At 70.8% G+C, this 113204-nt stretch carries 101 protein-coding genes and 1 pseudogene (2 of these 102 running past the window's edge); 61 read left to right on the top strand and 41 right to left on the bottom strand.

All coding sequences use genetic code 11. From position 1 onward, the window contains the following. Both F9C11_RS38245 and F9C11_RS38240 read right to left on the bottom strand, forming a co-directional pair. A protein-coding gene (locus F9C11_RS38245) for a GNAT family N-acetyltransferase (RefSeq protein WP_409182220.1) crosses the window boundary here: on the bottom strand, nucleotides 1-24 show its 5' portion. Its footprint begins 621 nt before the window's first position; 24 of the gene's 645 nt are visible here — the first part of the coding sequence; it begins with the start codon at nucleotides 22-24; its stop codon lies beyond the left edge, outside the window. A 32-nt stretch (nucleotides 25-56) separates the two neighbouring features. Continuing rightward, on the bottom strand, nucleotides 57-2240 hold the full coding sequence (locus tag F9C11_RS38240; protein ID WP_409182219.1) for an MMPL family transporter: 2184 nt from the start codon (nucleotides 2238-2240) through the stop codon (nucleotides 57-59). 195 nt (nucleotides 2241-2435) lie between these two features. Here F9C11_RS38240 and F9C11_RS38235 point away from each other — a divergent pair, with 195 nt between their 5' ends. After that, nucleotides 2436-3014 (top strand): TetR/AcrR family transcriptional regulator, encoded by a 579-nt coding sequence (locus F9C11_RS38235; protein ID WP_409182218.1) that lies wholly within the window; start codon nucleotides 2436-2438, stop codon nucleotides 3012-3014. Between the two features lie 44 nt (nucleotides 3015-3058). Beyond that, nucleotides 3059-3874 carry a class I SAM-dependent methyltransferase gene (locus F9C11_RS38230; protein WP_409182217.1) on the top strand — a complete coding sequence of 272 codons (816 nt, stop codon included), beginning with the start codon at nucleotides 3059-3061 and terminating at the stop codon, nucleotides 3872-3874. A gap of 45 nt (nucleotides 3875-3919) precedes the next feature. Here F9C11_RS38230 and F9C11_RS38225 read toward each other — a convergent pair whose 3' ends face one another. Continuing rightward, entirely contained in the window at nucleotides 3920-4468 is a 549-nt protein-coding gene (locus tag F9C11_RS38225; RefSeq protein ID WP_409182216.1) for an RNA 2'-phosphotransferase, read from the bottom strand. Nucleotides 4469-4514: 46 nt separating this feature from the next. After that, entirely contained in the window at nucleotides 4515-4976 is a 462-nt protein-coding gene (gene soxR, locus F9C11_RS38220; RefSeq protein WP_037713059.1) for a redox-sensitive transcriptional activator SoxR, read from the bottom strand. A gap of 53 nt (nucleotides 4977-5029) precedes the next feature. Between soxR and F9C11_RS38215 the strand changes: the two genes are divergently transcribed. Further along, entirely contained in the window at nucleotides 5030-5728 is a 699-nt protein-coding gene (locus tag F9C11_RS38215; protein WP_409182215.1) for a thiamine pyrophosphate-dependent enzyme, read from the top strand. Continuing rightward, nucleotides 5728-6618 (top strand): transketolase family protein, encoded by an 891-nt coding sequence (locus F9C11_RS38210; protein ID WP_409182214.1) that lies wholly within the window; start codon nucleotides 5728-5730, stop codon nucleotides 6616-6618. Before F9C11_RS38215 ends, F9C11_RS38210 begins: the two co-directional genes overlap by 1 nt. Nucleotides 6619-6651: 33 nt before the next feature. On the opposite strand, the gene F9C11_RS38205 is transcribed toward F9C11_RS38210, so the two are convergent. Next, nucleotides 6652-6837 carry a hypothetical protein gene (locus F9C11_RS38205; protein ID WP_409182213.1) on the bottom strand — a complete coding sequence of 62 codons (186 nt, stop codon included), beginning with the start codon at nucleotides 6835-6837 and terminating at the stop codon, nucleotides 6652-6654. 131 nt (nucleotides 6838-6968) lie between these two features. Here F9C11_RS38205 and hisH point away from each other — a divergent pair, with 131 nt between their 5' ends. The 3 genes from hisH (at nucleotide 6969) to F9C11_RS38190 (ending at nucleotide 9070) form a co-directional block, all read left to right on the top strand. After that, nucleotides 6969-7592, top strand: coding sequence for an imidazole glycerol phosphate synthase subunit HisH (gene hisH / locus F9C11_RS38200; RefSeq protein ID WP_409187070.1), 624 nt, complete (start codon nucleotides 6969-6971; stop codon nucleotides 7590-7592). A 254-nt stretch (nucleotides 7593-7846) separates the two neighbouring features. Further along, on the top strand, nucleotides 7847-8578 hold the full coding sequence (priA, locus tag F9C11_RS38195; RefSeq protein WP_009074946.1) for a bifunctional 1-(5-phosphoribosyl)-5-((5-phosphoribosylamino)methylideneamino)imidazole-4-carboxamide isomerase/phosphoribosylanthranilate isomerase PriA: 732 nt from the start codon (nucleotides 7847-7849) through the stop codon (nucleotides 8576-8578). A gap of 150 nt (nucleotides 8579-8728) precedes the next feature. Continuing rightward, entirely contained in the window at nucleotides 8729-9070 is a 342-nt protein-coding gene (locus F9C11_RS38190; protein WP_409182212.1) for a DUF1330 domain-containing protein, read from the top strand. A gap of 1 nt (nucleotide 9071) precedes the next feature. Here F9C11_RS38190 and F9C11_RS38185 read toward each other — a convergent pair whose 3' ends face one another. The 4 genes from F9C11_RS38185 to F9C11_RS38170 are packed head-to-tail and all read right to left on the bottom strand — an operon-like array spanning nucleotide 9072 to nucleotide 11403. Further along, on the bottom strand, nucleotides 9072-9455 hold the full coding sequence (locus F9C11_RS38185) for a PPOX class F420-dependent oxidoreductase (RefSeq protein ID WP_409182211.1): 384 nt from the start codon (nucleotides 9453-9455) through the stop codon (nucleotides 9072-9074). Between the two features lie 19 nt (nucleotides 9456-9474). Beyond that, the gene (locus tag F9C11_RS38180) at nucleotides 9475-9906 is read right to left on the bottom strand and encodes a hypothetical protein (protein WP_409182210.1); all 432 of its coding nucleotides are present in this window, start codon (nucleotides 9904-9906) and stop codon (nucleotides 9475-9477) included. 16 nt (nucleotides 9907-9922) lie between these two features. Then, on the bottom strand, nucleotides 9923-10891 hold the full coding sequence (locus tag F9C11_RS38175) for a hypothetical protein (RefSeq protein ID WP_409182209.1): 969 nt from the start codon (nucleotides 10889-10891) through the stop codon (nucleotides 9923-9925). After that, nucleotides 10888-11403 (bottom strand): SigE family RNA polymerase sigma factor, encoded by a 516-nt coding sequence (locus tag F9C11_RS38170; RefSeq protein ID WP_409187069.1) that lies wholly within the window; start codon nucleotides 11401-11403, stop codon nucleotides 10888-10890. Before F9C11_RS38170 ends, F9C11_RS38175 begins: the two co-directional genes overlap by 4 nt. Nucleotides 11404-11500: 97 nt before the next feature. Between F9C11_RS38170 and hisF the strand changes: the two genes are divergently transcribed. From hisF to F9C11_RS38155, 3 genes and pseudogenes are all read left to right on the top strand, one after another. After that, nucleotides 11501-12274 carry an imidazole glycerol phosphate synthase subunit HisF gene (gene hisF / locus F9C11_RS38165; RefSeq protein ID WP_037369977.1) on the top strand — a complete coding sequence of 258 codons (774 nt, stop codon included), beginning with the start codon at nucleotides 11501-11503 and terminating at the stop codon, nucleotides 12272-12274. After that, entirely contained in the window at nucleotides 12271-12630 is a 360-nt protein-coding gene (hisI, locus tag F9C11_RS38160) for a phosphoribosyl-AMP cyclohydrolase (protein WP_409182208.1), read from the top strand. The genes hisF and hisI overlap by 4 nt, the downstream gene beginning before the upstream one ends. After that, nucleotides 12627-12994 (top strand): annotated as a pseudogene (locus F9C11_RS38155) (DUF1304 domain-containing protein). The gene hisI and the pseudogene F9C11_RS38155 overlap by 4 nt, the downstream one beginning before the upstream one ends. 83 nt (nucleotides 12995-13077) lie before the next feature. On the opposite strand, the gene F9C11_RS38150 reads toward F9C11_RS38155, so the two are convergent. Further along, nucleotides 13078-13683 carry a TetR family transcriptional regulator gene (locus F9C11_RS38150; protein WP_409182207.1) on the bottom strand — a complete coding sequence of 202 codons (606 nt, stop codon included), beginning with the start codon at nucleotides 13681-13683 and terminating at the stop codon, nucleotides 13078-13080. A 96-nt stretch (nucleotides 13684-13779) separates the two neighbouring features. Between F9C11_RS38150 and F9C11_RS38145 the strand changes: the two genes are divergently transcribed. From F9C11_RS38145 to F9C11_RS38115, 7 genes are all read left to right on the top strand, one after another. Next, on the top strand, nucleotides 13780-15342 hold the full coding sequence (locus F9C11_RS38145; protein ID WP_409182206.1) for an anthranilate synthase component I: 1563 nt from the start codon (nucleotides 13780-13782) through the stop codon (nucleotides 15340-15342). 85 nt (nucleotides 15343-15427) lie between these two features. Further along, entirely contained in the window at nucleotides 15428-15985 is a 558-nt protein-coding gene (locus F9C11_RS38140) for a Trp biosynthesis-associated membrane protein (RefSeq protein ID WP_409187068.1), read from the top strand. A gap of 120 nt (nucleotides 15986-16105) precedes the next feature. Next, nucleotides 16106-16915 carry an indole-3-glycerol phosphate synthase TrpC gene (gene trpC / locus F9C11_RS38135; RefSeq protein WP_409182205.1) on the top strand — a complete coding sequence of 270 codons (810 nt, stop codon included), beginning with the start codon at nucleotides 16106-16108 and terminating at the stop codon, nucleotides 16913-16915. After that, the gene (trpB, locus tag F9C11_RS38130; protein ID WP_409182204.1) at nucleotides 16912-18129 is read left to right on the top strand and encodes a tryptophan synthase subunit beta; all 1218 of its coding nucleotides are present in this window, start codon (nucleotides 16912-16914) and stop codon (nucleotides 18127-18129) included. The genes trpC and trpB overlap by 4 nt, the downstream gene beginning before the upstream one ends. Next, complete coding sequence (trpA, locus tag F9C11_RS38125) at nucleotides 18126-18917, top strand: tryptophan synthase subunit alpha (protein ID WP_409182203.1); 792 nt, start codon at nucleotides 18126-18128, stop codon at nucleotides 18915-18917. Before trpB ends, trpA begins: the two co-directional genes overlap by 4 nt. 135 nt (nucleotides 18918-19052) lie before the next feature. Then, nucleotides 19053-19619, top strand: a complete 567-nt coding sequence (locus F9C11_RS38120) for a Uma2 family endonuclease (RefSeq protein ID WP_409182202.1) — start codon at nucleotides 19053-19055, stop codon at nucleotides 19617-19619. A 48-nt stretch (nucleotides 19620-19667) separates the two neighbouring features. Next, nucleotides 19668-20327, top strand: a complete 660-nt coding sequence (locus tag F9C11_RS38115) for a peptidoglycan recognition family protein (protein ID WP_409182201.1) — start codon at nucleotides 19668-19670, stop codon at nucleotides 20325-20327. Between the two features lie 6 nt (nucleotides 20328-20333). On the opposite strand, the gene F9C11_RS38110 is transcribed toward F9C11_RS38115, so the two are convergent. Beyond that, nucleotides 20334-21641, bottom strand: a complete 1308-nt coding sequence (locus F9C11_RS38110; RefSeq protein WP_409187067.1) for a glutamine synthetase — start codon at nucleotides 21639-21641, stop codon at nucleotides 20334-20336. Nucleotides 21642-21809: 168 nt separating this feature from the next. Between F9C11_RS38110 and F9C11_RS38105 the strand changes: the two genes are divergently transcribed. The 4 genes from F9C11_RS38105 to lgt all read left to right on the top strand — a co-directional run bounded on the left by F9C11_RS38105 (nucleotide 21810) and on the right by lgt (nucleotide 25487). Beyond that, entirely contained in the window at nucleotides 21810-22088 is a 279-nt protein-coding gene (locus tag F9C11_RS38105) for a hypothetical protein (RefSeq protein WP_409182200.1), read from the top strand. Next, the gene (locus tag F9C11_RS38100) at nucleotides 22085-23221 is read left to right on the top strand and encodes an amidohydrolase family protein (RefSeq protein ID WP_409182199.1); all 1137 of its coding nucleotides are present in this window, start codon (nucleotides 22085-22087) and stop codon (nucleotides 23219-23221) included. The genes F9C11_RS38105 and F9C11_RS38100 overlap by 4 nt, the downstream gene beginning before the upstream one ends. After that, nucleotides 23218-24390, top strand: coding sequence for a M20 family metallopeptidase (locus F9C11_RS38095; RefSeq protein ID WP_409182198.1), 1173 nt, complete (start codon nucleotides 23218-23220; stop codon nucleotides 24388-24390). Before F9C11_RS38100 ends, F9C11_RS38095 begins: the two co-directional genes overlap by 4 nt. 95 nt (nucleotides 24391-24485) lie before the next feature. Beyond that, the gene (gene lgt / locus F9C11_RS38090; protein WP_409182197.1) at nucleotides 24486-25487 is read left to right on the top strand and encodes a prolipoprotein diacylglyceryl transferase; all 1002 of its coding nucleotides are present in this window, start codon (nucleotides 24486-24488) and stop codon (nucleotides 25485-25487) included. Nucleotides 25488-25812: 325 nt separating this feature from the next. On the opposite strand, the gene F9C11_RS38085 is transcribed toward lgt, so the two are convergent. Genes F9C11_RS38085 through F9C11_RS38075 form a run of 3 tightly spaced genes read right to left on the bottom strand, consistent with a single transcriptional unit; the run spans nucleotide 25813 to nucleotide 28712 of the window. Continuing rightward, nucleotides 25813-26613 carry a hypothetical protein gene (locus F9C11_RS38085; RefSeq protein ID WP_409182196.1) on the bottom strand — a complete coding sequence of 267 codons (801 nt, stop codon included), beginning with the start codon at nucleotides 26611-26613 and terminating at the stop codon, nucleotides 25813-25815. A gap of 15 nt (nucleotides 26614-26628) precedes the next feature. Beyond that, nucleotides 26629-28329, bottom strand: coding sequence for a hypothetical protein (locus F9C11_RS38080; protein WP_409182195.1), 1701 nt, complete (start codon nucleotides 28327-28329; stop codon nucleotides 26629-26631). A gap of 41 nt (nucleotides 28330-28370) precedes the next feature. Continuing rightward, nucleotides 28371-28712: a hypothetical protein gene (locus F9C11_RS38075; protein ID WP_409182194.1), complete on the bottom strand. Its 342-nt coding sequence runs from the start codon at nucleotides 28710-28712 to the stop codon at nucleotides 28371-28373. Between the two features lie 397 nt (nucleotides 28713-29109). On the opposite strand from F9C11_RS38075, the gene gltB reads away from it, so the two are divergent. The 4 genes from gltB (at nucleotide 29110) to F9C11_RS38055 (ending at nucleotide 40024) form a co-directional block, all read left to right on the top strand. Further along, nucleotides 29110-33651 (top strand): glutamate synthase large subunit, encoded by a 4542-nt coding sequence (gene gltB / locus F9C11_RS38070; protein ID WP_409182193.1) that lies wholly within the window; start codon nucleotides 29110-29112, stop codon nucleotides 33649-33651. A gap of 68 nt (nucleotides 33652-33719) precedes the next feature. Next, a complete protein-coding gene (locus tag F9C11_RS38065; protein WP_409182192.1) occupies nucleotides 33720-35228 on the top strand; it encodes a glutamate synthase subunit beta in 1509 nt (502 codons plus the stop codon). A 184-nt stretch (nucleotides 35229-35412) separates the two neighbouring features. Beyond that, a complete protein-coding gene (locus tag F9C11_RS38060; protein ID WP_409182191.1) occupies nucleotides 35413-38580 on the top strand; it encodes a hypothetical protein in 3168 nt (1055 codons plus the stop codon). 52 nt (nucleotides 38581-38632) lie between these two features. Continuing rightward, a complete protein-coding gene (locus tag F9C11_RS38055) occupies nucleotides 38633-40024 on the top strand; it encodes a class II 3-deoxy-7-phosphoheptulonate synthase (protein ID WP_409182190.1) in 1392 nt (463 codons plus the stop codon). Nucleotides 40025-40054: 30 nt separating this feature from the next. On the opposite strand, the gene F9C11_RS38050 is transcribed toward F9C11_RS38055, so the two are convergent. From F9C11_RS38050 to pknB, 5 genes are all read right to left on the bottom strand, one after another. Beyond that, nucleotides 40055-41335, bottom strand: coding sequence for a wax ester/triacylglycerol synthase domain-containing protein (locus F9C11_RS38050; protein WP_409182189.1), 1281 nt, complete (start codon nucleotides 41333-41335; stop codon nucleotides 40055-40057). A 117-nt stretch (nucleotides 41336-41452) separates the two neighbouring features. Further along, nucleotides 41453-42130, bottom strand: a complete 678-nt coding sequence (locus tag F9C11_RS38045; RefSeq protein WP_409182188.1) for a hypothetical protein — start codon at nucleotides 42128-42130, stop codon at nucleotides 41453-41455. After that, a complete protein-coding gene (locus F9C11_RS38040; RefSeq protein ID WP_409182187.1) occupies nucleotides 42130-43593 on the bottom strand; it encodes an SPFH domain-containing protein in 1464 nt (487 codons plus the stop codon). The genes F9C11_RS38045 and F9C11_RS38040 overlap by 1 nt, the downstream gene beginning before the upstream one ends. A gap of 68 nt (nucleotides 43594-43661) precedes the next feature. Beyond that, nucleotides 43662-43871: a hypothetical protein gene (locus F9C11_RS38035; protein WP_409182186.1), complete on the bottom strand. Its 210-nt coding sequence runs from the start codon at nucleotides 43869-43871 to the stop codon at nucleotides 43662-43664. Next, on the bottom strand, nucleotides 43868-45886 hold the full coding sequence (gene pknB, locus F9C11_RS38030) for a Stk1 family PASTA domain-containing Ser/Thr kinase (RefSeq protein ID WP_409182185.1): 2019 nt from the start codon (nucleotides 45884-45886) through the stop codon (nucleotides 43868-43870). The genes F9C11_RS38035 and pknB overlap by 4 nt, the downstream gene beginning before the upstream one ends. A gap of 92 nt (nucleotides 45887-45978) precedes the next feature. Here pknB and F9C11_RS38025 point away from each other — a divergent pair, with 92 nt between their 5' ends. The 3 genes from F9C11_RS38025 to F9C11_RS38015 all read left to right on the top strand — a co-directional run bounded on the left by F9C11_RS38025 (nucleotide 45979) and on the right by F9C11_RS38015 (nucleotide 49780). Continuing rightward, a complete protein-coding gene (locus F9C11_RS38025; protein WP_409182184.1) occupies nucleotides 45979-46347 on the top strand; it encodes an Rv2175c family DNA-binding protein in 369 nt (122 codons plus the stop codon). Nucleotides 46348-46496: 149 nt separating this feature from the next. Further along, nucleotides 46497-48665, top strand: coding sequence for a hypothetical protein (locus F9C11_RS38020; RefSeq protein ID WP_409182183.1), 2169 nt, complete (start codon nucleotides 46497-46499; stop codon nucleotides 48663-48665). After that, nucleotides 48662-49780, top strand: coding sequence for a S8 family serine peptidase (locus F9C11_RS38015; RefSeq protein WP_409182182.1), 1119 nt, complete (start codon nucleotides 48662-48664; stop codon nucleotides 49778-49780). Before F9C11_RS38020 ends, F9C11_RS38015 begins: the two co-directional genes overlap by 4 nt. A 17-nt stretch (nucleotides 49781-49797) precedes the next feature. Here the strand turns inward: F9C11_RS38015 and F9C11_RS38010 are convergent, their stop codons facing one another. From F9C11_RS38010 to merB, 4 genes are all read right to left on the bottom strand, one after another. After that, nucleotides 49798-50724 carry a phytoene/squalene synthase family protein gene (locus F9C11_RS38010; protein WP_409182181.1) on the bottom strand — a complete coding sequence of 309 codons (927 nt, stop codon included), beginning with the start codon at nucleotides 50722-50724 and terminating at the stop codon, nucleotides 49798-49800. Then, nucleotides 50721-52196 carry a phytoene desaturase family protein gene (crtI, locus tag F9C11_RS38005; RefSeq protein ID WP_409182180.1) on the bottom strand — a complete coding sequence of 492 codons (1476 nt, stop codon included), beginning with the start codon at nucleotides 52194-52196 and terminating at the stop codon, nucleotides 50721-50723. Before crtI ends, F9C11_RS38010 begins: the two co-directional genes overlap by 4 nt. Next, on the bottom strand, nucleotides 52196-53287 hold the full coding sequence (locus F9C11_RS38000) for a polyprenyl synthetase family protein (protein WP_409182179.1): 1092 nt from the start codon (nucleotides 53285-53287) through the stop codon (nucleotides 52196-52198). The genes crtI and F9C11_RS38000 overlap by 1 nt, the downstream gene beginning before the upstream one ends. A 71-nt stretch (nucleotides 53288-53358) precedes the next feature. After that, entirely contained in the window at nucleotides 53359-54003 is a 645-nt protein-coding gene (merB, locus tag F9C11_RS37995; RefSeq protein ID WP_409182178.1) for an organomercurial lyase, read from the bottom strand. Nucleotides 54004-54106: 103 nt separating this feature from the next. Here merB and F9C11_RS37990 point away from each other — a divergent pair, with 103 nt between their 5' ends. The 5 genes from F9C11_RS37990 to F9C11_RS37970 all read left to right on the top strand — a co-directional run bounded on the left by F9C11_RS37990 (nucleotide 54107) and on the right by F9C11_RS37970 (nucleotide 59533). After that, on the top strand, nucleotides 54107-54994 hold the full coding sequence (locus F9C11_RS37990) for a methylenetetrahydrofolate reductase (protein WP_409182177.1): 888 nt from the start codon (nucleotides 54107-54109) through the stop codon (nucleotides 54992-54994). A 140-nt stretch (nucleotides 54995-55134) separates the two neighbouring features. Continuing rightward, nucleotides 55135-56814, top strand: a complete 1680-nt coding sequence (locus F9C11_RS37985; protein WP_409182176.1) for a DUF885 domain-containing protein — start codon at nucleotides 55135-55137, stop codon at nucleotides 56812-56814. Nucleotides 56815-56866: 52 nt separating this feature from the next. Then, nucleotides 56867-57361, top strand: coding sequence for a GNAT family N-acetyltransferase (locus F9C11_RS37980; protein WP_409182175.1), 495 nt, complete (start codon nucleotides 56867-56869; stop codon nucleotides 57359-57361). A gap of 204 nt (nucleotides 57362-57565) precedes the next feature. Further along, nucleotides 57566-58462: a DMT family transporter gene (locus F9C11_RS37975; protein WP_409182174.1), complete on the top strand. Its 897-nt coding sequence runs from the start codon at nucleotides 57566-57568 to the stop codon at nucleotides 58460-58462. A 78-nt stretch (nucleotides 58463-58540) separates the two neighbouring features. Continuing rightward, complete coding sequence (locus F9C11_RS37970) at nucleotides 58541-59533, top strand: DUF3558 family protein (protein ID WP_409182173.1); 993 nt, start codon at nucleotides 58541-58543, stop codon at nucleotides 59531-59533. A gap of 98 nt (nucleotides 59534-59631) precedes the next feature. Here the strand turns inward: F9C11_RS37970 and F9C11_RS37965 are convergent, their stop codons facing one another. Then, nucleotides 59632-60207, bottom strand: coding sequence for a GNAT family N-acetyltransferase (locus tag F9C11_RS37965; protein ID WP_409182172.1), 576 nt, complete (start codon nucleotides 60205-60207; stop codon nucleotides 59632-59634). Next, on the bottom strand, nucleotides 60204-60728 hold the full coding sequence (locus F9C11_RS37960; protein ID WP_409182171.1) for a YbaK/EbsC family protein: 525 nt from the start codon (nucleotides 60726-60728) through the stop codon (nucleotides 60204-60206). Before F9C11_RS37960 ends, F9C11_RS37965 begins: the two co-directional genes overlap by 4 nt. A gap of 1401 nt (nucleotides 60729-62129) precedes the next feature. Between F9C11_RS37960 and F9C11_RS37955 the strand changes: the two genes are divergently transcribed. From F9C11_RS37955 to F9C11_RS37940, 4 genes are all read left to right on the top strand, one after another. Further along, a complete protein-coding gene (locus F9C11_RS37955; protein WP_409187066.1) occupies nucleotides 62130-62543 on the top strand; it encodes an SAV_6107 family HEPN domain-containing protein in 414 nt (137 codons plus the stop codon). After that, nucleotides 62533-63297: a maleylpyruvate isomerase N-terminal domain-containing protein gene (locus tag F9C11_RS37950; RefSeq protein WP_409182170.1), complete on the top strand. Its 765-nt coding sequence runs from the start codon at nucleotides 62533-62535 to the stop codon at nucleotides 63295-63297. Before F9C11_RS37955 ends, F9C11_RS37950 begins: the two co-directional genes overlap by 11 nt. Nucleotides 63298-63470: 173 nt before the next feature. Further along, nucleotides 63471-64199, top strand: coding sequence for a VOC family protein (locus F9C11_RS37945; protein WP_409182169.1), 729 nt, complete (start codon nucleotides 63471-63473; stop codon nucleotides 64197-64199). 1228 nt (nucleotides 64200-65427) lie between these two features. Then, the gene (locus F9C11_RS37940) at nucleotides 65428-66204 is read left to right on the top strand and encodes a GNAT family N-acetyltransferase (RefSeq protein WP_409182168.1); all 777 of its coding nucleotides are present in this window, start codon (nucleotides 65428-65430) and stop codon (nucleotides 66202-66204) included. On the opposite strand, the gene def is transcribed toward F9C11_RS37940, so the two are convergent. The 3 genes from def to F9C11_RS37925 form a co-directional block, all read right to left on the bottom strand. Further along, entirely contained in the window at nucleotides 66137-66637 is a 501-nt protein-coding gene (gene def, locus F9C11_RS37935; protein WP_009075052.1) for a peptide deformylase, read from the bottom strand. The genes F9C11_RS37940 and def overlap by 68 nt on opposite strands. Before the next feature lie 261 nt (nucleotides 66638-66898). Beyond that, nucleotides 66899-71557, bottom strand: a complete 4659-nt coding sequence (locus tag F9C11_RS37930) for an ATP-dependent helicase (RefSeq protein ID WP_409187065.1) — start codon at nucleotides 71555-71557, stop codon at nucleotides 66899-66901. Nucleotides 71558-71638: 81 nt separating this feature from the next. Next, complete coding sequence (locus tag F9C11_RS37925) at nucleotides 71639-72841, bottom strand: hypothetical protein (RefSeq protein WP_409182167.1); 1203 nt, start codon at nucleotides 72839-72841, stop codon at nucleotides 71639-71641. Nucleotides 72842-72982: 141 nt separating this feature from the next. Between F9C11_RS37925 and F9C11_RS37920 the strand changes: the two genes are divergently transcribed. The 5 genes from F9C11_RS37920 to F9C11_RS37900 all read left to right on the top strand — a co-directional run bounded on the left by F9C11_RS37920 (nucleotide 72983) and on the right by F9C11_RS37900 (nucleotide 77375). Beyond that, nucleotides 72983-74812 (top strand): Hsp70 family protein, encoded by a 1830-nt coding sequence (locus tag F9C11_RS37920; RefSeq protein WP_409182166.1) that lies wholly within the window; start codon nucleotides 72983-72985, stop codon nucleotides 74810-74812. Between the two features lie 34 nt (nucleotides 74813-74846). Next, nucleotides 74847-75041: a DUF3046 domain-containing protein gene (locus F9C11_RS37915; protein ID WP_037713086.1), complete on the top strand. Its 195-nt coding sequence runs from the start codon at nucleotides 74847-74849 to the stop codon at nucleotides 75039-75041. A gap of 249 nt (nucleotides 75042-75290) precedes the next feature. After that, on the top strand, nucleotides 75291-76334 hold the full coding sequence (gene recA, locus F9C11_RS37910; protein WP_009075062.1) for a recombinase RecA: 1044 nt from the start codon (nucleotides 75291-75293) through the stop codon (nucleotides 76332-76334). A 183-nt stretch (nucleotides 76335-76517) separates the two neighbouring features. Next, nucleotides 76518-76658: a hypothetical protein gene (locus F9C11_RS37905; RefSeq protein WP_409182165.1), complete on the top strand. Its 141-nt coding sequence runs from the start codon at nucleotides 76518-76520 to the stop codon at nucleotides 76656-76658. A 171-nt stretch (nucleotides 76659-76829) separates the two neighbouring features. After that, nucleotides 76830-77375, top strand: coding sequence for a regulatory protein RecX (locus F9C11_RS37900; RefSeq protein WP_409182164.1), 546 nt, complete (start codon nucleotides 76830-76832; stop codon nucleotides 77373-77375). Between the two features lie 61 nt (nucleotides 77376-77436). On the opposite strand, the gene eda is transcribed toward F9C11_RS37900, so the two are convergent. Further along, nucleotides 77437-78060, bottom strand: a complete 624-nt coding sequence (gene eda / locus F9C11_RS37895) for a bifunctional 4-hydroxy-2-oxoglutarate aldolase/2-dehydro-3-deoxy-phosphogluconate aldolase (protein ID WP_409182163.1) — start codon at nucleotides 78058-78060, stop codon at nucleotides 77437-77439. Then, complete coding sequence (gene edd / locus F9C11_RS37890; protein ID WP_409182162.1) at nucleotides 78057-79997, bottom strand: phosphogluconate dehydratase; 1941 nt, start codon at nucleotides 79995-79997, stop codon at nucleotides 78057-78059. Before edd ends, eda begins: the two co-directional genes overlap by 4 nt. Before the next feature lie 253 nt (nucleotides 79998-80250). Between edd and F9C11_RS37885 the strand changes: the two genes are divergently transcribed. From F9C11_RS37885 to F9C11_RS37860, 6 genes are all read left to right on the top strand, one after another. Then, nucleotides 80251-81150 carry a helix-turn-helix domain-containing protein gene (locus F9C11_RS37885; RefSeq protein ID WP_409182160.1) on the top strand — a complete coding sequence of 300 codons (900 nt, stop codon included), beginning with the start codon at nucleotides 80251-80253 and terminating at the stop codon, nucleotides 81148-81150. Between the two features lie 275 nt (nucleotides 81151-81425). Continuing rightward, nucleotides 81426-81713, top strand: coding sequence for a hypothetical protein (locus F9C11_RS37880; protein WP_409182159.1), 288 nt, complete (start codon nucleotides 81426-81428; stop codon nucleotides 81711-81713). Next, nucleotides 81710-82540 carry a hypothetical protein gene (locus tag F9C11_RS37875; RefSeq protein WP_409182158.1) on the top strand — a complete coding sequence of 277 codons (831 nt, stop codon included), beginning with the start codon at nucleotides 81710-81712 and terminating at the stop codon, nucleotides 82538-82540. The genes F9C11_RS37880 and F9C11_RS37875 overlap by 4 nt, the downstream gene beginning before the upstream one ends. Before the next feature lie 58 nt (nucleotides 82541-82598). After that, nucleotides 82599-84515: a fumarate reductase/succinate dehydrogenase flavoprotein subunit gene (locus F9C11_RS37870; RefSeq protein WP_409182157.1), complete on the top strand. Its 1917-nt coding sequence runs from the start codon at nucleotides 82599-82601 to the stop codon at nucleotides 84513-84515. Further along, entirely contained in the window at nucleotides 84512-85264 is a 753-nt protein-coding gene (locus F9C11_RS37865) for a succinate dehydrogenase/fumarate reductase iron-sulfur subunit (protein ID WP_409182156.1), read from the top strand. Before F9C11_RS37870 ends, F9C11_RS37865 begins: the two co-directional genes overlap by 4 nt. Before the next feature lie 947 nt (nucleotides 85265-86211). Further along, a complete protein-coding gene (locus F9C11_RS37860; RefSeq protein ID WP_409182155.1) occupies nucleotides 86212-86559 on the top strand; it encodes a VOC family protein in 348 nt (115 codons plus the stop codon). Between the two features lie 66 nt (nucleotides 86560-86625). Here the strand turns inward: F9C11_RS37860 and F9C11_RS37855 are convergent, their stop codons facing one another. From F9C11_RS37855 to F9C11_RS37840, 4 genes are all read right to left on the bottom strand, one after another. After that, complete coding sequence (locus tag F9C11_RS37855; protein ID WP_409182154.1) at nucleotides 86626-87510, bottom strand: amino acid ABC transporter permease; 885 nt, start codon at nucleotides 87508-87510, stop codon at nucleotides 86626-86628. Then, entirely contained in the window at nucleotides 87507-88154 is a 648-nt protein-coding gene (locus F9C11_RS37850; RefSeq protein WP_409182152.1) for an amino acid ABC transporter permease, read from the bottom strand. The genes F9C11_RS37855 and F9C11_RS37850 overlap by 4 nt, the downstream gene beginning before the upstream one ends. Nucleotides 88155-88238: 84 nt before the next feature. Further along, nucleotides 88239-89144: a glutamate ABC transporter substrate-binding protein gene (locus tag F9C11_RS37845; RefSeq protein WP_409182151.1), complete on the bottom strand. Its 906-nt coding sequence runs from the start codon at nucleotides 89142-89144 to the stop codon at nucleotides 88239-88241. A gap of 130 nt (nucleotides 89145-89274) precedes the next feature. Next, complete coding sequence (locus F9C11_RS37840; RefSeq protein ID WP_409187064.1) at nucleotides 89275-90003, bottom strand: amino acid ABC transporter ATP-binding protein; 729 nt, start codon at nucleotides 90001-90003, stop codon at nucleotides 89275-89277. 280 nt (nucleotides 90004-90283) lie between these two features. Between F9C11_RS37840 and F9C11_RS37835 the strand changes: the two genes are divergently transcribed. Then, on the top strand, nucleotides 90284-90952 hold the full coding sequence (locus F9C11_RS37835) for a response regulator transcription factor (protein ID WP_409182150.1): 669 nt from the start codon (nucleotides 90284-90286) through the stop codon (nucleotides 90950-90952). 3 nt (nucleotides 90953-90955) lie between these two features. Beyond that, a complete protein-coding gene (locus tag F9C11_RS37830; RefSeq protein ID WP_409182149.1) occupies nucleotides 90956-92341 on the top strand; it encodes an ATP-binding protein in 1386 nt (461 codons plus the stop codon). Here F9C11_RS37830 and F9C11_RS37825 read toward each other — a convergent pair. Together F9C11_RS37825 and F9C11_RS37820 are read right to left on the bottom strand one after the other, a co-directional pair. Beyond that, nucleotides 92338-93255 (bottom strand): TAXI family TRAP transporter solute-binding subunit, encoded by a 918-nt coding sequence (locus F9C11_RS37825; protein ID WP_409182148.1) that lies wholly within the window; start codon nucleotides 93253-93255, stop codon nucleotides 92338-92340. The two genes, F9C11_RS37830 and F9C11_RS37825, sit on opposite strands and share 4 nt — an antisense overlap. A 19-nt stretch (nucleotides 93256-93274) precedes the next feature. Beyond that, a complete protein-coding gene (locus tag F9C11_RS37820; protein ID WP_409182147.1) occupies nucleotides 93275-93985 on the bottom strand; it encodes a heparin lyase I family protein in 711 nt (236 codons plus the stop codon). Nucleotides 93986-94219: 234 nt separating this feature from the next. On the opposite strand from F9C11_RS37820, the gene miaB reads away from it, so the two are divergent. Genes miaB through F9C11_RS37805 form a run of 3 tightly spaced genes read left to right on the top strand, consistent with a single transcriptional unit; the run spans nucleotide 94220 to nucleotide 98306 of the window. Beyond that, nucleotides 94220-95701 (top strand): tRNA (N6-isopentenyl adenosine(37)-C2)-methylthiotransferase MiaB, encoded by a 1482-nt coding sequence (miaB, locus tag F9C11_RS37815; RefSeq protein WP_409182145.1) that lies wholly within the window; start codon nucleotides 94220-94222, stop codon nucleotides 95699-95701. Further along, nucleotides 95698-96174, top strand: a complete 477-nt coding sequence (locus F9C11_RS37810; protein ID WP_409182144.1) for a hypothetical protein — start codon at nucleotides 95698-95700, stop codon at nucleotides 96172-96174. The genes miaB and F9C11_RS37810 overlap by 4 nt, the downstream gene beginning before the upstream one ends. Before the next feature lie 50 nt (nucleotides 96175-96224). Further along, entirely contained in the window at nucleotides 96225-98306 is a 2082-nt protein-coding gene (locus F9C11_RS37805; RefSeq protein WP_409182143.1) for an NACHT domain-containing protein, read from the top strand. Nucleotides 98307-98357: 51 nt separating this feature from the next. Here F9C11_RS37805 and F9C11_RS37800 read toward each other — a convergent pair whose 3' ends face one another. Further along, nucleotides 98358-99671, bottom strand: a complete 1314-nt coding sequence (locus F9C11_RS37800) for a DUF349 domain-containing protein (RefSeq protein ID WP_409182142.1) — start codon at nucleotides 99669-99671, stop codon at nucleotides 98358-98360. Between the two features lie 225 nt (nucleotides 99672-99896). Here F9C11_RS37800 and miaA point away from each other — a divergent pair, with 225 nt between their 5' ends. Together miaA and dapF are read left to right on the top strand one after the other, a co-directional pair. Beyond that, nucleotides 99897-100817: a tRNA (adenosine(37)-N6)-dimethylallyltransferase MiaA gene (gene miaA / locus F9C11_RS37795; protein WP_409182141.1), complete on the top strand. Its 921-nt coding sequence runs from the start codon at nucleotides 99897-99899 to the stop codon at nucleotides 100815-100817. 9 nt (nucleotides 100818-100826) lie between these two features. Next, on the top strand, nucleotides 100827-101660 hold the full coding sequence (gene dapF, locus F9C11_RS37790; protein ID WP_409182140.1) for a diaminopimelate epimerase: 834 nt from the start codon (nucleotides 100827-100829) through the stop codon (nucleotides 101658-101660). 55 nt (nucleotides 101661-101715) lie between these two features. Here the strand turns inward: dapF and F9C11_RS37785 are convergent, their stop codons facing one another. The 3 genes from F9C11_RS37785 to F9C11_RS37775 are packed head-to-tail and all read right to left on the bottom strand — an operon-like array spanning nucleotide 101716 to nucleotide 105811. Next, the gene (locus tag F9C11_RS37785; protein WP_409182139.1) at nucleotides 101716-102030 is read right to left on the bottom strand and encodes a putative quinol monooxygenase; all 315 of its coding nucleotides are present in this window, start codon (nucleotides 102028-102030) and stop codon (nucleotides 101716-101718) included. A 10-nt stretch (nucleotides 102031-102040) separates the two neighbouring features. Next, nucleotides 102041-104548, bottom strand: a complete 2508-nt coding sequence (valS, locus tag F9C11_RS37780; RefSeq protein WP_409182138.1) for a valine--tRNA ligase — start codon at nucleotides 104546-104548, stop codon at nucleotides 102041-102043. Between the two features lie 9 nt (nucleotides 104549-104557). Then, on the bottom strand, nucleotides 104558-105811 hold the full coding sequence (locus tag F9C11_RS37775; protein WP_409182137.1) for an MFS transporter: 1254 nt from the start codon (nucleotides 105809-105811) through the stop codon (nucleotides 104558-104560). A 59-nt stretch (nucleotides 105812-105870) separates the two neighbouring features. Between F9C11_RS37775 and F9C11_RS37770 the strand changes: the two genes are divergently transcribed. The 3 genes from F9C11_RS37770 to F9C11_RS37760 are packed head-to-tail and all read left to right on the top strand — an operon-like array spanning nucleotide 105871 to nucleotide 108921. Further along, entirely contained in the window at nucleotides 105871-106377 is a 507-nt protein-coding gene (locus F9C11_RS37770; protein ID WP_409182135.1) for an ArsR/SmtB family transcription factor, read from the top strand. Nucleotides 106378-106420: 43 nt separating this feature from the next. After that, complete coding sequence (hflX, locus tag F9C11_RS37765) at nucleotides 106421-107866, top strand: GTPase HflX (RefSeq protein ID WP_409182134.1); 1446 nt, start codon at nucleotides 106421-106423, stop codon at nucleotides 107864-107866. 53 nt (nucleotides 107867-107919) lie between these two features. Then, entirely contained in the window at nucleotides 107920-108921 is a 1002-nt protein-coding gene (locus F9C11_RS37760) for a hypothetical protein (protein WP_409182133.1), read from the top strand. A gap of 510 nt (nucleotides 108922-109431) precedes the next feature. On the opposite strand, the gene lexA is transcribed toward F9C11_RS37760, so the two are convergent. Then, complete coding sequence (gene lexA / locus F9C11_RS37755; protein WP_067593639.1) at nucleotides 109432-110091, bottom strand: transcriptional repressor LexA; 660 nt, start codon at nucleotides 110089-110091, stop codon at nucleotides 109432-109434. Between the two features lie 979 nt (nucleotides 110092-111070). Between lexA and F9C11_RS37750 the strand changes: the two genes are divergently transcribed. The 3 genes from F9C11_RS37750 to F9C11_RS37740 all read left to right on the top strand — a co-directional run. Then, nucleotides 111071-111664: a LysM peptidoglycan-binding domain-containing protein gene (locus F9C11_RS37750; RefSeq protein ID WP_409182132.1), complete on the top strand. Its 594-nt coding sequence runs from the start codon at nucleotides 111071-111073 to the stop codon at nucleotides 111662-111664. 307 nt (nucleotides 111665-111971) lie between these two features. Then, nucleotides 111972-112463, top strand: a complete 492-nt coding sequence (nrdR, locus tag F9C11_RS37745) for a transcriptional regulator NrdR (protein WP_409182131.1) — start codon at nucleotides 111972-111974, stop codon at nucleotides 112461-112463. A gap of 37 nt (nucleotides 112464-112500) precedes the next feature. Then, nucleotides 112501-113204, top strand: partial view of a vitamin B12-dependent ribonucleotide reductase gene (locus F9C11_RS37740; RefSeq protein WP_409182130.1) — the beginning only. It continues 2113 nt past the right edge of the window; only the first 704 of its 2817 coding nucleotides appear in the window; it begins with the start codon at nucleotides 112501-112503; its stop codon lies beyond the right edge, outside the window.

Below are 113204 nucleotides of genomic sequence, written 5' to 3'. Positions count from 1 at the left end.
CGTCCGTACCGTCTCTTCGATCATGAAAGCAGGGTACGAACCACCACCGACAAAAATCAGACTCGCGTGAGTTCGCGCTGGTCGTCGCCGGGCGAACCGAGTTCGCGGACCAGGCCCTCGCCTTCGACGTCGACGTTCGGCAGGATCCGGTCGAGCCACTTGGGCAGCCACCACGCGCCGCGCCCGAGCAGCGACATCACGGCGGGAACGATGGTCATCCGGACCACGAACGCGTCCACCAGCACGCCGAAGGCCAGGGCGAACCCAATCGACTGGATTAGCGTCGATTCGGCCAGCACGAACCCGGCGAACACCGAGATCATGATCAGCGCCGCCGCGACGACGACGCGCGCCCCGTGCCGGAACCCGGTCGCCATGGCCTCCTGCGGCTCGGCTCCGTGCACGTGCTCCTCGCGCATCCGGGTCACCAGGAACACCTGGTAGTCCATCGCGAGTCCGAACAGGACGCCGATCAGCAGGATCGGCAGCATGCTCATGATCGGTCCGGTCGAGGCGACCCCGAGCAGGTCGGTGAGCCAGCCCCACTGGAACACCGCGACCACCGCGCCGAAGGTCGCGACCACAGAGCCGAGGAAGCCGAGCGTCGCCTTCAGCGGCACCACGACCGACCGGAACACCAGCATCAGCAACACGAACGCCAGCCCGACGATCAGCGCGAGGTAGGGCAGCATCGCGTCGGACAGCTTCTGCGAGACGTCGATGTTGGCCGCCGTCTGGCCGGTCACCGCGAGACTGCCGCCGGTGCGTTCGGCCAGCGGCGCGGATTGCGCGCGGATCGCGGACACGAGGTCTTCGGTCTGCGTGCTGCTCGGGCCGCTCTTGGGAATTACCGTCAGCAGCGCGGTGTCCCCGGCCGGGTTGACCCGCGGCGGCGTCACGGCGGCGACGTCCGGCAGCTTGCCGATATCGGCGGCGGCCTGTTTCAGCGCGGCCGGGTCGTGGTTGGGCCCGGTGTCGACGACGACCAGCAGCGGTCCGTTCGCGCCCTCGCCGAAGCCCTTGCTGACCAGGTCGTACGCCTTGCGCTGAGTGGTGTCCGGCGCGGCGGTCGAGTCGTTGGGCAGGCCGAGCTGCATGCTCAGCGCGGGAATCGCGACCACGGCCAGTCCGACGAGCGCGGCCAGCAGCACCGGAACCCGGTGCCGCGCAACGAAACGCGCCCAGCGCTCACCGTGCGTCGGGCCTTCGGTGCGGCGGCGCACGCGAATCTTGCTGCTGCCCACGCGGGCGCCGGCGAACCCGAGCACGGCGGGCAGCAGCGTCAACGCGATGAGCACGGCGACCACGACGGTCGCCGCGGCGGCGACGCCCATCTGGCCCAGGAACGGAATCCCGACCACGGTCAGCCCGGCGAGCGCGATGATGACGGTGAGCCCGGCGAACACCACGGCGGAACCCGCGGTGCCGACCGCCCGACCCGCCGCTTCCTCGGGTTCGCGGCCCTCGGCCAGTTCGTGCCGGTACCGGGAAACGATGAACAGCGCGTAGTCGATGCCGACCGCGAGGCCGATCATCAACGCCAGCACCGGAGTGTTGGAGTTCAGCTCCAGCGAACCCGACGCCAGCATGATGCCCGCCATCCCGACGCCGACCCCGACCAGCGCGGTCAGCAGCGGAATCCCGGCAGCCAGCAGCGAACCGAACGTGATGATCAAAACGACCGCCGCGACCGCGACGCCGAGGCCTTCGGTGGCCCCGGTCGCCGGGATGCCCTGCACCGCGTCGCCGCCGTATTCGACCTGGTACCCCAGCTGCTTCGCGTGATCACCGGTGGCCAGCAGCGCGGCGCGGTCGGAGTCGCTGAGTTCGAAGCCCTTGACCTGGTAGCTGACCTGCGCGAGCGCGACCCGGCCGTCCGGCGAAACGGACTTCGCCTGGAACGGATCCACGACCGCGGCCACCTTCGGCGCGGACCTCAGCTTGCCCACCACGGATTCCACGGCCGCCTGGCCCGCCGGATCGGTGACCTGGCGCCCCGGCGGCGCGGCGATCGCCACGCGCGCGGTGCCGCCGCCCGCCGCGGCCTGCGGGAAGTGCTCGGCCAGCCGGTCGATCGCCTGCTGGGATTCGGTGCCCGGGATGGTCACCGAATCCGACAGCTTGCCCGACAGCGTGAGCGCGCCCGCGCCCAACGCCGCGAGGACAAGCGCCCAGACCGCCGCCACGAGGGCCCGGCGGCGGAACGACAGCCTGCCGAGCCGGTACAGGAAGGGTGCCACGAGTCGTCTCCGTTTCGCGCCCGAAGCGGGCTCTCCGCACTGGGAATCGCCCTTTCGAAGCTAGCCGTTCGGCAAGGGACTGCCAAGCCGATCGGCTAGGATGTGACTAGCCGCACGGCAAGTTTCGGGCTAGTCGCCCGGCAAGTACCATGAGGGGCCGCGGAGCAGCGCACTCCGCTTGAGGAGGAGGGCGCGATGACGACCGTCGAACCGGTCGCGGACACCCGGACGAGGCTGCTCGCCACCGCGCTGCGGCTGTTCTCGGAGCACGGCGTGGAGGGCACGTCGCTGCAGATGATCGCCGACGAGCTGGGCGTCACCAAGGCCGCGGTGTACTACCACTTCAAGACGAAGGCGGAGATCACCGAGGCGGTCGCGGAACCGGGCATCCGGGAGCTGGACGAGCTGGTCGTGGAGGCGGCGAAGCACCGGCGGCACAGTGCGCGCGTCGACCATCTGCTGGACGGTTTCGTGGATCTCGTGGTGCGGCACCGGGTGCTGGTCGCGTTGTTCTCCAGCGATCCGGGCATCGACGCGGCGCTCGCGAAATCTCGGCACGGCGTCGAAGGGTTCAAACAGGCGCTGATCTCGATCGTGGCCGGGCCGGAGCCGGACGTGACCGCCCGCGTGACGGCGATGGTGGCGTTCATCGGCATCGCGATGACCGGCGGTGCGCCCGATCTGGCCGAGGTGGACGACGAAACGCTGCGGCAGGAGCTGATCGGAGTGGGGCGGCGGCTGCTCGGCAGGCCGCGTCGTCGTCTCAGCTGCTGAGAGTTCTGTTGCAGTATTTGGGAATGCTCTTTTAACCTCGGAGCATGTCTTCGGAGAGCGCTTACGGGCAGGGGCACGCGGAAAGCGTTGTACGGTCTCAACTCTGGCGCTCCGTCGACAACTCGGCGGCCTATCTGGCGCCGGAGCTGCGTCCCGGGCGCAGCGTGCTGGACGTCGGCTGCGGCCCCGGGACGATCACGGTGGACCTCGCCCGCCGGGTGGCCCCGGGCGAGGTGGTCGGCATCGACGTGTCGGAAGCCGTTCTGGAGCAGGCGCGGGCGCACGCGCGGCGCGAAGGGGTCTCCAACGTCCGGTTCGAGCGCGCCGACATCACGACGGCCCCTGCGCTCGGCCGATTCGACATCGTGCACGCGCACCAGGTGCTGCTGCACCTGACCGATCCCGTGGCAGCGCTGCGGCACCTGCTGACGCTGGCCAAGCCCGGCGGAGTGGTCGCCGCCCGCGACACCGATTACGCCGCGGCGTTCTGGTGGCCGGCGGACTCGCGGCTGGACCGCTGGCAGGAGGTCTACCGCGCGGTCGCGCACGGCAACGGCACCGAGCCGGACGCCGGACGGCGATTGCTGGCCTGGGCGCACGCCGCGGGCGCGCGCGACGTCACGCCGAGCGCCTCCATCTGGTGCCATTCCACGCCGGAGGAACGGACGTGGTGGGGCGGCATGTGGGCGGAACGGATCCTGGACTCCAAGATCGCCGAGCAAGCCGTGGCGGGCGGGCACGCGTCCGCCGAGGACCTCCGGGAGATCTCCGAGGCATGGCGCGCGTGGGCAGCCGATCCGGACGGCTGGTTCTCGATCCCGCACGGCGAAATCCTGTGCCGCGTCGCCGAAACCGGCTGATTTCCGCTTCAGCCGCGCAGTTCCTCGGCGGTGAGCTGGTACGAGCTACTCGGAAACCGTCAGAAATTCCGCCGGAACCGCCGAAGTCAGCCACACCCCGTTGTCGCTCACCTGGAACACGTGCCCGCGTGCGGCCATTTCCGCCGCGGAAACGGTGAGCACCACCGGTTTCCCGTGCCGCGACCCGACTTTCCACGCCGTTTCGCGGGTCGCCGACAAATGCACCGCGTGCCGCTTCATCGGCCGCAGTCCTTCCGCCCGGATTGCCGGGAGGAACCGCGTCGCCGTGCCGTGGAAGAGGATTTCCGGCGGTCGCGCGTCCGGCAATTCCAGGTCCACGCGGACGCTGTGCCCCTGATTGGCGCGGATCAGCGTCCGCGTCTCGTCGAAGGCGAACCGCTGTTTGGCGCAGTTCGCGACGACCTCGTCCAGTTCCGCGCGGCTCACCGGAAACCGGTTGCGGGCCAGTGCCGCCAGGAGTTCGCCGACCGGGACCCAGCCGCCAGGGGAGAGGGTGAGGCCGAGCCCGCCGGGATCGTGGCGCAGGTGCCGGGACAGTCGTTTGGATACTCGGGTTCGATGTTTTTCGTTCATTGCCGCCCGCAGTAACCCACACCGAAGCACTGGCGCGCAACGGAATTCAGATGCCGCCCTCCAGCACCGGGCGGAGCTTGCTGGCCCCGGGGCCGAACCGGGCGAGTTCGTCGTCCGCGTTGTACAGGCCGCAGCTGCGCAGCGAAAGGCAGCCGCAGCCGACGCATCCGGTCAGCCGGTCCCGCAGCCGCTGCAGCGCGTCGATCCGGGCGTCGAGTTCGGTCTGCCATTCGCGCGACAGCCGGGCCCAGTCCGCCTTCGTCGGCGCGTGGTCGGCGGGAAGCGTCTCCAGCGCCGCGCTGATGTCCTCCAGCGACAGCCCGACCCGTTGCGCGGCGCGGATGAACGCGATCCGCCGCAGCACCGAACGCGCGTAGCGGCGCTGGTTGCCCGCCGAGCGCTCGGAGGTGATCAGGCCGCGCTCCTCGTAGAACCGCAGCGCCGTGTGCGGAACGCCGCTGCGTTCCGCGACCTGGCCGATGCTCAGCTTGTCCGCCAACCTCGTCATTGCTTCAGGTTAGCGCTTGACCTTCAGTTTGGTCGAGGTTGCATCGTCGGGGCATGACCACGACGACCTCCGAGCCGGGCTACGCGGACCTGTCCCGGCTGATCTCGCTGATGACCGGTGACGACAAGCACCACGCGGCCGCGGAGTCCACAGTGGACGTCCTGTGGGTGCTGTTCGACCGCGTGCTGGACCTCGGCCCGGACACCGCCCGGCGACCCGGGCGCGACCGGTTCCTGCTGTCCAAGGGGCACGGGCCGATGGCGTACTACGCGGTGCTCGTCGCGAAAGGCTGGCTGGACGAGGACGAACTCGCCGACTGGAGTTCGGCGCGTTCGCGGCTCGGCCACCATCCGGACCGCGTCCGCGCGCCCGGAGTCGAAATCTCCAGCGGCTCGCTCGGGCACGGCTTGCCGATCGCCGTCGGCGCCGCGCTCGGCCTGCGGGCCCGCCGGTTCAGCTCGCGCCTCGTCACGCTGGTCGGCGACGCCGAACTCGACGAGGGCTCCAACCACGAGGCGATCGTCGTCGCCGCGCGGCTCGGACTCGACAAGCTGACCGCGGTCGTGGTGGACAACCAGTCCTCGACACACGGCTGGCCAGGCGGCATCGCGCGCCGCTTCGAAACCGAGGGCTGGGCCGTGCGCACGGTCTCCGGACGCGACCACGAAGCGCTGTACGACGCGTTCACCACCCCTCATCTCGGACGGCCGCTCGCGGTCGTCGCCGTCGTGGAACCGAAAGGCGCGCACTGATGCCGAACATGCGGGACACCTTCCTGGCCGCCGCGGAGGAAATCGTCAACCGCGATCCGGACGTCGCGATCGTCCTCGCCGACATCTCGGCCGCGTCGCTCGCCGAGGCCGCGCGCCGGCATCCGGACCGGGTCGTCAACGTCGGGATCCGCGAGCAGCTGCTGGTGAGCACCGGCGCCGGGCTCGCGCTGGCCGGGCTGCGGCCGATCGTGCACACCTTCAACGCGTTCCTCGTGGAGCGTGCGTTCGAACAGATCAAATTGGACCTCAGCCACCAGGAACTCGGCGCGGTGCTGGTGTCGTACGGCGCTTCCTACGACATGCCGATGGAAGGCCGCACGCACCAAGCGCCCGGGGACGTCGCGCTGATCGACACCCTGCCCGGCTGGTACGTGCACGTGCCCGGCCATCCGGAGGAGGCGCGGCGGCTGCTGCTCGATTCGGTGCCCGGGGACAGCCGGACGTACCTGCGGCTGTCGGCGCAGGAGAACGCGCGGCCGCATCTGGGCGTCGGGCTGCAGACGATCCGCCAGGGCACGCGCGGCGTGGCGATCGCGGTCGGGCCGATGCTGGACCGGGTGCTGCAGGCGGCCGAGGGCATGGACCTGACGGTGCTCTACACCTCGACGGTGCGCCCGTTCGACGCCGAGGGCTTGCGCGCCGCGGTCTCCGGAGTGGCCGATGTCGCGCTGGTGGAGCCGTATCTCAAGGGGACTTCCGCGCATTGCGTCGCCGACGCGCTCGCGGACCGGCCGCACCGGCTGCTGAACCTCGGCACCCGCCGGGACGCCGAGGTGCGGATCTACGGGACGATCGCCGACCACGATCTCGTGCACGGGCTCGACCCGGGTTCGATCGCGTTGTCCTTCAAGGAATTCTTCACCGGATAAGGCGAGATTCCGGCAGCGGGCAACCGCCCGGGGTCACCAGCGGCCGTCGGCGCGCCGCACCGGGTTCGCCGTGCGCGCGGTCGGCCGGCGCGCGAGATCGACCTCCGCGCGGGTCTTCTGCGGCGGGATGATCAGGTCCCTGAACTGCGGGAACGGAACGCTGTCGATGTCTTCCCGCCATGCTTGGAACATCCGGCACAGCAGATCGGACTCGGACATCTCGTCCTCTTTCCGGGTCCGGGGGCGCCGGCGGCGCCCACACATAGCTGGGTGGATACCCGTTCGGGGCGGGAATCAAACGGGGTCGGAACGGATTTCTCCGGGGGGCTACGCTCGGACGCGTGTCTCGTGTGGTGATCCTCGATTACGGTTCCGGAAACCTCCGCTCCGCCGAGCGCGCCGTCGCGCGCGCGGGCGCCGAGGTGGAGGTCACCGCCGATCCGCGGGCCGCGCTCGAGGCCGACGGCCTCGTGGTGCCCGGCGTCGGCGCGTTCTCGGCGTGCATGAGCGGGCTGCTGGGCGTGCACGGGCACCGGATCATCGGCAAGCGGCTGGCCGGCGGCCGTCCGGTGCTGGGCATCTGCGTCGGCATGCAGATCCTGTTCTCGCGCGGCGTCGAGCACGGCGAGGAGACCGAGGGCACCGGCGAATGGCCGGGCACGGTCGAGCGGCTGCACGCCGACGTGCTGCCGCACATGGGCTGGAACACCGTCCGCGCGCCCGCCGATTCGCAGCTGTTCGCCGGGATCGACCCGGAGGAACGGTTCTACTTCGTGCACTCCTACGCGGCGCGGAAGTGGGAGCTGGACTCCGGCCTGTCCGGCCAGCAGCCCAAGGTGACCTGGGCGAACCACGGAGAGGATTTCGTCGCCGCGGTCGAGAACGGGCCGCTGTGGGCGACCCAGTTCCACCCGGAGAAGTCCGGGGACGCCGGGGCGCGGCTGCTGCGGAACTGGCTGGGCACGCTGGCGTAGGCGGGGTTCTGGCCGGACCGGCGGCTGCTGCGGGACTTGCTGGGCAGGCTGGCGTAGCCGGGGTTCTGACCGGACCGGTGGCTGCTGCGGGACTTGCTGGGCACGCTGGCGTAGCCGGAGTTCCGCCCGGACCGGCGGCTGTGCCGCTGCTCACTCCGCCGGCGCCGCCGGACGTCCGCCCAGCTCGCCGCGGCGTCCGGCCGCGCGGACATCCCCCGGAAGGCGCGCCGGGCCCCGCCGCTTAGGCTGTGCGCGTGACTTTCACGCTCCTTCCCGCAGTTGATGTTGCCGACGGCCAGGCGGTCCGACTCGTCCAGGGCGAGGCGGGCACCGAGACCTCCTACGGCAGTCCGCTCGAGGCGGCGCTGCAGTGGCAGCGCGACGGCGCCGAGTGGATCCATCTCGTGGACCTCGACGCGGCGTTCGGCAAGGGCAGCAACCGCGAGCTGCTGGCCGACGTCGTCAAGCGGCTCGACGTGCAGGTGGAGCTGTCCGGCGGCATCCGCGACGACGCGTCGCTCGAGGCGGCGCTGGCCACCGGCGCCCGCCGGGTCAACCTCGGCACCGCGGCGCTCGAGGACCCGGACTGGACGGCGAAGGTCGTCTCCGAGTACGGCGACCGGGTCGCGATCGGGCTCGACGTGCGGATCACCGAGGCCGGGCACCGGCTGTCCGCGCGCGGCTGGACGTCCGACGGCGGAGACCTGTGGGAGGTCCTGGAGCGGCTCGACCGCGACGGGGCCAGCCGGTACGTCGTCACCGACGTGAGCAAGGACGGCACCCTGCGCGGCCCGAACCTCGACCTGCTGCGCGAGGTCACCGCCCGCACCGACGCCCCGGTGATCGCCTCCGGCGGAGTGTCCAGTGTGGACGACCTGCGCGCGCTGGCCGCGCTGGCGTCGGACGGCGTCGAGGGCTCGATCGTCGGGAAGGCGCTGTACGCGGGCGCGTTCACCCTGCCGGAGGCTCTCGCCGCGGTCCGCTGACGGCGGGAATCGTTGCCGCGCAACGAAACTTCGGGACCCCGGCCAGCGTTTCCCGCGGGCGGACGATTACCCGCGAAGTAATCGACTCCATGCACCGGCGCGGACAGGATGAGTTGGCAGGCAACGAAATCCGTCCCGAGGAGCGCCGACATGACCGCCTACGCCATCGCCCACCTGCGCCAGCCCGGAACCGTGGACGCCGAGGTCTGCGAGTACCTGGAGCTGATCCAGGCGACGCTCGACCCGTTCGGGGGCCGGTTCCTGGTTCACGGCGGACAGACCCGCGTGCTGGAAGGCAGCTGGCCGGGCGCGACCGTCGTGCTCGAATTCCCCGATTTCGCCGCCGCCGAGGCGTGGTACGAATCGGCGGACTACCGCAAGATCCTGCCGCTGCGCACCGACCACTTGGTGGGCGACGTGATCCTGGCCGACGGCTGCGGTCCGGACCACGATTCGGCCGCGATGGCCGCTCGTCTCCGCGCGGCAGCGTGACTTATCCGGCGAGTTTGACCGCGATCCCGATCGTCCGTTCCGGCCCGCCGCGGAGGCGGCTGAAGAACATCGTCACCCGGCCGACGAGGCCGTAGTCCCGGGCGATGACGCCGCGGATGCGTTCGGTGCCGGCGGCGTCGAGCAGCCGGGCGGTTCCGTGCACTTCGGCGCCGTGCACGCGGCGGCCGCGGACGTCGCACGCTTGCAGGCGAACTTCGCTGTTGTTGCGGATCCGCTTGACCTTGCCCGCGTTGCGTTCCGAGAACAGCACGAGTTCGTCGCCGTCGCGGGAAGCCCATACCGGGGTCGGGACCGCGCGGCCGTCGCGGCGGAAAGTGGTCAGCACGACGTACTTCTCGGCGCCGAGACGCTCCAGTTCGGACATAGCCCTACGGTAGACGGCGTCACGATCCTTGGCAGCGGTCGGCGGGCGGAGAGCCGGGCGTCGTCGGCACCGCGACCGACGTGCCGTGGTCAGCCACCTTTTCCAGCACCGCGTGGGTCGCCGCCACATAGCCCCAGGTGAACAGGACCACCACGGCCGTGCACAAGCCGAGGGCCGCCTTTCGCGCCCGGATCCGCCCGAGCAGCACCGAAATCCCGGCTCCGGCGAGAAGGAACAGCACCAGGGAACTGACCTGCCACAGCGTCACGCCCAACCCGGACCACGGCACGAGAGAGCGCAACCGGCAGGTCAGCTGCTCGCCCGCGGTGAGCTGCGCGAGATAGTTGGCTCCGACGCACCAAGCCACCAGCACGGCGATGACCGCGGCGCCGACGCCGACCGCGTACGCCGCTCGCGCGAGCGTGCTCCGAGACTCCCCCAGTTCGGACATGGGCTCACGGTAGCGGTCAGCGGGTGCCGAGCCATCCGTATTCCGGTGCCGAATCGAGCACGATCCCGTCCGCCACCGCGACGAGCTGCTCGCGCGGCAACCGGCCGGAAACGGTCAGCCAGCGTCCGGACGACAGCCGCACGGCGACCAGCGCGTCGGCCGGTCCGGCGGCGGGCACGTAAGCCCCGGGGAGACCGCGAACCTGCACCGGCCCGGCCGCGCCGAGCGCGGGGGAGCTGCCACCGAGCTGCACGCGCACCTTGCCGCTCGGGCCGCTCGCGTCGAGCACGGTCGTCGCGTCGTCGGCACTGCTGCCGCGCACCGTCGTGGCCTCTTCGTGAAGACCGGCGGGCAGCGGCCCGAACCGTGCCTCGCCGCGGACCCGGACCGGCTCGACGGTCACGGACTCGGCGACTTGCTCGGCCGTCGCGCGCGCGTCCGGGACGCCTTCGACCTTGGCGGTCAGCACGTAGCGGTGGTCCGGCATCCAGGTCAGCGTGGCGATCGTGTCGGTCGGGCCGGTCACCATGCCGACCCGGCCGTGCACCACGACCTGGTCCCGCACCGCCGAGATGCGCAGTGCGGTCTGGGCCCATTCCGGATCGGCCGTGGAATGCGCCGCGAGTTCCACCCGGCTCGCGCCGGACTGCCATTGCCGCACCTGCGCGGTGGTCCCGGGCCCGCCGGAGCGGTACTGCTCGGTGAAGCCGTCCGGCAGCCAGCCCGGCGTGTACGCGAGCACCGGCCGTCCGGCGGCCGACGAGAGCTGCGCGGGTGCTTCGGTGACCGTGTCGACCACCAGCGGCACCCCGGCGGCGACCGCGATCACCGCGGCGGCCGCGGCGACGAGCGCGAGGCGAGGACGGCGTCGGCGCTGGCGGGCCCGCGCGAGCGCGTTGAGCACCTGGTGGCCGTCCGGCGCCCGCTCGGCGAGCCGTTCGAGGCTGTCGCGCAGCAGCGTCTCGGTCTCGTTCGAGGGGGTCATTCTCCTGCTCCGGTGGTGAGGGCGGGCGGCAACGACGGCAGGCTGGCGCGCAGCGTCTCCAGCGCGCGCGAGATCTGGCTGCGCACGGTCGAGACGCCGCAGCGGAGGAAATCGGCGATTTCGGCGTCGGTGTAGTTCTCGTAGTAGCGCAGGACGACCGCGGCGCGCTGTTTCCGCGGCAGGGTGGCCAGCAGGGCGAGCATTTCGTCGCGTTCGTCGTAGGCGGTGCTGGGATCGGCGGTCGGCGGGCCGAGCGCGTCGAGCACCGTGTGGTTCGACGGCACCACGCGGCGGGCGGCGCGGCGGCGCCACGAGAGGTACTCGTTGGTGATCATCCGGCGGACGTAGGTGGGCGGCGAATCGATCTTCGACCAGCGTTCCTGCGCGCGCAGGAGCACGTCCTGCACGATGTCCTGCGCCAGGTGCGGGTCGTTGGCGAGGACAGTCGCGTAGCGCAGCAGCCCGTCGAGGCGCTCCGCCACGAACTCGTCGAAACCGGTGGTCACGATCATCAGACGCGCGAGCACCCGGTTTTGATGCTTCGGATCCGGAATGAGTGACGAAGCCGTGGCGGCGGGCTTGACCGGGCGGCCGACTAGGCTGGACGGCATGGCTGTGGCGGTTCGGGTGATTCCCTGTCTCGACGTCGACGCGGGCCGGGTCGTGAAGGGCGTCAACTTCGCCGACCTGCGCGACGCGGGCGACCCGGTGGAGCTCGCGCGGCGGTACGACGCCGAAGGCGCCGACGAGCTGACCTTCCTCGACGTCACCGCGTCCTCCGGGGACCGCGAAACCACCTTCGACGTGGTCCGCCGCACCGCCGAGCAGGTCTTCATCCCGCTGACCGTCGGCGGCGGCGTGCGCTCGACCGACGACGTCAACCGGCTGCTGCGCACGGGCGCGGACAAGGTGAGCATCAACACGGCCGCGATCGCGCGCCCGGAGCTGCTGCGCGAGGCGTCGCGCCGGTTCGGGGCGCAGTGCGTCGTGCTGTCCGTCGACGCGCGGCGGGTGCCGGAAGGCAGCGAACCGACCGCGTCCGGCTTCGAGGTGACCACGCACGGCGGCCGGCGCGGCACCGGCATCGACGCGGTGGAGTGGGCCGCGCGCGGCGAGGAACTCGGCGTCGGCGAAGTGCTGCTCAACTCGATGGACGCGGACGGCACCAAAACCGGCTTCGACCTCGAGCTGATCGGCCTGGTCCGCAAGGCGGTCCGGGTCCCGGTGATCGCCAGCGGCGGCGCGGGCGCGACCGAGCACTTCCTGCCCGCCGTGGAAGCCGGCGCGGACGCGGTGCTCGCGGCGAGCGTATTCCACTTCGGACAGTTGACGATCGGCGACGTGAAGGGCGCGCTGCGCACCGGAGGGGTGGTCGTGCGATGAGCCTCGCGCCGGAAATCTCCGCTCGGCTGAAGCGCAACGCGGACGGCCTGATCGCCGCGGTCGTGGTGGACCACGCGACGTCCGACGTGCTGATGATGGCCTGGATGAACGACGACGCGCTGGAATCCACGCTGACCACCCGCCGCGGCACGTACTGGTCGCGCAGCAGGCAGGAACTGTGGGTGAAGGGCGAGACCTCGGGGCACGTCCAGCACGTCCGCGAAGTCCGCATCGACTGCGACGGCGACACCGTGCTGCTGCGGGTGGACCAGACCGGCCCGGCGTGCCACACCGGAACGCACACGTGCTTCGACACCGGCGACCGGCTGCTGCTCGCGGACGAGAGCGCGGCGTGACCGTCGTCGCGAACGTGCTGATCGGGCTGGTCGCCCTGATCCACCTGTACATCGTGGTGCTGGAGATGGCCCTGTGGACCACGCCGAGGGCGCGCGCGGCGTTCGGCACCACCGAGGAATTCGCCCGCGAGAGCAAGACGCTGGCGGCGAACCAGGGGCTGTACAACGGATTCCTGGCCGCCGCGCTGATCTGGGGTGGGGCCTCATCGCCGCGGACCCGGCGGGCTTCCAGCTGAAGCTGTACGGCCTGGCGTGCGTGATCGTGGCCGGTCTGTACGGGGCCGTGACGTCTTCGAAGCGGATCCTGCTCGTGCAGGTGCTGCCCGGCGGGCTCGCGCTGCTCTTCCTGCTGCTGTCGCGCTGAGCCTCACGAGGGCGGTTGAGGCTGGTGGGGAGGTTGTGAGTGGCAATCCCGGTTCTAACCGTGATCAGCACTCACGAGGGCAGCTAGTCGATGTCCCCGGTGAGATAACGCTGCAAAGTCGGTGCCACCGCCGCGATCAGGGTGTCCGCCTCCGCCTCCACCATCGGCGGGAACCGGGCCACGTACCGGACCAGTCCCATTCCCACCAGCTGCGAAGCGCACAACGCCACCCGCAGTTCGCGCCGGTCGCCGCCCAGGTCGCTCAGCAGGCTGGTGAAGAACTGCAGGAAGAACTCGCGCAGCACGGTGCTCGCCGCCTCGTGTCCGGCGATGCTGCGGATCAGCGCCTGGAACGTGTCGCCGCCCGCGCCGTCCCAGCGGGTCAGGAAAGTGCGCGCGATCCGGACGCCCAGTTCGTCGACCGGGCCGTCGCGCAGGACCGTGACCAGTTCCGCCGGTTCGAACGGCAGCTTCAGCACCGCTTGCGCGAACAGGCCCTCCTTGCCGCCGAACCAGTGGTTGACCATGGCCGCGTCGACGCCGGCGCGCGCGGCGATCGAGCGGACCGTCGCGCGTTCGTAGCCGTTCTCGGCGAACACCGCGCGGGCGGCTTCGAGCAGCACCGCGCGGGTGTCCTGACCAGCGGGGCGGCGGCCGCGGCGGCGCGAGGTAGTGTCTTCGGTGCTCACCGGACCATCTTGACCGGTGGCCGCCTCGAATTCAACAGTCATTGAATTGAGAGCCCGCTGACCGGCTGACCCGGCCGTAGCGGCACAATGAGGCGCATGGTCAGCTCAGCAGCCACGTCCCCGGCCGGGCCCGGCCCGGTCAGCCCGTCCCGCGCCGAGTTCCGCGCGCTGGCCGAGAGCCGCCGCGTGATCCCGGTGGTGCGCCGGGTGCTCGCCGACGGCGAGACCCCGCTGGGGATCTACCGGAAGCTCGCCGCCGACCGGCCCGGCACGTTCCTCTTCGAATCGGCCGAGAACGGGAAGTCGTGGTCGCGCTGGTCGTTCGTCGGCGTGCGCAGCCCGGCCGCGCTGACCGTGCGCGACGGCAAGGCGGTCTGGACCGGCACCCCGCCGGACAACCTGCCGGCCGAGGGCGACCCGCTGCAGGTGCTGCGCGCGACCGTCGAGGCGCTGCACACCGAACCGCTGCCCGGCCTGCCCCCGCTGACCGGCGGGATGGTCGGCTACCTCGGCTACGATTCCGTGCGCTGGCTGGAAAAGCTGCCCGAGCTGGCCGAACGGGACCTCGACATCCCCGAGCTGACCATGCTGCTCGCCACCGATCTCGCCGCGTTCGACCACCACGAGGGCACCGTCACGCTGATCGCCAACGCGGTCAACTGGGACGACTCCGCCGAACGCGTGGACGCCGCCTACGACGACGCGCTGGCCCGGCTGTCGGCGATGACCGAGCAGCTGCGGGTGCCCGCGCCGCCGACGGTCGCGACGTTCGACCGGCCCGCGCCGGAGTTCCGCCGCCACCGCAGCAAGGAGGACTTCCACGCGGCCGTCGACAAGGCGGTCGAGGCGATCAAGGCCGGCGAAGCGTTCCAGGTCGTGCCGTCGCAACGGTTCGAGATCGAGACCGGGGCCGACGCGCTCGACGTGTACCGCGTGCTCCGCACCTCCAACCCGAGCCCGTACATGTACCTGCTGCGGCTGGAGGGCTTCGACATCGTCGGCTCCAGCCCGGAATCGCTGGTGACCGTCCGCGACGGCCGCGCCACCACGCATCCCATCGCGGGCACCCGCTGGCGCGGCGCGGACCCGGAGGAGGACGCGCAGCTGGCCAAGGACCTGCTCGCGGACGAGAAGGAGCGCGCCGAGCACCTGATGCTCGTCGACCTCGGCCGCAACGACCTCGGCAAGGTCTGCAAACCGGGCACCGTGCACGTGGTCGACTTCTTCCAGATCGAGCGCTACAGCCACGTCATGCACATCGTGTCCACGGTGACCGGCGAGCTGAAAGACGACGCCACGGCGTTCGACGCGGTCGCGGCCTGCTTCCCGGCGGGCACTCTGTCCGGCGCGCCGAAGGTCCGGGCGATGCAGCTGATCGAGGAACTGGAACCGGTGCGCCGCGCGCTGTACGGCGGCGTGGTCGGCTACCTGGACTTCGCCGGCGACGCGGACACGGCGATCGCCATCCGCACCGCGCTGATGCGCGACGGGACCGCGTACGTGCAGGCGGGCGGCGGCGTGGTCGCGGACTCGGTCCCGGACTACGAGGACACCGAATCGCTCAACAAGGCCCGCACCGTGCTGTCCGCGATCGCCGCGGCGGGCACGATGATCCCGGCGGGGGAGCTGGACCCGGCTGAGGACGCGGCCGGTGTCTGAGCGGTCCGGGGAGGCGGAACCGGCGCGAAGCGCGGAAGCCGCCGGGAAGTCGCCGGACGCGGAGGAATCCGCTGCCGCGGCACCGGTGGACAACGGGAAAGCGCGCCGTCCACTGTGGACGATCATCCTCGCGCTCCTGCTCGGCGCGCTGGCGCTGTGGGGCGCGTCCCGGATGGTGTGGTTCGCCGAATTCCGCGACGAGGGCGTGCGCGGCACCGTCCTGCACACCGTACTCGGCGAACAGCGCGCCACCGCGCTCGTGCCGCTCGCGATCCTCGCGCTGGCGGGCGTCGCCGGGGCTGTCGCGACCGGCGGCTGGCTGCGCCGGGTGCTCGGGATCGTGCTGGTGCTCGCCGGTGCGGCGGGCGTCTGGACGGGCGTCGACGGGATCAAGTTCGGCGGGTTCGCGCCCGGGCTGCCCGGCACGGAGATCGTGCTCGGCCACCTGCTCGCGGTGCTGGGCGGAATTCTTGTCGCGCTCGGCGGGTTGGCAGCGATCAAGTGGGCGGGCGCCGCGCGCAAGCTCGGGGCCCGTTACGCCGCGCCGGGGGCCAGAGCCGCGCGCAAGGATCCGGACACCGAGCTGTGGGAGGCGCTGTCGGAGGGGGACGACCCGACCGACGGCGGGGATCCGCGGCGCTGAGCAACCCGGAACCGGCCGGTCATCGAGCGGGGGTTAGCATCGTTTCGGCGGGAAGGGGAAGGTTTTTGTGAGCGAGCTTGCGAGTGGACCCAGGAGTGCGGCAGCGAGTAGGGGCGTCCGATGAGCGTGCTCGAAGACATCGTCGCCGGCGTGCGCGAGGACCTCGCGCAGCGGGAATCCGCGCTGCCGTTCGACGAACTGAAGGCCAGGGCGGCCAAGGCCGCGCCGCCGCGTGACGTGATGGCGGCCCTGCGCGAATCCGGCATCGGCGTGATCGCCGAGGTGAAGCGGCGCAGCCCGTCCAAGGGCGAGCTGGCCGCGATCCCCGACCCGGCCGCGCTGGCCCGCGACTACGAGGACGCCGGCGCGCGCGTGATCAGCGTGCTCACCGAGCAGCGCCGCTTCGGCGGCTCGCTCGCCGACCTCGACGCGGTGCGCGCCGCGGTCGACATTCCCGTGCTGCGCAAGGACTTCATCGTCAGCCCGTACCAGGTGCACGAGGCCCGGCTGCACGGCGCGGACATGGTCCTGCTGATCGTCGCCGCGCTGGAGCAGAACGCGCTCGCCGCGCTGCTCGACCGCGTCGAATCGCTCGGCATGACCGCGCTCGTGGAGATCCACAACGCCGAGGAGGCCGACCGCGCGCTCGAAGCGGGCGCGAAGGTCATCGGCGTCAACGCGCGCAACCTGCACACCCTCGAAGTGGACCGCGACGTGTTCTCCCGCCTCGCGCCCGGCCTGCCGATGGACGTGTTCAAGGTCGCCGAGTCCGGCGTCCGCGGCCCCGGCGACCTGATGTCGTACGCCGGGCACGGCGCGGACGCGGTGCTCGTCGGCGAGGGCCTGGTGGCCTCCGGCGACCCGAAGGGCGCGGTCGTCAAGCTCGTCACCGCCGGTTCGCACCCCGCCTGCCCGAGGCCGTCGCGGTGACCGAGCGCGGCAAGCACGATCCGGACGAACGCGGCTACTACGGCCCGTACGGCGGCCGGTTCATGCCGGAGGCGCTGATCGGCGTGGTCGACGAGGTCGCGGCGGAGTACGAGAAGGCCCGCCACGACCCCGAATTCACCGCCGAGCTGAACCGGCTGCTCACCGAGTACGCGGGCCGCCCGTCGCTGCTGACCGAGGCCAAGCGGTTCGGCGAGCACGCCGGCGGCGCGCGGGTATTCCTCAAGCGCGAGGACCTCAACCACACCGGTTCGCACAAGATCAACAACGTGCTGGGCCAGGCGCTGCTCACGGTGCGGATGGGAAAGAAGCGCGTCATCGCGGAGACCGGCGCGGGCCAGCACGGCGTCGCGACGGCCACCGCGTGCGCGCTGCTCGGCCTCGACTGCGTCGTGTACATGGGCGAGGTCGACACCGAACGGCAGTCGCTGAACGTCGCGCGGATGAAGCTGCTCGGCGCCGAGGTCGTGCCGGTGAAAACCGGGTCGCGCACGCTCAAGGACGCGATCAACGAGGCGCTGCGCGACTGGGTCACCAACGCCGACACCACGCACTACCTCTTCGGCACCGCCGCCGGTCCGTCGCCGTTCCCGATGATGGTGCGCAATTTCCACCACGTCATCGGCGAGGAGGCGCGGGCGCAGATCCTGGAGAAGGCCGGCCGGCTGCCGGACGTCGTCGCGGCGTGCGTCGGCGGCGGGTCCAACGCGATCGGCATCTTCTCCGGCTTCTACGACGACCCGTCGGTGCGGCTGGTCGGCCTCGAGCCGGGCGGCGAGGGCATCGAGGGCAACCGGCACGGCGCGACGCTCACCAAGGGCAGCCCGGGCAACCTGCACGGCGCGATGTCGTACCTGCTGCAGGACGAGGACGGCCAGACGGTCGAATCGCATTCGATCTCGGCGGGCCTCGACTACCCGGGCGTCGGCCCGGAGCACGCGTGGCTCAAGGACTCCGGCCGCGCCGAGTACCGCCCGGTCACCGACGCGGCGGCGATGGACGCGTTCCGGCTGCTGTCGCGCACCGAGGGCATCATCCCGGCGATCGAATCGGCGCACGCGCTCGCCGGGGCCCTGGAACTGGGCCGCGAGCTGGGCCCGGAGGGGCTGATCGTGGTCAACCTGTCCGGCCGGGGCGACAAGGACATGGACACCGCGGCCCGCTGGTTCGGGCTCGTGGACGGGGAGGGCAAGTGAGCGGCCTCGACGAGCTGTTCGCGGCGACGCGGGCGGAACACCGGGCCGCGCTGGTCGGCTACCTGCCCGCCGGCTTCCCGTCCGTGGACGGTTCGAAAGACCTGCTGGCCGCGACCCTCGACGGCGGAGCGGACCTGGTCGAAGTCGGCGTCCCGTACTCCGACCCGGTCATGGACGGCCCCACCATCCAGGCGGCCGCCGAAGCGGCGCTGGCCAGCGGATTCCGGCTGAAGCAGCTGTTCGAGGTCGTGGAATCGGTCTCCGCGCGCGGCGGCCGCGCTGTGGTGATGACGTACTGGAACCCGGTGCACCGCTACGGGGTGGACGCGTTCGCCCGCGACCTGGCCGCGGCCGGGGGCCTGGGCTTGATCACGCCGGACCTGATCCCGGACGAGGCCGACGAGTGGATCGCCGCGTCCGAGACGCACGGACTGGACCGGATCTTCCTGGTCGCGCCGTCGTCGTCGGAGGAACGCCTGGCGAAGACCACGGCGGCGTCGTCGGGCTTCGTGTACGCGACCGCGGTGATGGGCGTGACGGGCGCCCGCGACGCGGTGGGCGTGCACGCGGAGGACCTGGTGCGGCGGACCCGCGAGCACACGGAGCTGCCGATCGGCGTGGGCCTCGGAGTGCGGTCGCGCGAGCAGGCCGCGCAGGTGGCCGGGTTCGCGGACGCGGTGATCGTCGGATCGGCGCTGGTCACCGCCGCGGCGGACGGTCCGGACGGGGTGGCGAAGCTGGCTGCGGAGCTGGCGAAGGGCGTGCGCGAGGCGGTCGCTCCGGCCTGATCCCGGGTCGAGGGCCGGAAACTGTCGGTGGTCGTTCGTACTCTCTCGGTATGCAGAAGAACCGAGGAGGAGAACGGAGATCATGGCAGACTGGACCCGGCACGAAAGACCGAGCGCAGGCGGAGGTGACCCGTGTTGGCCACACCGACGGGACTTGAGTTCCGAGTCACCGCTCCGCCCGGCGGCTGGACGGTGGAAAGCGTTCTCGAGCTGCCCGACGAGGAACGGGCGCGCAACGTCGTCGAACTGGTCGACGGGGTGTTGCACGTGAGCCCGCTGGCGAGGCTCGAGCACCAGAGGCTGGTCGGCCGGTTGTGGGGTCAGTTGAGTCCCGGAGCCGCACCCCGCTGTGAAGTGCTTCCCGGAGCCAATCTCGTGCTGGGCAACCGGAACGACCGGCTGCTCATCCCCGATCTTGTCGTCAGTACGGCACCCGGCCTCGAAGGGGTCAGCCTCACCGAGAAGCAAGTGCTGCTCGTCGCGGAGATCGAATCGCCCTCGACCAGGGTGCAGGACCGGATTCTCAAGAAGGCCCTCTACGCCGAAGCCCTCATCCCGTACTACCTGCTCGTCGACCCGGAGCAGGAAGCCGCCACCGTCTACGCGCTCTCCGACGGCGAGTACCTGCCGCACGCCAAAAGCGAGGGCGGCGTGCTCACGCTGGCCGAACCGTTCCCCGCGGAGCTGGATCTGCGCGGGTGAGCGGCCAGTTGTACGCATCGTGTACGCCGTCCGCGCACAGTGCGGAGCATGGCTTTCGACATCGGACAGGTTCCCCGGAGGACGTTCCTGCGCGGGGCGGCCGGCGTGAGCGCTGCCGCGGCGGCGGGGCTCGTGCTGCCCGGCTTCGCGGACGCCGCGGACGCACCGCGCGTCTACAGCTGTGCGGAATGGGGTGCGCGGCCTCCCGCTGATCCGCTCACCACGCTCGACCATCCCGCCGATCGCGTGCTCATCCACCACATCGACTGCCCCAACAGCACCGACTATTCGCTCGAGCACGCGTTCCAGGTCGCGCGCGACGACCAGGCCGACCACATCGACAACAACGGCTGGTCCGACACCGGCCAGCACTTCACGGTCTCGCGCGGCGGCTACCGCCTCGAAGGACGGCACGGCAGCCTGGACGCGTTGCGCAGCGGGAAAAAGATCGTCCGCGCGGCGCATTGCCCCGGCCAGAACGACAACGCGATCGGCATCGAGAACGAGGGCACTTACATGCAGGTCGCCCCGCCGAAGGCGCAGTTCGATTCGCTGGTGGTGTTCGTGGCGTACGTGTGCCGCCAGTACGGCATCCCGGTGAAGGAGATCAAGGGACACCGCGACTTCTACAACACGGACTGCCCGGGCGACAAGCTGTACGCGATGCTGCCCGAGCTGCAGTCGAGGGTGGCGGCGTTGCTTCGTTGACCGGGTTCAGTGCAGGAAACGCATGGCCTGGCACAGTTCCGCGGGTTCCAGCGATCCCAGCTCGGCCACCTCGGCGCGGCGCACGTCCGCCAACGTGGTGGCCAGCTGGGGTCCGAACGCGGCCCGCAGCACGTCGTCAGCCTCGAAGGCGTCGACCGCCTCCGCCAACGATTCCGGCAACCTCGCGACGCCAGCCGCCGCGGCGTCCGCGGGGGAGAGCGATCCCGGGTCCACGCCGACCGGTTCCGGCAGGCGCGCCTCCGCGTCGATGCCCGCCTGCCCGGCGAACAGCAGTCCGGCTACCACCAGATACGGGTTCGCGGTGAGGTCGAAGCACTTCACCTCCAGATTCGCCGCGGTGTCCCGCTGCCCGGCCGCGCCGCGGACCAACCGCAGCGGCGCTTCCCGGTTTTCCAGCCCCCACGCGGTGAACACGCCTGCCCAATGATGCGGTTCCAGCCGCAGATAGCTGATCGCCGACGGCGCGCCGACCGCCAGCAACGCGGGCAGCCGCCGGAAAATCCCCGCACCGAAGGATTCCGCGGCCGAAGTCAGCCCGAACGGCCCAGTGCCGCCCGAGCACAGGTTCCGCCGGCCGTCCCAGAGGCTCAGGTGCACGTGCCCGCCGTTGCCGACGCCGCCGGGCTCGAACTTCGGCGTGAACGACGCGCGCAGTCCGTGCTCGGCGGTCACCGTGCGGACCGTTTCCCTTGTCAGCACTGCCAAATCGGCTGCCCGCACCGGATCCGTGGCGGGGATCGACAGCTCGAACTGGCCCGCCGCGTACTCCGGATGGATCTGTTCCACCTCCACCCCGCGACGGTCCAAAGTGGACACAACCGCGCGGAGGTACTCGTGGTTCGCGCTCAGCCGCGAGTATCCGTAGGCCGGGCCGGGCAGCGGGACCCCGTCCGCGTCGGTCGCGATCCACTCCAGTTCGAACGCCATCCGCGCGGTCAGCCCACGCTCGGCGAGTCGGGCCACCGCGGTCGCGGCGAGCGCGCGGCTGTCCTGCGGGTGCGGCTGTCCGTCCTGGTCGTAGCGCCACGCCGGGGCCCACGCCCAGCCGGGTTGCCCGGCGAGGACGGTGAGCGCGTCGAGGTCGGGGTGCAGCCGCAGGTCGCCGACGGGGCCGAGGGAGTGCTCGCCGCTCGCGATGCTGTCGGTGCCGAGGAAGAAATCGAACGAGTTGGACGCGCCGACGCCCCACGCGGCCGCCTTCGCCAGCCTCGCCACCGGCACCGCTTTGACCCGCGAAATCCCGGAGTTGTCCACGAAACTCAGCGCGACCAGCTCGACGCCCGCCCCCTCCATCCGGCTGGCGGCGGCAGCGCCGAGTTCCGCGAGCCGGTCGCGGTCGAGTCCCGAAGGGATGGATGGCAAGGCGCGCTCCTTCACAGGACGAGGTTTAACCGGTCGGCGCTGGTTGTTCCCGGCGCCTCGGATGTTCACTGGGTACTCCGCGGGGAACGGAGCGCTTCCGTGTCCGGAAACCGTCCCGAATTACGGCGCACCTTGTCAGTCTGGCAGGCCGTCGCGCTCATGGCACCCAGCATGGCCGCGAACATCAATCCACAGCAAACCGCCGCGGACCAGCACGCCGGATCGGTCTACGCGCTCGTCGGCGCGACCCTCGGCCCGCGCGCGGGCGTCGTGGCCGGTATCGGCCTTCTCGGCACGTACACCTTCTACGCCGTGGTCACCTCGGCACCGGGATTCGCCCGTAGGGTGGGGGAGAGGCTTGCTGAGGGAGACAGATGACCGGACTGCTGGATTTCGTCGCGGACCTGCCGTTGGTCGACCACCATTGCCACGGTGTGCGCACAGGTGACCTCGACCGCGATGGGTTCGAGCGGATGCTTACCGAGGCGGACACCGTGTCGCCGCTCGGGACGTCGTTGTTCGATTCGCTGATCGGCCTCGCCATGCGCGAGCGCTGCGCGCCGGTCCTCGATCTGCCGAAGCACGCTCCGGCCGACGACTATCTCGCGCGCCGTAAAGAACTCGGCGCACAAGAGGTCAACCAGCGATTCCTACGCGGCACCGGCAGCACGGATTACTTGCTGGACGGCGGTTTCCTCCCCGAAGCCCTCACCACCACGCAAGACTTCGCCGAGTTGGCCGACGCCCGCGCGCACGACATCGTCCGGCTGGAACAGGTCGCCGAGAACGTCATTCGCGGCACCACCGCCGCCCGGTTCGCTCAGGACTTCGCCGCGGAGCTTGACCGTCGCACCTCGAATGCGGTGGGTGTGAAGTCCATCGCGGCTTACCGGGTCGGGCTGGAATTGTCCGGGGAACGTCCGGCTCCCGCCGAGGTCGAAGCCGCGGCCGGGCGGTGGCTGGCGCGGGTCGAGGCGGGCGAACCCGTCCGGCTGGCTGACGAGGTGCTGCATCGCCACCTGATCTGGGCGGGGATCGACCGGCGGCTGCCGGTGCAGTTCCACGTCGGCTACGGGGACTCCGACGTCGACCTCCATCGCTGCGATCCCTTGCGGCTCACCGGTTTCCTGCGCGCGACCCGCGAAACCGGCGTCCCGGTCCTGCTGCTGCACAACTACCCGTTCCACCGCAACGCCGCCTACCTCGCGCAGGTCTTCGAGCACGTCTTCGTCGACGTCGGCCTCATCACGCACAACGCGGGCTTCCGCGCGCCCGCGATCCTGGCCGAGACGCTGGAGCTGGCGCCGTTCGGAAAACTGCTGTTCTCGACCGACGCGTTCGGCCTGGCCGAGCTGTACCACCTGGGCACCGCGCTGTTCCGGCAAGGGCTGTCGGACTTCCTGCGCGCCGCGCTCGCCGCCGACGCACTGTCCGAAGTGGACGCGGTCCGGCTGGCTCGCTTGGCCGGACACGAAAACGCGGCCCGGATCTACCGGCTGGAGCGGAAATGAACGACCTCGTCGAGGCCTGGCGCGCCGCGCTGGCCGAGGAATTGCCCGCCGCGGTCGAACTGCGCCATCGGATTCACGCCGACCCGCGCGCGTCCGGCGACGAGGACGACACCGCCCGGCTCGTGGCCGCGGCGCTCGGCGAGGGCGAACGGGTCGCGAAAACCGGACGGCTGATCGAAATCTCCGCACCGCACCCTGGCCCGGCGGTAGCTCTGCGCGCCGAGCTGGACGCACTTCCGGTAATAGAGCGCACCGGGGTCGGGTGGGCGGCGAAGACCGGTCTGATGCACGCCTGCGGCCACGACGTCCACCTCGCCGCGCTGACCGCGGTCTGCCGAGCCGCGCGCCGGGTGGAAGTCCCGCGTCCGCTGTACGCGATCTTGCAGCCGCGAGAGGAAACGTCGCCGTCCGGGGCGCTGGACCTGGTCGAATCGGGCATTCTGGAAGAGCGCGGCATCGACACCGTGATCGGCGCGCACGTCCAGCCGCGGCTTCCGTACGGGGTCGTCTCGGCCGCGCCCGGGCCGGTGAACGCGTCGACCGACGAGTTCGAGGTCGTCCTGCACGGCCAGGGCGGGCACGCCGGGTATCCGCACCTCCTGCACGACCCGGTGCTGGCGCTCAGCCACCTCGTGGTGAGCCTCCAGCAGATCGCGAGCCGCCGGATCGACCCGATGCACGGCGCGGTCTGCACGATCGGCCGGGTGAGCGCGGGCACGGCGGCGAACATCGTGCCGAACACGGCGTCCGCGTTCGGTTCGCTGCGGCTGATGCGCGCGAGCGACCGCGAACGCGCCCTGGAAGCCCTCGACGAGATCGTGCACGCCACCGCCCGCGCCTACGGCTGCACCGCCGACCTGCGGATCAGCCCGTGCGAACCCGTCCTGGTCAACGATCCGGCGCTGGCCGCCGCCGCGCGGACCTGGCTGGAACGCGGAGGCGCGGACGTCGACGTCGATTTCCGGTCCTTCGGCGCGGACGATTTCGCGCATTACTGCGGCGACGGCATCCGCGGCCTGATGCTTTTCGTCGGCCTCGGCGAGACCGCGGGCGCGCCCAGCCTGCACGGCGAAACGTTCCTGCCCGAGGACTCCGCGGTCGGCCAGGTCGCGGACGCGCTGCTCGCCGGGTACCTCGCCGCGGCCTCCGACCAGGAGTATCCGGGCTGACCGGCGGCGGCCGTGACCGGTCCGTGACCGGGTCTTGACCCAGGGTTCCGCGGCACCGGGACCACGACCGGGGCCCGACGCGCTACGGTGGCCGCGTGTACTCCGCAGCATTCCTGGCCACGATCCCGAGCCCCGACCAAGGCGTCTGGCACCTGGGCCCGATCCCGATCCGGGCGTACGCGCTCTGCATCATCGCCGGCATCATCGTCGCGATCTGGTGGGGCGAGCGGCGCTGGGAAGCGCGGGGCGGCACCAAGGGCACCGTCCTCGACGTCGCGGTGTTCGCGGTGCCGTTCGGCCTGGTCGGCGGCCGGCTCTACCACGTCATCACCGATCCCGAGCTGTACTTCACCGAGGGCAAGAACCCCTGGAACGCCTTCGCCATCTGGGACGGCGGACTCGGCATCTGGGGCGCGGTCGCGCTCGGCGCGGTCGGCGCGCTGATCGCCTGCCGCCGCCGCGGGATCCCGCTGCCCGCGATGGCCGACGCGATCGCGCCCGGCATCATCGTCGCGCAGGCGATCGGCCGCCTCGGCAACTACTTCAACCAGGAGCTGTACGGCGCGCACACCGACCTGCCGTGGGGCCTGGAGATCTACCAGCGCTTCAACCCGGAGACCGGGGCCCCGGACGCTCTCGGCGGCATCGCGACCGGGCACATCCCGCTGCCGGAAAGCCCGGTGCACCCGACCTTCCTGTACGAGCTGGTCTGGAACCTGCTCGTCGCGCTGCTCGTGGTGTGGGCGGACCGCAAGTTCAAGCTCGGCCACGGCCGCGCGTTCGCGCTCTACGTCGCGGGCTACACCGTCGGCCGCTGCTGGATCGAGCTGATGCGCACCGACACCGCCAACCACATCCTCGGCCTGCGGGTCAACGTGTGGACCTCGATCCTGCTGTTCCTCGGCGCGATGGCGTACTTCATCGTCGCGGCCAACCGCGGTCCGCGCGAGGCCCCGGAAACGTTGCGCAGCAAGGGAGACGAGCGGGACGACGCCGAGTCCGCTTCGGACGAAACGGCGGAGAAGCCGGAGCCAGGCGAGAACACGGTGGACGCCGGGTCTTCCTCGGGGGAGAACGGCAACCCCGAGAAATCCTGAGCATCGCTCGGCACGTGAGGCCTCGCCCGGGTCGGGCGGGGCCTCATTTCTGTGCGGGCGGCGGAAAGTCCGTGAAGGGAACCCGGAGAGGGTGTTGCGGAATCTGGGTGGTTAGTCGTTGATGTCTACGCCCGCCGGATCCCGGTCAGGATCCGGCGGGCTACGGGGCGGTCCTGCACCGCCGCGGACACACCAGCTAGACGCACACCCGGCCCGATGATCACCACACCACGTCGGCTGCCGCAGTCGACACACCGAGGCGATCACCGCGTTCCGCAACACCCTCTGCGGGAATCAGATTTCCCTTCCCGGACTTCCGCGGGCTTCAGCCGAGGAACGAGCCGCCGAAGTAGTCGTCGTCATCCCCGGGGTCCGGTCGCCGGGCCCGGCGACCGGACGAGGGCGGCGGCTGCGGTGCGGACCGCTTCGGCCGGTCGCCCCGGTCGGCGAGGGGGTCGGCGAAATCGTCCTCCGGCTCGGGTTCCGGGGCGCGATGCCGCGGCGGTGCGGGAGGAGCGGGCGGTTCCTCGCGCGGCGGAGCGGGCGGCGGAGGCGGAGTGCGGTCGGCGAGCGGATTGTCGTTCGAGTACTCGTCGGGCTCCGGAGCGGGCGGCGGCGGGGGCAGCGGCCGGGAGCTGCTCGCCAGCGGGTCCGCGGCGGAGAAGCCGGCGGGCTTGTCCGGCGAGTCCGGATAGGTCGCCCGTCCGGTGTCCGCCAACGGGTTCCCGGCCCCGCCGGTGCGGGCCTCGAGGATTTCCTCGGGGCTCTGGCCCTCCTCCAGTTCCTGGAGGATCTCCTTGGCCTCGCTGAGTTTCTCGTCGGCGAGCGCGCGGACCTCGGGGTCGGCGAAGGCCCGGCCCGCGGCGACGTCCTCCCAGGAGAATTCGCCCGCGTCGACCTTCCGCTTGATCAGCCGCAGCTGCGCGGGGGCGTCCGGACGCGAGGCGGCCCGCTTGATCGCCTCGACCCGCTCCGGGGTGTCGGTTTTGGGCAGCGGGCGGAGCTTGATCTTCTCCAGGTCCTTCAGCAGCTGCTGGGACTTGCGGACCGTCCGGTCGAGCGCGGCCTCGGCCTCCCGCAGCTCCGGCGTCTTCCACGAATCGTCCGCGGTGACGGGATGGGACATCTCGGCAGTTCCTCCTTAGTCGATGCGGCCGTGGATCCGGCCGCTCGCCGAGCGACGGGGCGGATGGGACGGCGGATGGTTCGCGGGCGGGTGGTTCGGCTGCTGCGGCGGATGGCTGGGCTGCTGCGGCGGCTGGTGGTTCTGCTGGTTCTGCGGGGGCTGGTGCTGCGGACCGTCCGGCTGGGACCGCTGGCCCTGCCCGCGCTCGCCGTCCCCCGGCGAACGGTCGCGTTCGTCGCCGGAGCGGCGGTCGCCGGTGTCGCCGGAAGTCCGGTCGCCGTCGTCGTCGCCGCCTTCGCGCGAGCGCCGGTTCTCCGCGTGCGCCTCGCGCGACTCGTTGACGCCGTCCTTGCCCGCCTGCACGGCGTCCTTGGCGTCCTGGCCGATGCCCTTGGCGTTGTCCTTGATGTCGCCGACGTCGCCGCCGATGTTCTTCGCGATGTCGACCAGATCCCCGATGCTGCCGACGTCCTTGATCTTCTGCAGCTGCGACCCGATGTCCTTGATCGAGTTCCAGATGTCCTGGACCCGCGTGATGATGTCCTGGATCATCTCGATGATCGAGATCAGCGCGTTGATCAGCGGGATCAGCTCGGACAGCGCGGTGATCGCGTCGGCGATCCAGCCCGCGATCGGGACGCACGCCTCGGCGGCCATCACCAGCAGCCGGTCGATCAGGCTCTTCAGCAGGTCGAGCGCCTTGGCCGCGAGCTTCTTCGACGTGTCCGACAGCAGGTCGAAGCCCTTGGCGATCAGCGACGCGATCCCGGCCTCGGCGGCGAGCCCGGCCCGCCATCCGGCCTGCACGTACGCCTTGTGCTCCAAGGAAGCCATGCCGTGCCAGGAATCGCTGACGATCTTCTCGTTGGCGACCATCACCTCGGAGAAGGCCTTCATCGCCTCGGAGATGTTGCGCCACGCCTCGGCGTCGGCCGACATCTTCGAGAAGTCGCCGGTGAGCGGTTCGATGAACTGCTGGGTGAGCGTGGTGCCGGTGAACTTCTGATACACCCACTCGACGGCCATCACCTCGACGCCGGCGTCCTTCACCAGCGCCTGGACGTCGTCGCCGGAGGTGTCTTCCGGCGGCTGCAGCAGTTCGACGATCGAATCGCCGCGGTCGAACTCCCCGGCGCTGCCGGGCACCCCGCCGGGCTCGCCGCCCGAAGCGCCGGTGCCGCCTTCTCCGCCGTTGCCGCCGCCCTCGCCGCCTTCGCCGCCCTCGCTGCCGGAGCCGCCTTCGTCGCCGCCTTCGCCACCGGAGCCGCCCTCGTCGCCGCCCCGGCCGCCGCCTTCGTCGCCGCCCTCGTTGCCTCGGTCGCGGCCCCGGCCGTCGCCGCCTTCTTCGCCGCCGTCTCGGCCGTCGCGGCCATCCCGCCCGTCCCGGCCATCCCGGCCATCCCGGCCGTTGCCGTTGTCGCCGCCGGAGTTGCCGCCGGTGCCGCTCGGATGCGTCTGGTCGTCCCCTCCGGACGGACGGCGTCCGCCCGGACCGGTGCCGGGCTGCTGGCCGCCCGGATGCCCGGGCTGGTTTCCGCCCGGAGGCGGCTGGTTGCCGGGATGACCGGGCTGGTTGCCGCCGGGAGGCGGCTGGTTCCCCGGATGCGGCTGGTTGCCGGGATGCGGCTGGTTTCCGCCCGGGCGGGACGGCGGATGCGTCGTCCCCGTTCCCCCGGGGTGGTGGCCGCCGCCGTGTCCGCCGCCGTGCCGTGCCATGTCTGTTCCCCCTCGTCAGAACCGTGTGGTGCGGATGCGCATCAGGCCGCGCCGCGGCCGGAGTCGATGCCGTCGAACTGGTCGACGAACTGCTGCAGCAGCTGCGCGGAATTGGCGTCGTGGCGCGCGTAGGCCTGCGCCGCCTGCTTGACCCCTTCCGACAGCGAGGTGAGCCGCGAGTGTCCGAAGTCGAGCGTGCCGCCGTACAGGTTCGCGACCAGCTGCACCACCGGCTGCAGCACCACGAACAGGCCGGTGAACCCGGAGGTGTCGCACGCGGTGGAGCGCATGTAGTCGTTGATCTTGCTGATCTTCTCGTGGAGGCTGTCGAGCACCTCGGCGTACTGGTTCATCGTCTCGACGTCGACTTCTATGCCGGACATGAAAGAAACCGCCCTCCCCGTGAGCTATTCGGTTGCCGAACACTATGGCAACCGACGGTCACCGAGTGTGGGCGGTTCCCGGAAATTGGTGCGATTACCTGGGGAGATCGGGCGAAGGGGACGAAGCGGGCGCATCGACTTCGTCACGCGAGGGATGCGCCGGGCCGCCCGGGGGCTTATGCTTCGCGGACCGAAGCATCGGGAATCCATCCGGAACTATGTCGTTCCGCGCTGCCGGATCGTTACCGTTCTTCCCCGTTCGGGGAGCTCCGAGGCGCTGCTGGGGTGTTTCCCAGGTGTTAAAGTCGCGCTAACAAGCGGGCCATCGTCGTCCCGTGCGCTCCCCGCGGCCGGTTCGCCGGCCACCGCACGAAACGACGAAGGAGGTCCCTTTTCCATGATCTTCTCCGCCATCCCCGGCAAGCAGGGTCTGTACGACCCGGACACCGAGCAGGATTCCTGCGGCGTCGCCATGGTCGCCGACGTCCAGGGCCGCCGCACGCACGGCATCGTCACCGACGGTCTCGCCGCGCTCACGAACCTCGACCACCGCGGCGCCGCGGGAGCCGAGCCGACGAGCGGCGACGGCGCCGGGATTCTCCTGCAGCTGCCCGACGAACTGCTGCGCGCCGAGGCGGGCTTCCCGTTGCCCGGCCGCGGCGCCTACGCCGCCGGGATCGCGTTCCTGCCCGCCGACGACGAGCAGCGCCGCAAGGCGATCGGCCTCACTGAACGGATCGCCGCCGAAGAAGGGCTCGCCGTCCTCGGCTGGCGCGAGGTCCCGGTGGACACCGACGGCGCGGAAATCGGCCCCACCGCGCGTTCGGTGATGCCGCACTTCGCGATGCTGTTCGTGTCGTCCCCGCACGGCGAAACCGGCCTTGAGCTGGACCGGCTGGCCTTCTGCCTGCGCAAGCGCGTCGAGCACGAAAGCCTCGCGTCCGGCTGCGGCACGTACTTCCCGTCGCTGTCGGCGCGCACGATCGTCTACAAAGGCATGCTCACGCCCGAGCAGCTGCCCCGGTTCTTCCCCGATCTTCGCGATTCCCGGCTCACCAGCGCGATCGCGCTCGTGCACTCCCGGTTCTCCACCAACACTTTCCCGTCGTGGCCGCTCGCGCACCCGTTCCGGTTCGTGGCGCACAACGGCGAGATCAACACGATCCGCGGCAACCGCAATCGCATGCGCGCCCGGGAAGCGCTGCTCGAATCCGACGTGCTCCCGGGCGATCTTTCCCGGCTGTACCCGATCTGCTCGGCCGACGCGTCGGACTCGGCGTCCTTCGACGAGGTGCTGGAGCTGCTCCACCTCGCCGGCCGCTCGCTGCCGCACGCGGTGCTGATGATGATCCCGGAGGCGTGGGAAAACCACCCCACGATGGATCCGGAACGGCGTGCTTTCTACCAGTTCCACGCCAGCCTGATGGAACCGTGGGACGGTCCGGCGTGCGTCACCTTCACCGACGGCACGCTCGTCGGCGCGGTGCTCGACCGCAACGGCCTGCGCCCGGCGCGCTGGTGGCGCACCGCCGACGACCGCGTGGTGCTGGCCAGCGAGGCCGGAGTCCTCGACGTGGCACCGGAAAACGTCGTCGCGAAGGGCAGGCTGCGGCCGGGCCGGATGTTCCTCGTGGACACCGCGGCGGGCCGGATCGTGGACGACGAAGAGGTCAAGTCCGCGCTCGCGCGCAAACAGGCCTACAGCGACTGGCTGCACGCCGGGCTGCTGAAGATCGCCGAGCTGCCCGACCGCGACCACGTGGTGCAGAGCCACGATTCGGTGCTGCGCCGCCAGCTCGCTTTCGGCTACACCGAAGAAGAACTGAAGATCCTGCTCGCGCCGATGGCCGCCAACGGGGCCGAGCCGATCGGGTCGATGGGGTCGGACACCCCGGTCGCCGTGCTCTCCAAGCGGTCGCGGCTGCTGTACGACTACTTCAAGCAGAACTTCGCGCAGGTGACCAACCCGCCGCTGGACGCGATCCGCGAGGAGCTGGTCACGTCGATGAGCCGGATCATGGGGCCGGAGCGCAATCTGCTCGCCCCCGGGCCCGCGTCGTGCCGGCACCTGAACCTGCCGTACCCGGTGATCGACAACGACGAGCTGGCCAAGCTCATCCACATCAACGACGACGGCGACCTGCCCGGTTTCGCCTGCAGCGTCCTTTCCGGACTGTACGAAGTGGACGGCGGGGCGGACGCGCTGGCGGCGGCGCTCGAGCGGGTGCGCCGCGACGCGTCCGAGGCCATCGCGGCGGGCGCGCGCACGCTGGTGCTGTCCGACCGCGATTCCGACCACCGGATGGCGCCGATCCCGTCGCTGCTGCTGGTTTCCGCGGTGCACCACCACCTGGTGCGCACCAAGGAGCGGCTGCGCGTCGCGCTGGTCGTGGAGACCGGCGACGCCCGCGAGGTGCACCACATCGCGCTGCTGCTCGGCTACGGCGCGGCGGCGGTGAACCCGTACCTTGCCTTCGAAACCATCGAAGACATGATCAGCCAGGGCGCGATCACCGGCATCGAGCCGGCGAAGGCGATCCGCAGCTACGTGCAGGCGCTCGTCAAGGGCGTCCTGAAGATCATGTCCAAAATGGGCATCTCGACAGTCGGCGCGTACACCGCGGCGCAGGTGTTCGAAGCCCTTGGCCTGAGCCAGGAACTGCTCGACGAGTACTTCACCGGGACGTCGTCGAAGCTCGGCGGCGTCGGGCTGGACGTGCTCGCCGAAGAGGTCGCGGTGCGGCACCGCCGGGCGTACCCGGACAACCCGACCGACCGGGTCCACCGCGGGCTCGACACCGGCGGCGAGTACGCGTACCGCCGCGAGGGCGAGCTGCACCTGTTCACGCCGGAGACGGTGTTCCTGCTGCAGCACGCGTCGAAGACCGGACGCGACGAGGTCTACCGCAAGTACACCGAAGAGGTGCACCGGCTCTACCGCGAGGGCGGCACGCTGCGCGGGCTGTTCAAGTTCCGCGAGGGCGCGCGCGAGCCGATCCCGCTGGACGAGGTCGAGCCCGCGTCGGCGATCCTGCGCCGGTTCAACACCGGGGCGATGTCGTACGGCTCGATTTCGGCCGAGGCGCACGAAACCCTCGCCATCGCGATGAACCGCATCGGCGGCCGGTCCAACACCGGCGAGGGCGGCGAGGACCCGGAGCGGCTGTACGACCCGCAGCGGCGCAGCGCGATCAAGCAGGTCGCGTCCGGCCGGTTCGGCGTCACCAGCGAGTACCTCGTCAACGCCGACGACATCCAGATCAAGATGGCGCAGGGCGCGAAGCCGGGCGAAGGCGGGCAGCTGCCGCCGAACAAGGTGTACCCGTGGATCGCGCGCACCCGGCATTCGACGCCGGGCGTCGGGCTGATTTCGCCGCCGCCGCACCACGACATCTACTCCATCGAGGACCTGGCGCAGCTGATCCACGACCTCAAGAACGCCAACGAGAAGGCCCGGATCCACGTGAAGCTGGTGTCCTCGCTGGGCGTCGGCACGGTCGCGGCGGGCGTGTCCAAGGCGCACGCGGACGTCGTGCTGATTTCCGGGCACGACGGCGGAACCGGCGCGTCGCCGATGAACTCGCTCAAGCACGCCGGGACGCCGTGGGAGATCGGGCTCGCCGAAACGCAGCAGACGTTGCTGCTCAACGGTTTGCGCGACCGGATCACGGTGCAGGTGGACGGCGCGATGAAGACCGGCCGCGACGTCGTGATCGCGGCGCTGCTCGGCGCCGAGGAATACGGCTTCGCGACCGCGCCGCTCGTCGTGGCGGGTTGCATCATGATGCGCGTCTGTCACCTCGACACGTGCCCGGTCGGCGTCGCCACGCAGAGCCCGGAGCTGCGCAAGCGCTACACCGGACAGGCCGACCACGTGGTGCGGTACTTCGAGTTCGTCGCCGAGGAAGTGCGGGAAACCCTGGCACAGCTGGGATTCCGCACCCTCGACGAGGCGATCGGGCACGCCGAGATGCTCGACACCGACGAGGCAGTGCGGCACTGGAAGGCCTCGGGGCTCGACCTCGGCCCGATCTTCGAGATGCCCGCCGAAACGCCGTACGGCGGGGCGAAACGGCGGGTGCGCGAACAGGACCACGGCCTGCAGCACGCGCTCGACCGCACGCTCATCCAGCTCGCCGAGGCGGCGCTGGAGGACGCGCATCCGGTGCGCCTGGAACTGCCGGTGCGCAACGTGAACCGCACTGTCGGTACGCTGCTGGGCTCGGAGATCACCCGCCGCTACGGCGGCGAGGGCCTGCCGGACGACACGATCCACGTGCGGCTCACCGGGTCGGCCGGGCAGTCGCTCGGCGCGTTCCTCCCGCGCGGCATCACGCTGGACATGGTCGGCGACGCCAACGACTACGTCGGCAAGGGCCTGTCCGGCGGCCGGATCGTGGTCCGCCCGCACCCGGCCGCGAGCTTCGCCGCCGAACAGCAGACGATCGCGGGCAACACGCTGGCCTACGGCGCGACGTCCGGCGAGATGTTCCTGCGCGGCCAGGTCGGCGAACGGTTCTGCGTCCGCAACTCCGGCGCGACGGTCGTGGCCGAGGGCGTGGGCGACCACGCGTTCGAGTACATGACCGGCGGCCGCGCGGTGGTGCTCGGCCCGACCGGGCGGAACCTGGCGGCCGGGATGTCCGGCGGCAGCGCGTTCGTGCTCGACCTGGACCGGGCGAAGGTCAACCAGGACATGGTGGACCTGCTTCCGCCGGACGCCGAGGATCTGGCCTGGCTCAAGCAGATCGTGCAGAAGCACCACGACCTCACCCGCTCGGCCGTGGCCGCGTCGCTCCTGGGCGACTGGACCCGGCGCGCGGCGGCGTTCACCAAGGTGATGCCGCGCGACTACCAGCGGGTCCTCGATGCGGCGAAGGCAGCGCGTGCGGCCGGCCGCGACGTCGACGAAGCGATCATGGAGGCAGCTCGTGGCTGACAAGTGGCGGAGCCGCGGCTACGAGTGCCGGCTGGGCGCGGGTATCCCGCAGAACACGGAGGCGGCTCGTGGCTGACCCCACCGGTTTTCTCAAGTACGAACGGCAGGAACCGAAGAAGAAGTCTTACGAGGAACGGCTTTCCTCGTGGGGCGAGGTCTACGCGGACGTGCCGCCGGAGGAGCGCAACGAGCAGGTGCGCACGCAGGCGTCGCGGTGCATGGACTGCGGCATCCCGTTCTGCCATTCCGGCGGTTCCGGCTGTCCGCTGGGCAATCTGATCCCGGAGTGGAACGACCTCGTCCGCCGCGGCGACTGGGCGGCGGCCAGCGATCGCTTGCACGCCACCAACAATTTCCCGGAGTTCACCGGGAAGCTGTGCCCGGCTCCGTGCGAGGCGGGCTGCGTGCTGTCGATCTCGCCGCTGTCCGGCGGACCGGTGGCGATCAAGCGCGTCGAGGAGACGATCGCGGCGCAGTCGTGGGAAGCCGGATACGTGCAGCCGCAGGTGTCCGAGGTGTCCTCGGGCCGCAAGGTGGCCGTCGTCGGCTCCGGTCCGGCCGGGCTCGCCGCCGCGCAGCAGCTGACCCGCGCGGGCCACGAGGTCACCGTGTTCGAACGGGACGACCGGCTCGGCGGCCTGCTGCGGTACGGCATTCCCGAGTTCAAAATGGAGAAGAAGGTCCTCGACCGCCGGCTCGCGCAGCTGCGCAAGGAGGGCACGAAGTTCGTCACCGGCTGCGAGGTCGGCGTCGACCTGTCGGTGGAGGACCTGCGCGCGCAGTACGACGCGGTGGTGCTCGCCGTCGGCGCCCTGCGCGGGCGGGACGACCGCACGACGCCGGGCCGCTCGCTCGACGGCATCCACCTGGCGATGGAACACCTGGTGCCGGCCAACAAGTTCGTGGAGGGCGACGGCCCGTCCCCGGTCGACGCGAACGGCAAGCACGTCGTGATCATCGGCGGCGGCGACACCGGCGCGGACTCCTACGGCACCGCCACCCGGCAGGGCGCGCTGTCGGTCACCCAGCTCGACCAGTACCCGATGCCGCCGCAGACCCGCGACGACGAGCGGTCGCCGTGGCCGACGTGGCCGTACATCCTGCGCACCTACCCGGCGCACGAGGAAGCGGGCGAGCGGAAGTTCGCGGTGGCCGTGAAGCGCTTCGTCGACGACGGCAACGGGCACGTCAAAGCCGTGGAACTGCAGGAAGTCCGCGTGCGGAAGGACCCGGAAACCGGCCGCCGCGAGGTCATCCCGGTCACCGAAGAGGTCGAAACGCTGCCCGCGGACCTGGTCCTGCTGGCGATCGGCTTCGAAGGCGTCGAGGAAATGCCGCTGCTGGAGGGCCTGGACCTGACCCTGAACCGCCGCGGCACCCTGTCGTGCGGTTCGGACTGGCAGACGGAAACCCCCGGAGTCTTCGTCTGCGGCGACGCCCACCGAGGCGCGTCGCTGGTCGTGTGGGCCATCGCGGAAGGCCGCTCGGTGGCGGCCGCGGTGGACACCTTCCTGACCGGTGCTTCGGACCTTCCGGCTCCGGTGCACCCGACCGCATTGCCGCTCGCGGTGGTGTGATCCCCCCTGGCTCGGGCCCCGGCGCAACGGCGCGCCGGGGCCCGTTTCTTTCCCGTGCTGACCGGGCAGTCCCCCCCGGCGGGCAAGCAGGTTCGGCAGCGACGCTGTCCGGTGCCGCCAGGGTCGGCTTCCCGCCAAGCCGACCCGGTTCGTGAGAAGCTGAGCTGTCGGAGGGGGTCTCCAGGTGGACGAGCGGATCACGAACCAGGTCCTGGGTCCGGTGACGGGCAAGGTCGTGCAGATCGGCCACGCCGAGTCGGTCGTCGTCCACGCGGGGTCGCCCGCCCGGTCCCGCTACCGGCAATGGGTCCGCCAGGTGGCTCCGGAACACCTCGTCGGCCGCGAGACGGAACTGGCCGAACTGGCCCGGTTCTGCACCGCTCCGGACGGCGCTCCCGCGTACGCGTGGTGGCGCGCGGCTCCTTGGACGGGCAAGTCCGCCCTGATGGCCTCGTTCGTGCTCTCGCCGCCCGAGGGAGTCCGGGTGGTGTCGTTCTTCGTCACGGCGCGTTCGCTCGGCGACGACACCCGCGAGGCCTTCGTGGACGTCGTCCAGGAGCAACTGGCCGAAGTCCTAGGCGCGGCGAAGGATCCCGAAGCGCGAAACCTCAACGCGGTCTTCGCCGAAGCCGCCGCGCACTGCCGGAATCGCGGCGAGCGCCTGGTGCTGGTGGTCGACGGCCTGGACGAGGACCGCGGCGCGAGTTCCGGCGGGCACAGCATCGCCGCGCTGCTGCCGTTCCCCGAAAACGGCCTGCGCGTGATCGTCGCGAGCCGCCTGAACCCCGACGTCCCGCCCGATGTACGCAGTGATCATCCGTTGCGGGCGCCCGGCATCGAGCGCCTCCTGGCGCCTTCGCCCGCGGCCGTCGCGGCGAAGGCCGACATGGAGCGCGAACTCGACGCGCTGCTCCAAGACCAAGAGGACCTGCTGGGCTTCCTGGTCGCGGCTCGCGGCGGACTCAGCAGCGACGACCTGGCACAGCTGACTCAGCGCCGCCCGCGCGACGTCGAACGGGTCCTGAACAGCGTGGCCAGCCGGTCGTTCACCCGCCGCCCGGCGCATTGGCGGCCCCGCGAAGCCCCGGCGGTTTTCCTGCTGGGCCACGAGAATCTGCACCGCGAGGCCGTCGAAGCCTTCGGCGCCGAACTGTCCCGTTACCGCGAGGCGATCGACGAATGGGCCGCCGGATACCGGTCGGCGGGCTGGCCGCCGGGCACTCCCCAGTTCCTGCTCCGCGGCTACTTCCGGCTCGTCCAGGAAAGCGGCGACGTGGCGACCCTCGTGGACCTTGCCGGAGACCCGGCGAGGCACGAACGCCTGCTCGACGTTTCCGGCGGCGATCTGGCCGCGATGGGAGAGCTGGAGGCCGCCCGCACGGCCTTGCTCGCGTCCGCCGAACCCGACCTGGTCCGGTTGATCACCCTCGACACGTACCGCGACAACTTCCGCGACCGCAACAAGATCACGCCGGTCCGCCTGCCCGCGGTATGGGCCGCGCTGGGGCAGTTCGACCACGCCGTGGCGCTGGCGCAGGCCATGACCGATCCCCGGTCGCGCACGCGAGCACTGCTCGAACTCGCCGGTGAGCTGGCCCGCGCCGGACAGGCCGAGCGAGCCGAGCGGCTGGCCGACGACGAACACGACCCCGAGCTGCGCGACTCCGTGCTCGCCGAAACCGCGGTGGCGCTGGTGCACCGCGGAGACCCCGCGGCCGCCGCGCGGATCGCGGACCGGGTGAGCGCGGATCAGCGCCGGCGGATCGCCGCCGTCGCCGAACCGGACTTCTCCCGGGCCGGGCAGCTGGCCGGGGAGATTTCCGGGGAAGACCTCCGGGACCGGACGCTCGGCGAACTGGCGGTCCGGGCGGTCGAAGACCTGGACGCGGCCGTCGAACTGGCCGGCGCCGTGACGCACGAACTGCGCCGCCGCGAGATCTTCGACGAGCTGGCGGATCGGCTCGTCCGGCGCGGCGAAGCCGACCGCGCCCGAGCGCTCGCGCGGGAGCACGGTTCCGCCGGAATGCTGTTCCGCCTCGACCTCATCGCCGAATTGGCCGCGTCGGACAACCCGGCGGGAGCTGTCGGCCCGAGGCTCCCCGAGGGGGACCGCGAGTACACGTTCGTGCCGGTCCTGATCGAGTTCCTGGCCGGGACCGGCAGGCTGGGGGACGTCCCCGCGGTGCTGGATTCGATGGCCAACCCCTTCGCCCGGCGCGAAGCGACCACCCGGTTCGTCCGGGCGCTGGCAGCCGCGGGCGAGGCCGGCCAAGCCTTCCACTGGACCGCCCAGTACCCCGCCGCCCGCCGGTCGTCCTTCGACCTGGGAGCCGAGGCGGACCGGTTCGTGATCCTGGCGGACGCCCTGCTGGCGGCGGGGGATCGCGCCCGCGCGCGGCAGGCGGCGGAGCGGGCGGAAGCGCTGACCCGCCGTCCGGTCGACGACCCTCGTGCGGCGGCGGCGATCAGCGCGCTGAGCAAAACTGTCGTCGCGGCCGGAGACGTGCGCCGGGCGGAGCTGCTGGCTCCGCTGGTGCAGTCGGAGCTGCAAGGGCTGGCCCAAATCAGGTCGCTGGCGAGCCTGCTCGCCGAAAGGGGGGATCCGCGGATCGCCGAGAAGCTGATCCGCGGCGTCGAGTTTTGGTCGGCGATGCGAGAACCCGTGACCCTGCTCGCCCGCCGGCTCCGCGCCGAGGGCGACCGCGCCGGGCTGGCCCGGATCGCGGACTACGTCCGGAGCCGAGTGAAGGAGGCGCCCCCGGACGGGTCCGGCTGGAACGAATCGCGCGCGGCCATCGTGATGCTCGCGGCCGTGGGCGAACCCGCTGAGCTGGTCCGGCTGGTGGCCGCCCGCCCGGAGGAGGCCAACCTCGGCTTCGCGATCGAGGACGCGATGGCGAACCTGGCGGCCCGGGGAGAGGCCTCCGCGGCTCTCGAGCTGTGCGGATACCTGGACGAGCGCGACGTGGTCCAGGCCCGGCGGGTTCTCGTCCGGGGCCTGGCCGCGGCCGGGCATCTCGGCCAGGCCGAAACCGTGCTCGAGAGCGTCGGGAACGAGCAGGAACGCGAACGGCTCACCCTGGCGTTCCTGCCGGAACTCGCCCGGCACGACCTGCCCCGCGCGCTCGCCCGGGCCCGGCTGGTCGAATCCGCGGAGGACCGCGCCCGGCTCCTGGTCGAAATCTCCGCCGCCGCCCCGCCGGGCGAACGCCGCCGGATCCTCGCCGAAGCGGTCGCCCTCGACCACTGGTCCGTCATCGTCCCCGCACTGGACACGGACGAACTGGCCGGTCTCCTCGACGTGGCCGACCGGTTCGGGGCCCTCTACCGCCAAGACGCCCCGGACGCGTGACCCTCGCCGCCCACCGGCTCCGGCTTGAGCGGCAGACCCTATCCTGAGACGCGTGAACTGGACAGTCGACGTTCCCGTAGACACTCTCCCCGAGCTGCCGCCGTTGCCTCCTGAGCTGCGGGACCGCCTCGACACCGCCTTGTCGCTGCCCGCCGCGCAGCAGCCGGAGTGGCCGGACGCCGCGCTGGCCAAGCGGGTGCGCGGCGTGCTGGAGAGCGTGCCGCCGATCACCGTGCCCGCCGAGATCGACCGGTTGAAGAGCCGGCTCGCCATGGTGGCCCGCGGGGAGGCGTTCCTGCTGCAGGGCGGCGACTGCGCGGAAACGTTCGAGTCCAACACCGAACCGCACATCCGGGCGAACCTGCGCACGCTGCTGCAGATGGCCGTGGTGCTCACCTACGGGGCCAGCCTGCCGGTGGTGAAGGTCGGCCGGATCGCGGGCCAGTACGCGAAGCCGCGCTCGTCCGGCACCGACGCGCTCGGCCTTCCGGTCTACCGCGGCGACATCATCAACTCGCTCGTCGCCAAGCCGGAGCTGCGGGTGCCGGACCCGGGCCGGATGATCCGCGCGTACGCGAACGCCGGCGCGGCGATGAACCTGGTCCGCGCGCTCACCGGGGCCGGCATGGCCGACCTGCACCAGGTGCACGACTGGAACAAGGACTTCGTGTCCTCGTCGCCGGCGGGGGAGCGGTACGAGGCGCTGGCCGCCGAGATCGACCGCGGCCTGCGGTTCATGAACGCCTGCGGCGTCACCGACACCTCGCTGCAGTACACCGAGATCTTCGCCAGCCACGAGGCGCTGCTGCTCGACTACGAGCGCGCGATGCTCCGGCTGGACCAGGCCGACGCGGCGAACCCGAAGCTGTACAACCTGTCCTCGCACTTCCTCTGGATCGGCGAGCGCACCCGGCAGCTCGACGGCGCGCACATCGCGTTCGCCGAACTGCTGGCGAACCCGATCGGGCTCAAGATCGGCCCGACCACCACGCCCGAGCAGGCGCTGGAGTACGTCGAGCGGCTCGACCCGCGCAGCGAACCGGGCCGGCTCACGCTGATCTCCCGGATGGGCAACGGCAAGGTCCGCGAGGTGCTGCCGGCGATCGTGGAGAAGGTCGAAGCGTCCGGGCACAAGGTCATCTGGCAGTGCGACCCGATGCACGGCAACACGCACGAATCGTCCACCGGCTACAAGACCCGGCACTTCGACCGCATCGTGGACGAGGTGCAGGGTTTCTTCGAGGTGCATCGCAAGCTCGGCACCTACCCGGGCGGCATCCATGTCGAGCTGACCGGCGAGGACGTCACGGAATGCCTGGGCGGGGCGCAGGAAATCTCCGACATCGACCTGTCCGGCCGTTACGAGACCGCCTGTGACCCCCGGCTCAACACCCAGCAGTCGCTGGAGCTGGCGTTCCTGGTCGCGGAGATGCTGCGCGGCTGATCTTCCGCCTCGTGGGTGCCGGTTGGGTGCTCACGAGGCGTCCAGCAGTTCGGCCGTCGATTTGGCGACGGCGTCTCGCAGCGACCCGAGGTCGGCCACGGCGTCCGCGTTCGCTTGTAGTCCGATGTGGACATTGTCCTGCCAGTGCGCGACCGCGATGCCCACCGCTTGGTGCGGCGCGAGCGGCACGAACGGGTAGACCTCGGTCAGCGGCGCGCCGCCGAGCGCGTACCGGGCGGGCGGAACCGGCACGGTCGTCACCACCAGATCGAACAACAGCGGCGCGGCCAGCCCGGCCGTTCGCGTCCCGAGCCGGTGCAGCACGGCGGGCATCCGGTCGGCCAGCAACGGAAAAGCTCCGGCCCCGCGAGAAGGCCCGGCAGCCTTGTTGCGCGTCATCGCCGCGCGCACCTCGGCCAGCCGTCGCACCGGATCGTCCGTTCCGATCGGAAGATCGCACAAATAACCGGAAAGCTTGTTCCCGCCCCATTGCTCGGCCGCCCTCCCGCGCACGCTCACGGGAATCAGCGCGCGCACCGACCGTCCCGTCGCGCGAATGCCGCGATTGATCAGCCATTCGCGCAACGCACCCGAAAGCACCGCGAGGACCACGTCGTTCGTGGTCCCGCCGTGCGTTCGCCGGATCCGGCGAAGATCAGCCGAGGCCAGCCGGGCGAAACCGAGGCGTCGTCCGGCGGTGGCGGGTGCGGCGAACGGGAGGCACGGCGGACGGGTCGCCCGGACTACCGACGACGCGATTCCCGCTGTCTCCACCACATCCCGCGCCGCGTCAAGCGGCGTGCGCGGCCGCGGAACCGCCGGTGCGGGCTCCGGAAGCGGCAATCCGTCTAGGAGTCCTACCGTGACGGCGTACGCGCCCGCTCCGTCGGTGAGCGCGTGGTGCAGCTTGAGCAACACCGCGAAGCTTCCGTCCGGAAAACCCGTCACCACAGCGAGTTCCCACAACGGACGGTGCGGGTCGAGCGGTTCGGCGAGCCACTTCGCCGCGAACTCCGGCAGCGGGTCCGGATCGTACAGGGTGGTCAGCCGGTGGTGCCGAATGTGTTTCACCGCCTGGAAATCCGGGTCGTCCACCCAGGCCGCAGAACCGGGCGGGAACAGCCGGGCGCGGACTTTCCGGCGCAGCGGCGGAATATTCGCCGCGCGCCGCGCGAGCAGCGCGGACAGCCGGTCCGGGTCGATCGGCGCGTCCGGCGCGAACACCAGTGCCGCACCCATCTGCATCGGCGCGGTTTCCCGGGAAAGGCAAAGAAAAGCGACATCGAGCGAGCTGAGCGGGACAGGCGCCATGGTCCACCTTCCAGCGTCCGGCGTCGAGGGCGAATGTCGAGGGCGAAAGTCACGACACTACTCGGGTGTGACCGGCGGACGGCCGTTATGTTTCCCGGACGCTAATTCCCCGGAATTTCACTCTCCTGGGGCACGGCGCCGCTGCGGCAGGCCAGGCCCGGCGGACTCGTGCACCTCCGCGGCGATCTGACGCAGCGCGACGCCGTTGCCCGGCCGTTTCGGCAGCCCGGGCCACAGTTCGCCGGCTTCGAGCGCCGCGGCGCGCAGCCGTCCGCCGTCGAGTTTGGTGTGCGTTTCCGGGATCTCGCGGTCGAGCCACTGCACGATCACCTTCAGCGGACCAGCGCTGGGCAGCGGCCACACGAACACCGGATGCTCGTAGTGGAAGTCCGACCCGCTGCCTTCCTCGACGCGCAGCACCGGTTCGTGCGGTTCGCCCGCGCTCGGCACCGAAACGGTTTCGGAACTGGCCCGGCCGCCGTCCGGGAACAGCACGCCGACCAGCAGCGAGTTGTAGTCCGGGATCCGCCGGTGGCCGATCAGCGGCGCGCCGTCCATCCGGTCGCGCGAGTACACCGCGATCCGCAGCGTCATCGCCTCCGGCCACACCTCGACCGCGCGCAGCGCCACGATGGTGCGCTCGGAGCGGCCCAGCGGCGTCGGCCACGGCACGAGCGCGGGCACGATGTGGTCGGCCGGCGGACCGGTCCACGGACGGCCCTCGTAGCCGAACAGCTCCCGCTCCCGGACCGGGAACACGGGTCGCTCGCGAGGACCGTCCGTGAAGAAGCTCATCAGTCCTCGCGAGCCGCGGAATCGGGCTGCTTGGTCCCCATGGCGTCCATCAGCTGGCGGGCGAGGCCGAGGCCCGTGCCGCCGAGGGAAAGCGCCTTGGTGAACATGTCCGACATCCCGTCCGCGCCGTTCAGGACCACCATGTGGTCGACATTGCCGAAGGCCTGCGCGCCGGCTTCGACGATTTCCGGCCAGCGCTCGGCCAGCTGTTGTGCTACCACAGCCTCCTGGTTCTCCGCCAGTGCAGCCGCGCGCGCCTTGATCGACTCGGCCTCGGCGAGCCCCTTCGCCTTCGCTGCTTCGGCTTCGGCCAGACCCTTGGCTTTCGCCGCTTCGGCGTCCGCGAGCCCCTTGGCCTTGGCCGCCGCCGCTTCGGCCTCGCCAGTGGCCTTCGTCGCGCTCGCGCTGGCTTCCGCGCGCGCCTTCGTGGCCTGCGCTTCGGCCTCCGCCGCGGTCTTGACCCGGGTCGCGTCCGCGCCCGCCCGCAGCTCGGTTTCCTTCGCCTGTGCTTGCGCGCGGGCGATTTGCGCGTCGCGTTCCGCGTCGGCCGTGGTGCGCGTTTCGTACGCCTTCGCGTCGGCCGGTTTGCGGACCTGCGACTGCAGCCGCTGCTCGGACAGCGCCGCCTCGAGTTCGGCGGCCCGGGTCTCCTGGACCACGACCTCCTGGCGCGCGGTCGCCTCGGCCAGCGGACCGGACTGGCTCGCCTTCGCCTTGGCCTGGTCCACCTCGGCCTGGTACCCGGCCTGCTGGATCTGGCTCTCCCGGATCGCGCCCGCCTTGCGCGCCGCCGCGATCTGCTCGGCCTCGGTGGCTTCCTGGTCGCGCTGCGCCTCGGCGATCCGCGCGGCGGCGGCGATCGCGGCCGCGTGCGGTTTGCCGAGGTTGACGATGTAGCCGGACTCGTCGTCGATCTCCTGGATCTGCAGCGAGTCCACGATCAGCCCGAGCTTGATCATCTCGGTGGCCGACGACTGGCGGACCTCGCCGGTCAGCGCGTCGCGGTTGTGGATCATCTCCTCGATGGTCAGCCCGCCCACGATCGAGCGCAGATGCCCGGAGAACAGCTCGTGGATGGTGTCGTTCATGCCCTTCTGCTGGTCGAGGAACCGGCGGGCGGCGTTCGCGATCGAGGCGAAATCGTCGCCGACCTTGTAGATCACGACCGCCCGCACGGTCACCGGAAGACCCTGTTTCGTCACGCACGAGACCTGCAGGTTCACGCCCCGGGTGTCCAGCGACAGCCGGCGCGCGGTCTGGAAGCCGGGCAGCACGTTCACGCCGCGTCCGGTGACGATCTTGAACCCGAGGCTGTCGGCGGTCTCGCTGCGCTCGACCCGGACGCCCCAGCCGGAGATGATGAGCGCCTCGTTCGGCTCCGCCACCTTGTAGAGGATCCGCAGGAGCCCGAACAGCAGGATCACGGCCACGACCGCGATCACCGCGATGACCCAGATTTGCATCGCCCTCGCCGCACTTTCCGTAGTCAGCTGGAACGGCGCTCAAGCGCCGCCAGCACCGCGACGGCGCCTCAAGCGCGCAACGGTTGCCACCTTTCCACGTAGACCGTGCGCGGGGGCTCGAAATCGACCACCAGGACCGGAGTGCCCACGGCGAACGTCGTCTCCGGTTCGGCCGGATAGGCGTAGAAGGCCTCGGTTCCGCCGCGGACGCTCAGCAGCACCTCGCCGATCAGTCCCGGCCCGACGGTGCCGGTCACCCGCCCGCGGCTGCCGATCATCCGCCGAACCCCCGGATCTTGACCTTGGTGCCCTTGGGCACGAACGAGCCGGGGGCCGGGTCCTGCTGCAGGACGAAGTCGAAGCCGCCGTGCCCGTGGCCGTTCCCGTCGCCGCCCTTGCGGTCGACCTCGAGCCCGGCCTCCTTGAGCTGCTGCGCGGCCTGGTCGAACGGGCGGTACCGGACGTCCGGGACCTGCACCGCGTTCGAGACCCACACCTTGACCTTCTTGGTCCCCGGCTGGCCAGGGCCCGGGTCGGTGCGGGTGACCGCGCCCGCGGGCACGTTCTGCGAGAACTCCTCGCCGCCGTCCTGCGGCTGGAACCCGGCCTGCCGCAGGATCTGGAACGCCTCGTCCTTGGCCCGTCCGGTGACGTCCGGGACCGGCGGAAGCGGTTCCTGGCCCTTGGACAGCACCAGCGTGACCTGGCCGCCCACGTCCAGCGGGGTGCCCGCCGCCGGGCTCACGCTCACGACCGTGCCCTGGGGCGCGGTGTCGCTGTACTCAGGCGTGCCCTGGACGACGGTCAGCTTCTGCTCCTGGATCGCCTTCGTGGCCGCGTCGAGCGAGGAGCCGACGCGGATTTCCGGCACCTTCGGCTTGCCCTTCGAGACCACCACGGACACGGTGGCCTCCTGGTCGAGCTTGGTGCCCGGGGCCGGGTCCACCCTGATGACCTTGTTGGCTTCGACGGTGTTGTCGAACTCCTGGCTGTAGCGCGGGTTCAGCTTCGCCGCGCGCAGCTGGTCGCCCGCCTCGGCCTGGGTCAGCCCGGCGAGCTTCGGCACCGTCGTGGTCGTGACCTTGGAATCGCTGAGGATGAACGCGAACGCGCCGATCAGGCCGCCGAGCACGAGCACCCCGGCGACCGCCAGCGCGATCAGCTTGCGCTTGTCGCGCGGTTTCCGCGGCTCGTCGGACGCGGTGGCGGGCGCGGCGGGCGGCGGTCCGGCCGGGGGAGGCGCGACGGGCGCGGCGCGGGTCATGGCGCGCGTGCCGCGAGGGCCGGAGACCGGCATGGTCTGCTGGTCCGCCGGAACGTGCTGCTGGACGGCCGGGATGTTCGGCAGGGTGCGTTCTACGTCGGAGATCCGGTCGCCGTCCGGCGGCGGGGGCACCGGCACCGCGACCGGCTGCAGTCCCAGCTCGGCGCGCGCGGCCTGCAGCCGCGCGAGGAACTCGCCCGCGTCGGCCGGGCGCTGGTCGGGGTCGCGGCGGGTGGCGCGCAGGATCAGGTCGTCGAGCACCGGCGGCAGGTCCGGCCGCAGCTCGCTCGGCCGCGGGACGTCGTCGTTCACGTGCCGGTAGGCGACCGAGATCGCGGTGTCGCCGGTGTAGGGCAGCCGGCCGGTGAGCATCTCGTACAGCAGGATGCCCGCCGAGTAGACGTCGCTGCGGGCCGTGGTGTCGCCGGTGGCGACCTGTTCCGGGGCCAGGTAGCCCACGGTGCCGAGGATGACGCTCGAACTCGTGGTGCCCGCGCTGGCCACCGCGCGGACCAGGCCGAAGTCGCCGACCTTGACCACGCCGCCGGCCAGCTGCCCGCTGCGGCCGATGAGCACGTTCTCGGGCTTGACGTCGCGGTGCACCAGCCCGGCGGCGTGCGCGGCGGCCAGCGCGGCCAGCACCGGCTCCGCGACGCTCAGCGCGAGCGAGACGTCCAGCTGGCCCTGCTCGCCCAGCAGGTCGCGCAGCGTGCCGCCGTCGACCAGCTCCATCACCAGGAAGGCGAGACCGGTGTCCTGGCCGGCCGGGGTGTCGAAGCCCTGGTCGTGCACGGCCACCACGTTCGGGTGATGCAGCTGGGCGGCCGAACGCGCTTCGCGCACGAACCGGTCGACGAACGACCGGTCGTCGGCGAACCGCGGATCCATGATCTTGATCGCCACCGCCCGGTCGAGGCGGTTGTCGAGGCCCCGGTAGACGGCCGACATCCCGCCCCTGGCCAGCAGCTGGTCAACGCGGTACCGGCGTTCGAGCAGGGCGCCGACGAGGCTGGGCTGGGTGCGCGTCACGGTGGGCAATCGTACGGAAGGCCGCGCGTGCCGGGGCGGGTCACCCGTGCGTACCAGCGGGCCGGACGGGGGAATGTGGCACAGTGTCACGTGTGAGTGGGATTCCTGTCGCCGACGACATCCTCGACGCCGCGGTCGCGGTCAAGCCGTTGCCGGAGGTGGCGGCCGCATTGGGCGTCTCGGCCAACAAGGTGCGCCAGATGCTGCGGGACGGCGAGCTGATCGCCGTCCGGCGCGACGGCGAACTCTGCGTGCCCGCCGACTTCTTCGTGAAGGACGGCATCGTCAAGGGGCTGGCCGGCACCATCACCGTGCTCGCCGACTCCGGGTTCAGCCGCACCGAGATGCTGCGCTGGCTCTTCACCGCCGACGACACGCTCCCGGGCAGCACGCCGATCAACGCGCTGCGCACCAGCCACGGCACCGAGGTCAAGCGGCGCGCGCAAGCGATGGCGTTCTAGGACCTTCCCGCAGTGCTCCGGACGGGCTCGGTCAGTGCCCTCCGGGACAGAACCCGCGTTTTTCGTTGACGCGGTCAATTGGCTCGGTCCATCGTCGGAAACCGTCCTGAAAATCCTGCTCGGCCGCATGCTGGAGAGGAGCATCGGGCATGAGAGGACGGGTTTCCGGAAAACGCTGCGCACTCGCGTCGGCTGTGCTGGTGCTGGGCGGTTCCGCGGTGCTGGCGCCGCCCGCTGTGGCGGTCTCGCCCTTCGCGGAATGGGCGGCGCAGGCCCGCGAAGTCGCCTTGCCGACGGGGGACCGGCTCACGGTCTTCCCGGGCGCGAACGGCGGTACGGATTACGCCTTTTCGTCGCCGCCGCGCACCGCTTTCCAGTCGTATCAATCCGACGGCGGCGACCGTTATGTCATTCCGGCCGACGCCGTTCCCTTTCTCGGACAGCTGGGCAAATCGCTGTTCGACGTCACCGCGCTCGCCCGGGAAAAGCCCGGGAAAATCCCGCTGGATTTGACCTTCCCCGCCGGGACGGCCCCGTCGGCGCTGCCCGGCATCACGCTCGTCTCGGCCGCCGGGAACACCGCGACCGGCTACCTCGAAAACCCGGCGGAATTCACCGCTGAACTGCATCGGCGCATCGCCGCCGACACCGCCGCCGGACGTCCGCCGGGCAGCAGCGTCCTGCCCGCGAAAATCCGGCTGGCCGGCGCGCCCGGCGAAGCGCGGCCGCAGTACCCGATGAAGATTCTCGAACTCCGCCTCGCCGATCTGCGCGGCCGCTCGGTCAACGGCCTGGTGTCGCTGGTCGACACTGATTCCGCGGCCAGGCTGACGCGGCAGGTCGAGGTCGACGGCGTCGCCCGGATCGCGGTTCCCCGGGGGCGTTACGCCGCGTCCGCCAGCTTCTCCGACTTCGACGAAACCGGGAAACTGACCGCCGCGCGGACTTCGTGGGTCGAGGGGTTCGTCGTCGACGACTCGCCCGGCGTGCAGACGTTGACGGTGGAAGAGAAGCACGCGACCGCCGAGATCACGGTGACCGCGCCCAAGGCGGCCGAGCAGGACCTGCTCGTGACCAGCTTCTACCGCGAGGACGCGACCGGCCGCGGATTCGCCGCCGGCGTCGCGGGCGGCACGGTCAAGCAGTACGTGCGGCCGGTTCCGAAACCGGCTCAGGGCGTGCTGCACTACGTCGTGCAATGGGGCGGCAAAGCGCCCCAGCCCGAGGACCGGTACCGCGTCGATCTCTCGTTCGCCAGCGAGGGCATCGCCGAGGACCAGTCGTTTTCCGCCAAGGAGAGCGAACTCGCGACGGTCCGGGACCGGTTGTACGCCGACCCCGCCGACGCGATGCCGGTCGCGATCGAGAACGGCCCGGTGGACCCGGTGATCGAGCGGCACGGCCTCGGCGCGTTCGGCTTCTTCGTCCCGGCTCCCGGCGTGCTCACCGACTATCTCGGCACCGCGCACACCGGGAACTGGGTTCAGTACGAGCAAACGGGCTCGACGCGGATGCTCATGACCGCCGATCCGCGCGTCTACCGGCCGGGCAGCACCACGACCGTCGACTGGTCGCGCGGTCCGCTGACCGCCGGTCTCGGGCAGTGGACTCAAGGCAGGCTGTGCGAGGTCTGCTACGCGGGCGGCACGGTCTCGGTCGCCATCCAGGTGCTGCGCGACAGCGTGCCGGACCACACCGCGATCCCGTTGTCCTTGATCCCGAAGACGCATTTCTCCTTGTACCGGGACGAGAAGCAGGTGTTCGACGGGGACGCCTACGGGCTGACCCTCGACGTGCCGGAGACACCGGCCACTTTCCGCGGCGTGCTGGACGTCGACCGGACGGCGATGCCCGGCGTCAGCCAAGCCGGAAAACTGCGGACCGAGCTGACGATGCGGTACGACCCCTCGGGGCCGGACGCTTCGCTGCCGGCCCCGCATCGGTGCCTGGCCAGCGATCGGACGCGGCCGTGCCGGATCATGGGCGCGCTGACTGTCGACTACCACCTGGACGCGGATCTCTCCACGACGTCTTCTTCGCCGCTTCAGGTGCTCGAACTGCATGTCGGCCACGCCGCGTACAGCGGTGCCGGATCGCATTCGCCGATCACCTCCGCGACGGTTTCGGTGTCCGCGGACAACGGAGCCACCTGGCAGCCCGCGCAGGTCTTCGGGCTGTTCGGCGAATACGTGGCGGTATGGCGGAATCCGCCGGCCGGAATCTCGCCGTCGCTGAAGGTGACTGCGCGAGATCTGGCGGGCAACGCGATCACGCAGACGATCAGCAACGCCTACACCGTCGGGAAGGCCGAGCGATGAAACGCATTCTGGCCGTGTTGCTTCTCCTCGCCGCGTTCGTCCCGTCCGTCGCGTCCGCCGCCTCACGCGACATCTGCGGCCCCGCCGCACCGGGATTCGCCCGCTGTTACGCCAAAGTGGACAGTCGCGCTTCCTTGCGCGCCAACGGATATAGCCCGGCTGATCTGCGTTCCGCCTACCGGCTGCCCGGGACCGGCGGCGCGAGCGAAACCATCGCCATCGTCGACGCCGGCGACGCCCCGACCGCCGAAGCGGATCTGGCGGTATATCGACAAACCTACGGTCTCCCGCCCTGCACCACGGCGAACGGCTGCTTCCGCAAGGTCAACCAGCGGGGCCAGACCGCTCCGCTCCCGCCGCGGCGGGGCGGCTGGCAGGTGGAGATCGCGCTGGATCTGGACCTGGCCTCCGCCGCCTGCTCGGAGTGCAGAATCCTGCTGGTGGAAGGAGACGACGCGTCCTTCGAAGCGCTCGGCGCCTCGGTGGACACCGCGGTGAAACTCGGCGCGACGATCGTGTCGAACAGCTACGGGGCGCCGGAAAGCCGCCGGTCCGCCGAGCTCGCCGCGCACTACCGCCATCCCGGCGTCGCGATCGTCGCGTCGACCGGGGACGGCGGGTTCGCCACCCCGAATTTCCCCGCGGTGTACTCGAGCGTCATCGCGGTCGGCGGCACGTCGCTGTCCAAAGCGGACAACGCGCGCGGCTGGACCGAATCGGTGTGGCAGGGCGCGTCGAGCGGATGTTCGGCCTGGGTGGCGAAACCGGCGTGGCAGAAGGACCCGAACTGCCCCGGCCGGACCGTCGCCGACGTCGCCGCGGTAGCCGATCCCGCCACCGGACCCGCCGTCTACGAAACGGCAATCCTGCGCGGCTGGGCGGCACTCGGCGGCACCAGTGCGTCCGCGCCGTTCATCGCCGGAGTCATCGCGCTCGCCGGGCACCACGACCAATATCCGGACGCCTCGCGGCTGTACTCCGGGAAACTCAACGACGTGGTCGGCGGAAACAACGTCCAATTCGAGGAATGCGGCGGCGATTACCTGTGCACTGGCGTGCCGGGATACGACGGCCCGACCGGAAACGGGACCCCGGACGGACTGGCTGCTTTCTGACCGCCCGCCAGGCCGAGTCAGCGATGGCGTCCCGGCCGGGACGCCATCGCACGCCGCACCAGCGCAGGCACCGCGACCGCCAGCCTGCGCCCCTTGCCGACGACCGCGCGCCGGTTCAGCACGGCGTAATCCATCGCCTCGATCTCGTCCAAAATGCCTTCGTACAACGTGATCGCGGTCTGCACACAAGGCCGGGATTCCGGGCGCAGCAACGGAATCCCGGCCTCCGCCCGCCGGTACACCGCACGCGTGCGCGAAACCGCCACCGCCAGCGCCGCCCGCACGCGAGGATCCGGCCGGGCGCTCCGCCACGCGTCCAGCAACACCGCCCGGTCCACTCCGAACGCCGCCAGCTCCTCGGTCGGCAGGTACAACCGGCCGCGGTCGAGGTCCTCGCCGACGTCCCGCAGGAAATTGGTCAGCTGAAACGCTTCCCCCAGCGCGGCCGCGCTCGGCGCGGCTTCCTCCAGCGGCACGAGGGTCCCGAACACCGGCAGCATCTGCAGCCCGATCACGCACGCCGAACCGTAGATGTACTCGGCGAGATCGGCGTAAGTCGCGTACTCGGCGACCGTCAGGTCCATCCGCATGGAATGCAGGAACGCGTCCACCAGATCCCGGCCGAGGTCGTAGCGGCGCACGGTGTCCGCGAGAGCGGCCAGCACCGGATCGGCAGGCACCCGGCCGTCGTAGACCTCGTCGACGAGACCGGCGACCTTGTCCAGCGCGACCGCCGGATCGGTCCCGGGCTCGGGGTTGTCGACCAGTTCGTCAGCCATCCGCGCGAAGCCGTACAGCGCGTGCGCGGCCGGCCGGGCCCGCGCCGGGAGCAGCCGGGTGGCCAGGAAAAACGTGCGGCCGTGGTGGGCGTTGATGCGCCGGCACTCGGTGTACGCGGCGCGCAGCGCCGGCTCGGCGATCCCGGCCGCGTCGAGTTCGCTCACCGCCCGGTGATCCTTTCCGCGGCGAGCCGTCCGGAGATCAGCACCGGCGGGATGCCGACGCCCGGCGTCGTCCCGCATCCGGCGAGCACCACGTTTTCCGCCGCCTTCACCAGGTTCGCCGGCCGGAACGGGCCGGTCTGCGAGAAGGTGTGCGCGAGCGAGAACGGGGTCCCGGCGGCCAGCCCGCGCGCCGCCCAGTCCGCCGGGGTCAGCTGTTCGTCCACAACGTACTCGTCGCGGAACCCGGCGAGCCCGCGCGATTCCAGCGTCCGCACCAGTTCTTCGCGATAAGCCGGGCCGACGCGCGCCCAGTCGATCGGGCCGGTGCTGAGGTTCGGGGCCGGAGCCAGCACGGAGACGATCTCGCCGCCGTCGCCGGCGAGCGCCGGTTCGGTCGCGGTCGGGCGCGTGACCAGCAGCGACGGATCGCTCATCAGCTTGCCCTCGCGGACGATCTCGGCGAAGGTGCGTTCCCACGCCTGGCCGAAGAAGATCGTGTGGTGGTCGAGTTCCGGCCACGAACGGTCCGCGTGCCCGTGCAGCACGAAGGCCGACGGCGAGTACTTCAACGGCAGCACTCGCCGCGGCCGCGCGCCGATCAGCCGGTACGCCGCCGAAAGCTCTGTCGCGAGCACCACGGCGTCACACTCAATACGCTCGCCCGAGCGCGTGCGTACAGCGCGTACGCGAGATGACACGCGCTCAAGCCAGGCGGCTTCTGTACCGAATCGCAGCTCGGCACCAGCGCGCGTCGCAGCGTCGGACATCGCGCGCGCGATCGCGCCCATGCCGCCGCGCGGGTAGTACACGCCGCCGACAGTGTCCATGTACGCGATGACGCCGTACGCGCCGAGCGCACGCGCGGGATCGAGACCCGCGTACAGCGCCTGGAAGGAGAAGAGCCGCCGTACGCGCTCGTCGCGCAAGAAGCTGGAGACGCGCGGCCCTAACCGGCCGAAGCCGCCCAACGCGGCGAGCTTCACCAGTTCCGGCCGGACAAGATCCAGCGGCGAATCGAAGTTCGCGCCGATGAAGTGATCCTTCTGCGCCGCGTACAGCTCGGTGAGCCAGCGCCGCAACCGCCGGTACCCGGCCGCCTCGGCCGGACCGGCGAACGACCGGATTTCGGCCTCCATCGCCTCGCCGTCGGTGTGCACGGCGAGCGTGCTGCCGTCGGCGAACCGCGCCCGGTACGCCGGATCGAGCCTGGTCAGCGGCACGGTGTCGGCCAGCGATTCGCCGACCGCGTGCAGGGCTTCGTCCACCAGTTCCGGCATGGTCAGCACGCTGGCCCCGGTGTCGACCGCGTTCGCGCCGAAGTCCTGCTGGCCGGCTCGTCCGCCGGGCATCTTCTGCTGCTCCAGCAGCGTCACCCGCCGTCCGGCGCCGAGCAGGTGCAGTGCCGCCGACAGCCCGGCCAGTCCCGCGCCGACGACCACCACGTGGTCGGCGTGCCCGTTCACCGTCCGCATCAGAACTTCCGCTGGGTAGCCAGCCGGATCAGCCCGGCGAGCGCCGACGGGGCGGGCTCGGCCAGGTGCGCGCGGTCGAGCGCGGCGTTCGCCGAGGCGGTCAGTTCGTCGATCCGGCGCTCCACCGCGGCCACCGCGCCGACCGAGGTCAGCGCCTCGCGCACCTGGTCGACGGTGCCGCTGGTGAGGTCGGCGGCCCCGATCGCGTCGGCGATCGCCTTGGCCGCCGCGTGGTCGCCGCGCTCCTCGGCCAGCTGCAGGCCGAGCGCCACGAGCAGGGTGCGCTTGCCCTCGCGCAGGTCGTCGCCGGCGGGCTTGCCGGTCACCGAAGGGTCGCCGAACACGCCGAGCAGGTCGTCGCGCAGCTGGAACGCCACGCCGACGTCGCCGCCGAACTCCAGCAGGGTGGCGATCAGCCGCTCGTCCGCCCCGGCGAGCGACGCGCCGAGGTGCAGCGGCCGCTGGACGGTGTACGCAGCGGTCTTGAGCCGGTCGATCCGCAGCGCGGCCTCGGGCGAAGCGTCGCCGACGGCCTGGGTGCGGACGTCGAGGTACTGCCCGGCGAGCACCTCGGTGCGCATCGCGCGCCACGCCGGGCGGGCCGCCGCGATCGTGGCCGCGGGCAGCGGGGCCTCGGCGAACATGTCGTCCGCCCAGGCCAGCGCCAGGTCGCCCACCAGCACCGCGCTGGCCAGCCCGAACACCGACGGCGAACCGAGCCAGCCGCGGTCGGCGTGCAGTTTCTCGGCGGCCACGTGCACGGTCGGCTTGCCGCGGCGCGAGTCGGAGGAGTCGATGAGGTCGTCGTGGATCAGCGCGCAGGCCTGGATCAGCTCCAGGCTCGCCACCGCCTGCAGCGCGCCCTCGGCGAGCGGACCGGACGCCGCGCCGCCCGCGCCGCGCCAGCCCCACCAGGCGAACGTCGGCCGGATCCGCTTGCCGCCGCCCAGCACGAAACCGGACAGGGCCTCGATCCCGGCCGCGACGCTCGGTTCGGTGCGCAGGATCTCGCTCCCCGCCCGGCCGAGGAAATCGGCCAGCGCACGCTCCACGTGCGCGGGGAGGTCGGCGTCGAATCCGGGCGCGTCCATGCCCTCATCCTCCGGGACGAGGGCGGCCGGGGTCACGCCGGGCGCCCCCGGATGTGGCGCACCAGACGCGGTCAGCCGCTCCGGAACGCGTCAGGGCTCTTGCTCGCCGCGAAGTACGCCGCCGCCTCGGCGGGTCCGCGCGGCCGGTAGCCGGGTTCGAGACAGCCGGCGTACCAGTCCTTCGCGAGATGCCACAGCGCGTCGAGGCCGAGCAGCTCGCCCGGACTGTCCACACAGGACTCGGCGCAGTACAGCCGCTGCTCGCGGCGGTCGCCGGCGAGCCGGTCCGGCGAGACCGGGAAGTACGCCACCTGCGGGCCGCTCGGCGGCCGGTCTCGCCGCACGACCAGCGCGGACGGCTCGCCGCAGCCGGGACACCGCGTCGCCACGAGCACCTCGGGCTCGCCGGAAACGAGGTGCGGGATCGCGAACGAATCCCAGGCGCAGCCGCCCCACCACATGGTGTGCTCGCCCATCACCGCAAACCCGAGCGGAACCGCCGCGAACGGCGCGGCCAGCGCCACGTGCTCGCATTCGTCCAGCCACAGCCATCTCGGGTCGGCCATCCGGTGCAGCGCCTGTTTCGCCACCGCGAGCGACCCGTGCGCGGCGGCGGCCAGCTCGGGCGCGGTGGGCGGGCGGCCGCGGGAGGCGAACGCGCGGTAGACCGCCACGCGCACGTCTTCGTCCCAGGCCAGATCGTCTTCACTGCTCATGGCTCGCCTCCCCGGGAGGGTTCGCCCACTGACGGTACGCGCGTGGCCAAGCCCACCCGTCGGCTCTGCCGCGGCTCGAGGCGAGCCACTACCATTTCCCTTCATGACGTCGGTGATCGAAAGGCTGCGGGGGGACGGGCCCGCGTTCTCCGTCGAGTTCTTCCCGCCTCGCGACGAGGCCGACGAGGCGATCCTGTGGAAGGCCATCCGCGAGCTGGAACCGCTGGACCCGGCGTACATGTCGATCACCTACGGCGCGGGCGGCTCGAGCCGCGACGGCACCATCCGCAGCATCGCCCGCGTCGCCACCGAAACCACGCTCTGCCCGATGGCCCACCTGACGGCGGTCGACCATTCGGTGTCCGAACTGCGGAACGTGATCGGCTGGTACGCGGCGGTCGGCGTGCGCAACATCCTCGCGCTGCGCGGCGACCCGCCCGGCGACGTCTACGGCGACTGGGTGCCGCACCCCGAGGGCCTCACCTACGCTGAGGAACTGGTCGCGCTGGTCCGCTCGCTCGGCGACTTCTGCGTCGGCGTCTCGGCGTTCCCGTACGGCCACCCGCGTTCGGCGGACCTGGAATCGGACACGAAGCACCTGGTCCGCAAGTTCCGCGCGGGAGCGGATTTCGCGATCGCGCAGCTGTTCTTCGAGGCCGAGGACTTCCTGCGGCTGCGCGACCGGGTCGCCGCGGCGGGCTGCGACGCGCTCGTGCTGCCCGGCATCATGCCGCTGACCACTCTGCGGACGCTGCACACGACGATCAGGCTCTCCGGCGCTCCGGCGTCGCAGCGGCTGCTGGACCGGCTCGAACCGTTCTCCGACGACCCCAAGGCGTTCCGCGCGGCCGGGCTCGACTGGGTCACCGAACTGTGCGAGAAACTGATCGCCGAAGGCGTGCCCGACCTGCACTTCTACACCTTCAACCGGTCCAAGGCGACGCGCGAGGTCGTCACCCGGCTCGGACTCGTGCCCGCCCGCACTTGCTAATCCGACCAAAAGCAGGCCGACCCCCACCGGGCACGTAACCGTTGCCGCGAAGCCATTAGGCCGTGACTGTGGTCGGATTGGCAACGATCGGCACAGTACTCCGTGGGCTCCGGGCGCCTCCGGCCGGTAGCGTGCCGGACATGGCTTCCACCGAACAGAGCGTTCCGGAGATCTGCGACCGGTACGTCGACGATTACGTGGCCGTGGACCCGGTCGCGGCCACTATGCTCGGCGTCGCGGGCTACGACGACCAGCTGACCGACTATTCGCCCGCGGGCCACGACGCCCGCGCGGACCTGGCGCGGCGCGCGCTGGCCGCCGTGACCGCCGCCGAACCGGCGAACGCGGGGGAGCGGGTCGCGAAGGCCGTGTTCACCGAGCGGATCGGCCTCGAGCTGGAGATCCACGACGCGGGTCTCGACGCGGCTTCGCTCAACGTGATCGAGAGCCCGGTGCAGGGCCTGCGCATGGTCTTCGACCTGATGCCGACCGACACCCCGGACGACTGGGCGAACGTCGCGGCCCGGCTGCCGAAGGTGCCCGAGGCGCTCGCCGGGCTCCGCGCGTCGCTGCTGGCCTCGGCCGGCCAGGGGCGGGTTTCGGCGCTGCGGCAGGTTTCCAAGGTCGCCGAGCAGTGCGACACGTGGGCCGGGCTCAAGGACGGCCCCGGTTTCTTCGCGAGCATGGTCGCCGACGCTGGGGTCGATTCGCTGAAGTCCGAACTGGCCGCGGGCGCGCGGGCGGCGGACGAGGCGTTCGCGGAATTCGCCGGATTCCTGCGCGCGGAACTGGCTCCGAAGGCTCCGGTGAAAGACGCCGTCGGCGAGGACGCCTACCGGCTGTGGTCGCGCTACTTCATCGGCGCGGAGCTGGACCTGCGCGAGGCGTACGAATGGGGCTGGCACGAATTCTCGCGGCTCGAAACGGAAATGCGCGCGGTCGCGAACCGCATCAAGCCCGGTTCGACGCCCGCCGAAGCCGCCGCGGTGCTCGACGCCGACCCGCGCTACCGCGTCCAGGGCCGTCCGCAGTTCGAGGCGTGGATGCAGCAGCTGTCCGACGACGCGCTGAAGTCGTTGCGCGGCAAGCACTTCGACATCCCGGACCGGCTGATGGCGCTGGAGTGCAAGATCGCCCCGCCCGGCGGCGGCGTCGGCGCGTACTACACCGGACCGAGCGAGGACTTCAGCCGCCCCGGCCGGATGTGGTGGTCGCTTCCCACCGACCGCAACGAATTCACCACCTGGCGCGAGGTTTCGACGGTCTACCACGAGGGCGTCCCGGGCCACCACTTGCAGATCGCCACGGCGGTCAACCAGGCCGAGACCCTCACGAAGTACCAGCGGCTGATGACGTTCATCTCGGCGCACGGCGAGGGCTGGGCGCTGTACGCGGAACGCCTCATGGAGGAGCTGGGCTACCTCTCCGACGACGGCGACCTGCTCGGCATGCTGTCCGAACAGCTGTTCCGCGCCGCCCGCGTCGTGGTCGACCTCGGGATGCACCTGGAACTGGAAATCCCGGCAGGCACCGGATTCCACGAGGGGGAGCGCTGGACGCCGGACCTCGGCCTGGAGTTCATGCTGACCCGCACGATCACCGACCAGGCGCACGTCCGCGACGAGATCGACCGCTACCTCGGCTGGCCCGGCCAGGCCCCCGCGTACAAGCTGGGCGAACGCCTGTGGCTCGCGGCCCGCGACGAGGCCCGCGCGCGGCAGGGTTCGGCGTTCGACATCAAGCAGTTCCACACCAAGGCCCTGCAGATGGGTGGCATGGGACTGGACACGCTGCGCGAGCAGCTGGCGCAACTGGACTGAGACTGCTTTCCCGGGCCGGTGTTTCCCGCACCGGCCCGGGTGTCTTTCCCGCATGTTGACCGCTCAACCCCTTGCCACGGCCCGGCTCGACCTGCTGCCGCTGTCCGTCTCGCACGCCGAGGAGATGGCCGTCGTGCTGTCGGATCCGGCGCTGCACACGTACATCGGCGGCGCCCCGGACTCATTGGCGACGCTTCGGTCCCGTTACCGGCGGATGACCGCGGGCTCGCCCGATCCGGCGGTCTCCTGGCTGAACTGGGTGATCCGGTTGCGCGATTCCGGCCTGGCCGGCACCGTCCAGGCGACAGTTCGCGAGGCGGTGGCCGAAATCGCCTGGGTGGTGGGAACTCCGTGGCAGGGCCAGGGCATCGCCACCGAAGCCGCGCGCGGACTGGTCGAATGGCTCGACCGGCAGCCGGTCGACGCGATCATCGCGCACATCCACCCGGAAAACCGGGCCTCCGCCGGAGTGGCGGCCGCCGTCGGGCTGGCCGCGACGGAGGAGCAGCAGGACGGCGAGATCCGCTGGCTCCGGCAAACCTGTTGATCGTCTCCCCGTCCTCTGGTTAAGCTCCCGCCCGTGCACCGGATCTTCCTCGTCACCCCACCCCCGCGCGCCTGAGCGGGGTAGTTTCCGCCGCGTGCGCCCGCAACCGGGCCCGCGGCCGCTGGGTGCTGCCGTGAACCGGCAAGTGCACGCTGCCCCGCGTCGTCGATCTCCGATTCCTTCGACGCAGGAGCCCTTTTCCGCATGTCTGTTTCCGTAATTTCGCGCGCCCGCTCGACGTCCGCGCTCGTCCTGGCCGGCGTGCTCTGGGGAACCGGCGGCCTTTCCGGGTCGCTGCTCGGCCAGCAAGCCGGTCTGCACCCCCTGGCCGTCGCCACCTACCGGCTGCTCATCGGCGGCGCCGCGAGCGCGGTTTACGTCGCCCTCACCAGCGGCTTTCGCTTTCCCGCCAAGCAAACCTGGCGTCGGCTCCTCCTCATCGGCGCCCTCTTCGCCCTCTTCCAAGCGAGCTACTTCGCCGCCGTCGCGCTCAGCTCGGTCAGCGTCGCGACGATGACCACGATCGGCGCCGCACCCGTTGTGCTCACTGTGTTTTCCGCAGTGCGCCACCGACGCGCACCCCAGCTGTGGACCCTGGTGTCCGTCGGCGGCGCCGTCGCGGGACTGGTGCTGCTGCGCTGGTCGCCGGAGACCGCGACGTCACCCGCCCGGCTGGCCGGCGGCCTCGGCTGCGCACTGCTCGCGGCGACCGGATTCGCCGTGCTCACGCTCGTCACCGCGAAGCCCGTCGACGGCCTCGACCCGTTGGCTACCACGGCCTTCGGCTGCCTGACCGGCGGTTTGCTGCTGACCCCTGTCGCGCTGTGGCTCGGCATGAACCTGCCCGCCCGCGCCGACGTGCTGCTGCTGGCGGTGTACTTCGGCGTGGTCCCGACAGCCGTCGCGTACGCCGCGTACTTCCGCGGTCTCGGCGGTGCCCATCCGGTGCTGGGCGCGCTGTCCGCGCTGCTGGAACCGCTTACCGGAACCGTGCTTTCGGTGGTCTTCCTGCACGAACGGCTGAGCGCGTTCGCGTGGGCGGGCGCCGTGCTGCTCGTCGCGGCGCTCGCGGTCGGCTACTGGCGGCCCGAACCCCGATGACGATGCCCATTCACGGACTGGCCGCATTCTTGGAGATTTCGCCACGAAGGGGTGGCTCGTTCCACTACGGTGCCGTTCATGATCACCGACAACCGAACATTCCGGGCATCGACGCTGGCCGCGGGGGCGACACTGCTCGCCCTGCTCGCGGCCTGCGGCGGTGGCTCGGCCGCGGACACCGGCTCTCCCTCCTCCGCCGCGAAACCTCCGATCACCGATCCGGCGGTGCGGGCGGCGGCCTTGCGCACCGTGGACCCGTGCGCGTTGCTGGACAGCAAAACCCTCGGCGGCCTCGGCGTCCCGGACCAGTCGAGCCTTTCCTCCTCGGAATGGGGCGAGTGCAGCGTCGACGTCAAAGCCGCCGGGGGCAAGAAGATCGAGCTGGTGCTGCGCGTCGGCGACCAGCTGATCATGTCGAAGGACCCGGCCGAGAAGCTCGAAGGCCTTCCGCTGGTCGTCGACGGCGACAAGCCCGGGTCGTGCTGGGTCTCGGTCGTGACGTCGTTCGAGCAGTCGCTGGGCATCACCTTCCAGACCAAGGCTCCGGGCGGCGACGCCTGCGCGCCCGGTCGCGCCGCGCTGACCAAGGTGGTGCAGGCGCTGCACAACTCCCCGCCGCAGTACCAGCAGGTGCCCGGCTCCGTGCTGACGACCGATCCCTGCGCGGTGGCCAGCAAGCAGGCCGTGGAGACCGCGCTGGGGCAGAAGTCGTTCGTGGAGCCCAAGAGCCTGCACGAATGCGACTTCTGGTCCGGCGAAGGCACGCACTACCCGCAGGTGTCGGTGCACCTGTACCAGGGCCTGCCCGCCGACGCCGAGGACGGCCAGCCTGCTGACCTCGGCGGTGGCGTCACGGCCATTCAGAAGAAGGACGAGGACAGCAGCGTGGTCAGCTGCGACGCGACCTGGCGCAAGGTCGAAACTCCGAAGGAAGACGAGGCGCGCGGGTACGGCGAGATCGTCTCCGTGCAGTTCAGCGGCGAACCCGCCAGCGGTCTCGACGCCGCCACCGCCTGCACGAAGGCGGTCGCCGTGGCCAAGACGGTGGCACCGTCGCTCGGCCACGCCTGACAGCTCGCATCAGCCGGTGCGCGGGGCCTTCTGGGGGCCGTGTTGCGCGGTAGGCAAGCGCGCCGTGCGTCCGGTCCGGCACCGGGCGCGCGGCGGTCCTACCGCGCGTCGAGGGGCAACGACCGGCCCAGAATCGCGAACGGCCGCGGATCGCCGGTGAACTGGTAATCGCGCAGGACGTCGACGAACCCCATGCGCCGGTACAGCTTCCACGCCCGGCTCGTCCCCTCGGGCGTCGAGAGCAGGACGTTCGCGCTGGGCACGCCGTCGAGCAGCCGGCGCAGCAAGTCCTCGCCGATCTGCTTGCCCTGGTTCTCCGGGCGCACGTGGATCTCGGTGAGCTCGAAGTAGTCCGCCAGCCAGCGCTCGGCTTCCTCCGTTCCGGAGCGGCGGGTGAGGCCGTGCCGGACCTGCTCGTGCCACCACTGCCCGGCGCGGCCCTTGTAGCCGTACGCGATGCCGAGCAGGACGCCGTTGTCGTCGAGCGCCGCCATGCAGCGCCAGCCCTCGCGCAACGCGTGCGTCAGCCACATCGGCGCGCGCTGCTCGGCCGTGCCCTCGGGGTAGCGCATGGCGTTCACGTAGATCGCCAGCGCTTCCGGCAGCCGGGACCGGAACTCGTCGGCGGAGAGCTGCACGTAGCGGGAGCATCCGGAGGAGGGCATGGCGGTCACAGTCGACCATCCTCCCCTTCGCCCGCGAGGTCGCCCGGGGTGCCCCCGGTCAGCGCGACGAGCGCGGCGAACGTCGTTGGGAACACCGATTTCGGATGCCCCGCCGCGGCCCACACCTCGGAATATTCGCGCAAGGCGGTGTCCACGACCGTGACGAGCTTCTCCGGATGCCCGACCGGAGCGACGCCCCCGATCGGCTGCCCGGTGTGCTCCCGGACGAACGCCGCGTCCGCCTTGCCGACCTCGGCGACTCCCGCGAGTTCCGCCAGCCGGGACTCCTTCGCCCGATGCGCCCCCGAGGTGAGGGCAAGCAACGCGACCTCGGCCCCGTCGCTCGTGCGGGCCCGGAAGACCAGGCTGTTCGCGATAGCGCCGACCGGCACGCCGAGAGCCTCCGCGGCGTGCGCGGCAGTGCGCACTTCAGCGGGCAGCACCCGCACTCCGGCAGCGGCGGCGTGCTGCCCGGCCTCGCCCAGCGCGGCGGTGACCTTGGCGACAGCGGGATGGTCGTGGGTGCTCACCCGGTTATGAGACCACGCCGGTGCGGCCGTGTCCCGCACCACGTGCCCGGATTCCACCGGCGGGGTTGAGCGGAGTGGCCGGCGCGGCTACTCTGGAAATAGATCGAACAGACGTTCGATACCCGGTGGGAGCGCACCGGCCGGTCCCGGGGTGGGGGAAGCACCTCGGGCCCCGGCCGGGCCCACCCGAGCAGGAGGAGGGTCGCCATGTCCGTCTCGGTCGTGTCCCCCGCGGACCGTGCTGCCGAAGCACGCCCAGACCGACCTGGCGTGGGCGAACAGCTGACGTTCGGCTCGCAGCTGGAACGGCCGGCCGGTGCTGAGGACGCTGCTCGTGTTGCGGGGGATGGTGCTGCTCGACCGTCGGCTTCTTCGGTTTCGTCGTCGGCTTCGGTGAATGGCTCTGTGCAGCCTGGGCTTGATCTGTGGTCGGTGCCGGAGAGCGGTGGTGCCGGGTCGTCTGCTTCGGCGGCCGGTTCTGCTGGGTCGGTTGCGTCGGAATCCGGTCTCGGCGCCGGGCTTGCGTTGGAGAGCGGTTCTGCTGAGGCGGCTGCTTCGCGGGCCAGTTCTGCCGGTTCCGTGGGTTCGGAAACTGATCCCGACTCGTTGCTCGCGCCGAAGAGCGGTTCCGCTGGGTTGTCTGCTTCGGCGGCCGGTTCTGCTGGGTCGGTTGCTCCGGAAACTGGTCCCGGCTCGCCCGCGTTGGAGCGCAACTCTGCTGGATCCGCTGCTTCGGCAACTGGCTCAGGTTTGTCTCGCGCGCCGGAAAACCACTCCGCCGCGCCGTCGACGTCGGCGGCTGGCGCTGGTCAGCCTGGCGTTCCGGCGACGGAGTCTGGTCCGTCGCCTGCCGTCGGCTCTGGCGAACCTGCTGGTTCGAAGGCGGGTTCCGACGTGCTGTCCGCATCGCGAACCGGTTCTGTTTCGGCGGCGGATGCTGCTCTGGAGCCTGCCCTGGATTCGTCGTCTGAGCCGGGGAACGGTTCTTCCGTGTCGGCCAGTTCCGTCCGGCCAGCTGCCCCGAAGCCCGCCCCCGATTCGTCATCCGAGCCGGGAAGTGGTTCCTCCAAGTCGGCCAGCTCAGCCCGGCCAGCTGCCTCGAAGCCCGGCCCGGACTCGCGGCCCACACCGGAAAGCAACCCCTCGGCGTCGTCGGTTCCCCCGGCCACTCCAGCCGAGCCCGCCCCTCCGGCGCTGCCCCTCGCCGCGGAGAACAGCCCCACCGCACCGGCCAACCCCCAGCGCTCCCGCGCCTCCCGGACCGTGCACCACGTCCCGGAAAACACCGTGCCCAGCTCCCCGCCGCCGAGGCAGGTAGTCCATCGCACCCGAACCGCGGTCCGGCCGTCCGCCGAACCGGCGGCTCGCCGTTCCGGCGCCCAGGGCCAGCCGCAGCTTCCGTTGTCCCTGCGCCCGCCCGCCGCTCCCGAGGCGGTCACCCTTCTGGCCCAGGCCAACCGCGGACTCGAGCACGCCGAAAACGAACGCGACCCAGCCGAACGCTTCATCGGCGCCTACCTCGCCGCCCTCCGCGGGGCGGGAGCGGTGCTCGCCGTGCGAGGGCGTCCGCGCCGGGGCCGGGGCCGTCCGGCCAGCGGCTGGGTGCTGCTCGACGCCGTCGCCCCCGAACTGCGGGAGTGGTCAGCTTTCTTCGCCGACCACTCGGAAACCCGGGCCGCCGCCGAAGCGGGCATCACCGGCCGCGTCACCGCCGAGCTCGCCGAGGGCCTGCTGGGGGCGACCGCCCAGTTCCTCGAACTGGTCCGCCGGGTCGTGCACGGCCTGCCGATGTCCGGGGAAGCTCATGTCGCGTGAACTCGGCACGGTCGACCACGGCCGGCTGCTCGAGGCGTTCTCCGCGGAGGCGCGGCTGCTGGGGGAGGTGGCGCACTCGGCGTCACCCGATTCGCCAGTGCCCACCGCCCCCGGCTGGACGTTGAACGAGCTGCTCAAACACGTCGGCTCGGTGTACTGGCAGGTGCTCGGCTGGATCCGCGAAGGCCGCCGCCCCGAGGGGTGGCGCGAACCCCTGCCCGGCCAGCCCGTGGTCGATTTCTACTCCGCCGCCCGCACCGAGCTCGAAGTCGAACTGGCCAACCACGACCCGGCCGCCCGAGCCGCCACCTGGTGGTCCGCCGATCCGACTTACGGGTTCTGGCGCCGGCGCCTGCTCCACGAAACCCTCGTGCACCGGGTAGACGCGGAAAACGCGGCCGGAACCGGCGACTCGGAAGTCCCGGACGACCTGGCCGCCGACGGCGTCGACGAGGCCCTCACCCTCTACTTCGGACACAAGCTCACCACCATGGGCATCTCGGGAACCCGGAACGGCACCGTGGGTTTCCACACCGGCGGCCACAGCTGGATCGCGAGAGCGGGCCCCGGAGAGACAGAGGCCTGGCGCTGCTCTCCCCGGGAAGCCGACGCCGCGGACGCGATCGTCACCGGTCAGCCCGCGAACGTGTACCTGTGGCTGTGGGGAAGAGTCCCGGTGACCATGGTCCACACCGACGGAGACCACGAGCTGTCGGCCCAAACCTGGGCCCTGCTGCGACTGGCCACCAGATAGCGGTCGAGAACCGAAAGCGGGGAAGCTTCCCGGTTCCGCCCTCTTTCCCGGCCACCGCGGCGATCCGGCTGTGCCGGCGAGCGCGATACCCCCGCGCTTGCCGGCACAGTTCATTCCTGATTTCGCCACCGCGATCCGCCGTTTTCGTCGGCCCTGCCCGTTACCGTGGCGGCATGGCACCACGTCCGGTCCACCTGGTCGTCGCCGCCGAACACCCGGCACGGCTTGCCCGCTTCTGGTCCGACCTGCTCGGCTGGCGACTCGCCACGGAATACCCAGCCGAGGCCGCCGTCCAACCCCCGCCCGGCGACGGCTGCGACCTCACCCTGCTCTTCGCCCCGGCCACCCGCCCGAAGACCGGCAAAAACCGTCTCCACCTTGACCTCTCCAGCACGTCGGGCGAGAACCAGCGCGAAACAGTCGCCCGAGCCGTTTCCCTGGGCGCACGCCCCATCGACATCGGCCAGCGCGACGTCCCGTGGATCGTCCTGGCCGACCCCGAAGACAACGAATTCTGCGTACTGGAACCCCGCGAGGAATACGCCGGCTCCGGCGCCATCGCAGCGATTGTCGTCGACGCGGCGAACCCCGCTCAGCTAGCCCGCTTCTGGTCCCCGCTCACGGCTTGGCCGATCGCCGCCGAAGAGCCAGCCGTCACCACCCTGCGCAACCCGGCCGGCCGCGGCCCCGCCCTCGGATTCCTCCGGGCGAAGACCCCGAAGCACGGCAAAAACCGCCTCCGCCTGGACCTCGCCCTCGCCCTCCACGACGACCACACCGCCGAAACCCGCCGCCTCCAAGCCGCAGGCGCCCACCCCGTCCCGGCCGACCAGCCCCACGTCGCGCCAACCGACTTCACAGACCCGGAAAACAACGAATTCCGCCTGCTCCCCCCACGCTGACCCGGCACCGCTGTTTCCCGCAGATCACGCGGTACCGGCCACCCTCTGACACACCCGAAACATCACAGGACGCCCCCGGTTACGCACGTCGGGAACGGTTAGTCCCATGGACATGCCTACGACGCCCCGCAACCTCCTCGCGAACACCATCCCCGGCGAGCCATCGCGCCTCCCGCACTCTCGTCCCGAACTGGACCCCAGCCACCCCAACGAAAACCGCCGACTTACCCGCGCCTGGCGAGTCCGGGTCCGCTCCGACGATCACCCCGGCACCCTGGCCCGCTTCGCCATCCGGCTGGCCGACCTCGAATGCCGCATCCTCGGCCTCACCAGACACCCGGCCCCCGGCGGAGTCCTGGACGAATTCGTCCTGCAGCCAGCAACGGGCTTGCCCCCGCACCTCCTGATAGACGCCCTCCGCGACGAAGGCGGCGACTGCCTGGGGATGACCGAAACGACCATCCCCGACCTCCGCGCCCCGGCGCTCGCCCCCGAGGAGCCGATCGCCGAGGCCGCCGCCCGGGAACTCCTCACCCCGCCCTCGAACACACCCAACGCTGACATCCGGAAACTCCCTGCCCCGGCAACAACTGCGTTCCCCGCCGTAGAGACACGCACCGATCCCCCTTCACGGCCGCCCGACCCCTCGGCAGCCGCTGCGGAGGAGACAGCCGGTGTTTCGAAGACAATCGCGTTCCCCGCTACCGGAAAGATGCGAGCTGAGGATTCCGCGCGAGAATTGCGTGCACTTTCAACGGCAACGGCGACAGGCCAAGAGACTGCCTCCGCGCCCAGCGCAGAGGAAGACGGTGCCTCGGCAAATGCTTCCTCCGCCGCGGAGAATTCGCCTCTTGCTTTCCCCGCTGATCGAGAGGCCGCTTCCGCCTCGGAGACGATGTCCGCCGAGATCCGGGAACTGCCTGCTCCAGCGGCCTTTACTTATGACACGGATTCCGCAGCCGAGGCACGCGGCGTCTCACCGGCACCTGCACTCCCTCTCGCGGGGGAGTTGTGCGTCGGATCCGATGTCCGGGAATTGCCCGTTCCACCAACACCTGTCACCGCCGAGCGAAAGACGCCCGCCGAGCCTGGGCAACTCCGTTCCCAGAGCGCCGCTCCCGCACGAGCCGAGGTCGCCGAAACCACCATTCGCGGACTTCGCGACCCGGCCTCCACCGCGCTCTTCGCCGCCCGGCAGGCAATCGCCGATCCTGGTCGCCGTGCGCCGATGTTGCGGATGGTCCTGTCCGCCGACCTCGTCACACTCGTCCCGGTAAGCGAAGCCAACCCCGGTCGCACGGAAGGCGGCCACCGAGCGGTTTTCCCCTTCGGCGACGGGCAGGCGTTCGTCGCCCGGCGAAGGTGGGTGGCATTCGCCGAACCCGAACTCGCTCAGGCCACGGCGTTCCTGGAACTGCTCGCCGCAGCGGAACAGAATCTGGCTGGCCCGGTCCTGCTCGACCGTCCGGACGGGGCGGCGGTCGTTCTGCGGCTCGGCACTCCGCGGGACGTCGACGCGGTTGGCGCGGTGCATCTCCGCTGCTCGGCGAAAACGCTGTTCAACCGCTACCACACCGGGATGCGCACGGTCCCGCGGAAATGGCTGCACCGCTTGCTCATGCCGCCGCGCGGAACCAGTCTGCTGGCGGTGTGCGGCCGGGACGTGATCGGGTTCGGACAGTTGATTTCCCAACTGGACGGCACCTCGGAGGTTTCCCTGCTCGTCGAGGATGCCTGGCAGCGACAGGGAATCGGCACGGCGTTGTTGGCCCGGCTGGCCGCCCTGGCCGAGGCCGACGGGACGACGGAACTGACCGCGGTCCGTCTTCCGGCCAACGACGCCATGGCCCGGACCGCCGTTCGCGCCGGACTGCGGGTCGAAACCAGCCCGGACGACAGCACGGTGCTCCGGCTCGTCGCCGATCGGACGCCGAGGGTCAGCGGTTCCAGAACCAGTCTTTGCCCCGCGCCTCGCGCAGCGCCTGCTTCTTCCGGTCGGGGGTGAGCCGGTCGAGGTAGAGCTTTCCGTCGAGGTGGTCGGTTTCGTGCTGGAGACACTGGGCCAGCACGTCGACGCCCTCGACCTCGATCGGCTCGTTGCGCAGGTCGACGCCGCGCACGACGGCGTGCTTCGCGCGGACCGTCGGGAACCACAGCTCCGGCACGGACAGGCAGCCCTCGCCGATTTCGTGCGTTTCCTCGGACAGGTGGACGATCTCCGGGTTGATCACGTATCCGGTCAGCCCGCCGACGTCGTAGCTGAACACCCGCAGCCCAACCCCGATCTGCGGCGCGGCGAGCCCCGCCCGGCCCTCCGGCTGCACGCTGTCGAGGAGGTCCTTCACCAGCGCCTCGATCTTGCTGTCGAACGTGGTCACCGGGTCGCACACGGACTTGAGCACCGGGTCACCGAAGTAGCGCAACTCGCGCATCGCCATGATCGAACGTCCTTTTGTCCACCGAGGGGCCAGGAGAAGTCTAGTGACACCACCTGCTTCCCCGCCGCCGGTACACCGAGCCCGCCCGCTCGCCCGCTCGCCGTCCGGCCGAGTTTGCCCGCGCCGCCTGGCAGAGTCCGCTCGCTCGCCGCCCGACCGAGCCTGCTCGCCGCCTGGCAGAGTTCGGCTGATCGCCGCCCGGCCGAGCCCGCCGGACCGGCCCGCGTTCGCCGACCTGGCCGTGCCGCCACCCCGGAAGCGTCAAGCTCTCAAACGGAGTCCCTTCGGAGTCGCGCGGAAACCGGCCTCCTGCAGGATCTCGGCCAGCTCCGAGGTCAGCGCGTGTTCTCCGTCCGCGCGTTGGACGGCCAACTGACCCAGCCAGCCTTCGCGGACCGCGGTCGACAACGCGGCCGCGGCGGCTTGCAGCGAGCCGCGTTCCTCGGTGAAGCTCAGCAACGATCGGCCGCCGCGTTCGACGTACAGAGCTGGCACGCCGTCGACCAGCACCGCCAGCGCTCCGGCTTTACGCGCCGGCCGGTGTTTCGTATCCCCGGTCGCAGCGGGCCAAGACAGCGCCGCACCGTACGGCTGTGCTGGATCCGCGGCGGCGAGCACTACGGCCCGAGGATTGTCGCTTCGGGCCGCTGAGGCGGGCGCGGTGCTGGATAGCGCACGCAACCGGTCGACCGCGCCCTTCGCGGCGAACTGCGCGGCCCCGAGCCCTTCCACGACGTAGCCGCGAATGACCTGTCCGGTATCTTCCATACCGCGCAACACCTTGTAGATCCCGGAAAACCCACCGGTGACCCGTTCAGTGTCGAGCGCGCCTCGGGTGAGGACACCGTGCCGTTCCAAGAACGCCTCGGTGCGGGCATGGGCACGCCGCGTCGGGTCGGCCTCCCGAGGCGGCGTCAGCGCCCAGCGCCCGGCTACGGTCGGCGGCCCGCTGCGCGACGGCATTGCCGGACGCCCGGCGCGCATGCGGGCGTACCGGCCGCGTGGCGCTTGCCGCCGCGGTTTGTGCGCGCCGTGGCCGGCGACCTGTGCGCGCAACGGAGCGAGCGTGTCGCCGGTGACCAGCCCGGCCCACACCAGGTCCCACAGCGCGGCCACGACGGCGCCGTCGTCCGGCGGTTGCTCCAGACCCGGCGTGACCCGGTCGACGAGCTGCCGGAAGAACAACGCTCCGCCTTCCAGTGCCCTCACGATCGCTTCGTGCAGCGGACTGGTCGGCGGATTCTCTTCGACTTCAGGCAGCAGCAGATCCGCGACGTCGGACGGAGCCAGCGCCAGCCAGCCGTCCCCGCCGGAGAGCGAGCCACAGCCTGCCCACGTGACCTCGCCCGCGGTGGTGAGTTCGTCGAGCAGCGCGGGGGAATAGCCCGGCAACCGGCTCGGCAGGATCAGCGATTCCACCGCGCTCGCCGGCAACGGCGCACCGGCCAATTGTTCGACCACCGACAGCACGTCGTCGGCCGTCGGCGCGGACCGCAGGCGCGCGCCGATTCCGTGCCACGCGGGCAAAAACCGGCCCAGCGCCGCCGGTTCCACGGGCTCGACCTCTGCCCGCAGCCGAGCGAGCGACGCACGCCGCAACCGCCGCAGCACGGCCGCGTCGCAGTATTCGACGCCCACGCCATGGGTTTCCGGATGCCCGACCGGACTCAGTTCGCCGCGGACCAGCCTGCCTTCGCCGGTAAGCCGGTCGAGCACGCCGGTGACAACAGCCGTGCCCAGCCCGAACCGGTCCGCCGCCGCTTTCGCGGAGAACGGGCCGCGGGTCCGCGCGTAGCGGCCGAGCAGATCGCCCAGCGGATCCGCCACCGGCTCGGTGAACGCCTCGGGCACGCCGACCGGAAGCGCGACGCCCAGCGCGTCCCGCACCCGTCCGGCGTCCTCGATGGCCAGATAGCGTTCCTCGCCGCCGATGCGCACCTGGATCGCCCGCCGCGCCGACGCGAGTTCCGCCAGCCATTCCGGCTGGATCCCTCGTTCCCCGGCTTCCGCGACGGACAGATCGCCGAGGAACCGCAACAGGTCGGCCGCGTCCTCCGCCGACCGGGCGTGCCGATCCGGATCGAGCCGCTGCAACGACCGTTCGACCTCGGCCACGGCCTCGGGATCGAGCAGCTCGCGAATCGCCTCCGTGCCCAGCAATTCCGCCAGCAGCGCGGAATCCAGCGACAACGCCGCCGCTCGTCGCTCGGCCAGCGGAGCGTCCGTCTCGTACAGGAACATTCCGACGTAGCCGAACAACAGGCTTCGGGCGAACGGCGAGGCGGCAGGCGTCTCCACCTCGACCAGCCGGACCTTCCGCGCCCGGATGTCCGACATCAGCTCCCGCAGACCGCCAACGTCGTAGACGTCCTGCAGCACCTCGCGCATGGCCTCCAGCACGACCGGGAACCGCTCGTACTTCGCCGCCACCGACAACAGTTGCGACGCCCGTTGCCGTTGCTGCCACAGCGGGGTGCGCCGCCGCGGATCCCGGCGCGGCAGGAGCAGCGAGCGCGCCGCACACTCGCGGAACCGGGCCGCGAAGACCGCCGAGCCGCCGACCTCCGCCACGATCAGCTGCTCGACCTCCTCCGGATCCAGCAGGACGTCGTCGGCGGTGATGGCGACTTCGCCGCCGTCGGCATCGAGCGCGTCGGGCAGCCGCAGCACGATGCCGTCGTCGGAGTGCGCCACCTGGGCGTCGACGCCGCGGTTTTCCCGCAGCCGCGCGGCGATCGCGAGCGCCCACGGCGCGTTCACCTGCGCGCCGAACGGCGAGTGCAGCACGATCCGCCAGTCGCCCAGCTCGTCGCGGTAGCGCTCGAGCAGGATGACCCGGTCGTTGGGCACGTGCCGGGTCGCCGACTTCTGTTCTTCCAGATACGCCAGCAGGTTGTCGCAGGCGCGCTGGTCGAGCCCGGCCGCGGCGGCCCGGTCCCTCGCCGTCGCGGTGTCCGAAGTGGACAGTTCGCGGACGAACGCGCCGAGCGCCCGCCCCAGTTCCAGCGGCCGTCCCGCGGCGTCGCCCTTCCAGAACGGCATCCGGGCGGGCTGGCCGGGGGCGGGCACGACGATCACCCGGTCATGGGTGATGTCGGTGATCCGCCACGACGAGGTGCCGAGCAGGATCGTGTCGCCGACTCGCGATTCGTACACCATCTCCTCGTCGAACTCGCCCACGCGCGAGCCGGGTTTGCCCTCGTCGCCCGGCGTCATCACGGTGAACAGCCCGCGGTCGGGAATCGTGCCGCCGGACGTGACCGCCAGCCGCTGCGAACCCGGCCGTCCGCGCAGCTCGCCGCCGACCCGGTCCCAGGTGATGCGCGCCCGCAGCTCGCCGAACTCCTCGCTCGGGTAGCGGCCGGCGAGCATGTCGAGCACCGCGTGCAGCGCGTCGTCCGGCAGCGAGCTGAACGGAGCCGCCCGCCGCACGAGCGCCGCCAGGTCCGGCACCGTCCACGGTTCGAGCGCCACCATCGCCACGATGTGCTGGGCCAGCACGTCGAGCGGGTTGCGCGGGTACCGCACCGCCTCGATCGCCCCGGTCGCCATCCGTTCCGCGACGACCGCGCACGACACCAGATCGCCGCGGAACTTCGGGAACATCACGCCGGACGACACCGCTCCGACCTGGTGCCCGGCCCGGCCGACGCGCTGCAGCCCGGACGCCACCGTGGGCGGGGCCTCGATCTGCACGACCAGATCCACCGCGCCCATGTCGATGCCGAGTTCGAGCGACGACGTGGCCACCACGCACGGCAGCCGCCCGGACTTCAGTTCCTCCTCGACATGGGTGCGCTGTTCACGGGACATCGACCCGTGGTGCGCCCGCGCGATGACCGGCTCCGCACCCGTCGTGACGCCGGACTGCCCGACCGCCTCGGCCGGGAACGCGTCGCCCCGGGACAGACCGGTCTGCTCGGCCGCGAGTTCGTTGAGCCTCGCGGTGAGCCGTTCGGTGAGCCGCCGCGAGTTGCCGAACACAATGGTGGAGCGGTGCGCGCGGATCAGCTCCAGCACCCGTTCCTCGACCGCGGGCCAGATCGACGGCCGCTGCACCGCCGCCCCGGACACTTCTTCCTGGGTGCCGATCCCGCCCTCCGACGGCAACTGCGACAGCGACGTGAGGTCGTCGAGCCGCTCCATCGGCGAGGGCGCCGGGCCGTCGAGGTTGGCCATGTCCTCGACCGGCACCTCCACCCGCACCTGGATCGTCTTCGCGAGCTTCGGCTGCACGACGGTGACCGGACGGCCGCCGGCGAGGAACGCGCTCACCTCGTCGATCGGGCGCACGGTGGCCGACAATCCGATGCGCTGGGCCGGTTTGGGCAGCAACGCGTCGAGCCGTTCCAGCGACAACGCCAGGTGCGCGCCGCGTTTGCCGCCCGCGACGGCGTGCACCTCGTCGACGATCACCGTCTCGACGCCCTTGAGCGATTCCCGCGCCGAGGACGTGAGGAGGAGAAACAGCGACTCCGGAGTGGTGACCAGCACGTCCGGCGGGGTTTTCCCGAACGACCGGCGCTCGGCCGCCGTGGTGTCGCCGGTGCGCATGCCGACCTCGATCTCCGGCGCGGGCAGGCCCAGCCGGTGCGCGGCCTGGGAAATGCCCGCCAGCGGCGCGCGCAGGTTGCGCTGCACGTCGACCGCCAGCGCCTTCAACGGCGAGACGTACAGGATCCGGCACCGCTCGCGCGGGTTCGCCGGCAGCGGTTCCGAGGCCAGCCGGTCCAGTGCCCACAGGAACGCGGACAGCGTCTTGCCGGACCCGGTGGGCGCCACGACCAGGGCGTGCTGCCCGGCGTGTGCGGCCCGCCAGGCCCCTTCCTGCGCGGCCGTCGGGGCGGCGAAGGCTCCGGCGAACCAGGTTCTGGTCGCCGGGGAGAAGAGGTCGAGCACGTCGTTTGCCACGGGATCCATCATGCGCGGCGCCCCCGACAATTTCCGGGGCCCGGGCAGTGCGGTCCGGTCCGGATCCCCTCGTGTGGGTGACCGATCGGCTTAGATCGCGTACTTCCACACGGTCAGCGAATAAGCCGAATACCAGGCCCCGGCCAGCACGAACACGGTCGTCGCGGCGATCATCGTGGACCTGGTGCGACCGGCCAGCCCCATCGCGACGGGCAGCAGGAGCGCGAAGTCGGGGAGCAGGAACCTCGACTTCAAAGCCGGCAGCCCGGCACTGCACAGGACCAGCGCCACGACGCCCACCGCGTAGGCGGCCAGCGGCCACGGCATCCGCCGGCCGGTCACGCAGATGACCGCGAGCGCGATCGCCGCGACCGTCACGAGCACGACGAGCGTTTCCCAGGCATTGCCCGAGGTGAAAAGCGTCTGCGTGATCCACTTCCAGGCCTCGGCGCCAGCGTCGAACCGCGTGTTCCAGCCGCGAAGCTCCACGTCCTGCCAACCGGTCAGGCTGCCGGTCTGCACCGCGACGAACATCCAGTACCCGAGCAGGCCGAGCGGCGCGACGAAGACGCACACGAGCGCGTTCCACCGCTGTCGGTTCCGCCACACGTCGAGCACCGCGGCGAGCACCACGACCGCGACCAGCACGCACGCGGTCGACCGGGTGAGCCCGGCGAACAGCGTCGCGCAAGCAGCGAGGTACCACTTGCGTTCGAGCACGCCGACCAGCGCCCACGCGGCGAGCGCGGTGAAGAGCGACTCGGTCATCACCATGCTTTCGGCGATCGCCATCGGCGCGGCGCTCCACAGCACGGCGAGCAGCAGCCCCGCTCGAGGACTGTGGACGAGCCGGCCGATCCGGTACATCGCCGTCGCCGCCGCGATCCCGGCGAGTGTCGACAGCAGGAGGGCCGCCCCGAAGTACGTCACCCCGGGCAGCTTCTCGAACAGCCCGGTCAGGGCCGGATACAGCGGGAAGTAGCCGTACGACGCGTCGGGATAGGGCAGCCCGGCGGCGTCGAGCGGATTGCTCACGCCGGCGTAGCTGTGCTCGGCGATCTGCAGGTACCACCAGCCGTCCCAGGACTGCAGCCGTTCGCCGAGCGGCAGGTCCCGGGGCGCGGCCATGGCGGCGAGCACGCCGACGCCGACCAGCCGCACCACGAGGTACAGCACGGCCGCGTGCAGGTAGCCGGAACGGCCCCATTTGGCCGCCGCCACCCGCACCGGGTGCGCCGGACCGCCCGCCTGGCCGAACTGTTCCCGGCGGGTCTTGTCCACTAGCTCTGTCATTGCCTCCCCGTCCTCGGAAGACGAGACGTTCCGTCGCTTCCCGGGGTTGCGCGCGCCGCGAGTTTCGCGGGTCCGCACGCACGGTGACCGGGCACGTGGCAGCATCTCCGCCAGCGCTGCTTGAGTCGAGGGGAAATTACTGTGCGGATCCTGTCGGTGGACCTCGGGACGTCCAACACCGTCGCCGTCCTTTCCGCGCACGGCAGGCCGCCGCGCGTCGTCGAGGTCGACGGATCGGCCAACATGCCCTCCGCGGTCTTCGCCGGGGAAGACGGCACGCTCATGGTCGGCCGGGACGCCGAACGTCGCGCGCGGCTCGACCCGACGCGGTTCGAGCCCAACCCTAAACGGCGCATCGACGAGCAGACGCTGCTGCTGGGCACGGACGTCGTGCCGGTCAACGAAGCGCTCGCCGCGATCCTGCGCCGGGTGCTCGACGAGACCACCCGCCAGCTCGGCGGCGAGCAGCCGGACGAGGTCCGGCTCACCCACCCCGCGCAGTGGGGTCCGGTGCGCCGCAACGTGCTGCTGAGCGCGGCGCGGCTCGCCGGCATTCGCGGGAACGTGGTCCTCGTGCCGGAGCCAGTCGCCGCCGCGGCGCACTTCGCGTCGTTCCCGGAGCGTGCGTTGGCTCCAGGGCAGGCTCTCGCGGTGTACGACCTCGGCGCGGGCACGTTCGACGTCGCAGTCGTCGGCGCGAACCAGAACGGCTACACAGTGCTCGCCGAGGACGGCCTGCCCGACCTCGGCGGCCTCGACGTCGACCAGGCGCTGATGGTCCACGTCGGACGTGAGGTGTCGCACTCGGACCCGCAGCGCTGGCAGAGGCTGCTTCGCCCCGAGTCCACTGCGGACCGGCGTACGCGACGCGCGCTGCAAGAAGACGTGAAGGCCGCGAAGGAGGCACTGTCTCGGCATCCGCAGACAGAGGTGCCGATGCCGGAGCCGTTCAAGGACGTGCTGGTCACGCGCGGAGAGCTCGAAGGCTTGGTGCGTCCGGCAATGCTGCGCAGCGTGGAGTTGCTTTCGCGGACGCTGCGTTCGGCTGGGCTCACCTCGGATCGTCTCGCCGGCATCTACCTCGTCGGCGGATCGAGCCGGTTGCCGCTGGTCGGATCGATGATCACGGAGAAGCTCGGCGTCGTTCCCACGAGTCTCGACCAGCCTGAGACGGCCGTCGCGCTGGGTGCGCAGCATGTCGCTAAAGACGGACTGTCGATGCGTACGCAGAACGTCGAGGGCCAGGTGGCGTCTGGTGCGCCGTACGCGCCGCCTGCTGCGCCACAGGGCAACTACTCGGCGTACTCGCCGACGCAGCCGCAGCCGATGCCGCCGTTCCAGTCTTCGCCGGCACCGTCGAACTTCCCGACGTACACGCCCGCTAAGCCGGAGAAGAAGAGCCGTACCAAGCTGTGGATCGGCATCGCGGCGGCTGTGGTGGTTGTGCTCGCGGCTGGGCTGACTGTGTTCTTCACGACAAAGGGCTCGTCGGTGACGACGTACACGGCTGAAGAGTGCCGTACGCCAGGGCAAGCCGACTCGTCCGGCATGACCGGCTGCATGCGTCAGCTGGCGGGCAAGGTCGCTGAGAACGGCGGCTGTGCTCCCGGCATGGGCAACGGTCCCGCTGCTCCGGCGAAGAGCCTCGGGCCCGCGTCGACGTGCGCCGCGCCGGGGCGCGCGGGCACTCAGGTGACGTACGTGCAGGGGCAGTCGGCAGCCGAGCTGAAGCAGTACACCGACGGACTGCTGTCCTCCGCGGGCGGCGACCGCACCGAAGCGGACTGGAAGGGCAACGCGCTCGAAGGGCACTACGCGGCGGCGGCCGGGCAGTCCTCGGCGGTCCTCGTGTTCACCGTGAAGGACCGGCCCCTCGTCGGGTTCCTCTATCAGGTGAATTCCGGCGGGCAGGCGGCCACGCCGGGCGCGCTGGCCGACTACTTCGAACAGCACGTCCAGCCGGGGGAGTGATCCCCGTTCGATCGGGAAAGCTAGCATTCGCCCGATGCGTATCACGGTGTTCCGACGGCTGATGGCCGAGGAGTTCGGGTCCGGACGCGCCGAGATGCTCGCCAAGGACCACGTGTTCAGCGGGCTCGGCGGGCGCACGGTCGAAGAGGCGCTGAGCGCGGGAACGCCGGCCAAGGAGATCTGGCGAGCGGTCTGCGTCGAGTTCGAGGTGCCTCCGGAACGGCGCTGACCTGGGGTTTCCCGATGCCGGTCGGCGCGAAGGGCGAAAACCGCGGCGGATGGGCGTGTCGCCGCGAGCCTCGAACATCTGTTCGTCTATGGTGTTGTGCACAACGGGGCCAGCGATCCACAGATCGGTCGCCGCGCCTGGAATTGTCGGTCCCTCCCCGTAGCGTCGGACCGGACAGGGTTTGACCGCCGGACAAGCCCGACTGGACAACCGAACACACACAGGCCCCAACCAGCGAGGTGGACTTCCATGCCAGCAGCACCCGACAAGGACAAGGCGCTCGAGCTCGCCCTTGCGCAGATCGACAAGCAGTACGGCAAGGGCTCGGTGATGCGGCTCGGCGAGGAGTCCCGGCCTCCCATCGCCGTGATCCCCACCGGCGCGATCGCCCTCGACGTCGCGCTCGGCATCGGCGGCCTGCCGCGCGGCCGGGTCGTCGAGATCTACGGACCGGAATCCTCCGGTAAGACCACGGTCGCCCTGCACGCGGTGGCCAACGCCCAGCGCAACGGCGGCATCGCGGCGTTCATCGACGCGGAGCACGCGCTCGACCCGGAGTACGCGAAGCGGCTCGGCGTCGACACCGACGCGCTGCTCGTGTCCCAGCCGGACACCGGCGAGCAGGCGCTCGAGATCGCGGACATGCTGATCCGCTCGGGCGCGCTCGACATCCTGGTCATCGACTCCGTCGCGGCCCTCGTGCCGCGCGCGGAAATCGAGGGCGAGATGGGCGATTCGCACGTCGGTCTCCAGGCCCGCCTGATGAGCCAGGCGCTGCGGAAGATCACCGGTGCGCTGTCGAACTCCGGCACCACCGCGATCTTCATCAACCAGCTGCGCGAGAAGGTCGGCGTCATGTTCGGCTCGCCGGAGACCACCACCGGCGGCAAGGCGCTGAAGTTCTACGCGTCGGTCCGGCTCGACGTGCGCCGCATCGAGACGCTGAAGGACGGCGGCGAGCCGGTCGGCAACCGCACCCGCGTGAAGGTCGTCAAGAACAAGGTGGCCCCGCCCTTCAAGCAGGCCGAGTTCGACATCCTCTACGGCATGGGCGTCTCGCGCGAGGGCTCGCTCATCGACATGGGCGTCGACCAGGGCATCCTGCGCAAGTCGGGTGCCTGGTACACGTACGAGGGCGACCAGCTGGGCCAGGGCAAGGAGAACGCCCGCCGGTTCCTGCGCGACAACCCGGACATCGCCAACGAGATCGAGAAGCGCATCAAGGAGAAGCTCGGCATCGGCCCGCAGGTCGACGCCGAAGCCGAAGCCGTGCCCGCGCCGGTCGACTTCTGATCCGGGGAGGGGAGGGGATCGGCGGGTTCCCTCCCCGGTGCTCGGGTCGAACACCGGTCCGCCGCTGAACCCGATGCGGTGTTCCGCGACGGCTTCGCCGGGGTGCGGCGGCGTTCCGGTTGCGTCGGAGCTTTGTCGTCCTGCGGAGGGTTTCGGGCAGGACGGGCGGGCGTGGTTCGGCGGATGGCGGACGGGTCGGTCGGCGCGGGCGTGGTTTCGGTGGATCGTGGACGGTCGGTCGGCGCGGGCGTGATCCGGTGGATCGCGGACGGGTCGGTCGGCGCTGTGCGCGTGGTCGGGTTGAGGCTGCGCGTGGGCCGGTAGAGGTTGCCGGTGCTGGGCTTGCCGGTCCGGGTCAGTGCGGGTTCGGCGGCTGTTGCCAGCCGGGAGTCGCACCGGTGCCGGTGCCGGGCTGTGGCGTCGGGCGGCGGAAACGGGTGCAGAGGTGACGGTGTCGTCGTTCTCAGCAGCGGCACCGGGAAGAGGAGTGCGGGCGTGGCCAGGGTGCCGAAGGTCGAACCGGCGGAGTTGCCTCCGGAGGAGCGGGCGAAGAAGGCCAAGGAGATCTGCTTCGACCTCCTCGCCGCCCGGCCGCGGACGGTCGACGAGCTTCGGCAGGCCTTGCAGCGCAAGGGTTTCGACAGCGAGACCGTGGAAACCCTGCTCGGCAAGCTCGACCGCGCCGGTCTGGTCAACGACGCCGAGTTCGCCGAAACCTGGGTCCGCAACCGGCACGCCAACCAAGGGCTGTCGCGCACGGCGCTGGTCGCGGAGTTGCGGCGCAAGGGCGTCGACGGCGAGATCGCGGCGCAAGCGGCCGAGGAAGTCGACCGGGACGCCGAGGAACAACGGGCTCGCGAACTGGTGCGGAAGCGGCTCGGGTCGCTCGGGAACGTCGACGAGCAGACCGCGATCCGCCGTCTGCTCGGGTTCCTCGCGCGGAAGGGGTATCCGCAAGGCTTGGCGTACACGGTGATCCGCGAGGAGCTTCGCGAGTTCGGGGCGGAAGCCAGCATGCTGGACGACGTGACGGTCGACTGACCGGCCCGCAGCACCAAGAAACCCGCCGCCTCCAGCCAGAGGCGACGGGTTCCGGAACGGCTCAGCGCAGCGCGGCGGCTTCGGCAGCCAGCTTCTCGATGGCAGCGAAGTCCTTGTCCGCCACCAGCTTCGCGGGCGTCAGCCACGATCCGCCGATGCAGCCGACGTTCGGCAGCGCCAGGTACGACGGGGCCGACGACAGCGTGATCCCGCCGGTCGGGCAGAACTGCAGCTGCGGCAGCGGCCCGGCGATCGACTTCAGGAACGCCGCGCCCCCGCTGGCCTCCGCCGGGAAGAACTTCAGCGTGGTCAGCCCGCGTTCGGCCAGCCGCATCGCCTCGGACACCGTGCTCGCGCCCGGCAGGAACGGCAGCCCGGTGGCGAACGCGGCGTCCAGCACCGCGTCCGTGCAGCCCGGCGTCACCAGGAACTTCGCGCCCGCGTCGGCGGCCTGCTTCGCCTGCTCCGGCGACGTCACCGTGCCGGCGCCCACGACGATGTCCGGCACCTCGGCCGCCACCCGCTCGATCGCGGTCAGCGCGACCGGCGTGCGCAGCGTCAGCTCGATCACCCCGATCCCGCCGGCGAGCAGGGCACGGGCCGTCGGCACCGCGTCGTCGGCGTCGTCGATCACCACGACGGGCATCACGGGGGACAGGGCGAGCAGGTCCGTGTCGGTGGTCACTGACCGACCTCCTGGGTCTGGAGAGCATACGAGGACTCGCCCATTGTCCCGCTTCCGAATGGCGGAACGCCCCGGGCGAGGTCCAGCTCCGGAGTGAGCGCCCCGAACACGCTCGCGCCCTGGTCAGCCGGGCCGACCGCGCGGCGCAACGCCCCGAACAGCTCCCGCCCGGTCCCGCTCCACGCGGCCTCCGACGGCGGCGCGTCCGCCAGGTCCCGGCGCGCCAGTTCGTCGTCCGCGACCAGCACGTCCAAGCTTCCGGACCGAGCGTCGAACCGGATCACGTCGCCGTCGGCGATCCGGGCGATCGGCCCGCCCACCGCGGCCTCCGGCGTCACCTGAATCGCGGCCGGCACCTTGCCGGACGCACCCGACATCCGCCCGTCGGTGAGCAGCGCGACCCGGAACCCCCGGTCCATCAACACGCCCAGCGCCGGGGTCAGGCCGTGCAGCTCCGGCATCCCGTTCGCCTGCGGACCCTGCTGCCGCAGCACCACGACCACGTCCCGGTCCAGTTCCCCGGCCTCGAACGCGACCCGGAACGCGTCCTGCGAGGTGAACACCCGCGTCGGCGCCTCCACCACGCGGTGCTCCGGGGCGACTGCCGACACCTTCGTGACCGCCCGGCCCAGGTTGCCCTCGACCATCCGCAGCCCACCGTCCGGCGCGAACGGCCGCCACACCGGACGCAGCACCTCTTCGTCGAGGCTGCGCGTCGGCACGTCCCGCCACACCAGCTCGCCGTCCGACAAGATCGGCTCCTGCGTGTACCGGCGCAGGCCGGGGCCCGCGACGGTGAGCACGTCCTCGTGCAGCAGCCCCGCGTCGAGCAGCGTGCCGACGAGGAACTGGATGCCGCCGGCCGCGTGGAAATGGTTGATGTCCGCGCTGCCGTTCGGGTATACGCGCGCCAGCAGCGGCACGACCGCCGACAGGTCCGAGAAATCGTCCCAGCTCAGCTGAATCCCCGCCGCCGCGGCGATCGCCACCAAGTGCATCGTGTGGTTCGTCGACCCGCCGGTGGCCAGAAGCGCCACGATGCCGTTCACGAACGCTTTTTCGTCCAGCACCTGCGAAATCGGCGTGTACGCCTCGCCTCGGGACAGTTCTACCACGCGTCGGCCGGCCTCTTCGGTAAGCGCCTGCCGCAACGGCGTGTTCGGCGGGACGAAGCTCGCACCCGGCAGGTGCAGACCCATCACCTCGACCACCATCTGGTTCGAGTTGGCGGTGCCGTAGAACGTGCAGGTGCCAGCGGAGTGATACGAGGCGGCTTCCGCGTCGAGCAGGTCTTCCCGGGTCGCGAGCCCTTCCGCGTACAGCTGCCGCACCCGGGCTTTTTCCTTGTTGGGCAAGCCGGAATTCATCGGCCCGGCAGGCACGAGGATCGCAGGCAGATGCCCGAACGACAACGCGCCGATCAGCAATCCCGGCACGATTTTGTCGCACACGCCCAGCAGCAACGACGCGTCGAACATGTCGTGCGACAACGCGATTGCTGTCGCCATCGCGATCACTTCGCGGCTGAACAGCGACAACTCCATGCCCGGGCGCCCCTGCGTGATGCCGTCGCACATCGCGGGCACGCCACCGGCGAACTGGGCCACGCCTCCAGCTTCGCGAACCGATTTCTTGAGCCAGGCCGGGTACTCCTGCATCGGCTGATGAGCGGAGAGCAAGTCGTTGTAGGAGGACACGATCGCCACGCCAGGCGCGCGCAACTGGCGAAGCGCCTGCTTGTCGACGCCGTCCATGGCGGCGAATCCGTGCGCGAGGTTGCTGCAAGCGAGGCCGCGGCGAACCGGTCCCTCCTCGAAAGCGGCCGCGCTGCGAGCGAGGTACGCCGCCCGCGTGTCCGCACTGCGCTCGGCGATCCGGTCAGTGACGTCGGCAAGCACGCGGTGCACCGCGGCGGTCGGGTTCGGGTTGCTGCTCATCTCAAGCTCCCGGCTCGTGACGGGTTCGCGAGACGACGGCGCTGGCGTCGCGGGAACGTGACGGTGCACACGGTAACCCGAAAACCTGCCGGAAACAAAATCGATTCAGAAACCCCCTGTGGGGTGACGTGCGGAGGTTCAGGACAGCCCGGGTCGCTGGCGTCTCGGCCGCGGCCGATGACACGGATCGGGCGACAGGCCTAGGTGTTAGCAATGTGGAACAGGCACTATCCGCGGCTGGAGGTGACAGTGGATGCGAGATTCGGACACGCCCACTCCGCAAGAGCGCGCTTTGGGCAGGGAATTGCGGAATGCCCGGATCGAGGCGAGCTTCGGTCTGCGCGAACTGGGACGCTGGGTCGGGGTGGAGCCGGCGCTGCTGTCGAGCTGGGAGCTGGGCGAGGAGGTCCCGACGCTGGAGGACGTGGCCGGGGTGCTGGGCGCGCTCGGCGTGGTCGGCGAGAAGAAGACGCGGATCATGGAACTGGCGCGCGACCTGGCCGGGACGAGCTGGATCATGCCCGGCTCGCAGGCGAACACGGCCCATTACGCGCTAGTGGCCGGACACGAGCGGAACGCCGAGTCGGTGACCGTGTGGGCTCCGCTGGAGATCCCGGACCTGCTGCAAACCCCCGACTACGCGCGGCTGGTGTTCGGCCCGAGCCTGTGGGACAGCGAAATCCTCGAGCAAGTCGTCGAGAACCGATTGAACCGCAAGAGAATCCTGTTCGGCGCGGAGGCGGTTGAGACGCAGCTGTTCATCGGCACCGAAGCACTGCGAAACGACCTCGGAGACGCCGAACTGATGCTGCGGCAGCTGCGGTACCTCATCGAGATCGCGGCGACGGTGAACATCCGCCTGGCCCCGAGCGAGGCCGTCACGGCGGGCGCATTCAGCTGGTACCGGCAGCGGGATACGACGGATGTCGTGTACTTCCCGCATGAGCGCGCAGGTGTCTTCCTGTCCGGGCGGGAAGCCGCTCCGTACGTGGGAACTATCGGGCGGCTGGCTGAGTCCGCGCTGTCTTTGGAGGATTCATTGGACTGCCTGTCGGCCGTGGCCGACAGGTTCGAGGAGGAGGTGAAAGCCCAACGGCAGGCGAACGAGGCCGGACTGACGAACCTCCTGACGGGAGAGGATCCGGCTGGGTAGGGGCTTGTCGCGTGGGGTGATGGCTGGATGACTCTCTGTCTGCCGGAGGTCGTTCCGCCAATCGGTCGGCTGGGGTTTGCGCGGAAGACGTCCCAGAGACGGCCCAGACCCCACTTTTGGCCCCTATCTGGCGAGAAATCCCCAGGTCAACAGCTACAGGATGCTTCCTTCTGGTAAATGTGCTACTTGTCACAGTGCACCGCGCGAGGCAGAGTCGTACTTGGCGGCGTTGATCGTCACCCGAACTGCCGGCCCCACCACCAGGGAGGCTTCCGATGTCCACCACAGAGATCGCCGAACTTCGGCGCACCATCGGCCAGTTGCGGCAGTGCGTGGGCGCATTGCGGTCGCGCTACGGCGACGCGTCCGCGGTGCGCCGGCTGGCCAACGACGTCGAGCGGCTCGACATCGACAGTGCGGAGCTGGACGGGCATCCGCCTGCTGTGCCCGCGCAGGCGAAGCCTCTTGAGCGCGTTCCTGTCCCGGATACTCCCTACGATCCGGCGCTGTGGAGCGGTGCCGACGACGAAGGTGTCGGTGGCTACAAGCGCGACCAGCGGTGAGCGCGCCCGCTGACAACGACGTCAGCCGCGCCCGTACCGGCGTTCGGGCGCCGGGGCGGGCGCGGCTCGCCGACCGGACATTGCGCACCGACCGGTGGTGGCTGGCGCCCCTGCTCACTGTGCTGGGGCTGGCCACCTTCGTCGTTTACGCGACTGTCCGGGCGTTCGTGCGCACCGCCTACTGGGTGCCCGAATACCACTATCTGACGCCGTTCTACTCGCCCTGCGTGTCCACTTCCTGCGTCCCGGGATCGAGCCACTTCGGGCACTGGTTCGGCGAGATGCCGTCCTGGCTGCCGCTCGGCGTGCTCGTGCTGCCGTTCCTGCTCGGGTTCCGGTTGACCTGCTACTACTACCGCAAGGCCTACTACCGCTCGGTCTGGTTCTCCCCGCCGGCCTGCGCGGTCGCCGAACCGCACGCGCGTTATACCGGCGAGACGCGGCTGCCGTTGATCGTGCAGAACGTGCACCGGTACTTCTTCTACGTCGCGTGCGTGGTTTCGCTCGTCAACACCTACGACGCCGTCGTCGCCTTCCAGAGTCCCAGCGGGTTCGGCTTCGGGCTCGGCAACGTGATTCTCGTGGTGAACGTCGTGCTGCTGTGGGCGTACACGCTCTCCTGCCACTCGTGCCGGCACGTCACCGGCGGGCGGCTCAAGCATTTCTCGAAACATCCCGTCCGGTACTGGATCTGGACGCAGGTCACGAAGCTCAACACCCGGCACATGACCCTCGCGTGGACGACGCTCGGCACGCTCGTGCTGACCGACTTCTACGTGATGCTCGTGTCGAGCGGCGCGATCTCCGACCTGCGATTCGTGGGCTGAACCCCGGAAATCCAGCAGCGCAAGGCAGTTCTCCCCAGCTCGTGAGGTGGCTTATTCCATGACCGAGGTCGAACGGCACAGCTACGACGTGGTGGTGATCGGTGCCGGCGGCGCCGGTCTGCGCGCGGTGATCGAAGCGCGCGAACGCGGGTTCAGCGTCGCGGTGGTGTGCAAATCCCTGTTCGGCAAGGCGCACACGGTGATGGCCGAGGGCGGCTGCGCGGCGTCGATGGGCAACGCGAACTCGAACGACAACTGGCAGGTGCACTTCCGCGACACCATGCGCGGCGGGAAATTCCTCAACAACTGGCGGATGGCCGAGCTGCACGCCAAGGAAGCGCCGGACCGCGTCTGGGAGCTGGAGACGTACGGCGCGCTCTTCGACCGCACGGCGGACGGGCGGATCAGCCAGCGCAACTTCGGCGGGCACACGTATCCGCGGCTCGCGCACGTCGGCGACCGCACTGGGCTTGAGCTGATTCGCACTATGCAGCAGAAGATCGTTTCGCTGCAACAGGAAGACTTCAAGAAGTACGGCGACTACGAGGCGCGGATCAAGGTCTTCGCCGAATGCACGGTCACCGAGCTGCTGCTGGACAACGGCGCGATCGCCGGCGCGTTCGGCTACTGGCGCGAGAGCGGCCGGTTCGTGCTGTTCGAAGCGCCCGCGGTGGTGCTCGCGACGGGCGGCATCGGCAAGTCGTTCAAGGTGACGTCGAATTCGTGGGAGTACACCGGCGACGGGCACGCGCTCGCCCTTCGCGCCGGCGCGAAGCTGATCAACATGGAGTTCGTGCAGTTCCATCCGACCGGGATGGTCTGGCCGCCGAGCGTCAAGGGCATCCTCGTCACCGAGGGCGTGCGCGGCGACGGCGGGGTGCTCAAGAACTCCGAGGACAAGCGGTTCATGTTCGAGTACGTGCCCGAGGTGTTCAAGGGCCAGTACGCGGACAGCGAAAGCGAGGCCGACCGCTGGTACACCGACCAGGAGAACAACCGCCGGACGCCGGACCTGCTGCCGCGCGACGAGGTGGCGCGGGCGATCAACTCCGAGGTCAAGGAGGGGCGCGGGTCCCCGCACGGCGGCGTGTTCCTCGACATCGCGAGCCGGCTGCCCGCCGAGGAGATCCAGCGGCGGCTGCCGTCGATGTACCACCAGTTCAAGGAACTCGCCGACGTCGACATCACCAAGGAGGCCATGGAGGTCGGCCCCACCTGCCACTACGTGATGGGCGGCGTGGAGGTCGACCCGGACACCGGCGCGGCGAGCGTGCCCGGCCTGTTCGCGGCGGGCGAGTGCTCCGGCGGCATGCACGGGTCGAACCGGCTCGGCGGCAACTCGCTGTCGGACCTGCTCGTGTTCGGCCGGCGCGCCGGACTGGGCGCGGCGTCCTATGTGGACGGTCTCGAGGATCGTCCCGCGGTGTCGCAGTCCGATGTGGACGCCGCGGCCGCGATGGCGCTCGAACCGTTCAACCCGCCCGCCGACGGCACGCCGGAGAACCCGTACACCCTGCACACCGAGCTGCAGCAGTCGATGAACGACCTCGTCGGCATCATCCGCAAGGCCGGGGAAATCCAGCAGGCGCTGGAAAAACTCGCGGACATCCGCCGCCGCGTGCGGCTGGTGACGGTGGAGGGCCACCGGCAGTTCAACCCCGGCTGGCACCTCGCGCTCGACCTGCGGAACATGCTGCTGGTGAGCGAATGCGTCGCCCGCGCGGCGCTGACCCGCACCGAAAGCCGCGGCGGCCACACCCGCGACGACTACCCGTCGATGGACCCGGACTGGCGGCACCGGCTGCTCGTCTGCTCCGCGCGGCCAGGCGACAACCCGCTCGTGCCGGACGTCGACGTGGCCGTGAAGGAGCAGACGCCGATGCGGCCGGACCTGCTCGAGCTGTTCGAACTCGACGAGCTGGGCAAGTACTTCACCGACGCCGAGCTGGAGAACCACTCCGGGAGGACCGCGTGAGCTACCAGGCGAAGTTCCGCGTGTGGCGAGGCGACGCGACCGGCGGCGGCCTGCAGGACTTCACCGTGGAGGTGAACGAGGGCGAGGTCGTGCTCGACATCATCCACCGGCTGCAGGCCACCCAGGCCGCCGACCTCGCCGTGCGCTGGAACTGCAAGGCGGGCAAATGCGGTTCCTGCTCCGCGGAGATCAACGGCAGGCCGCGGCTGCTGTGCATGACGCGCATGTCGACGTTCACCGAAGCCGAGGTCGTGACGGTCACGCCGATGCGCACCTTCCCGGTGATCCGCGACCTCGTCACCGACGTGTCGTTCAACTACACGAAGGCTCGCGAGATCCCGTCCTTCACCCCGCCGGAGGGGCTGAAGCCCGGCGAGTACCGGATGCAGCAGGTGGACGTCGAGCGCTCGCAGGAATTCCGCAAGTGCATCGAGTGCTACCTGTGCCAGAACACCTGCCACGTCGTCCGCGACCACGAGGAGAACAAGGAGGCTTTCGCCGGTCCTCGCTACCTCATGCGGATCGCCGAGCTGGAGATGCATCCGCTGGACGTCGCCGACCGCCGCGACGCCGCGCAGGACGAGCACGGGCTCGGGTTCTGCAACATCACCAAATGCTGCACCGAGGTGTGCCCGGAAGGCATCCACATCACCGACAACGCGCTGATCCCGATGAAGGAACGCGTCGCCGACCGCAAGTACGACCCGATTGTCTGGCTGGGGGACAAGCTGTTCCGCCGGAATCGGTGACGTCCGCTCGGGGTGGTGGGCGGTGCGGTCGCGGACCTGTTGGTGGTGGGCTGCGGCCGTGCCGGTTCGCGGGAGTGGGTTTGTCTGCCCGGTGGTGGCGGGGTTGCCGGTTCGCGGGTGGGCTGGCTTGCTCGCGGCGGCGGGCGTGTTGGTGCGCGGGTGGGCCTGGCTTTGTCGCGGTGGCGGGGTCGCCGGTTCGCGGGCGGGCCTGGCATGGTCGCGGTGGCAGGGTTGCCAGTTCGCGGAGTGGCTTGGCTTGGTCGCGATGACGGGCCTGTCCGTTCCCGGGGTGGGCCTGGCTTAGCCGTCGTGGCGGGGTTGCCGACTCACGGAGTGGCTTGGCCGCGGTGGCGGGCGTGCCGGTTCGCGGGGTGGGCCTGGCTTGGTCGCGGTGGCGGGGTTGCCGGTTCGCGGAGTGGCTTGGCTTGGCCGCGATGACAGGCCTGTCCGTTCCCGAGGTGAGCCTGCCCGTGCACGGTAGCCGTGCCTTCCACGGTGGCTCGCCTGCTCGTTCACGCGCTCCGGGTCCGCCCTTCGGAGGCGAGGACGGCGCACGCGCGGCAGGTGGCGTATTCAGTTGTGGTTGGGCAATAGGCGGTTCCTCCTTGCCGGTTGAGTCTGGTAATGACGGCGGGCCGACCCGGCGGCTGTGTTCCGTGCGGCGCGCCGCGATTTCCGTTTCCGGGCAGCGTGATCTCACCGCGCGCAGGCGAGACCGCACCGACCAGTGCGCTGGCCAACGCACTGGGAGAGAAGGGAAATCGCGACGGCCGCTACGAGAACGCTCGTGGGCTCACATCACATGCGATGCACTTACTTCGATGAGATCAACGTTAGCAGGACCCGCGGTCGGACGGCATCACTCGATCGGCTCGATCGCGCAGGGCTCGATCGCGCAAAGGACGATTTCCCTTGTACCCAAAGGACTTCAGGAAGGACAAGAAGCCATGATCACCGGCGCCCACGTGATCCTCTACAGCAAAGACGCAGCAGCAGACCGGGAGTTCCTCAAGGACGTACTGGAACTAGGCCACGTAGACGCAGGCGAAGGCTGGCTCATTTTCCGCCTGCCCCCAACGGAACTGGCAGTGCACCCCACCGACGGAGAACCCCAGCAGGAGTTCTACCTGATGTGCGACGACCTAGCCGAAACAGTCCGGCAGCTGACCCAGAAGGGAGCCGAAGTGGACGGCGAGCCAACGACCGCATCCTGGGGCACCCGAGTATCGCTCCGCCTCCCCAGCGGCAGCCTCCTCCCGCTGTACCAGCCACGCCATCCGACAGCGCACGGCTGAAAACAAAGAAACCCCCAGCGCCGCAAAGAAAGCAGCGCCAGGGGCTTCAAGCGAAACAAGAAACCGTCAGAGCGGCCCGCCACGCAGGCCGCCAGTCGCCGCGGTGGTGAGTTCCGCAGCGTCCTTGGCGCCCGTGTCGATGTGCTTCTTGCTGCGCCGGTTGCGTCGCTCCAGGTAAGTCGCGAGCGCGGTCAGCAGCAGGCACATCGCGATGTAGATCGCGGCGGCCACGAGGGTCGACGGGACGATCGGGCGGCCGAAGGCCCCCTGGCTGCCGATGTAGCGGGCGTAGTACAGCAGCTCCGGGTACGTCACGAGGAAGCCGAGCGCGGTGTCCTTGAGCAACACGACCAGCTGGCTGATGATCGTCGGCAGCATCGCGCGCAGCGCCTGCGGCAGCAGGACCGTGAACATCACCTGGGTCTTGCGCATGCCGAGCGCGTACGCGGCTTCGCTCTGGCCCTTCGGCAGGGACAGGATGCCCGCGCGGAAGACCTCCGCCAGCACCGAGCCGTTGTACAGCGTCAGGCCGAGGACCACCGCGAACAGCGGCGACGTGTCCACGCCGAGGGTCGGGAGGCCGTAGTAGAACAGGAACATCAGGATCAGCAGCGGGATCGCGCGGAAGAACTCCACGACGGCCGTGCAGACCCCGCGCACCCACGCGTGATCCGAAAGCCGTCCGGCGGCGAACACCGCGCCGAACACGATGGCCAGCACCGCGCCCAGTGCGAAGGCCTTCACGGTCGCCAGGACAGCGTTCGCGAGGTCGCTCTGCACCTGGGAGTACTGCAGCCACTCCCATTTGCGCCCGGTGAACTGGCCGCTGTCGATGAAGCGGTAGACGATGAACGCGATCAGCGCGGCCACCACGACGATGCCCAGCACCGCGTAGAGCCGGTGCCGCATCCGCGCTTTCGGGCCCGGAGTGTCGAAAAGAACCGTGCTCATCGGGCCACGCTCCAGCGCTTCTCCAGGCTGCGCTGGATCAGCGACAGCACCGACACGAGGATGATGAAGCCGAGCGCGACCCACAGCAGCGCGATCATCTGGTTGTCGCCGCGTTCGGACACGTACTGCCGGATCGCGCCGGCCTCGGCGACCGAGAAGCCGCTGGCGATCGTCGTGTTCTTCAGCAGCGCGATGAGCATGCTGACCAGCGGCGGCACGACCGACCGCAGCGCCTGCGGGAGGACGATGTCGCCGAGGATCTGCCCGGACGACAGGCCCAGCGCGCGGCCCGCCTCGGCCTGGCCGACCGGCACCGTGTTGATGCCCGAGCGCACGACCTCGCAGATGAACGCCGACGTGTAGATCGTCAGCGCCACCGCGGCGGTCGGGAAGTAGTCGATCTTGACGATGTCGAGCAGCGGGTAGGCGAACACGAGGAACGCGAACACCAGCGTCAGCGGCGTGTTGCGCAGGACGGTGACGTACGTCGTGCCGATCGCGCGCAGCACCGGGACCGGGCTCACCCGCAGCATCGCGAGGATCGTGCCCAGCACCAGGCTGCACGCTCCCGCGATCAGGAACAGTTCGATCGTGGTCAGGAAGAACGGACCGAAGAGGTCCAGATTGTCGAGCAGGACGTCCATGGAGCCTTCCCCGCGTCCGTGTGCCGATAGTGGGTGTACGGCGGCCGGTGGGCGAAAGCTTCGCCCACCGGCCGCCGGATCAGGTCAGTACCGCTCGATGGCCGGCGGCGTCGCGGGCGCGCCGGACTTGCCGAGGGTCGCGTCGTAGATCTTCTTCCAGGTGCCGTTGGTCTCGGCGGCCTGCAGCAGGTCGTCGATCTTGTCGCGCAGCACCTTGTCGTCCTTGTTCAGGCCGATGCCGTAGGGCTCCTTCGAGAACGGCTTGCCGACGACCTTGAAGCTGTCCGGGTCCTGCGCCGCGTAGCCCTTGAGGATCGCGTCGTCGGTGGTGACCGCGTCGACGTCCTTCGTGGTCAGCTTCTCCACGCACTGCGAGTACTTCTGGAACTCGACGATCTGGTCGGTCAGCTTCTGCTCGCGGACGCGCTGGATCGGGGTCGACCCGGTGACCGAGCAGACCTTCTTGCCCTTCAGCGTCTCCGGGCCGGTGATCGAGTTGTCGTCCTTGCGCACCAGCAGGTCCTGGCCGGCCTGGAAGTACGGGCCGCCGAACGACACGAGCTTCTTGCGCTTGTCGTTGATGGTGTAGGTGCCGACGTAGAGGTCGACCTGGCCGTTGGCGATGGCCTGCTCGCGGGCGGCCGAGTCGACCGTCGTGTACTTGATCTTGTCCTCGCTGAAGCCGAGGCCGGCCGCGATCATCCGGGCGATCTCGATGTCGAAGCCCTGGAACTTGCCGGTCTTCGGGTCCTTCTGGCCCAGCTCGGGCTGGTCGTCCTTGACGCCGATGGTGATCGTGCCCGCGTTCTTGATCTTCGTGAACACCGGGGAGCCGTCGAGCTTGACGTCCTTGGCCACCTCGTAGGTCGGCAGCGCGGCGGTGTTCGTGGTGGCGTCCCCGCCGGGACCGGCCGGGGCGCCTTCCTTGCCGCAGGCCGTGAGCAGCAGCCCGCCGGCGAGCAGGGCGGCCGCGAGGGTGCGGATCCTCATGTCAGTCTCTCCAATATCTGTCCGGGAAACATCTGTCCGGGAACGTCGGTACCGGTCGGGGTAGCGCCGATGGACACGGCCGATTACAGCCACCTCGGGCCCGGGGCGCCGGGGGATTCCCCCGAACGGGTCAGTGGGTCAGGATCTTGCCGAGGAAGTCCTTCGCACGGTCGGATTTCGGCTTGGTGAAGAACTCCTCGGGCGTGGTGTCCTCGACGATCTCGCCGTCGGCCATGAAGATCACGCGGTCGGCGGCGCGGCGGGCGAAGCCCATTTCGTGCGTGACCACGAGCATGGTCATGCCGTCCTTCGCCAGCCCGGTCATCACGTCGAGCACCTCCTGGACCATTTCCGGGTCCAGCGCGGAGGTCGGCTCGTCGAACAGCATCACCTTGGGCTTCATCGCGAGCGCGCGGGCGATCGCCACGCGCTGCTGCTGGCCGCCGGACAGCTGGGCCGGGTACTTGTCGGCCTGGTTCGCGATGCCGACGCGCTCGAGCAGTTCCATCGCCGTCTTGCGGGCCTGCGCCTGCGCGGTCTTGCGCACCTTCACCGGCGCGAGCATGACGTTCTCGAGGATCGTCTTGTGCGCGAACAGGTTGAACTGCTGGAAGACCATGCCGACGTCGGCGCGCAGCGCGGCGAGCGCCTTGCCCTCGGCGGGCAGCGGCACGCCGTCCACGGCGATCTCGCCGGAGTTGATCGGCTCGAGCCGGTTGATCGCGCGGCACAGCGTCGACTTGCCCGACCCGGACGGCCCGAGCACGACGACGACCTGGCCGCGCGGCACCTCGAGCGTGATCTCGCGCAGCACGTGCAGATCGCCGAAGTACTTGTTCACGGCGGCCGCCTTGATCATCGGCGTCGCCACCTCGGTGGTCATCGTGGCCTCCAGAGCTCCGTTGGTCAGCGGCGTCCGCGGAACCGGGGTTCCGCAACGCTTGCGGAAACCTACTACCGGGACATCTCTTGTAAAGACGGCTTGAGCAATACTTAGGGTTTCAACTACGTATCGGATGCGGCCGTCGGGGCGGCTTTCAGCCTAGTCGGGACTGTGGCCGCCGCCACGCACCGTGTCCGCGGGGCGTGGCGCCCCAGAGTGCGGCTACCGTGGTCTGGATCACCGGGGAGGAGCAAGCGTGCGCGTGCTGCTGGTGGAAGACGACGACCGGGTCGCCGGGGCGCTCGTGCCCGCTCTGATCCGCCGCGGCCTGGCCATGCAGCGGCTTCCGTCCGGGGCCGGGGTGCTCGACCGGGTCCACGACGTCGACGTGATCCTCCTCGACCTGGGGCTTCCCGACGTGGACGGCGTGGTGCTCTGCCGGCAGATCCGGGCGGTCAGTGACGTCGCGGTGATCGTCGTGTCCGCGCGCGGCGAGGTGAACGACCGGGTGCACGGCCTGCGCGCCGGCGCCGACGACTACCTGGTCAAGCCCTACGACGTGGAGGAACTGCTCGCGCGGGTCGAAGCGGTCCGGCGCCGCCGAGGGGAACGGGCCGCGCCGTCCGTGCCGGTGGTCGAGGTCGGCGACGTCCGGATCGACCTGTCCCGGCACGAGGTGCTGGTCGCGGGCGAGCCGATCGCGTTGTCCCGCAAGGAGTTCCAGGTGCTGGCGCTGGTCGCGGCGGCGGGCGGCGCGGTGTGCTCGCGCGAGCAGGTGCTGAACGAGGTGTGGGGACACCGCGGCGCGGCGGAGAGCCGTTCGCTGGACGTGCATGTCGCCACCCTGCGCACCAAGCTCGGCCGCCCGGCGCTGATCGAGACGGTCCGCGGCGTCGGCTACCGGCTGGGCATCCGGCGGGACTGACCGATGCGCGTCCGGCTGCAGGGCATCGTCGTCACGCTCGTCGCGCTGCTCGTCTTCGGGCTCGGCATCCCGCTCGCGCTCAGCATCGCGAGCAGCCTCCAGCAGAAGCTCTTCCTCGACCGGCTCACCGACACCTCGCGGTTCGCCTCGCTCGCCCAGCGTCCGCTGCTCGACAACCAGCTCGGCCGCCTCGAACCCGAACTGCGCCGGTACACCGAGGTGTACGGCGTGAAGGTGGTCGTGGTGAACCAGGACGGCGACCCGGTGCTGAGCTCGGTGAGCGGCGCCGTCGACCGGGCATCGATCCAGGTGCCGGTGAACGAGGCGCTCGCCGCCCGTCCGCCCGAAGCCGGGCCGCTGCTGCTGCCGTGGGCGGCGAAACCGCTGGTGCTGGCCGAGCCGATCCTCATCGACGGCGAGGTGCGCGGCGCGGTGGTGACCGAATCCGCGACCGACCACGTCCGCACCCAGCTGCTGTGGCAGTGGCTGCTGCTGGCCGCGTGCGCGCTGGTCGCGTTCGGGCTGGCGCTGCTCGTCGCGCTGCCGGTGGTGCGCTGGACGCTGCGCCCGGTCCGGCGGCTGGACGAGGCGACCGGTGCGCTGGTCGCGTCCGTGGTCAGCGGCCGGGAGGCGGAGCCGGTGGGGGAGAGCGGCGGCCCGCCGGAGCTGCGGCAGCTGGGGCGGTCGTTCGACCGGATGGCGGCGAGCGTGTCGGAAGCGCTGGCCGCGCAGCGCGCGTTCGTCGCCGACGCCTCGCATCAGCTGCGCAACCCGCTGACCGCGCTGAAGATCCGGCTGGGCAACCTCGACGGCCAGGTGACCGACGAAACCGCGGCGGCCGACCTCGAAGCGGCGCAGGTGGACGCCCGGCGGCTGAACCAGATCCTCGACGAGCTGCTGTCCATGGCCCGCGCGGAATCCGCTGGCGGCGAGCTGGTTTCCGAAGACCTCGCCGAGGTGATCGCCGACCGCGTCGCCGACTGGTCGGTGGTCGGCGCGGCTCGCGAGGTCTCGCTGGAGAGCGCGGTGGACGTCGACGGCGCGCGCGTGCTCGTGCCGCCGCGCGGGCTGGAGGTCGTGCTCGACGCTTTGCTGGACAACGCGCTCAAGTTCAGCCCTTCCGGCACCTCGGTCGAAGTGGCCGCGAAGGTCGCCGGGGACCGCGTGACGGTTTCGGTCCGCGACCACGGCCCCGGGCTGCGCGAGGACGAACTGGAGCGGGCGGCCGACCGGTTCTGGCGGAGCACGGCGCATCAGAACGTGCCCGGGTCGGGGCTGGGGCTGGCGATCGTCACCGAGATCGTCCGGCATTCCGGCGGCGAGCTGAAGCTGTCCCTGCCCGAGGGCGGCGGGCTGCGGATCGCGATGGACTTCCCGGTCGCGCGCTAGACCTTCTCCGCGCGGTAGTACGCCAGCGCGCCGGGATGCAACGGCAGCGGCCCGGTCTCGATCCCCGGATGCACGTCGATCGACAGCGCCGCCCGGTTGACCGCCGCCAGCCGCGGGCGGGCGTCGTAGAGGCCCTTGGTGAGCGCTTCGGCGACGTCGGCGGACATCGAGGTGGGCACGACCAGGAAGTTCGGCACCACCAGCGTCGTGACCGGACCGTGCTGGTCGTAGGTGCTGCCGGGGATGGTCGCGGTGCCGTACACCGGGCTGAACCGCTGCATGCCGGGCATCAGGCTGGACATGTCGAGCAGCCGGAGGCCGACCTTGCGGTTGTACTCGGTGATGAGCGGCGTCGGCAGCCCGCCGGACCAGAACATCGCGTCGATCCGGCGGTCGGCCAGCGCGGCGAGCGACTCCTCCAGGCTCAGCTGCTTCACCGAGACCGAGCTTTTCAGCCCGGCGACCTGCAGCACCCGGTCGGCGATGTACTCGACGCCCGATTCCGGCGAGCCGACCGCGAGGTGGCGGCCGCGCAGCATCGGCACCGAGGTGTAGGGCGAATCCCTGCGGACGACGATGTGCAGGTAGTCGTCGTGGATGCGGGCCAGCGCGGCGAGCTTGCCGGGGTGCGCGGCCGCCGCGTCCGCGGCCAGGTCCGCGGCGACGAACGCGACGTCCGCGCCCCCGGAAAGCACTCGGTTGAGGTTGTCGCGCGACCCCTGGGTGGCGAGCACCTCGGGCGTCTCGATGCCGAGTTCGCCCGCCCACGCCGAGGCCAGCGGCCCGGCGAGGTCGTGGTACACGCCGCCCACCGAGCCGGCCGCGACGCGCAGGTGCAGGTTCGCGAAGCTCGGCCCGCACCCGCTCAGCAGCACCGTGAGCACTGCCAGCGCCGCCGTCAGCCTCCATCGCATGGGCCGATGGTGCCAGAGGTCAGCCGGTGACGTCGGCCAGGCTGTCGCCCATCCGGATCTTGGTGAGCCACTGCGTCGCCGTCTGGTCGGCCTGGTGGTAGACGCCCCACTTCAGGTAGTTGCGCGTTCCGTCGATCGTGGTGCCGGTGTAGGTGGTGGACCCGTCGGAGAAGGTCTGCCGCTGGCCGTCGAACCAGAACTGGATCGTGCCCTGGGTGCGGTCGGTGAAGATCCGGAAGGCGATGTCGTGCCACTGGTCGTTGGAGACCGGCGCGGACCAGAGCTTGACGCTCGTGTGGTCGGTCGTCCACTCCTCCAGCTGGAGCCTGCCGCCGGAGATCTTGAGGACGATCGGGTGGTTCGCGGTGCCGTCGCTCGGGCTGCACTTCAGCTGGAACACGTAGCGGCTGGTGGAGTCGGTGATGCGGTACTTCGACGACCAGCCGAGGTAGAACGTCTTGCCCGCGGCGAGGTCCGGGCCGACCGCCTCGCAGCGTTCCTCCTGCGCGAGCTGCTCGGCGACCCACACCTTGCCCTTCACGGAGTCGGCGGTCTTGAAGTGGCCGTCGGCGCACTGGATCGAGTTGAACGCGCCGACGCCGTCGACCGGGTCGGCCGACCAGCTGACCGACTGCGGAGCCGGAGCCGGGGCCGCGGTCACCGGGGCGGCCGCGACGATGGCGAGCGTGCTCGCGACGACTGCCGCTGAGCAGGCGAAAACCTTGCGCACTTTTCCTCCTGGGCGGCGGCGGTCCGATTCGGAACAATGGCGGTGAGCATATCTTCGGCACCGCGTGGAAAACAATAGCGGGAATTGTTTCCCGGGGCCGGGCCCAGCGCATTTCCGTTCCCGGTCAACGGCACATTTCCCGGTTATCGGAATTCCGGGACGGGGGCGTCGCGCAACGCCCCGGCGGGCGGGTGCCGGGTCCGGCGCGGGACACGGGGTTTAGGCTGGACGGCGATGAACGCGAAAACGTACCAGATCCGCACGTTCGGCTGCCAGATGAACGTGCACGACTCCGAACGGCTCGCCGGGCAGCTCGAGGAAGCCGGCTACGTCCCCGCTCCCGCGCAGGCGAAGCCGGATCTGGTCGTGTTCAACACCTGCGCCGTGCGGGAGAACGCGGACAACAAGCTCTACGGCACCCTCGGGCACCTCCGTCCGGACAAGGTCGCCAATCCGGACATGCAGATCGCCGTCGGCGGCTGCCTCGCGCAGAAGGACCGCGGCGACATCGTCAAGCGCGCGCCGTGGGTCGACGTCGTCTTCGGGACGCACAACATCGGCTCGCTGCCCGCGCTGCTGGAGCGCGCGCGGCACAACGCCGAGGCCGAGGTCGAAATCCTCGAATCGCTCGAGACGTTCCCGTCCACGCTGCCCGCGCGCCGCGAATCGTCCTACGCGAGCTGGGTGTCGGTTTCGGTCGGCTGCAACAACACCTGCACGTTCTGCATCGTGCCGTCGCTGCGCGGCAAGGAGCGCGACCGCCGTCCCGGCGAGATCCTCGCCGAGGTCGAGGCGCTGGTCGCCGAGGGCGTGCTCGAGGTGACGCTGCTGGGCCAGAACGTGAACTCCTACGGCGTCGAGTTCGGCGACCGGCTCGCGTTCGGCAAGCTGCTGCGCGCGACCGGCGGGATCGCCGGGCTGGAGCGCGTGCGGTTCACCTCGCCGCATCCGGCCGCGTTCACCTCGGACGTGATCGACGCGATGGCCGAGACCCCGAACGTCTGCCACCAGCTGCACATGCCGCTGCAGTCCGGCTCGGACCGGGTGCTGCGCGAGATGCGCCGGTCGTACCGGTCGGCGCGGTTCCTGAACATCCTCGACGAGGTGCGCGCCGCGATGCCGGACGCCGCCATCACCACCGACATCATCGTCGGGTTCCCCGGCGAGACCGAGGAAGACTTCCAGGCGACGCTCGACGTCGTCCGCGCCGCGCGGTTCTCCAGCGCGTTCACCTTCCAGTACTCGAAGCGCCCCGGCACGCCCGCCGCGGAGATGGACGGCCAGCTGCCCAAGGAGGTCGTGCAGGAGCGCTACGACCGGCTGGTCGAGCTGCAGAACGAGATCTCCTGGGAAGAGAACCGCAAGCTGGTCGGCCGGCGGGTCGAGCTGCTGGTCGCCGCGGGCGAGGGACGCAAGGACGCCGAGACGCACCGGATGAGCGGGCGCGCCCGCGACGGACGGCTGGTGCACTTCACGCCGACCGGCCCGGCCGTCGACCGCTCGGTCCGGCCGGGCGACGTCGTGGAGACGGTGATCAGCTACGGCGCGCCGCACCACCTGGTCGCCGACGGCGACCTCCTGACGCATCGCCGCACGCGAGCGGGCGACAACGCCGAAGCCGGTCTTCGGCCCAAGACGAGCGGGGTCACCCTGGGACTGCCGGGCTTCGGAGCCCCGGCGGCGCAGCCGGCCCCGGTGAGTGGGTGTGCGGGATGAGCGAACCGGGAACGCCGGCCGAGGTCGACCGGCGCCTCAGCGAGGAAATCGACGACGCGGGCCGCCGCGTCGCGCGCACGGTCGAGCTGGGCAGGCGCGGATTCACCATCTCGGTGCTGATGTTCGTGCTGCTCGTGGCCCAGATCCTGCCGTGGGCCCAGGGCCGCGCGGGCTGGGAGACGCTGGCCGGCGAGGCGGGCGGGGTGCCGCAGCTGTTCGCCGTGACGTCCACCGGCGTCGGCGTGTTCATCGGCGCGGTCGCGCTCGTGTCGCGCCGCTGGTGGGTCGCCTGGTGCTGTGCCGCGGGCGGCTGGTTCGCCTCGGTCGACGGCCTGCTGGCGATCTGGTCGCAGCAGTCCGCGCACGCCAGCGGAGCGGCAGGCGACGGTCCGGGAATCGGCATGATCGTGGCGTGGATCGCGACGATCGTCCTGGCGACGCTCTGGATGCGGACGGCGTTCTCGCGCTCCTGACCCCGAACCGCTCCGCCGGTGGATAGGCTCCCCTGCGGGAGGGGGTCGGGATGCCGGACGAGGGCGTGCACAACCACATCGGCAGCGTTTACGCGGGCAAGGTCATCCAGGCCCGCGACGTGCAGGTGACGTTCGCCGCCGGACAGCCGGAATTCGATGTCGACGACTACGCGCACGCGGTCTCGCAGTGGGCGCTCGATCTTCCGGTCGCCGGCAGCGCCGAAGCGCCGCTGCGGCTCGGCGATCTGCACGGGGACCAGCTCGTGCGCGCCGCGGCCGGCGGACCGGTCGGCACTTTCTGGGAAATGCTGCGGGAGCACCCGAATCTCGTCCTTCGCGGCGACCCGGGCGCCGGGAAGTCGACCATGCTCCGCTGGATCGCGCACTCGCTGGCCCAGCGGCAGCTGAACGGGCAGAGCCCGGACTGTCTCCCGGTCCTCGTCCACGCCCGGGTTTTCCGGCGCGGCTCCCCGCTCGCCGCGGCGATCCGCGCGGCGGTGCTGGCGGAACTCGGACCGCTGCTGCTGGACGATCTGCCTTCGGACCTCTTCGCCCAGCCCGCTCCGGGCGACCGGCCGTGGCTGGTGCTGGTGGACGGGCTCGACGAACTCTCCGGCGCCGACCGGCTGCACCTCGCGTTCTCCGCGATCACCAGCGCGGCGCGGCGGCACGGGTTTCTCCGCTTCGTGGTCGCGACCCGGCCGGTGCCCACGGTCGATCGCGCCGAGCTGCCGATCTTCGACCTGCTGGGGTTCGGGGAGGATTCGCTCGCCGAGTTCGCCCAGCGGTGGTTCGAGGCCCGCCGGATCCCGGAACCCGCGGTGGCCGCCGCCCTGCTGATCCGGCACGTCCGCGAGCGCGAGATCGGGAGCTGGGCGGGGAAGCCGCAGGTCGCCGGGCTGTTGTGCGGCGAGGTGGTGCGCTCCGGAGGCCGCAATCTCCCGGTCGCCATGGTCGATCTCTGCGACCTGCTGGTCCGTGCGCTGGGCGCCAGCCGGGTCGTGTCCGTGCTCGAGCGGGCCGCGGCCGAACGGTACTTCCGGGACGCGGATCTGCCGCTTCTGGACAGTATTCGGGGCGAAGTTCCCGGTTTGGACGCCGCCGCGGTGCGGAAAATGCTGCGGGGCAACGAAATGTTCGTCGCGACGCCGGGCGGGATCGACTTCAGCCACGCCACGGTGGAGGAGTACTTCGCGGCTCGGTTCGTGGTGCGCCGCTTGGCCGCTGCCGCCGCCGAAGAGCGGTTCGAGGCGGTAGTGCGGATAGTCGACCTGCTGTCGCCGGGCTACGCGTTCGCGGTGTCGCAGGTGCCGCTCTTCGCCGTCGAGATGTGGGGCAGGCGCGGGCTCGACCCGAACGACCTGATCCTGGATTTCCTGTACAGCGCGCCGGAAAAGTTCTGGTCGCTCGCCCGGCGGCTTCGCTCGGCGGGCGTGGTTTTCGGCGAGACGCTGCTGGCCGAGTTCTCCGAATCGACCCTCGGCATCGACCTGGACGAGGGCGACCGGCTGGGCACCGCGGAGACCCTGCTCGACCTGGACGAACTGAACGGAATCCGGCGGCTGCTCTCGATCGCCGCCGACGCGGACCTCCAGGACGCGGTCCGCCTCGACGCGATCGGGCAGGCGGTGCGCAGGAGCCCGGCCGCCGCGGCGGCGATGAACTTCCTGGTGCGGGCCCGCGAATCGAGCTGGGAGTACCCGGACAACGAAGCTGCCGCGCTCGAGCTGGCGGCCACTGGCGGGGAAGACGACGACCGGCTGGCCGGGCTCGACTTGATCGCCCACTGCGAGGTTCTGCCCGACGAGGTGCGGTTGCGCGCCGCCTGCGTCGCGGTACAGGCCGAAGGGCACGAAGCGTATCTGCGGCTGCTCAAGCTGCGGTTCGGCGGCAAGCTGACCGCGCTTCTGGGCGAGGAGGCGGTGCACGGGCTCGTCGAGGCGTGCACGGTGCTGCGTTCGATGGCCGCGGATTCCGACCTGCCAGCCGAAGTGCGGCTCGAAGCGGCGGACGAACTCGCCTATGCCTACGACGACTCCGCCGCGGAAGCCTTCCGCACCCTCGCCGAAGACCCGCACCTGACCGAATCGCACCGCCGGCGCGCCGCCGAAGCCCTGGCCGACCTGGACTGAAGGCGAAAGGGCCGGTACCCGCGGGTACCGGCCCTTGTCCCGCGCTCGAACTCAGCGATCGGCGACCGCGGCTTCCGCGGCCTCCAGCCATTCCCGCCACTGGGCGGCCTGTTCCTCGGCCTTCTTCGCCCGCCGCTCGTCCCCGGCGGCGCGGGCCTTCGCGGCCTGCGATTCGAACTGCTCGACGCGCTCCCGGAACTGCGCGGCCCGCGCCTGCGCCTCCGGGTCGGTGCGGCGCCAGCGGCTGTCCTCGGCCGACTTCACCGCGTCCTGCACCGCCTTGAGCCGTCCGTCCAGTTCGCGGATGCGCTCGCGCGGGACCTTGCCGATCTCGTCCCACTGCTCCTGGATCCGGCGCAGCGCCGCCTTGGCCGCGTCGAGGTTGGCCGCCACGTCGATCTTCTCGGCCTCGACCAGCAGTTCTTCCTTGCGCTGGGCGTTGCCGGCGAACTCCGCGTCGCGTTCGGAAAACACTGCCGAGCGGCGGGCGAAGAACGCGTCCTGCGCCGCGCGGAACCGCTGCCACAACGCCTCGTCGCTGTCCTTCGGAGCGCGTCCGGCGGCCTTCCACTCGGCCATCAGCTCCTTGTACCGGCCCGCGGTGGCGCCCCAGTCGTCCGAGTCGGACAGCGCCTCGGCCTCGGCGATCAGCTCTTCCTTGCGCTGCTTCGCGCTCGCCCGCTGCTTGTCCAGCTCCGCGAAGTGCGAGCCGCGGCGGCGGTTGAACGCCTCGCGCGCCTTCGAGAAGCGCTTCCACAGCTCGTCGTCGGTCTTGCGGTCGACGCCCTTGACCGTCTTCCACTCGTCGAGGATCGCGCGCAGCCGGTCGCCCGCGGCCTTCCACTGGGTGGACTCGGCGGCGATCTTCTCCGCCTCGTCGGCCAGCGCCTGCTTGCGCGCGACCGCGGCGGCCCGGGCTTCCTCGCGTTCGTGCTTGACGTTGACCAGCGCCTTCTCCGCCAGCCCGATCACGTACTCGAGCCGCGCGGCGAGCGCCTTCAGGTCGCCGACCACGGCCGCCTCGCCGAGCCCGTCGCGGATCTGGGTGGCGCTCGACAGCGCGTGCTTCGGGTCGCCCGCGCCGGAATTCAGCCGCGTTTCGAGCAGTTCGACCTCGGTGCGCACGTCGTCGAAGCGGCGCGCGTAGTGCAGCAGGCCCTCCTCGGGCGTGCCGGCCTGCCAGACCCCGACCTCGCGTTCGCCGTCGGCGGTGAAGACGTAAACGGTGCCTTCCCCGTCGACCCGGCCCCAGGTGGCGGGACTGGGCTCGGCGGGCGGCACCGGAGGCGCGGCATGACCGGCGCCCTGCGCGTGCGGCACCGGGTGCGGTGCCGGGGTGCCGGGGGACGTGTTCTCCTGGGCCATCGCAGGCTCCTTATCGCCTGTACGCCCGCGGCTGCGGGCGCCCCGCCGCGGGAGCGGGGCCGGGTTACGCTGGTGTCGTGCTCTGCCGGGGGCATGGGGCCCCAGCGGCATTCAAGCAGCTCAGCGCGCGCCGTGGTACTGGATGAGCCGCCTGAAAGCGTTGATCCTACTTCTCCTTGACGCTCCGTGCCCGCGTCCCGCCCCGGCCGGGTACCGTTCTGCGGCGTGATCAGCCCTGCTCAACGGCCTCGTCCGGTGGCCGTCGTCGGCCCCACCGCCACCGGGAAGACCGCGTTGGCCGTCGAACTCGCGCTGGCGCTGGGCGGCGAGGTGGTCAACGCCGACGCGCTCCAGCTCTACCGGGGCATGGACATCGGCACCGCCAAAGCGACCGCGGAGGAACGGCGAGGGGTCCCGCACCACCTGCTGGACGTACTCGACGTGACCGAGACCGCGTCGGTGGCCGCCTATCAGCGGGACGCCCGGAGCACGATCGAGCGGATTCTCGCCGCGGGCCGGGTTCCGGTGCTGACCGGCGGCTCCGGGCTGTACGTGCAAGCGGTGCTGGACGATCTCCGGTTCCCGGGCACCGACCCCGCGGTGCGCGCACGGCTCGACGAGGAGGCCGCCGAACTCGGCACCGCCGCGCTCTACACCCGCCTGGGGGAGCGCGATCCGGTCGCCGCGGCGGCGATCCTGCCCACGAACACCCGGCGCATCGTGCGGGCGCTGGAGGTCATCGAGATCACCGGCGAACCGTTCTCGGCGAACCTGCCGAAACCGGGTCCGGCGCGCTGGGACACCGTGCTGATCGGGATCGACCGCGAGGTCGCCGAGCTGGACGAGCGCGTCGACCTGCGGGTGGAGCGGATGTTCGAGGCCGGTCTCGTAGACGAGGTGCGCGCGTTGCTGGGCCGCGGTTTGCGGGACGGGAAAACGGCTTCGCGGGCGCTCGGCTACCAGCAGGTGCTGGCCGAGCTGGACGGAGAACGCGACTTCGCGGCAGCCGCGGCGGCGACCGCGCAGGCCACGCGGCGGTTCGTGCGGCGGCAGCGTTCGTGGTTCCGCCGCGACAAGCGGATCCAGTGGTTCGACGGCGGATCGGCGGACCTGGCCGCGCGGGTCCTCGCCGCGCTCGACCAGTAGCCTGGACGCATGGGCGGCATCGAATTCCTCAAGGGCCACGGCACGCAGAACGACTTCGTGCTGCTGCCCGACGCGGCCGCCCGCCTGGACCTGACGGCGGAGCGGGTCGCCGCGCTGTGCGACCGGCAGCGGGGCATCGGCGCGGACGGCGTGCTGCGCGTCGTCCGGGCGAAGGCGATCGGCGAAGAGTCGGCAGGCGAGTGGTTCATGGACTACCGCAACGCCGACGGGTCGATCGCCGAGATGTGCGGCAACGGCACCCGCGTTTTCGCGCGCTACCTGGTCGACGCCGGGCTGGCCGAGGCGGGCGAGTTCGTCATCGGCACCCGCGCCGGCGACCGGCCGGTCGTCGTGCACCCGGACCGTTCGGTCACCGTGCAGATGGGCCCGGCGGCGATCACCGGCACGTCGGTCACCGTGGTGGCCGGGCAGCCGTTCTCCGGGGTGGCGGTGAACGTCGGCAACCCGCACCTGGTGTCGGTCACCGAAACCGACATCGCCGGCCTCGACCTGCGCGACCAGCCCGATTTCGACCACGATTTCTTCCCGGCCGGGGTCAACCTGGAATTCGTCAACGTGCTCGGCGAGGGCGCGCTGCGGATGCGCGTCCACGAACGCGGCGTCGGCGAGACGCGCGCCTGCGGCACCGGCACGGTCGCCGCGGTGGCCGCCTCGCTGCACCTCGCGGGCAAGGACACCGGCGAGTCCACAGTGGACATCCCGGGCGGCCGCGTGACGGTCACCGTCGGGCGCGGCGAATCCACGCTGACCGGGCCGGCCGAGATCGTGGCCCGCGGCGAGCTGGACGAAGCCTGGTGGGCCGCCGCCGGTTCGCCGGCCTGAGCGGCAAGCCGGGGACAGAACCCCGGCCCGCCGCTCCCGGCCGGCCGCGGCGGAGTCAGCTCGCCGGCGGGATTTCCCGGGGCCGGTCGTACATCCGCACGTCGCGGTCGACGGTCAGCGGCAGCACGCGGCCCACGCCGATCTCCCGGAAGTGGTCCGACTCGCGATGCGCCTTGAACGCCGCGTCGTCGGCGTACTTCTCGATGCTCACGTACCGCCCCGGCGTTTCGTCGGAGCGGAACACCTCGTACGACAGGCAGCCCGGTTCTTCGCGGCACGCGGCCGCGAACTCGTGCAGCACCCGGCCGAACTCCTCGGCGTTCTCGGGGCTGCTGGACACATCGGCGACGACGAGCACGTAGGAATCCACGAAAACCACCCTACGGGGTCGCGATCTTGACCTCGAGCGAAAAGTCGCCGTCGCTCGTGGCGACCTCGCCGATCGCCCCGGCGAGCCGGACATCCGAGGCCACCGCGGCGAACCGGGTCAGCGTCTCCGCCGGGCCGCCCACGGTCAGCGTCTCGACTGGCGAGCGCATCGACACCTTCGCGTCCGTCTTCGCCCGCCGCACTGCCGCGATCACCTCGCCCGCCAGCGTCAGCAGCGACGGATCACCGTCGACCACCGGCGCCGACGGCCACGGCGCCCGGTGCACCGACCCCTTCTGCCACCACGACCAGATCTCTTCGGTGGCGAACGGCAGCACCGGTGCGAACATCCGCACCAACGCCGACAGCACCGTCCGCAGCGCCACCTGTGCCGATTCCGCCGCCTCCGCGCCGAGATCGCCGTACGCGCGGGCCTTCACCAGCTCCACGTAGTCGTCGCAGAACGTCCAGAAGAACGTCTCGGTCACCTGCAACGCGCGCGCCTGGTCGAGCGCCTCGAACGCGGCCGTCGCTTCCTCGAGCACCTTCGCCAGCGCGGCGAGCACGGACCGGTCCAGCGGTTCCGTCGCGGCCGATTCCGGCTGGGGAGTCCCGAGGCCGAGCACGAATTTGCTTACGTTCAACAGTTTCGTCGCCAGCCGTCGCCCGACCTTCATCTGGCCTTCGTCGACCGCCGTGTCCACGCCCGGCCGCGCGCTCGCCGCCCAGTAGCGCACCGCGTCGGAACCGTGCCGCTCCAGCAGATCCGCCGGCGTGACGACGTTGCCGACCGATTTCGACATCTTCTTCCGGTCCGGGTCGAGCACCCAGCCGGAGATCACCGCGTCGCGCCACGGCAGCACGCCTTCCTCCAGCTCGGCGCGGACCGCGGTGGAGAACAGCCAGGTGCGGATGATCTCGTGCGCCTGCGGCCGCAGCGAGAACGGGAACACGCGGCGGAACAGGTCGTCGTCGAGGCTCCAGCGCCCAGCGATCTGCGGCGTCAGCGACGACGTCGCCCAGGTGTCCATCACGTCCGCCTCCGCGACGAAGCCGCCCGGCACGCCGCGCTGTTCTTCGGTGTAGCCCGGCGGAACGTCGGTGCTCGGGTCGACCGGCAGGCTCGCGTCGTCCGGCGTCAGCACCGCGTCGTGGTCCGGCTCCCCGTCGGCGTCCAGCGGGTACCAGACCGGGATCGGCACGCCGAAGAACCGCTGGCGGCTGATCAGCCAGTCGCTGGTCAAGCCCTCGACCCAGCTGCGGTAGCGCACCCGCATGTGCGGCGGGACCCAGTTCAGCTCCTCGCCGCGCTCCAGCAGTTTCGCGCGCAGGGCGTCGTCGCGGCCGCCGTTGCGCAGGTACCACTGGCGGCTCGTGACGATCTCCAGCGGCTTGTCGCCCTTTTCGTAGAACTTCACCGGATGCGTGATCGGCCTCGGCTCGCCGCGCAGCGCGCCCGCCTCGCGCAGGAGGTCCACCAGGATCTGGCGTCCAGTGTGGACAGTCTTGCCCGCCAGCGGTTCGTATCTGGCGGCCGGAACACCGTGCGGCGGTTCGGAGCGGAACCGGCCGTCGCGGCCCAGCACCGGACGCGTTTCGAGCTGCAGCGCGCGCCACCAGGTGACGTCAGTGGTGTCGCCGAAGGTGCACACCATCGCGATGCCGGTGCCCTTCTCCGGATCCGCGAGGTGGTGCGCGTGCACCGGCACCTCGACGCCGAACACCGGCGTGCGCACGGTCTTCCCGACAAGGCCTTGGTAGCGCTCGTCGTCCGGATGCGCGACGAGGGCGACGCACGCGGGCAGCAACTCGGGCCGCGTGGTGGAGATCAGCACCTCCGCGCCGTCGTCAGCGGTGAACACGAGGTCGTGATACGCGCCGGGACGCTCGCGGTCTTCCAGTTCGGCCTGCGCGACCGCGGTGCGGAAGGTGACATCCCACAGCGTCGGGGCTTCGGATTGGTACGCCTCGCCGCGCGCGAGGTTGCGCAGGAACGCGCGCTGCGAGATTTCCGTGGTGGCCGGGTCGATCGTCTGATAGGCGAGCGTCCAGTCCACCGAAAGCCCGATGCTCCGCCAGACCTCCTCGAACACCTTCTCGTCGGTTTCGGTCAGCTGGCGGCACAGTTCGACGAAATTCCGCCGGGACACCGGAATCGCGTTCTTGCCGGGCTTTTCCGGCGGAGTGAAAGACGGGTCGTAGGGCAGCGACGGTTCGCAACGCACGCCGAAATGGTTCTGCACGCGGCGTTCGGTGGGCAGGCCGTTGTCGTCCCAGCCGACCGGGTAGAAGACCGAACGGCCGCGCATCCGTTGGTAGCGCGCGAGAACGTCGGTGTGCGTGTAGGAGAAGACGTGCCCGATGTGCAGCGAACCGCTCGCGGTCAGCGGCGGCGTGTCGATCGAGTAGACGTCCGGGCGAGTCCGGTCGAACCGGTATACGCCTTCGCGTTCCCACACCGGTACCCATTTGGCGGCCAGGCCGTCGACGCGGACTTGGTGCGGGATCTTCTCGTTCATGCCCGCACTTTACGGGGCGGGTACAGCGATTTCCCCGCCCGCGGGCAGGTCCCGCATGCGCCGCAGCGGCGAGCAGATCACCCACAGCGCGCCCGCGACCGGCCCGACGGTGCCGATCGCCAGCGCGCCGGCGAGCCCGAGCCATTCGCCGAGCCCGCCGCCCAGCAGCCCGCCGAGCGGCAGCGCTCCCCAGACGACGAACCGGACGCTCGCGTTCATCCGGCCCAGCAGCCGATCCGGCGTGATCGCCTGCCGGTAGGAGACCTGGGCGATGTTGTAGAGGATCACGCCGAACCCGAACGCGGCCATCCCCAGCCCGGCGAGCGCGATCCGCCATTCCGGGCCGGCGAGCAGGATCAGGATCTCGCCCGGCCAGAACAGCACCGGGACCAGCCAGATCGACCGGGCCTGCCCGATCCTGCGGATGATCGGCCCGGCGCACAGCGCGGCCGCGATGCCGCCGACCCCGCTCACCGCGAGCAGGCCGCCGACCTCGGCCGGCTTCAGCCCGGCGGTGCGGGTCAGGAACAGCACCTGGACGGCCTGGACCACTCCGCCGAAGAAGTTGGAGGTGGCGGTGCAGGCGACGATCGCGCGCAGCGGCCGGTCGGCGAGGACGAACCGGAGGCCTTCGAGCATCTGCGGCACCAGGCGGTCGTGCTCGGTGCGTTCCGGGAGGGTTTCGACGGTGCGGATGCGCCACAGGCACAGCGCGGACGTGAGGTAGCCGAGACCGGTGACCAGTACCGTGCTGGCCGCGCCGATGACCTGCACGAGCACGCCGGCGAGGCTCGGTCCGGCGATCTGCGCCGACGACTGCACGCCCTGCAGTTTCGCGTTGCCTTCCAGCAGCTTTTCGCGGCCGACCAGCGCGGGCAGATACGCCTGGTAGGAGACGTCGAAGAACACCGTCGCGAAGCCGACGAACAGCACGACCGCCAGCACCTGCGCCATGGTGAGCACGCCGGCCCACCAGGCGAGCGGGACGCTGAGCAGCAGCACCCCGCGGACCAGGTCGGCGGCGAGCATGAGCGGCCGCTTGCGCATCCGGTCCACCCAGACGCCCGCGGGCAGGCCGAGGACCAGGAAGCCGAGCGTCTCGGCCATGGTCAGCAGGCCCATCTCGAACGGCGTGGCGGCCAGGGTGACGGCAGCGAGCAGCGGAATGGCCGTGACCCCGACGAACATCCCCAGCTGGCTCGCCGTGTCCCCGGCCCACAGCCTGCGGAAATCGGCGTGGAAGAACAGTGAGTCACGACGCACCCGATCGAGTGTCGCCGAGTGATTGGAAAGTGTCAATCACTTTGCTTAGGCTGCTCTCCATGTCGCTGCACCGACGTCCCTCCACCGAAGCCGAGGCGGCCGCGCTCGCGTCCGGAATACGGCTGCGCATCATCCGGTTGACCTCTTTCGAGGCGATGACGAACAAGGAGCTGGCGGCGCGGCTCGGCCGCGACCCGGCGACCACGCTGCACCACGTGCGGCGGCTGGTGGACACCGGTTTTCTCGTTCCGCAGGAACCGCGCCGGGGCGCGCGCGGGGCGAAGGAGATCCCGTACCTGTCCACCGGGCTTTCCTGGCAGCTGGACAACGCCGGCGAGGACGCCGTCTCGGTCAACCAGGCCATGCTCGAGGCCTACCTGGCAGAAATGGCCGAGGCGGACCTGGCGGAGACCGAGACGACCCGGCTCGTGGTCCAGGTGCCCGCCGGCGACGTCGCGGAGTTCAAGCGGCGGCTCGACGGATTGCTCGAAGAATTCAAGGCCAGACCGCGTGATCCGGCCTCGGAACGCACGGCCGTGTACGTCTCGGTCTATCCCAGCAGGTAATCCGTTCGGTTCCCGCGGCGAAACGTGGGACCATGGAGGCACGATGACAGAACAGACACACGAAGACTTTTACGACGACAACGACCCCTACGACCCCTCGGTCGGGGAGATGGAGCTCGAGGACCGCGCGTCGCTGCGCCGGGTCGCGGGCCTGTCGACCGAGCTCGAGGACATCACCGAGGTCGAGTACCGGCAGCTTCGCCTGGAGCGCGTCGTGCTGGTCGGCGTGTGGACTGAAGGCACCGCCCAGCAGTCCGAAGCGTCGCTGGCCGAACTGGCGCGACTGGCCGAGACGGCGGGCTCGGAGGTGCTCGAAGGCCTCGTCCAGCGGCGGCAGAAGCCCGACCCGGCGACCTACGTGGGTTCCGGCAAGGTGCGCGAGCTGCGCGACGTGGTCGTGGCCACCGGAGCCGACACGGTGATCTGCGACGGCGAGCTTTCGCCCGGCCAGCTGCGCCAGCTGGAGGAGAAGGTCAAGGTCAAGGTGATCGACCGGACCGCCCTGATCCTCGACATCTTCGCCCAGCACGCCCGCTCCAAGGAGGGCAAGGCGCAGGTCGAGCTGGCCCAGCTGCAGTACCTCGTCCCGCGGCTGCGCGGGTGGGGTTCGGCGCTGTCCCGGCAGGCAGGCGGCCGCGCGGGCGGCGCGAACGGCGGCGTGGGCCTGCGCGGACCTGGTGAGACGAAGCTGGAGACGGACCGGCGGCGGATCAGCAAGCGCGTGGCGAAGCTGCGCCGGGAGATCGCCGCGATGGACACCATCCGCGAGACCAAGCGCGGCAGGCGCGTGGCCAACGAGGTGCCGAGCGTGGCGATCGTCGGCTACACCAACGCCGGCAAGTCGAGCCTGCTCAACGCCCTGACCGGGGCCGGAGTGCTGGTGGAGGACGCGCTGTTCGCCACCCTGGACCCGACCACGCGCCGGGCCCAGACGGCCGACGGGCGCACGTTCACGTTGACCGACACCGTCGGGTTCGTGCGGCACCTGCCGCACCAGCTGGTGGACGCGTTCCGCTCGACGCTGGAGGAGGCGGCCGACGCCGACCTGCTCCTGCACGTCGTGGACGGGTCCGACCCGGCCCCGGAGGACCAGGTCAACGCGGTGCGCGAGGTGCTCGCCGAGATCACCCGCAGCCGCAAGGAGCCGCTCCCGCCGGAGCTGCTGGTGATCAACAAGGCCGACGCGGCCGACGACGTCACCCTGGCCCGGCTGCGGCACGCGCTGCCCGGTTCGGTGCAGATCTCCGCGCGCACCGGTTCGGGCGTGGCCGACCTGGCCGAGGTGCTGGCCGAGCGGCTGCCGAGGGCGGAAACGGTGATCGACGTGCTGGTCCCGTACTCGCGGGGCGAACTCGTGTCGCGGGCGCACGCGGAGGGCGAGGTGCTGGAAGAGGAGCACGTCGCCGACGGCACGCGCCTGAAGGTGCGGGTCCGGGCCGACCTCGCCGCGGCTCTGCGGGCGTTCGAGACCAACGCCTCGGCGCTCTGAACGTCTTCCGTAGTGCACGGTCCGAACGGGCCGTGCACTACGGAGGTGAACTGGTGCGGGTCGTCCTGGCACTGACGGCTGTCTTGCTGCTCGCGGGCGCGGTCCCGGCCGCGGCAGCTCCTGCTCCCGAAACGCTGTGCCAGGTCGCGGACAAGCGCCTCAACGAGCTGTCCGGCTTGGCTTCCGACGGCGAACACTGGTACGCGATCAACGACGGCGGCACGAAGGTGCAGGTCTTCGTCCTGGACCGGAAATGCCAGGTCAAGGACGTCCTGACGGACCCGACGGACCCCTACGACGTCGAGGACCTCGCCCGCGGCAAAGACGGCACGCTGTGGCTGTCGGACACCGGGGACAACCGCGCCAAACGTGAAACGGTCGCTTTGCTGGAGCTGAAACCGGCCGGTGGCGCGGCAGTCGTGCACCGCCTGACTTACCCGGACGGTCCGCACGACACGGAGGCTTTGGTCCTGGACCAGTCCGGCACGCCGTTCCTGGTGACCAAGGACCTGCTGGGCACCTCGAAGGTCTACCGCCCTTCGGGCCCGCTGGCGGCTCCGGGACCGACGAAGCTGGAGCAGGTCGGCACCCTGCGAGTCCACAGCACCGACACCCCAGGCGGCCCGGTGGGCTCGTTCGGCTCGGCACTGATCACCGGAGGCGCGACCAGCGCGGACGGCAAGGTCATCGCACTCCGGACTTACACGGACGCGTATTTGTACGCCGCTCCGGACGGGGACGTGGCAGCAGCTTTGCAACGAGAGCCGGTCCGGATCCCGTTGCCGAACGAGAAGCAGGGCGAGGCCATCGCGTTTGAACCGGACGGCACGTTGCTGTCCGCGAGCGAAGGCGTCGGAGAACCAGTGCGGGCAATCAAGAACGCGACGGCGTTGGTCACCCCGCAAGCCCCTGCGCCGAAACCCGGCGGTGCCGCCACGCCACAACCAGCGGAGCCGGACTCCGGCGGTTTCCCGCTCGTCCCGGCTGCCGCCGTTGCCGCGGTGGTGGTGCTCGGTGCTTGGTTCTTGCTGGCGAGGAAACGCCGCCGTTCCTGACGCGCTGTTCCCGATGGGCACCCGTTCCTGACGCGCTGCGCCCGATGGGGCACCCGTTCTTGATGCACTGGTCTGGGCGCGGTGCTTTCTTGACGCACCGCCGCTCTTGGCGTGCCGCTCCGGTCGGGGGTTGCAGTTGCGGAGCTGTTTTTGTGTGCCGCTTCGATCGGGGAGCTGTAGTTGCGGTGCCGTACTTGGTGCGTCGCTCCGATTGGGGAGGTGCTGTTGCGGTGCCGTACTTGGCGTGCCGCTCTGATCGGCGAGCTGTAGCCCGCGATGCCGTTCTCGGCGTGCCCGCTCCGATCGATGAGCGCAGTGGCGGCGCCGTTCTTGGCGTCTGGCAAGACGCGTCCCTGGCACCGCCGCCATTGACGCGGTCCCGCTTCGCCCGCGCCGCTGCTTCTGTCCTGGCGCTGCGCCTGACATGGCGCAGCCCGCAGCTACCGGCAATGCCCGAGCCCTGATGCTCGCCCCCTCGCCCCGGACCGGGGGAGGGGGCCAAGCCACGGCTCAGAGTCGGCGCAGTACCGCCACGACCTTGCCCAAGATCGACGCGTCATCGCCAGGGATGGGTTCGTACGCGTCGTTGTGCGGCATCAGCCACACGTGTCCGTCCTTGCGCTTGAACGTCTTCACCGTGGCCTCGCCGTCGATCATGGCGGCGACGATGTCCCCGTTCTCCGCGGCGGGCTGCTGCCGGACCACGACCCAGTCGCCGTCGGTGATCGCGGCGTCCACCATCGAATCGCCGGTGACGCTCAGCAGGAACAGTTCGCCCTCGCCGACGATTTCGCGCGGCAGCGGGAAAACATCCTCGACGGCCTGTTCGGCGAGCACCGGACCGCCTGCCGCGATCCGGCCGACCAGCGGCACGTAGGCCGCCTTCGGCACGGACGGCTGCTGGTCCATCTCGATGCCCATCGGGTTGTCGTCCGTGGACGCGAGCACGCCCACCGCGCGCGGCCGGTTCGCGTCGCGGCGCAGGTAGCCCTTGCGCTGCAGCGCGCGCAGCTGGTGCGACACCGACGACGTGGACGTGAGCCCCACCGCCTCGCCGATCTCGCGCACGCTCGGCGGGTAGCCGAATCGGCTCACCCACGTGCGGATGACGTCGAGCACCTGCTGCTGGCGGACGGTCAGCGTCTCGTCCACGTCGTACACCTCCGGCATGGCGCTCACCTTCCCCGTGCTCTCGTGGCCGGACTCGCGCGCGGATTGTGCGGACGCCTTGCCTCGCGAGGCCCCCTTGGCCCCTTTCGCCGCGGTGCCCTTCACCGTGTCCTTCTCCAACGCTGCGTCGCCTCCAGCCGTCCCGCGGTCGCCGTGTCGGCGTCCCGCGCGTGTCCGCGTGCGCCGGTCCGGAAGCCGCGTTTTCCGCGACCGCCCGTCCGGCGGCACCCGCCGGAGCCGGTCCGGCAGATGTCCTGGTCACCGACGTTAGCCACCCCGCGCGACGATTTCAAACATCTGTTCGATCGACACGCCGTGTCCTCTCGATTTTGTCGGTGCGGGGTGGTAGACCTTCGCACGGACGTTCGATAGAACGCCTGTTCGATCTGGACCGCTGCGGCGCAGGTGAACGGCCCGGACCGGACGGATCCGCAGGTCACGAGGAGGTTCCGCGATGTCGATCCTGGCAGATCGAGGGCTCGTCCGCCCGCTACGGCCCGTCCCCGCCGTCCGCCCCGCCGAGGGCGGCCCCACGCCGGACGGGGCGGCCCCGACCCGGAGGGAACCCGGCTCCGGCGGTCCGGCACGCCGTTCGCGGCGGCGAACCGAGCGTTCAGACGCCACCCGAAAGGATGGTGTTCCGGGGGAGGCCGGAGCCGAATCGGGCGCTGATCCGGGCTCGGCGGCAGTTTCCGCGGAGGTGGTGGAACTCCGCGGCCGGACCGGAGCCCGGCGCGGTCTTGGCGCGGAACGGCCCGGCGAGGGTTCGCGCGGCGAGGCTGGACGGCGGCGTGCCTGGCGGGCGGCGGAGGAGGCTGGGCTTGCCGGTGGCGAGCTAGTCGAGTCCGGGCGGTCAGCGCGGGGCGCAGCGGCCGGACGCGGAGGTGCGCCGTCGGCGGGGGAGTCGGGTGGCTTCGCGCCCTCCGTCGGGCGGGGTTTCCGGTCGGCGGGCGAGGCTGTCGCGCCGCGGTCCGCCGCCGTGCGGTCCGCCGAGCGAGCGGGGTTCCAGACGTCGGCACCGTCCGCCGAGCGGGCCGGATTCCAGACGTCGGCAGCGTCCGCCGTCGAGACCGAAGAAGCCCCGGCCCGCAACCCCCGCGGACGCACCCCAGTCCGGCATCTGCCCGCCGCTGTCCCGGCCAACCCCGCTCGCACCACGCGGGAGCGGCGGGGCGAGTCGTTGCGCCCGCCGTCCCGGCAGCGGGTCGTCGCCGGACAGCGCGGCGGCTCGGCTTGCCAGGCCGCGGCCCGGCCGTCGGTGCGGTGGCCCTGGCTGTTCGCGATCGCCTTCGCGGCCTGCCTCATCGTCACCGGGCTCGGCGTGTTCGGCGCCGGAGTGTCCAGCGGCCCGGTGCCGACGCGGACCGCCTCCGTTTCCGTGCAGCCCGGCGATTCGCTCGGGGCTCTCGCCGCCCGGTTCGCGCCGGATGCCGACCAGAGCGCGGTCGTCGAACGCATCAAGGAGCTCAACAACCTCGACGACACCGCCCTGCTGCCCGGCATGCCGCTCACCGTTCCGGTCGCCTGGTCCGTCGCCGGGCCGGGCGGGGAATCGGGCGCCGTCGGGTCATGACTCTCGGAAACCACCCGGTCGCATCTTGCGCAACCGGTCTTTCACCCTCTCGGGTTTCTTGCGTCCGCCCCGGAGGCGATCTAAGGTCTACCCCTATATCTAGTAGTTACACCGCTGTAGTTGGTCCACAGGTAGGGGTAGACTGGCGGCAGTTGTCCACAGCCGGCCGGCAGTTGCCCACCGGATGTCCACAGGTCGATCACCAGGCGCGGGGTCGCGCGCGGTGACCGCGGTCCAGGCCGTAGCGTGGCGGCAGGGGCCGGTCGGGACAGGAATCGACCGGCGCGGAGGGGAAGGTGATCGGCGGATGAGGTGCCCGTTCTGCCGGCATGCGGACTCTCGGGTCGTCGACTCCCGAGAGGTGGACGAGGGACAGGCGATCCGGCGGCGGCGTTCGTGCGCCGAGTGCGGACGGCGTTTCACCACGTCGGAGACGATGGTGCTGGCCGTGGTCAAACGGTCCGGCGCCACCGAGCAGTTCAGCCGGGACAAGGTGGTCAACGGCGTGCGGAGGGCCTGCCAGGGCCGTCCGGTCGACGACGACGCGCTGCAGAAGCTCGCGCAGCGCGTGGAGGAGTCGATCCGGTCCGCCGGGCTGGCCGAGATCCCCAGCCACGAGGTCGGCCTCGCCATCCTCGGGCCGCTGCGCGAACTGGACGGCGTCGCGTATCTCCGGTTCGCCAGCGTCTACCGCTCCTTCTCCTCGGTCGAGGACTTCGAGAAGGAGATCTCCGATCTGCGGAAAGCCATGGCGGGAACTGCGGACGACCAGGAAGGCGAGCGCGCCGGGGACGACTGAGCCGTCACCGGTCGCGGGGAGCGAGGGACAGGACCGCATGACCGAAACCGTGGGAACCGGCGCCGCGGCCGGACAGAACAAGAAGCCGAACAAGGGCCTCACCGTCCGGCGGGTCTTCACCACCGAGGGGACCCACCCCTACGACGAGGTCGCGTGGGAGACCCGCGACGTCGTCATGACGAACTGGCGCGACGGCAGCGTCAACTTCGAGCAGCGCGGGGTCGAATTCCCCGAGTTCTGGTCGGTCAACGCGACCAACATCGTCACCAGCAAGTACTTCCGCGGCGCGGTCGGCAGCCCGCAGCGCGAGAGCAGCCTCAAGCAGCTCATCGACCGCGTGGTGCGCACCTACGTGAAGGCCGCCGCCGAACACGATTACTTCGCCGGCCCGTCCGACCTCGAGATCTTCGAGCACGAGCTCACCTGGATGCTGCTGCACCAGGTCTTCAGCTTCAACTCCCCGGTGTGGTTCAACGTCGGCACGTCCTCGAAGCAGCAGGTGTCCGCCTGCTTCATCCTCGCCGTCGACGACACGATGGAGTCGATCCTCAACTGGTACCGCGAGGAAGGCCTGATCTTCAAGGGCGGCTCCGGCGCGGGCCTCAACCTTTCGCGCATCCGGTCCTCGAAGGAACTGCTCACCTCCGGCGGCACCGCGTCCGGCCCGGTCTCGTTCATGCGCGGCGCCGACGCGTCCGCGGGCACCATCAAGTCCGGCGGCGCCACCCGGCGCGCGGCGAA

Source organism: Amycolatopsis sp. VS8301801F10, assembly GCF_046195355.1.
GTDB lineage: Bacteria > Actinomycetota > Actinomycetes > Mycobacteriales > Pseudonocardiaceae > Amycolatopsis.
Note: the sequence above shows the minus strand (reverse complement) of the source record. Positions and strands in the feature narration are given on the sequence as shown.

Coding starts and splice junctions, on each gene's coding strand:
- F9C11_RS38235 (WP_409182218.1), top strand. CDS start 2,436: ATGACGACCGTCGAACCGGTCGCGGACACCCGGACGAGGCTGCTCGCC.
- F9C11_RS38230 (WP_409182217.1), top strand. CDS start 3,059: ATGTCTTCGGAGAGCGCTTACGGGCAGGGGCACGCGGAAAGCGTTGTA.
- F9C11_RS38225 (WP_409182216.1), bottom strand. CDS start 4,468: ATGAACGAAAAACATCGAACCCGAGTATCCAAACGACTGTCCCGGCAC.
- soxR (WP_037713059.1), bottom strand. CDS start 4,976: ATGACGAGGTTGGCGGACAAGCTGAGCATCGGCCAGGTCGCGGAACGC.
- F9C11_RS38215 (WP_409182215.1), top strand. CDS start 5,030: ATGACCACGACGACCTCCGAGCCGGGCTACGCGGACCTGTCCCGGCTG.
- F9C11_RS38210 (WP_409182214.1), top strand. CDS start 5,728: ATGCCGAACATGCGGGACACCTTCCTGGCCGCCGCGGAGGAAATCGTC.
- F9C11_RS38205 (WP_409182213.1), bottom strand. CDS start 6,837: ATGTCCGAGTCCGATCTGCTGTGCCGGATGTTCCAAGCATGGCGGGAA.
- F9C11_RS38190 (WP_409182212.1), top strand. CDS start 8,729: ATGACCGCCTACGCCATCGCCCACCTGCGCCAGCCCGGAACCGTGGAC.
- F9C11_RS38185 (WP_409182211.1), bottom strand. CDS start 9,455: ATGTCCGAACTGGAGCGTCTCGGCGCCGAGAAGTACGTCGTGCTGACC.
- F9C11_RS38180 (WP_409182210.1), bottom strand. CDS start 9,906: ATGTCCGAACTGGGGGAGTCTCGGAGCACGCTCGCGCGAGCGGCGTAC.
- F9C11_RS38175 (WP_409182209.1), bottom strand. CDS start 10,891: ATGACCCCCTCGAACGAGACCGAGACGCTGCTGCGCGACAGCCTCGAA.
- F9C11_RS38170 (WP_409187069.1), bottom strand. CDS start 11,403: ATGATCGTGACCACCGGTTTCGACGAGTTCGTGGCGGAGCGCCTCGAC.
- hisF (WP_037369977.1), top strand. CDS start 11,501: ATGGCTGTGGCGGTTCGGGTGATTCCCTGTCTCGACGTCGACGCGGGC.
- hisI (WP_409182208.1), top strand. CDS start 12,271: ATGAGCCTCGCGCCGGAAATCTCCGCTCGGCTGAAGCGCAACGCGGAC.
- F9C11_RS38145 (WP_409182206.1), top strand. CDS start 13,780: ATGGTCAGCTCAGCAGCCACGTCCCCGGCCGGGCCCGGCCCGGTCAGC.
- trpC (WP_409182205.1), top strand. CDS start 16,106: ATGAGCGTGCTCGAAGACATCGTCGCCGGCGTGCGCGAGGACCTCGCG.
- F9C11_RS38115 (WP_409182201.1), top strand. CDS start 19,668: ATGGCTTTCGACATCGGACAGGTTCCCCGGAGGACGTTCCTGCGCGGG.
- F9C11_RS38110 (WP_409187067.1), bottom strand. CDS start 21,641: ATGGAGGGGGCGGGCGTCGAGCTGGTCGCGCTGAGTTTCGTGGACAAC.
- F9C11_RS38100 (WP_409182199.1), top strand. CDS start 22,085: ATGACCGGACTGCTGGATTTCGTCGCGGACCTGCCGTTGGTCGACCAC.
- F9C11_RS38095 (WP_409182198.1), top strand. CDS start 23,218: ATGAACGACCTCGTCGAGGCCTGGCGCGCCGCGCTGGCCGAGGAATTG.
- F9C11_RS38085 (WP_409182196.1), bottom strand. CDS start 26,613: ATGTCCCATCCCGTCACCGCGGACGATTCGTGGAAGACGCCGGAGCTG.
- F9C11_RS38080 (WP_409182195.1), bottom strand. CDS start 28,329: ATGGCACGGCACGGCGGCGGACACGGCGGCGGCCACCACCCCGGGGGA.
- F9C11_RS38075 (WP_409182194.1), bottom strand. CDS start 28,712: ATGTCCGGCATAGAAGTCGACGTCGAGACGATGAACCAGTACGCCGAG.
- gltB (WP_409182193.1), top strand. CDS start 29,110: ATGATCTTCTCCGCCATCCCCGGCAAGCAGGGTCTGTACGACCCGGAC.
- F9C11_RS38050 (WP_409182189.1), bottom strand. CDS start 41,335: ATGGCGCCTGTCCCGCTCAGCTCGCTCGATGTCGCTTTTCTTTGCCTT.
- F9C11_RS38045 (WP_409182188.1), bottom strand. CDS start 42,130: ATGAGCTTCTTCACGGACGGTCCTCGCGAGCGACCCGTGTTCCCGGTC.
- F9C11_RS38040 (WP_409182187.1), bottom strand. CDS start 43,593: ATGCAAATCTGGGTCATCGCGGTGATCGCGGTCGTGGCCGTGATCCTG.
- F9C11_RS38035 (WP_409182186.1), bottom strand. CDS start 43,871: ATGATCGGCAGCCGCGGGCGGGTGACCGGCACCGTCGGGCCGGGACTG.
- F9C11_RS38020 (WP_409182183.1), top strand. CDS start 46,497: ATGAGAGGACGGGTTTCCGGAAAACGCTGCGCACTCGCGTCGGCTGTG.
- F9C11_RS38015 (WP_409182182.1), top strand. CDS start 48,662: ATGAAACGCATTCTGGCCGTGTTGCTTCTCCTCGCCGCGTTCGTCCCG.
- crtI (WP_409182180.1), bottom strand. CDS start 52,196: ATGCGGACGGTGAACGGGCACGCCGACCACGTGGTGGTCGTCGGCGCG.
- F9C11_RS38000 (WP_409182179.1), bottom strand. CDS start 53,287: ATGGACGCGCCCGGATTCGACGCCGACCTCCCCGCGCACGTGGAGCGT.
- merB (WP_409182178.1), bottom strand. CDS start 54,003: ATGAGCAGTGAAGACGATCTGGCCTGGGACGAAGACGTGCGCGTGGCG.
- F9C11_RS37990 (WP_409182177.1), top strand. CDS start 54,107: ATGACGTCGGTGATCGAAAGGCTGCGGGGGGACGGGCCCGCGTTCTCC.
- F9C11_RS37985 (WP_409182176.1), top strand. CDS start 55,135: ATGGCTTCCACCGAACAGAGCGTTCCGGAGATCTGCGACCGGTACGTC.
- F9C11_RS37980 (WP_409182175.1), top strand. CDS start 56,867: ATGTTGACCGCTCAACCCCTTGCCACGGCCCGGCTCGACCTGCTGCCG.
- F9C11_RS37975 (WP_409182174.1), top strand. CDS start 57,566: ATGTCTGTTTCCGTAATTTCGCGCGCCCGCTCGACGTCCGCGCTCGTC.
- F9C11_RS37970 (WP_409182173.1), top strand. CDS start 58,541: ATGATCACCGACAACCGAACATTCCGGGCATCGACGCTGGCCGCGGGG.
- F9C11_RS37950 (WP_409182170.1), top strand. CDS start 62,533: ATGTCGCGTGAACTCGGCACGGTCGACCACGGCCGGCTGCTCGAGGCG.
- F9C11_RS37945 (WP_409182169.1), top strand. CDS start 63,471: ATGGCACCACGTCCGGTCCACCTGGTCGTCGCCGCCGAACACCCGGCA.
- F9C11_RS37940 (WP_409182168.1), top strand. CDS start 65,428: ATGTTGCGGATGGTCCTGTCCGCCGACCTCGTCACACTCGTCCCGGTA.
- def (WP_009075052.1), bottom strand. CDS start 66,637: ATGGCGATGCGCGAGTTGCGCTACTTCGGTGACCCGGTGCTCAAGTCC.
- F9C11_RS37930 (WP_409187065.1), bottom strand. CDS start 71,557: ATGGATCCCGTGGCAAACGACGTGCTCGACCTCTTCTCCCCGGCGACC.
- F9C11_RS37925 (WP_409182167.1), bottom strand. CDS start 72,841: ATGACAGAGCTAGTGGACAAGACCCGCCGGGAACAGTTCGGCCAGGCG.
- F9C11_RS37915 (WP_037713086.1), top strand. CDS start 74,847: ATGCGTATCACGGTGTTCCGACGGCTGATGGCCGAGGAGTTCGGGTCC.
- recA (WP_009075062.1), top strand. CDS start 75,291: ATGCCAGCAGCACCCGACAAGGACAAGGCGCTCGAGCTCGCCCTTGCG.
- F9C11_RS37905 (WP_409182165.1), top strand. CDS start 76,518: ATGGCGGACGGGTCGGTCGGCGCGGGCGTGGTTTCGGTGGATCGTGGA.
- edd (WP_409182162.1), bottom strand. CDS start 79,997: ATGAGCAGCAACCCGAACCCGACCGCCGCGGTGCACCGCGTGCTTGCC.
- F9C11_RS37885 (WP_409182160.1), top strand. CDS start 80,251: ATGCGAGATTCGGACACGCCCACTCCGCAAGAGCGCGCTTTGGGCAGG.
- F9C11_RS37880 (WP_409182159.1), top strand. CDS start 81,426: ATGTCCACCACAGAGATCGCCGAACTTCGGCGCACCATCGGCCAGTTG.
- F9C11_RS37870 (WP_409182157.1), top strand. CDS start 82,599: ATGACCGAGGTCGAACGGCACAGCTACGACGTGGTGGTGATCGGTGCC.
- F9C11_RS37860 (WP_409182155.1), top strand. CDS start 86,212: ATGATCACCGGCGCCCACGTGATCCTCTACAGCAAAGACGCAGCAGCA.
- F9C11_RS37855 (WP_409182154.1), bottom strand. CDS start 87,510: ATGAGCACGGTTCTTTTCGACACTCCGGGCCCGAAAGCGCGGATGCGG.
- F9C11_RS37850 (WP_409182152.1), bottom strand. CDS start 88,154: ATGGACGTCCTGCTCGACAATCTGGACCTCTTCGGTCCGTTCTTCCTG.
- F9C11_RS37845 (WP_409182151.1), bottom strand. CDS start 89,144: ATGAGGATCCGCACCCTCGCGGCCGCCCTGCTCGCCGGCGGGCTGCTG.
- F9C11_RS37840 (WP_409187064.1), bottom strand. CDS start 90,003: ATGATCAAGGCGGCCGCCGTGAACAAGTACTTCGGCGATCTGCACGTG.
- F9C11_RS37830 (WP_409182149.1), top strand. CDS start 90,956: ATGCGCGTCCGGCTGCAGGGCATCGTCGTCACGCTCGTCGCGCTGCTC.
- F9C11_RS37825 (WP_409182148.1), bottom strand. CDS start 93,255: ATGCGATGGAGGCTGACGGCGGCGCTGGCAGTGCTCACGGTGCTGCTG.
- miaB (WP_409182145.1), top strand. CDS start 94,220: ATGAACGCGAAAACGTACCAGATCCGCACGTTCGGCTGCCAGATGAAC.
- F9C11_RS37810 (WP_409182144.1), top strand. CDS start 95,698: ATGAGCGAACCGGGAACGCCGGCCGAGGTCGACCGGCGCCTCAGCGAG.
- F9C11_RS37805 (WP_409182143.1), top strand. CDS start 96,225: ATGCCGGACGAGGGCGTGCACAACCACATCGGCAGCGTTTACGCGGGC.
- F9C11_RS37800 (WP_409182142.1), bottom strand. CDS start 99,671: ATGGCCCAGGAGAACACGTCCCCCGGCACCCCGGCACCGCACCCGGTG.
- dapF (WP_409182140.1), top strand. CDS start 100,827: ATGGGCGGCATCGAATTCCTCAAGGGCCACGGCACGCAGAACGACTTC.
- valS (WP_409182138.1), bottom strand. CDS start 104,548: ATGAACGAGAAGATCCCGCACCAAGTCCGCGTCGACGGCCTGGCCGCC.
- F9C11_RS37770 (WP_409182135.1), top strand. CDS start 105,871: ATGTCGCTGCACCGACGTCCCTCCACCGAAGCCGAGGCGGCCGCGCTC.
- hflX (WP_409182134.1), top strand. CDS start 106,421: ATGACAGAACAGACACACGAAGACTTTTACGACGACAACGACCCCTAC.
- lexA (WP_067593639.1), bottom strand. CDS start 110,091: ATGCCGGAGGTGTACGACGTGGACGAGACGCTGACCGTCCGCCAGCAG.
- nrdR (WP_409182131.1), top strand. CDS start 111,972: ATGAGGTGCCCGTTCTGCCGGCATGCGGACTCTCGGGTCGTCGACTCC.